Origin of the sequence: Escherichia sp. E.sYA108, from assembly GCF_011754335.1 — a bacterium.
In the GTDB taxonomy this organism is placed as follows: domain Bacteria; phylum Pseudomonadota; class Gammaproteobacteria; order Enterobacterales; family Enterobacteriaceae; genus Escherichia; species Escherichia coli.
Map to the genome: position 1 here is coordinate 4481511 of NZ_JAAQVZ010000001.1, position 115343 is coordinate 4596853.

Here is a 115343-nt window from a genome sequence, read left to right on the forward strand (position 1 = left end):
GTTCAAGTTGACCGAAACAGATCAGCGCATCACCATTGGTCTGAACCTGCCTTCTGGCGAGATGGGGCGCAAGGATCTGATCAAAATCGAAAATACCTTTTTAAGTGAGGATCAGGTTGATCAGCTGGCGTTATATGCACCGCAAGCCACGGTTAACCGTATCGACAACTATGAAGTGGTTGGCAAATCGCGCCCCAGTCTGCCAGAGCGCATCGACAATGTGCTGGTCTGCCCGAACAGCAACTGTATCAGCCATGCCGAACCGGTTTCATCCAGCTTTGCCGTGCGAAAACGCGCCAATGATATCGCGCTCAAATGCAAATACTGTGAAAAAGAGTTTTCTCATAATGTGGTGCTGGCCAATTAATTGCGGTTGGTAATAAAAGTCTGGCTCCCTATAATGAGCCAGACTTTTTACCGCTGTAATAAAGGAGAAATCATGAGCAAAACTATCGCGACGGAAAATGCACCGGCAGCTATCGGTCCTTACGTGCAGGGCGTTGATCTGGGCAATATGATTATCACTTCCGGTCAGATCCCGGTAAACCCGAAAACGGGCGAAGTCCCGGCAGATGTCGCTGCACAGGCGCGTCAGTCGCTGGATAACGTAAAAGCGATCGTCGAAGCCGCTGGCCTGAAAGTGGGCGATATCGTTAAAACCACCGTGTTTGTGAAAGATCTGAACGACTTCGCAACCGTTAATGCTACCTACGAAGCCTTCTTCACCGAACACAACGCCACCTTCCCGGCACGTTCTTGCGTTGAAGTTGCCCGTCTGCCGAAAGACGTGAAGATTGAGATCGAAGCGATCGCTGTTCGTCGCTAATCTTGATGGAAATCCGGGCTATCATGCCCGGATTAAGTCTAATGACAAACGCAAAATTGCCTGATGCGCTACGCTTATCAGGCCTACGTGATTCCTGCAATTTATTGAATTTGTAGGCCTGATAAGGCATTTACGCCGCATCCGGCATGAACAAAGCTCACTTTGTCTGCAATCTGATTCCGGGCCACCATGCCCAGTTTATTCTTTACTGCCAACCGTAACGACGGCTATAGAACCCTTTCACCAACTGGGTTAACGTCATATACCCTGCCAGAATCGCAACCAGCCACGGGAAATAGCTTAACGGCAGCGCCTGCAGCTGCAGATAACTGGCCAGCGGTGAAAACGGCAATGCGATCCCGACAATCATCACGATCACGGTCATAATCATTAACGGCCACGATGCACAGCTCTGAATAAACGGTACACGACGGGTGCGGATCATATGCACAATCAGCGTTTGCGACAGTAAGCCCACCACAAACCAGCCCGACTGGAACAGCGTTTGCGTTTCCGGCGTGTTGGCATGGAATACCCACCACATCAGGCAAAACGTCAGAATATCGAAAATCGAGCTGATCGGTCCGAAGAAGACCATAAAGCGCCCCAGATCCGCCGGATTCCAACGCTGCGGCTTTTGAATTTGCTCGTCGTCGACGTTATCAAATGGGATCGCCACCTGTGACACATCGTACAGCAGATTTTGAATAAGCAAGTGTAGCGGCAACATCGGCAGGAAGGGCAAGAAAGCACTCGCCACCAGCACGCTGAACACATTACCGAAGTTAGAGCTCGCCGTCATTTTGATGTATTTCAGCATGTTGGCGAAAGTGCGACGTCCCTCAATAACCCCCTCTTCCAGCACCATCAGGCTTTTTTCCAGTAGGATGATATCAGCCGCTTCACGGGCAATATCTACCGCGCCGTCCACAGAAATGCCGATATCCGCAGCACGTAAGGCGGGCGCATCATTAATACCATCGCCCATAAAGCCAACCACATGCCCTTCGCGCTTCAGTAAGGTCACAATGCGTTCTTTATGCATCGGCGTCAGGCGAGCAAACAGCGTGGTGCGCTGTGCGAGATTTGCCAGTTCGTCGTCAGATAGCGTTTCAATATCACTACCAATGACCACCTCTCCCGCGTCCAGCCCCACTTCATGGCACACTTTCGCTGCAACTAACTCACTGTCGCCAGTAAGGATTTTTACGGTAATTCCACTCGCTTTTAATGCCTTCAGTGCCGGAGCGGTTGTCTCTTTTGGCGGATCAAGGAAAGCAATATATCCTTCGAGGATCAGGTCGGATTCATCCGCCCGCTGGTAATCTCCTTCACGCGCTGGCAGGTATTTCGTCGCCACCGCAACCACGCGCAGCCCCTGACGATTCAGCGTATCAGTAACCCGCTTAATCTTACGCAGCATGGTGTCATCGAGCGGTACAATCTCGCCATTGTGACGCACTTGCGAACACACATTGAGGATTTCCTGCAATGCGCCTTTGCAAACCAACTGATGGTGTTCGGTATTTTCTGCCACAACCACCGACATCCGACGACGCTCGAAATCAAATGGAATCTCATCAATTTTTTGCCAACGGCTGGCCAGCGAGCGCGCTGACTCTTCATCCGTACCTTCGAGCACCGCTGTATCAAGCAGGTTTTTAAGCCCGGTCTGGTAATGGCTGTTCAACCACGCGCTATGCAGCACGCGTTCGCTAGTTTTACCGGAGATATCGGTATGATTCTCCAGCACAATTTTATCCTGTGTCAGGGTGCCGGTTTTATCAGTGCACAGAATATCCATTGCGCCAAAGTTCTGAATGGCATCCAGATGTTTGACGATCACTTTCTGTTTCGACAACTTGACTGCGCCACGCGCCAGCGTCGAGGTAACAATCATCGGCAACATTTCTGGCGTTAAGCCTACCGCGACCGAAAGCGCAAACAGTGCAGCTTCCCACCAGTCGCCTTTAGTGTAACCATTGATAAGCAACACCACCGGAGCCATCACCAGCATAAAGCGAATCAGCAGCATACTGACGCGGCTAATCCCTTGCTGAAAGGCATTCGGCTCGCTTTCCTGCTCACTAACACGACCCGCCAGTTGACCAAACCAGGTATTGGCACCTGTGGCAATCACCATTGCTTGTGCCGTGCCGCTCACCACGGTGGTGCCCATAAAACACAGGGTGTCGCACTCCAGCGGATTGCTGTGCTCCGGCTGGCGAGTGGTAGCGGCTTTTTCTACGGGCAGAGACTCACCGGTTAACGACGCCTGAGCGACAAACAGATCCCGCGCCTGCAAGATACGTAAATCTGCCGGGATCATATCCCCCGCCGCCAGTTTTATAATATCGCCGGGCACCAGCTGGTCTATCGGGATCTCCAGCCAGCCATTTTCGCCTTTGTCGTTAATTACTCGCAGTACCGTCGCGGTATTACTGACCATCGCTTTCAGGGCATCTGCCGCTTTGGTGGAACGAGCTTCCTGAATAAAGTTCAGCAACGTAGAAATAGCGACCATTAGCGCGATAACACCTGCGGCAAATAAATCTTCCGTGGCGTAAGAAATAGCACCAAGAATGGTGAGCAAAATATTAAAGGGGTTGCGATAGCAGACCCATAAATGTACCCACCACGGCGACGGTTGTTGTGCGGGTAATTTATTTTCACCATGTTGTTCGCGGGCAGATTCCACTTCCGCCAGATTTAACCCTTCCGGATGGGTGTCGAACGTTTTCCACAATTCTTCTTCGGGCATCACCGCCATTTTCAGGCAATGCGCACTTAAAGAAGGCGGGACCGCCGCATTCACTGTCTGCTGCGCGCCAGGCAATGGATCACGATGAACCAGACGGGAAGGTAAATGGCGAATGAGCCGGGTAAAAATTTCTTTAAACATAAGGAGTCCCTCCGCACTGTCTGAAACAGTACAGAAATGTCTTCAGGCGTGGCGAAGCCTTACCTGAAGGTAATAAAGCTGAGCAGGGACGTTAAAACGTCACGGCCTTACGCATCCGGTAACGCCGTGAAAAGACGGGCTTACCGGAAAAGTTTTAATCTCCGTCGAGGGAGAGGCGTGGGATCAGGTTCCATATAACCTCCGGTAAGTGAAAAAAGCGCCGCAAATAATAAGGAGAATCCAATAATATTCGTAGCATTTATGGCGATATAATACCTGCTGGCAACTAAACCAACGATAAACCAGACTTTACCCATTGCTGAATGCACAGGTAAAGTTAGGCTCAAATAATTAAACAACACGTTATGGGACAACAGGATGCAAAATCGGCTGACCATCAAAGACATCGCGCGCTTAAGCGGCGTGGGGAAATCTACGGTTTCCCGGGTGCTGAATAACGAAAGCGGCGTGAGCCAGCGCACGCGCGAGCGTGTTGAAGCAGTGATGAATCAGCATGGATTTTCCCCTTCCCGCTCTGCGCGCGCTATGCGTGGGCAAAGCGATAAAGTGGTCGCCATCATTGTTACCCGTCTGGATTCGTTGTCAGAAAATCTCGCCGTTCAAACCATGCTGCCAGCGTTCTATGAACAAGGTTACGATCCAATCATGATGGAAAGTCAGTTTTCCCCACAATTAGTTGCCGAACATTTGGGGGTGCTGAAACGGCGTAATATCGACGGCGTAGTGCTGTTCGGTTTTACCGGCATAACAGAAGAAATGTTAGCCCACTGGCAGTCATCGCTGGTTCTGCTGGCGCGTGACGCAAAAGGCTTTGCTTCGGTCTGTTATGACGACGAAGGGGCAATCAAGATCCTGATGCAACGGCTGTATGACCAGGGACATCGTAATATCAGCTATCTCGGCGTGCCGCACAGTGACGTGACGACCGGTAAGCGACGTCACGAAGCCTACCTGGCGTTCTGCAAAGCGCATAAACTGCATCCCGTTGCCGCTCTGCCAGGGCTTGCTATGAAGCAAGGCTATGAGAACGTAGCAAAAGTGATTACGCCTGAAACTACCGCGTTACTGTGCGCAACCGACACGCTGGCACTTGGCGCAAGTAAATACCTGCAAGAGCAACGCATCGACACCTTGCAACTGGCGAGCGTCGGTAATACACCGTTAATGAAATTCCTCCATCCGGAGATCGTCACCGTAGATCCCGGTTACGCCGAAGCTGGACGCCAGGCGGCCTGCCAGTTGATCGCGCAGGTCACCGGGCGCAGCGAACCGCAACAAATCATCATCCCCGCCACCCTGTCCTGATCGTTTCCCGAACGATAAATTGTGATCTTCGCTGTGTTTCGGGAACGTTCCCGTTTTTAAATTTTTCCGCGCAATATATTCTGCAGCCAACCAAAAATGTCATCTGCCATGGGGCTTTATGATGAGCAAAATAAACCAAACGGATATCGATCGGTTGATTGAAATGGTCGGCGGGCGCGGCAATATTGCGACGGTGAGCCACTGTATTACTCGCCTGCGCTTTGTCCTCAACCAACCGGCCAATGCCAGACCGAAAGAAATTGAGCAACTCCCCATGGTGAAAGGCTGTTTCACCAATGCCGGGCAATTTCAGGTGGTGATTGGCACCAACGTGGGTGATTACTATCAAGCACTGATTGCGTCAACCGGACAGGCGCAGGTTGATAAAGAGCAGGTAAAAAAAGCCGCCCGGCAGAATATGAAATGGCATGAGCAGTTGATCTCTCATTTCGCGGAGATCTTCTTCCCATTGCTGCCCGCGTTGATTAGTGGTGGTTTGATCCTCGGTTTTCGCAATGTGATCGGCGATTTGCCCATGAGCAACGGTCAGACGCTGGCGCAAATGTACCCTTCCCTGCAAACGATCTACGATTTTCTGTGGTTGATCGGTGAAGCGATCTTCTTCTACCTGCCGGTCGGGATTTGCTGGTCAGCGGTGAAAAAAATGGGTGGTACACCGATCCTCGGTATCGTGCTTGGCGTAACGCTGGTTTCTCCACAGCTGATGAACGCTTATCTGCTCGGGCAGCAGCTGCCGGAAGTATGGGACTTTGGCATATTCAGCATCGCCAAAGTGGGCTATCAGGCGCAGGTCATCCCGGCACTGTTAGCCGGACTGGCGCTGGGCGTTATTGAAACTCGTCTTAAGCGCATCGTGCCGGATTACCTCTATCTGGTGGTGGTGCCCGTCTGTTCGCTGATCCTCGCGGTGTTCCTCGCCCATGCGCTGATTGGTCCGTTTGGTCGCATGATTGGCGATGGCGTTGCCTTTGCGGTACGTCACCTGATGACCGGCAGCTTTGCTCCGATTGGCGCGGCATTGTTTGGCTTCCTGTACGCCCCGCTGGTGATCACCGGCGTACACCAGACCACGCTTGCTATTGATTTGCAGATGATTCAAAGCATGGGTGGCACGCCAGTGTGGCCGCTGATTGCGCTGTCGAATATTGCTCAGGGCTCCGCCGTGATAGGTATTATCATTTCCAGCCGCAAGCACAATGAACGCGAGATCTCCGTGCCTGCCGCTATCTCCGCCTGGCTTGGAGTCACTGAGCCTGCTATGTACGGCATCAACCTGAAATATCGCTTCCCGATGCTGTGCGCGATGATTGGTTCTGGTCTGGCAGGATTGCTATGCGGCCTGAACGGCGTTATGGCGAATGGCATCGGCGTAGGCGGCCTGCCGGGAATTCTCTCGATTCAGCCGAGCTACTGGCAGGTGTTTGCGCTGGCAATGGCTATCGCCATCATCATCCCGATTGTACTCACCTCGTTTATCTATCAGCGGAAATACCGCCTGGGCACGCTGGACATTGTTTAATTTTCTTCGGGGCGCAATTGCGCCCCCTCGCATTTGCAGGAATAACGTAATGACTCATCTTCCCCACTGGTGGCAAAACGGCGTTATCTACCAGATTTATCCAAAGAGTTTTCAGGACACCACGGGTAGCGGCACCGGCGATTTACGTGGCGTTATCCAACGCCTGGACTATCTGCATAAACTGGGCGTTGATGCCATCTGGCTAACCCCCTTTTATGTCTCTCCCCAGGTCGATAACGGTTACGACGTAGCGAATTATACGGCGATTGATCCCACCTATGGCACGCTGGACGATTTTGACGAACTGGTGACACAGGCAAAATCGCGTGGGATTCGTATCATTCTCGATATGGTGTTTAACCATACCTCTACCCAACATGCCTGGTTTCGCGAGGCGCTGAACAAAGAAAGCCCTTACCGCCAGTTTTATATCTGGCGCGATGGAGAACCAGAAACGCCACCGAACAACTGGCGTTCAAAATTCGGTGGTAGTGCGTGGCGCTGGCATGCAGAAAGCGAACAGTACTATTTGCATCTCTTTGCACCAGAACAGGCGGATCTCAACTGGGAGAATCCAGCGGTACGCGCAGAGCTGAAAAAAGTCTGTGAGTTCTGGGCCGATCGTGGGGTCGACGGGTTGCGCCTGGATGTGGTGAATCTGATCTCCAAAGATCCGCGTTACCCTGAAGACCTGGATGGCGACGGGCGTCGCTTCTATACCGACGGGCCACGAGCACACGAGTTTTTGCACGAGATGAACCGCGATGTGTTTACGCCACGCGGGTTAATGACCGTAGGTGAAATGTCCTCCACCAGCCTTGAGCATTGCCAGCGATACGCGGCACTGACAGGCAGTGAATTGTCGATGACCTTTAATTTTCATCACCTGAAGGTCGATTATCCCGGAGGTGAAAAATGGACGCTGGCTAAACCTGACTTTGTGGCGTTGAAAACATTGTTCCGCCACTGGCAACAAGGAATGCACAACGTGGCATGGAATGCCTTGTTCTGGTGTAACCACGATCAGCCGCGCATTGTTTCTCGCTTTGGTGATGAAGGTGAATACCGCGTGCCTGCGGCAAAAATGCTGGCGATGGTGCTGCATGGCATGCAGGGAACGCCGTATATCTACCAGGGCGAAGAGATTGGCATGACCAACCCACATTTCACGCGCATTACTGACTATCGCGACGTGGAGAGCCTCAATATGTTTGCCGAGCTGCGCAACGATGGGCGTGATGCCGACGAGTTATTGGCAATCCTCGCCAGTAAATCCCGTGACAACAGTCGCACACCCATGCAATGGACCAACGGCGATAATGCCGGGTTTACGGCTGGCGAACCGTGGATTGGCCTGGGCGATAACTATCAGGAAATCAACGTAGAAGCAGCGCTGGCCGATGAGTCCTCGGTGTTTTACACCTACCAAAAGTTAATCGCACTGCGTAAGCAAGAAGCCGTCCTGACATGGGGCGATTACCAGGATCTGCTGCCAAACAGCCCTGTATTGTGGTGCTATCGCCGTGAGTGGAAGGGGCAAACCTTGCTGGTCATTGCCAACCTTAGCCGTGAGACCCAACCCTGGCAGCCAGGGAAAATGCTCGGCAACTGGCAGCTTGTGATGCATAACTACGAAGAAGCCTCACCACAACCCTGTACCATGACTTTACGGCCTTTTGAGGCTGTCTGGTGGTTACAGAAGTAAATCTTCGCTAAGCCCCGGTAATGCCTGTCATTCCGGGGTTTTGCCTGTCAGTATGTTGTTTTTGTTGATTTTATAATCAAAAAATTCATTAAAAAATTTACATATCGCTGTAGCGCCCGTCATCCGTACGCTCTGCTTTTTACTTTGAGCTACATCAAAAAAAGTTCAAACATCCTTGATGCAAAGCACTATATATAGACTTTAAAATGCGTCCCAACCCAATATGTTGTATTAATCGACTATAATTGCTACTACAGCTCCCCACGAAAAAGGTGCGACGTTGTGGATAAGCGGATGGCGATTGCGGAAAGCACCGGAAAACGAAACGAAAAAACCGGAAAACGCCTTTCCCAATTTCTGTGGATAACCTGTTCTTAAAAATATGGAGCGATCATGACACCGCATGTGATGAAACGAGACGGCTGCAAAGTGCCGTTTAAATCAGAGCGCATCAAAGAAGCGATTCTGCGTGCAGCTAAAGCAGCGGAAGTCGATGATGCCGATTATTGCGCCACTGTTGCTGCGGTTGTCAGCGAGCAGATGCAGGGCCGCAACCAGGTGGATATCAATGAGATCCAGACCGCAGTTGAAAACCAGCTGATGTCGGGGCCATACAAACAACTGGCTCGTGCTTACATCGAGTACCGTCACGATCGCGACATTGAACGTGAAAAACGCGGTCGCCTGAACCAGGAGATCCGTGGTCTGGTCGAGCAGACCAACTCCTCGTTACTCAACGAAAACGCCAACAAAGACAGCAAGGTGATTCCAACCCAGCGCGACCTGCTGGCCGGGATCGTGGCTAAACACTATGCACGCCAGCACCTGCTGCCGCGTGACGTGGTGCAGGCACACGAACGTGGTGATATTCACTATCACGATCTCGATTACTCACCGTTCTTCCCGATGTTCAACTGCATGTTGATCGACCTGAAAGGCATGCTGACCCAGGGCTTTAAAATGGGGAACGCCGAGATTGAACCGCCGAAATCGATCTCTACGGCAACCGCGGTAACTGCGCAGATTATTGCTCAGGTCGCCAGCCATATTTATGGCGGCACCACCATTAACCGTATCGATGAAGTGCTGGCACCGTTTGTCACCGCCAGCTACAACAAACATCGCAAGACCGCAGAAGAGTGGAACATCCCGGACGCCGAAGGCTACGCTAACTCTCGTACCATCAAAGAGTGCTACGATGCCTTCCAGTCGCTGGAGTACGAAGTAAACACCCTGCACACCGCCAACGGTCAAACACCGTTTGTGACCTTTGGTTTTGGTCTGGGCACCAGCTGGGAGTCGCGCCTGATTCAGGAATCTATCCTGCGTAACCGTATCGCCGGCCTCGGTAAAAACCGTAAAACGGCGGTGTTCCCGAAACTGGTGTTTGCGATTCGCGATGGCCTGAACCATAAAAAAGGCGATCCGAACTACGACATCAAACAGCTGGCGCTGGAGTGCGCAAGCAAGCGCATGTATCCGGATATCCTGAACTACGATCAGGTAGTGAAAGTCACCGGTTCGTTTAAAACCCCGATGGGCTGCCGCAGCTTCCTCGGCGTGTGGGAAAATGAAAACGGCGAGCAGATCCACGATGGTCGTAACAACCTCGGCGTGATCAGCCTGAACCTGCCGCGTATTGCTCTGGAAGCAAAAGGCGATGAAGCCACCTTCTGGAAGCTGCTGGATGAACGTCTGGTGTTGGCACGTAAGGCGCTGATGACCCGTATCGCTCGTCTCGAAGGCGTGAAAGCGCGCGTAGCCCCGATCCTCTATATGGAAGGCGCTTGTGGCGTGCGTCTGAATGCTGACGACGACGTTTCTGAAATCTTCAAAAACGGTCGTGCGTCTATTTCGCTGGGTTACATCGGCATCCACGAAACCATTAACGCGCTGTTCGGCGGCGAGCATGTTTACGACAACGAGCAGCTGCGCGCGAAAGGTATTGCTATTGTTGAGCGTCTGCGTCAGGCGGTGGATCAGTGGAAAGAAGAAACTGGCTACGGTTTCAGCCTCTACAGTACGCCGAGTGAGAACCTGTGCGACCGCTTCTGCCGTCTCGATACCGCTGAGTTTGGCGTGGTGCCGGGCGTGACCGATAAAGGTTACTACACCAACAGTTTCCACCTCGATGTGGAGAAGAAGGTGAACCCGTACGACAAGATCGACTTTGAAGCGCCTTACCCGCCACTGGCGAACGGTGGCTTCATTTGCTATGGCGAGTATCCAAACATTCAGCACAACCTGAAGGCGCTGGAAGATGTCTGGGATTACAGCTATCAGCATGTACCGTATTACGGCACCAACACACCGATCGATGAATGCTACGAGTGTGGCTTTACCGGCGAATTTGAGTGCACCAGCAAAGGCTTCACTTGTCCGAAATGTGGTAACCATGACACCTCCCGTGTGTCGGTGACTCGCCGCGTGTGCGGATATTTAGGTAGCCCGGATGCACGTCCGTTTAACGCTGGTAAGCAGGAAGAAGTTAAGCGCCGCGTTAAACATTTGGGAAATGGGCAGATAGGTTAATCTTCACTCTGTGTTAAGCAAATGCCGGATGCGGCGTAAACGCCTTATCCGGCCTACATTTGGCAACGGCTGTAGGCCTGATAAGACGCGACAGCGTCGCATCAGGCGTTGATTACCGGATGCAGCCTACACGCGGACTGATAAGCCAGGTGAAATAATGAACTATCATCAGTACTATCCTGTCGACATCGTCAACGGCCCCGGCACTCGCTGCACCCTGTTTGTCTCCGGGTGTGTTCATGAATGCCCCGGTTGCTATAACAAAAGCACCTGGCGGGTAAATTCCGGTCAGCCATTTACCAAAGCAATGGAAGACCAGATCATTAACGATCTGAATGACACTCGCATCAAACGCCAGGGTATTTCCCTCTCCGGCGGCGATCCGCTACATCCGCAAAACGTGCCGGATATTCTGAAGCTGGTACAACGCATCCGCGCCGAGTGTCCGGGTAAAGACATCTGGATGTGGACAGGCTATAAACTCGACGAACTCAACGCTGCGCAAATGCAGGTTGTTGATTTGATTAACGTGCTGGTCGACGGCAAATTTGTGCAGGATTTAAAAGACCCTTCCCTGATCTGGCGCGGCAGCAGCAATCAGGTGGTGCATCATTTGCGATGATAAGTTCCCTGTTACCTGAGTGCAGGCAACAGGGAAATAAAGAATTAACGATACTTCTGGTGATAGGCGTTGCGGGTCGTTTTCAGTTGCTCTGCGGCAGCCTGCGCTTCTTTTACTTTACCTTCATTTGCCAGCTTCAGCGCGTCGTCAATCTGACCGACCAGAATGTCGAAACCGTGGCGGAAGTCTTTCATTTCCGGGCTGTCCGGTGATTTGCCTTCAAGCTTCGGCGGCGTCGCTTTTTGCGCATCCAGCGCCGCAGCGCGCATTTTAGTTAACGCGTCTTTGACTTGCACCGCGTTATCGGCTTTTTCGACCACTTTTAAATTGTCGTTGAGGGTTTCCATATTGTCTTCCAGATCAGCGGCAAACGACGCCGAACTGAATACCAATGAGGAGACTGCAAGAATAGCTAACAGGCTTTTACGCATTGCTCACTTCCTTTTTTATTTACACTTCATCCTTCACACTGCCTCATCGACGGCTACGCTCATTCGCCCGAGTCACGTACTACGAGTACGCTCCCCGGCTCTCATTCACTTTCCGTCTCGATGCAGTGCGAATGATTTTGTGTAATTTTTTAGTTTATAGCGCGGCAGGACGCGCCAGTTTTTTTACTGCCCGGCGATTTTCATCTCCGGCAACAGCACAGAACCACACTGTATATTACTGCGTGTTTCAATATCGTTACCGACGGTGACAATATTGCGCCACATATCTTTTAAATTACCAGCGATGGTGATTTCGCTCACCGGATACTGAATTTCGCCGTTCTCTACCCAGAAGCCCGCTGCACCACGGGAATAATCACCGGTAATGGCACTCACGCCCTGGCCCATCAGCTCCGTCACCACCAGCCCGGTGCCCATCTCTTTGAGCATTTGTTCGAAGCTTAGCCCTTGTCCGGCAATCCGCCAGTTGTGAATACCGCCCGCATGTCCGGTGCTTTTCAGCCCCAGTTTCCGCGCCGAATAGCTGGTCAGCAGCCACTGAGTCAGGATGCCATCTTTGACGATATCGCGGCGCTCGGTGCGCACACCTTCGCTGTCGAATGGTGTAGATGCCAGCCCTTTCAGCAGATGCGGATGTTCTTCAATTGTCAGCCAGTCCGGCAGAATTTGTGTACCGAGCGAGTCGAGCAAGAAGGTCGATTTACGGTAGACCGCACCACCCGCTATCGCCCCCACCAAATGACCAAACAACCCTGTTGCCACTTCATTGGCAAAAATCACCGGCGCTTTCATGGTAGAAAGTTTACGCGGTGACAGGCGCGATAAGGTACGGCGAGCACAGTCGGCCCCAACCCACTCTGGCGTTTGTAGATCGCTCATCGCACGCCCAATGGTGTAGGCATAATCGCGCTCCATATCGCCATTTTCTTCGGCGATTACACAACTGGAGAGCGAATGACGCGTTGAGCAGTAACCCTGCAACATGCCGTGGCTGTTGCCAAAAACTTTGACACCGTAGTGGCTGTTAAAGCTACCGCCTTCGGTATTGGTGATGCGTTTGTCCGCCTGTAATGCCGCCTGTTCCGCGCGGGCCGCCAGTTCAATGGCTTCATCCGGAGAAACGTCCGCAGGGTGGAACAAGTCAAGATCCGGCGCGTCAAAAGCCAGCAGTTCTTTGTCTGCCACGCCTGCATACGGATCTGGCGAGGTATAACGGGCAATATCCAGCGCCGCCTGTACGGTGCGGGCAATGGCCTGCGGGCTTAAATCGGTAGACGATGCGCTACCTTTACGGTTCTGGTGATAAACGGTGATCCCCAGCGCGCCATCGCTATTGAATTCAACATTCTCCACTTCACCATAACGCGTGCTTACGCTAATGCCGGTGGTCTTGCTGACGGCAACTTCTGCACCGTCCGATTTGCCTGAGGCCAACTCCAGCGCAGTCGAAACTGCTTCTTCCAGAATCTTGCGCTGCGCTTCAACTTGAGAGATTACTTTCATTGCAAGTGCCATAATGTAGAGAGTTTCTCTGAAGTCTAACAGAGAACCGTTTTTCAGTGCGCATCTTAACTGGTAACATTAGCCTCTTTTTTTAAGGAGCCTGAGATGACTAAGCAGCCCGAAGACTGGCTCGACGACGTTCCCGGTGATGACATCGAAGACGAAGACGATGAAATTATCTGGGTCAGTAAAAGTGAAATTAAACGCGATGCCGAGGAGCTAAAACGCCTGGGCGCAGAAATTGTTGATCTGGGGAAAAACGCGCTGGATAAGATCCCGTTAGATGCGGATCTGCGCGCGGCTATTGAGCTCGCCCAGCGTATTAAGATGGAAGGTCGCCGCCGCCAGTTGCAGCTCATCGGTAAGATGCTGCGCCAGCGCGATGTTGAGCCGATCCGTCAGGCGCTGGATAAGCTGAAAAACCGCCACAACCAGCAAGTGGTGTTGTTCCATAAACTGGAAAACCTGCGCGATCGTCTGATCGAGCAAGGTGATGACGCCATCGCTGAAGTATTGAATCTGTGGCCCGATGCCGATCGTCAGCAACTGCGTACTCTGATCCGTAACGCGAAGAAAGAGAAAGAAGGGAATAAGCCGCCGAAATCCGCGCGCCAGATTTTCCAGTATCTGCGTGAGTTAGCGGAAAACGAAGGGTAATTTTCGTTGTTGATGTGAGTATGGTTTGCCGGATGCGGTGCACCTGTAGGCCTGATAAGACGCATCAAGCGTCGCATCAGGCACTATGCTCAAATGCCGGATGCGGCGTGAACGCCTTATCCGGCCTACACACACTCTATCAGGCTGAGGCTGTGAATTACTGCGCGGCTTCCGCTTTCTTCGCCAGACCATCCAGCAGTTTCTGATGAATACCACCAAAACCGCCGTTACTCATCACCAGAATGTGATCGCCCGGCTGAGCGGTTTTCACCACCATATCTGCCAGCGTATCCACATCGCCGCTCCAGTGTGCAGGCTGAACGCAGGCTTCTGCCACTTCTGCCACCTGCCACGGAATATGCGCCGGTTGCAGCAGGAAGACTTCATCGGCACGACCTAATGAAGGTGCCAGATCGTCTTTGCAGATCCCCATTTTCATGGTGTTTGAGCGCGGTTCCAGCACGGCAATAATGCGCGCCGTACCACCAACTTTGCCACGCAGCGCCGCAAGCGTTGCCAGAATCGCCGTCGGGTGATGGGCAAAATCGTCATATACCGTGACGCCATTCGCTTCACCACGCAACTCCAGACGGCGACGAGCGTTAATAAACGAACCCAGCGCGTTAGCGGCATCTGCCGGCGCTACACCAACATGGCGAGCCGCCGCAATCGCCATCAGGCCATTGTGCATATTATGTTCGCCTACCAGCGACCATTTCACTTCGCCCACTTTTTCGCCATCCAGCAAGACTTCCCATTCAGAAGCGTCAGTGGTCAGCTTTTTCGCCTGCCAGTGACCTTGCTCGCCCACCAGCTCCTGCTCGCTCCAACAGCCCATCGCCATGGTCTGTTTCAGGTTGATATCGTTTTCCGGCCAGATAATACGGCCCTGCCCCGGAACGATACGCACCAGATGGTGGAACTGTTTCTGGATCGCTTTCAGGTCGTCAAAGATATCGGCGTGATCGAACTCAAGGTTGTTGAGGATCAGCGTACGCGGGCAGTAATGGACAAATTTAGAGCGTTTGTCGAAGAAGGCGCAGTCGTACTCATCCGCTTCGATAACAAAGAAGTCGCTTTCGCCCAGACGCGCCGAAACCTCAAAGTTCCCCGGCACACCGCCGATCACAAATCCCGGTTTGTAACCGCATTGTTCCAGAATCCAGGTCGCCATTCCCGCCGTGGTGGTTTTGCCGTGTGTACCGGCAACGGCCAGCACCCAGCGGTCGCGCAGCACAAAATCGTGCAGCCACTGCGGACCTGACATATAAGGGATGTTTTTTTCCAGTACCGCTTCCACACACGGATTTCCACGGGTCATGGCGTTACCAATAATCACCAGATCCGGCTGTGGATCGAGCTGGCTGGCATCGTAACCCTGAATCAGTTCAATGCCTTGCTTCTCAAGTAAGGTGCTCATCGGCGGATACACATTGGCGTCCGAACCCGTTACTTCATGGCCTAACTGGCGCGCCAGCATCGCCAGACCGCCCATAAACGTGCCACAAATTCCTAAAATATGAATGCGCATACGTCACTATCCTTTTTTAATCTGGCGCTCATTTTACGCATATGTCGGGCAAGTGAGAAACGCATTTCAGGATAATCCGTAATTTGCTGGCGCGATTCACCTGAGCGCAACATTGGGATTATTTGTTAAGATTGTTGCGGTCGCTTTACTCCATAAACATTGCAGGGAAAGTTTTATGAAAACGTTAGGTGAATTTATTGTCGAAAAGCAGCACGAGTTTTCTCATGCTACCGGTGAGCTCACTGCTTTGCTGTCGGCAATAAAACTGGGCGCCAAGATTATCCATCGCGATATCAACAAAGCAGGACTGGTTGATATCCTGGGTGCCAGCGGTGCTGAGAACGTGCAGGGCGAGGTTCAGCAGAAACTCGACCTGTTCGCTAATGAGAAACTGAAAGCCGCACTGAAAGCACGCGATATCGTTGCGGGCATTGCCTCTGAAGAAGAAGATGAGATTGTCGTCTTTGAAGGCTGTGAACACGCAAAATACGTGGTGCTGATGGACCCACTGGATGGCTCGTCCAACATCGATGTTAACGTCTCTGTCGGTACCATTTTCTCCATCTACCGCCGCGTTACGCCTGTTGGCACGCCGGTAACGGAAGAAGATTTCCTCCAGCCTGGTAACAAACAGGTTGCGGCAGGTTACGTGGTATACGGCTCCTCTACTATGCTGGTTTACACCACCGGATGCGGTGTTCACGCCTTTACTTATGATCCTTCGCTGGGTGTTTTCTGCCTGTGCCAGGAACGGATGCGCTTCCCGGAGAAAGGCAAAACCTACTCCATCAACGAAGGAAACTACATTAAGTTTCCGAACGGGGTGAAGAAGTACATTAAATTCTGCCAGGAAGAAGATAAATCCACCAACCGCCCGTATACCTCACGTTATATCGGTTCACTGGTCGCGGATTTCCACCGTAACCTGCTGAAAGGCGGTATTTATCTCTACCCAAGCACCGCCAGCCACCCGGACGGTAAACTACGTTTACTGTATGAGTGCAACCCGATGGCATTCCTGGCGGAACAAGCGGGCGGTAAAGCGAGCGATGGCAAAGAGCGTATTCTGGATATTATCCCGGAAACCCTGCACCAGCGCCGTTCGTTCTTTGTCGGCAACGACCATATGGTTGAAGATGTCGAACGCTTTATCCGTGAGTTCCCGGACGCGTAAGCTCCTGCGCCTCTCCACACGGAGAGGCGTTTTTATCGCTGCGCAATGTTGACTCTTGTCACTGGCGAACTCTGACGATTCTCCCACAGCACCGTTAATCCACGCTGTAATGCTATAAAAATAAACAACAAAATACCGATGGCGATTTTCGTCCACCAGGAACTCAGCGTGCCATCAAAGTTTATGTAAGTCTGAATCAGTCCCTGAATCGCCACGCCAAAAAGCGTCCCTAATACCGTTCCAACGCCACCACTCAAAAGCGTACCGCCAATTACCACTGAGGCGATAGCATCCAGTTCCACACCTACGCCCGCCAGTGCATATCCGGCCTGGGTATAAATCGAGAAGACAATCCCCGCCAGCGTTGCCAGTCCGGTGGAGAGCATATAAATGCGAATAGTGGTGCTGCAAGTGGAAATCCCCATCAGGTTTGCCGACGTTGCGTTGCCGCCAATGGCGTATACCTGATTACCAAAACGGGTACGATGCGCGAGGAATATGCCGATAACCACCACCGCCAGCATCAGCAGTCCCATCGCACTTAAGCGACCGCCGCCAGGGATTTTCCACGCAAGGCTTGAGAGCGTGTCATAAACAGGATGGTTTATCGGGATCGACTCTTCCGAAACGAGATAGCTGACGCCACGCAAAAAGAACATTCCGGCCAAAGTAATGATAAACGCCGGGATCTTCAGGGCGTCGATCAGAAGTCCCATAAATGCGCCGAAGGCACAGCCCATCACCAACACCAGCGGAAACGCCAGCAGCGGCGAGAGGCCGAAATCGCCAATCACTTTTGCCAGAAACACGCCGGTAAAGGCGATCACCGAACCGACGGAGAGATCGATCCCACCGGAGAGGATCACAAAGGTCATGCCAACGGCGATTATCCCAAGAAAGGCATTATCGGTCAGGATATTGCAGATCACTCTTGTGGAAGCAAAACCGGGAAACTGGGTCAGACAGTAGATATAACCCAACACAAAGACGCCGATGGTGATCATCAGTGGCAAATTACGTTTTATCACGGTTACGTACCCCTTTAATCAGACTGATAAAGCGTTGCGACTGAACAATCAGCACGCAAAGCACCACCACCGCTTTCACCACCTGGTTCATCTCCGGCGGAAAGCCAGAAAGCAAAATTCCGGTGTTCATTCCCTGAATAATCAGCGCCCCCACCACCGAAAGCAGCAGGTTAAAGCGCCCGCCCATCAGCGATCCGCCGCCAATCACCACTGCAAGAATGGCGTCCAGCTCCAGCCATAATCCGGCATTGTTGGCATCGGCACCGCGAATATCCGCCGCCACGATAATGCCCGCAATCGCCGCACATAGCCCGCTCAACACGTAGGTGAGCATGACGATGATCCGCGTGTTTACCCCGGCATTTTTTGCCGCCCGAATGTTGATACCAACGGCTTCGATAAACATCCCCAGTGCCGTTTTGCGGGTCAACAGCCAGAACAGGAGAAGCGTCAGCACCGCAATAATGACTGGCGTTGGCAGGAACAACAGCGATCCACTGCCGAACCAGGAGAGATCCGGTGAGTTAAATGTGACGATCTGTCCGGAGGTGATCAGTTGCGCCACGCCGCGCCCGGCGACCATCAGGATCAGGGTGGCGACAAACGGCTGAATTTTGAGGATCGCTACCAGTATGCCGTTCCACAATCCCGCCAGGATGCCAGTGCCCAGGGCGCTTAACAAAACAATTGGCAGGCTGAATCCCGCGACCGTCATCGCAGCCGTTGTGGCTCCGGCGATAGCCATCACCGCCCCTACGGAGAGATCAATCCCACCGGTGGCGATAACCAGCGTCATGCCAATCGCCAGTAGCGCAACGGGGGCCGCACGGTTAAGAATGTCGATAGGGCTACCGAACAAACGCCCATCCTGAAGCACCACCTGCCAGAAATGTGGGGCCACCAGGCTATCAACCAGCAGCACCAGCAACAGTGCCGCCAGCTGCGGCATTCCTGTTGGCCAGCGAAAACGCCTTTTCGGCGGCGTAGTGTCCGGGAGAGATTGAGGCATCACACTGTTCTCCTTACGCCGCAATGGCGTTCATGATCGCCGGAACGGAAAGCTCTGCCAGCGGGATCTCCGCCACCTGTTTGCGATCGCGCATGATAATCACCCGATCGGCATAGCCCACCAGCTCTTCCAGCTCGGAGGAGATCACCAGCAGCGCCAGCCCATCGGCGCACAGCGTTTCAATCAGGCGGATGATCTCGGCGTGGGCACCAACATCAATTCCGCGCGTTGGCTCGTCGAGGATCAGAAATTGCGGTCGGGTCAGTAGCCAACGTGAAAGCAACACTTTTTGCTGATTGCCGCCGGAGAGAAATTCAATCGGTTGTTCAGTTGAAGGTGTGCGAATGCCAAGCTGGCGGATAAAGCGTTCGGCAATCTCTTGCTGTTCTTTACGGGAAATAGGTCGTAGCCAGCCGCGCTGGGCCTGGAGAGCAAGGATGATATTTTCCCGCACCGAGGCGGCAGCGATGATGCCATCGGTTTTCCTGTCTTCCGGGCAGAAGCCAATGCCAAGAACCGAAGCCTGATGTGGCGAGCGTAGCGTTTGCGGTTTGCCTTTGATCAACGCAGTGCCGCTGTCAGCAGGTTTGATACCGAAGATCACTTCGGCGGTTTCGGTACGTCCTGATCCCAGCAAGCCTGCCAGACCGACGATCTCGCCGGGGCGCACTTCGAGATCAAACGGCGCGATCGTTCCTTTTTTGCCGTAATTCTTGAACGCGGCAACAGGTTTGTCGCTCAGCAATGTTCTCCCGGCACGCTGAAGCGCGTGGGTGTCCAGCTCACGCCCCAGCATCATTTTTACCAGTTCGATCTGCGGTAGCTCGCGGGTTTCCCGACAGCCCACAAAACTGCCGTTGCGTAAGACGGTGATCCGATCGCTAACCTGATAAACCTGATCGAGAAAATGAGTGACGAAGATCAGGCTGACGCCGCGATCGCGAAGTTGACGCATCAGGCCAAACAGTAACTCTACTTCCTGAGTGTCGAGACTGGCGGTGGGTTCATCGAGGATCAGCACTTTGGCGGAGAGATCGATAGCCCGGCAAATGGCGACGATTTGCTGCATCGCGACTGAAAAGCGGTTGAGCGGTTCGCGCACGTCGAGGGAGAAACCGTAAGATGCCATCAGTTCGGTGGAGCGCTTTTCCATCTCTTTACGGCGTAGAAGGCCGAAACGTTTGGGTTCGCGACCTATGAATAGATTATCAGCGACCGACATATTGGGTAGCAGGTTGACTTCCTGATAGACGGTGCCGATGCCGAGTTGTTGTGCGTGGGCGGTGTTTTTCGGTGAGATAGCCTGGCCTTCCAGCCAGATGGTGCCGCGATCGGCGTGGTATACACCGGTTAATGCTTTGATGAGCGTCGATTTTCCCGCCCCGTTTTCACCGAGCAGCGCCATGATTTCACCACGGCGCAGGCTGAAATCAACGTTGTCTAACGCTTTGACACCGGGGAAAAATTTACTTAATCCTTCGGTGCGGAGGATTTCCTGGTGTTGGTCGGTCGTCATGGTTTCCCCCGGTGTAAAGCGTGCTCCCAGTAGGCATGATAAGACGCGGTAAGCGTCGCATCAGGCTTCAGCGCACCACCGCCGGATGCGGCGCGAGCGCCTTATCCGGCCTACGAATCGGCATCAGGCATAGCAACCCTCAATACCCCATATTTTTCTTCTTCTCTAACTCTTCTTTTGCGGTATCAGGCAGATAAAGGGTGGATTTGGTCAGGGTTAGCTTTTCAGGCATGGTGCCGTCTTTTTTATATTTCTCCAGCGCATCAAAAGCGGGGCCTGCCATGTTCGGCGTCAGTTCAACGCTGGCGTTCGCTTCGCCATCAATCATCGCTTTGTAGATGTCCGGCACGCCGTCGATAGAGCCTGTCAGGATATCTTTGCCCGGTTTCAGGCCCGCTTCTTTAATTGCCTGAATTGCACCAATCACCATGTCATCGTTATGGGCGTAAACCATGCAGATGTTTTTGCCGTTGTTTTCCGCTTTGATAAAGCTCTCCATCACTTCTTTGCCTTTGCTGCGGGTGAAGTCACCTGACTGCGAGCGGATAATTTTGATATTTGGCGCATTCCTAATGGCTTCGGCAAAGCCTTTCTTACGGTCAATGGCGACGCTGGCCCCAACGGTGCCCTGCAGCTCCACCACGTTGCATGGTTTGCCATTCACTTCTTTTACCAGCCAGTCACCGATCAACTTGCCTTCGAGGATGTTGTCGGCAGTAACGGTGGTCATATAGAGAGATTTGTCTTTCACATCGATGGAACGGTCAAGCAAGAAGACCGGGATTTCGGCATCTTTCGCCTCTTTTAATACCGGCTCCCAACCCGTCGCCACCACCGGAGCGATAAAGATCGCATCCACCCCTTGTGCGACGAAGGAACGTACCGCTTTAATCTGGTTTTCCTGCTTTTGCTGACCATCGGCAATTTTCAGTGTGATACCGCGTTTTTCGGCTTCACTTTTCGCCACATTGGTTTCTGCGGCGCGCCAGCCGGATTCCGATCCGACCTGCGAAAATCCTACGGTTAATGGAGCGGCCAACGCCATAGACGACATGGCTGCCGAGACTGCAGAGACTACAAGTAAGCGTTTCCACATAGGGTTGTCCTCGTCGGGGTAATTATTATTGGTGAAAAGATGTTCGCGAAAAAACTATAGACAATTCGTTATGTAACGGATTGCGTTACATCACACTTCAAAAAAGTAAATAAAACGTTAATCACAAGTTTGTAATCGCTTTCATCTCACTATGAAAAATGCGGCTACGGTTATGGATTTTCCTGCTCTGTATACCGTCTTAAAACTGGCGAAAAAGGAAAATGAAGACGAAAACAAGCGAAGACATTCGGCGCGAGTTGGCTATAATACTCGGCACTTGTTTGCCACATATTTTTAAAGGAAACAGACATGAGCTTACTCAACGTCCCTGCGGGTAAAGATCTGCCGGAAGACATCTACGTTGTTATTGAGATCCCGGCTAACGCAGATCCGATCAAATACGAAATCGACAAAGAGAGCGGCGCACTGTTCGTTGACCGCTTCATGTCCACCGCGATGTTCTATCCGTGCAACTACGGTTACATCAACCACACTCTGTCTCTGGACGGTGACCCGGTTGACGTACTGGTCCCGACTCCGTACCCGCTGCAGCCGGGTTCTGTGATCCGCTGCCGTCCGGTTGGCGTACTGAAAATGACCGACGAAGCCGGTGAAGATGCGAAACTGATTGCTGTTCCGCACACCAAGCTGAGCAAAGAATACGATCACATTAAAGACGTTAACGATCTGCCAGAGCTGCTGAAAGCGCAAATCGCTCACTTCTTCGAGCACTACAAAGACCTCGAAAAAGGCAAGTGGGTTAAAGTTGAAGGTTGGGAAAACGCAGAAGCCGCTAAAGCTGAAATCGTTGCTTCCTTCGAGCGCGCCAAGAATAAATAAGTTCTTCTGGCGTAATAACCCTGAACGCCGGGCTTCGGTTAGTAGGGGTTTTTTTATGCCCGCAATTTATAAACTCTCTACTCCACTATTATTATTTTCAGCAGTTTAAAGGCTTGAACGGTAAGAACAAGCTAAACTCGACCACCATTTTGCTGTTCATAGCCACTTGCTGGAAGTTAGCCGGCCTCACTCATACTCACCGTTCAAAGCGTGCCCCCGTTTTACCCCTGCACATTTGTTAACGCCAGCAGAGTTTTACATGCGTTAACGGATATGGAAAGCGGCTCGGAAGGAAAAGCAAAAGGCGAGGAAGTTACAAAAAAGAATACGCGTCGTCTCGCAAAAAAATAACGCCACCCGCAGGTGGCATTGGTTGAGCTGTATTAGCGCAGACCTGATCTGACAGTTACCCGTTATTTATTACCCGTCTTTACCGCTGATTGCGCTTTAAGCTTTTGCATTCTCGCCCAGGCTTCCGGGGCATATTTTTCTATATATTGTTGCGATAATAATTCAGCCTGTTGCAGTTGTTTGGCTGTCAGTTTTTTCTCTGTAATGTTGCGGTTTTCTGTACCAAAAAGATTCATATCATTGGTCGATGCGGTATCGAACCACGCCCAGGCCTGCACATAATCACGTTCTACGCCCAAGCCATAATAATAGATTTCACCTAATTGTACCTGCGCTGCACTTAATCCTTGCTCTGCGGCTTTTCGCATCCAGATTGCGGCCTGTTGCTCATCTTTTTTAACACCTTTTCCCTGGAGTAAAGCATTACCCAAATTAAATTGCGCCGCTTTCTCACCCTTTGCGGCGGCCTTGCGAAACCATTCCACCGCCTTTTTATGTTCTTCTTCTGAACCAAGTCTGAAGTAAATAGCGCCGAGATTAGCCTGTGCGGTAGCATCCCCCTGTTCTGCCGATTTCGTGTACCAGGAGATGGCTTGTTCTCGATTTTTTGCTACACCTTCTGCGCCTTTATCATACAGATGAGCCAAATAATACTGACCATCGGAATTTCCCTGTTCTGCCGATTTACGGTACCACTCCAGTGCTTTTAACGGCTCTTTCGCTCCCGCTAAACCTTGCTCCAATATATATCCCAGACGAAACTGCGCAATAGAATTTCCCTGCTCTGCCGACTGGGAAAATAATACCCGTGACTGAGTGTAATCCTGAGTAACACCGATACCGAAATAGTACATATCGGCTAAATGAAGCTGCCCCAACTCGTCGCCTGATGTCGCTGATTTTCGATACCATTGTGCCGATATGGCATCGTTTCTTTCAACGCCTAAACCTCTGGAATACATATAACCAAGCTGGTTACAGGACCAGACGTTACCTTGTTCCGCTGCTTTGCTATACCACTCACGTGCCATAACGTAATCCCGCGTCACACCATCGCCTTCAAAATATGCGTCTCCCATACTTTGCTGGCCGCTGTCACGACCTTGCTCTGCTGCCAGGCGAAACCATTTCACAGATTCGGCTTTATCAACCTTCACGCCATTACCTTCATGGTACATTACACCCAGATTCTGCTGCGCTTGCGGAAGCCCCTTCAGTGCCGCTTTTTTGTACCAGATAACTGCCTGAGCATAATCTTGCGGCACACCTTCACCGTTCATATAGCGTAACCCCAGTACATATTCTGCCGGGGTGTATCCCTGCTCTGCGGCACGGCGAAACCAGTCCATCGCCTGGGTGAGATCCTTTGTCGTTTCATTACCCTGAAAATAGCGATATCCCAGCTCCAACTGTGCTTTAGCTTCTCCACTTTCAGCTTTTTGCTTTAATTGTTCGAGATTGACATTTCCCAGAGCGGGAAGAGAAACGAGAGCAAACAGTCCTGTCAGCATTACAGCCAGAAGAGATTTTTTCATTGTGGTCGCGTCCTTGTTGAGCGTGCCAGGTGTTTATAACACTGCGCAACAAATCAGCATTTAAGAAAAGATAAGAATGGCGTCAAATTCGGAATATATTCAGGCTGGTGGATAAAACAACGCCACCCGAAGGTGGCGTGCTTTTATTATTACTTATCCCTGTCTAACCAGTCGCCGCTTTCAATTAGCTTTAATCCATCGACGGGTCGTTGATAAACGTACATCCATGCACTCCCGTACGGCGTCTGAATCAACTGGCGCGCGTATTCACCGCCCCTGGTGCGCAAGGCATCAAGTTCGGCCAGCGTGGCGTTGTCAATACGATAAACTTCACCATGTACTGTTCCGTTCCCCGGAACTGCGCCTGGATAGTGGCCCAGGCTATACAACTGGTAGTTATCAATACTGAAATCGCCCAGTAACTGGGCATTGGTCATCCAGTGACTGTTGCCTTGTTTGTGGCGTAAACTGCCGTAGACAAATATTCGCATTGCTAAAACTCGAACTGATAGAGCAAATCCAGTGCCTGGTCTACACCAGACACGGCTTCCAGATATAGCTTAGGCATCAGGCGATAACGTAACGTGAGTGTTGCTATAGAGTCAAATATACCCACGCCGTATTTCACTTGCAGGCCTGGCAATACATAGCCGCTGACCACCACCTGGGAGGAGTCGCCAACTCCCTCGGTGTCGAGCGCTAAATTGCTTACGCCAAACGTCTCGCCGATTTTACCCACAATCTGGCCACTTTGCGCAACCCCCAGGCCAATCAGCATCGAGGTCATCGCCGCGCTGTCGCTCTGATCGCTCTCCAGCCCTTGTCCACGTAGCAAATAAGACAATGCAGCTTGTTGCGACATCGCCGGGTCAGAGAAGATCTCCGCTTTCGGTTCGTCCGCCAGACCAGTGACGCGAACTCCGGCGATGACGTCGTCTTCTGTAGCATCCGGGTTACGAATAGCTTCGATATTAAGATACGGTTGATCTGGCGGACCAGAGAACAGTAGCTCACCCTTACGCACAATCAGATCCTGACCATAGGCATGGAAGCGCCCTTCAGGGATGTTGATCTGCCCGTTCAGGCCCAGCCCTTGTTTGTCCTGAACGACGTTGAGATCGCCCGTCAGCCGCGCTTTCAGGCCAAAGGCGTCAATGCGCACATTGTTGCCAACGTGGACAGTCAGGTTACTGTTAATCGGAATCGACGCCGTTTTCGGCTCTTCCGGTTGCAGGTTATCGTTAAGCATCACCACATCGCTGGAAACGCCTACTGCGCTTTCCGGCAGATCGTGCACCACGATGCGCGCCCACGGAACATCCACGCGACCATCGAGGGTAAACAGGTTTGGTGTAGCCTCGAATACAACATCTGGCGATACATCCATTCGTACCATCGGCGGCACGGTGATACGCACTTTACTGCCCTTCGCTGTTACCCGCGCCCGCCAGTTTTCAATCTGGCTCCAGTCGGCATCACCGTTCAGGTAGATTTCACCCTGCTGGGTCCGCACGGTACCTGCAAGCGTCGAGCGCATACCGTTAAAGTTGACCGCAAGCTGGCTCGGTTGCATATCAAACGGCATAAAGTTGCCGTCGATATCCACCCCCGTAACCTGAAGCTGACCAAACAACTGCGGGCTTTGCACATCACCACCCAGACGCAAGTTGGCACTCACCATCCCCGCGGCTTTTTCCCCACGGGTAAAGATGGGGTTTATCATCGCAAGGTTGAAGTTACGGATATTGACGTTGCCACCAAGATTACGGCGGCCTTGCGGATCGGTCACCTGCACCTGACCATCAAACTGGCCGTTATTGGTCAGGCGGATGGTCCAGCCCAATTCGGCACGGTTGTTACGCAACTCCGCCGTCAGATTCAGCGTCTGAAACGCCACGGGCAGCGCCGCATCGTTGACGGTTTGCGTCACCTGCACATTACGCCCCGAAAGAGTGATACTGCCCTGCGGCAGCCCCTCTTTCGTGGTGTCCCAGGCAACGTCCGCTTTACCCGTGAAGAGACCGCTGGCCTGAGTGGTTTCTGGCATAAATGGTTTCAGCATGGCCAGGTCGAAGCGGTTGAGATTCACCACCGCACGCCCTTCGGCACCCGCATCGATAGTTTGCGGCACGCACAGTTCCGCATTCGGGTTAAGCCAGCAGTGTGGCCCGATGCTGATTTTTTGCTCCTTATTGCGGTAATCCAGCGCAATATCGCGGGTCAGCGACCACGGGCCGACCGGCGTCTGGAAGCGGGTATTGCTAAGAGTTCCCTTCCAGCGTTCTTCTTTGCGATCAAAACTTCCTGCCAGATTAAGCTGCCCGGAGACAGGCTCGCCCTGAATCCGCAACTGTAGCTCGTGCTGCTTTTCACTGCCTTTGGCATTCAGGGTGACGAGGTTGATATTTACATCCGGTTGCGAAATTTGCTCAACGCGTACGTCGAGTTTCCCGGCGATCTGATCGGTGGATTTAATGTCGCCTTCCACGCGAACCTGCGCCACGGAAAGTTCCTGCCAGCGCAGGCCGCGCGCGGTGATATCTGCCAGTAGTTGTGGCGCTTCCACCGTGCCGCGTACTTTCACCAGCCCTTTCGCTGTACCGCCAAGCCCCGGCAGCGCGTTATCCAGCCCCGGCGCGTTGATGGTGGCATCAAGATTGAGATCTTTTACCCCCAGCTCGCCTTTCACTTCGGCACTGTTTGGCCCCAGTTCCAGATGCAGCCCTGGGATCATCCACTGCATATAACTGTTGCCTTTCAGCGTGCCGTCAACGTTCACTTTGTTCTGTTTGACGTTACCGGTCAGCTTCAGTTCTGGCACCTCCATCTGCCAGGTGCCGCCGTACAGGCTACCGCGGGTTTTAATCAAGCCATTGAGTTTCGACGGCCACTCCGGGATCTCTTTGGCGGTGTTAATGCCGTTAAGCGTTAGCTCACCGCGCCAACTAATGGCCTGCTGCCAGTCGAGCAACGCCTTAAGTTCCGTTTTCCCTTCCAGCGCCGCGACGGTAAGTTTGTCGAGATTGACCTGCTGTTCATTACCTTTGGCATCAAGGGTAATGGTGGCTGGCGGGATCTCCTGGCCCTTAACAGCCGTGCGCATAGAGAGCGTGTAATCGGTCATTTTGCCGGTAAGTTTCAGTTTCAGATCATCCGCCTGATACTGCTTCTCACCAGTGAACGGCCAGTAAAGCTGTTTGCTGTTCACTTCCACGTTGAGCGGCAATCCAGCTTCTGCCAGTCGCGTCTGGGCGCGTAAATCCATATCCACCGGACCGGAAAGGTTAACGCCAATCTCCACCTGTTCGCGCAGCGCACCGCCCACTTTCAGCTTCACCTTTTCACCTTTCAACGGCTCCACGTTCAGTGTGCTGTTGAGGGTGATATCCACCGGCCAGTTGTCTGACAGCTGCGCCGTGCCGCTGGCGTTGACGATCCCTTGACTGGAGTCGATATCCAGGGCGTCCAGTTTAGTATTGCCGTCAATGCTGCTCACTTTCAGCAGCATGGTGCTCACGGTGATGTCCGTGTCGCCCGTCACGCGCAGCTGCTCGCCCTTAAACTCTTCAATGTTCAGGTTAAGCGGCAAATGCACGTCGGTCATTTCCGGCAATACCGGGCGAGAAAAGAGATCTTTCAGCGTTTCGCCGAGCGGCTTTTCCTCCGGCTGCGGATTTTCAATTTTCGGTTCGACCACTTCTTCCTGTGCCGCTTCCGCCACTTTCGGCAAAGCAATCAACAGGCCTTTCAGCGATGTCGGTTTCAGGGTCAGGGTTTTCTCCTGCCAGTTCAGGCCGGAGGTGAAGTCCATCACCGATACCGTGGTGTCATCAATCTTGACGTTGACGTTGTCCAGCGCCACCCGTGTCAGGGTAATGGGATACGGCGTGGAGAGATCCAGCGGACCGCTATCTTCCTCTTCTTCAACCTGTTCAGAAGGAGGCATTTTTTTACTGTCGATGTTGACCTGAATGTCTTTCAGCGCCAGATCATTAATACAAACGCTACTGTTCCACAGGCACTCAAGCCCGACCGCCAGATGCAGATTGCCCGCTTTTACCGCCACGCCTGGCTGCTCATAACGAACGTCAGACAAGGTGAGATCACGCCAGCCGCCGGTGACCTTGCCAATATCCAGTCCTGGCACCCAGCGATCCGCCGCTTTAAATACCAGATGCAGGCCGCTGGTGGTGCCCACCAGAAACGCCACCGATCCCAGCAACAGTAAGATAACGATAACCACGCCGAGGCTGATTTTTTTCCATAAACTCATAATTCTGGCCCCAGACCGATGTAAAACTGTAACCCGTGTTCGTCTTTATCCGCGACCGGTACGGCAAAATCGAGTTTGATTGGCCCGACCGGCGATTCCCAGCGCACGCCGACCCCGGTACCGGTTTTAAAGTCGCTGCGGCGAATATCGCTTACCGCTTCGCCGCTATCGACAAACACCGCGCCCCACCATTTTCCGGTCACGTTGTACTGGTATTCCAGCGATCCGGTTATCAGCTTCGAGGCCCCTTTCAGGTCACCGTTGGCGTATTTCGGAGCGATAGATTTGTATTTGTAGCCGCGAATACTGCGATCGCCACCGGCGAAGAAACGCAGATCCGGCGGTACTTTGTCGAAATCACCCGTTTCAATCCAGCCCAGCGTGCCGCGTGTCACAAAACGATGGCGATCGTACAGTGTGCGGATCCAGACGTTCTGCGCCTGGAAAACGGAGAAATCAACATCCGAGCCCCAGGCCGTGTTGGAGTAGTCGATAGAGTAGCGTTGCGAGTCGCCCCAGGTTGGCATCAGGCCACCACGAGAACGCGTGCGGCTAATCATCACCCCAGGATAAAACAGCATCGTGGTGTTGGTAATTTCACCCTGGGTAAAGTGGTCGAAACTCCAGCGCAGGTTAATGGCACGCTGCCAGCCGCTGGAGAGATCCCAGTAGCGAGAAGCCACCAGCGTAGTGGAGTCAGACTCGGTATCGTTCAGGTCAGTGCGCTTAAAACCGCCCTGCACCAAATAATATTGTTCCAGCGGATTCTTCAGCAGCGGCATTTTATAGCTGAAGTCGAGGATCTGTTCCGGCGCGGAAATACTGGTACTGGTGGTCAAACTGTGACCGTAAGAGTTCATCCACGGCTTTTTCCACGTCGCTTTCACGCGCGGTCCCACGTCCGTAGAGTAACCGACGCCAGTTTCGATGGTGTTTTCTGTTCGCGGCGAAACCACGCCCGTCAATGGTAATACTTTCGTTTCGCGCGCTTTATCAAATTGTGGAGCCACCACCACCGAGTTAAACCAGCCGGTAGCAGAAAGTCGACGGTTCAGTTCTGCCAGATCTTTCGATTCGTACTCATCGCCCTCTTTAAACGGCACCAGATTTTGCAGGTATTCATCGCGGATTTGTGATCCTTCAAAGGTCACATGCCCAAAGCGGTAACGTTCGCCACTGTTATAATCAATATCCCAGAAGGCTTTATGCAGGCCGAGCGCAATGCCCAGCTGCGCTTTGGTAAATTCGCTATCGAAATAACCTTTACGCAACGCAATGCTGGTTAAGGACTTTTTGAAATTTTCATAATCGCCCTGGTTCAGTACCGTACCAATAGCCGGGCGAGTATCGAGCAATTTCAAATAGTCTTTATCGGTCCGCGCGCCGCCGCGCAATACCACATCGGTGCCGCCAATTAACACCGGCACGCCTGGCGTGACTTTGGCGATCAATACCTGCCGCCCTTTCTTTGGCGGTGGACGGAGATCAAATTCAATGGTCGGCTGGTAATAGCCCAGCGCTTTCAGACCTTCGCGGATGGCATCATCGACGCGTGCGCGAAAGCGACGGTCTGGCGTCACTTCATCACTTTCAATCGTAGAAAGCTGCGCGCGAACGTTCTTTTCCAGCTGTCCCGATAACCCCTCGACCTGTAGACGGACGTTCGCGGCGACGGCAGATCCGCTTAAGCAGAGTAAGCTTACACAGCATAACTGTTGGATATAGCGCACATTTTCTCCTGAATATCCTTTTTTCCTGCCCCTGGAACGCCGTTAAACGGCTTAACAAAAATCCAGTAATATGGATTAAAAAGCAGACTAAACCCAAAATATTTCTTATGTTTTACTTTAGACCTATTCACGGTGGTTATTGTGTGCAAATACGCCTCTTGTTACAACCTTAACCCCAATGACCGATTTTCGGGAGAGCGACACCATGAGTTTATTTGATAAAAAGCATCTGGTTTCCCCCGCCGATGCCCTGCCTGGACGTAACACCCCGATGCCCGTAGCCACACTGCATGCGGTCAACGGTCACTCAATGACCAATGTACCTGACGGAATGGAGATTGCCATTTTTGCGATGGGTTGTTTCTGGGGTGTGGAGCGTCTGTTCTGGCAGTTACCCGGCGTTTACAGCACCGCCGCAGTCTATACCGGCGGCTATACGCCAAATCCGACTTATCGGGAAGTGTGCTCCGGCGATACTGGCCATGCCGAAGCGGTGCGCATTGTTTACGATCCATCCGTCATCAGCTATGAGCAGTTGCTACAAGTATTTTGGGAGAATCACGATCCCGCCCAGGGAATGCGTCAGGGCAATGACCACGGCACGCAGTATCGTTCAGCGATTTATCCGCTGACCCCAGAACAGGATGCCGCCGCTCGCGCCAGTCTGGAACGTTTTCAGGCGGCGATGCTTGCCGCCGATGACGATCGTCGCATCACCACGGAAATCGCTAACGCCACACCGTTTTATTATGCCGAAGATGACCACCAGCAATATCTGCATAAAAACCCGTATGGTTACTGTGGAATTGGCGGAATTGGCGTCTGTCTGCCGCCGGAAGCATAGCGTTACGGGTACAAATGTAGATTGTTGATAAAGTGCATTTTGTTTATGCCGGATACGGCGTAAACGCCTTGCCAGGCCTACAAAATCGTCCAAATTCAATATATTGCGGGGACTGCGTAGGCCTGTTCGGCATAGCGCATCAGGCAGTTTTTCATTTTTCAGCTGTCTGAATTTTAACCCTCTGGCGGCTTTACAGTACCTTACGCTATACTAGCCACTGAAAATGCCGGTTCACTTTCTTCGAATCGGCTTTCAATGTGTATTTCACACAAATTAATCAACTTCCCCTTCCGAGGATCTGGCCTGAAAGGTCGGATAAGATATGTTAAACAGTATTTTAGTCATACTCTGTTTGATCGCTGTAAGTGCGTTCTTCTCGATGTCCGAGATCTCGCTTGCCGCCTCACGCAAAATCAAACTTAAACTGCTGGCTGATGAAGGCAATATAAATGCCCAACGCGTTCTGAATATGCAGGAAAATCCCGGCATGTTCTTTACCGTGGTCCAGATCGGTCTGAACGCAGTGGCGATTCTCGGCGGTATCGTCGGTGATGCGGCATTTTCTCCAGCTTTTCACAGCCTGTTCTCCCGCTATATGTCGGCAGAACTCTCTGAGCAACTGAGCTTTATTCTCTCTTTCTCGTTAGTGACTGGCATGTTTATCCTGTTTGCGGATTTAACCCCGAAACGCATCGGTATGATTGCGCCAGAAGCTGTGGCTTTGCGTATCATCAACCCGATGCGCTTCTGCCTGTACGTTTGCACCCCGCTGGTGTGGTTCTTCAACGGACTGGCGAACATAATCTTCCGTATTTTCAAACTGCCAATGGTACGTAAAGATGACATCACTTCTGATGATATCTACGCGGTAGTGGAAGCCGGTGCGCTGGCGGGCGTGTTACGTAAACAGGAACACGAGCTGATTGAAAACGTCTTTGAGCTGGAATCCCGTACCGTTCCGTCTTCAATGACACCGCGTGAAAACGTGATTTGGTTTGATCTCCACGAAGATGAGCAAAGTCTGAAGAATAAAGTGGCGGAACATCCGCACTCTAAGTTTCTCGTCTGTAATGAAGATATTGACCACATCATCGGCTATGTCGATTCTAAAGACCTGCTGAACCGCGTGCTGGCTAACCAAAGCCTGGCACTGAACAGCGGCGTACAAATTCGCAACACGCTGATTGTGCCGGATACGTTAACCCTTTCAGAGGCGTTGGAAAGTTTTAAAACCGCAGGTGAAGACTTCGCGGTGATCATGAACGAGTACGCGCTGGTAGTGGGGATCATCACCCTCAACGACGTGATGACCACGCTGATGGGCGATCTGGTCGGCCAGGGGCTGGAAGAGCAAATTGTCGCCCGTGATGAGAACTCATGGCTGATAGACGGCGGCACGCCTATTGACGACGTCATGCGCGTGCTGGATATTGACGAGTTCCCGCAGTCGGGCAACTACGAAACCATCGGCGGCTTTATGATGTTTATGCTGCGTAAGATCCCGAAACGCACCGATTCGGTGAAATTCGCCGGCTACAAATTTGAAGTGGTGGATATCGATAACTACCGCATCGACCAGCTGCTGGTGACCCGAATCGACAGCAAAGCCACCGCCCTTTCGCCAAAACTGCCTGACGCTAAAGATAAAGAAGAAAGCGTCGCATAACCCCAGAAACATCAACGGCTCCTGAATCAGGAGCCGTCTTATTACTGCATAGCACTTTTTACTGCATAGCACTTTGGTTAAGCCATCTCTGTTTGCAGACGCATAACCTGACGGTTAACTTCGGACATCACTGACAAATGCAGCTTATCCTTCACTTTTGGGATAAGAATCTTACCCTTATCAAATTCAAAAGCGCCAACGTCCTTGATGTATAACCGTCCACGGAACAGGATCTTTACGTACTTCGCCACCTGAAGTGGGTTGTACCGTTGGAAAATTTTCATTGTTATCTCCTGCTGAGTATTACGCCTTTGCGGTGCCACAATCGGCCCAACTATTATGAGGCGCAAATTTTAATGCCTAGTGACTATAGACTATCCGGGCAATGTTTCCACCGCGTATAACTTTTTTTACCTAAAGGTTACAATTATTCAGAATTATCTTTTTACCGAAGCGCGGTCTTCAGTATAAGCATTCATTTTTCATATGATTTGTGCGCTTGACCGCAAACTGGCATCACACTTGCGGGAAATTCGATAAATAGCACATATGATTAAAACTCAGACCCAAGTGGTCGGATCACCTGCATATCATAAGAAGGAAACACCATGACCCTACGCAAGATTCTGGCACTCACCTGCCTGCTGTTGCCGATGATGGCTTCCGCACATCAGTTCGAAACCGGTCAGCGAGTGCCGCCGATTGGCATCACCGATCGTGGCGAGTTGGTGCTTGATAAAGATCAGTTTAGCTACAAAACCTGGAACAGCGCGCAGTTAGTGGGAAAAGTGCGAGTACTGCAACATATTGCTGGTCGCACCTCTGCAAAAGAGAAAAACGCGACGCTGATTGAAGCGATTAAATCAGCGAAGTTACCGCACGATCGTTACCAGACCACCACCATTGTTAACACCGACGACGCGATTCCGGGTTCAGGGATGTTTGTGCGCAGCAGTCTGGAGAGTAATAAAAAGCTTTATCCCTGGTCGCAGTTTATTGTTGATAGCAATGGCGTCGCACGCGGTGCCTGGCAGCTGGATGAAAAAAGTTCCGCTGTAGTGGTGCTGGATAAAGACGGTCGCGTGCAATGGGCCAAAGACGGGGCACTTACTCAGGAAGAGGTGCAGCAAGTGATGGACCTGCTGCATAAATTAATTAATAAATAGACACTCTGAACCCCGGATTCAGGAACGACTCGCGCGGAGTGTAATCCAGCGGTTTACCCTGCCAGTCGTGAACGTGCGCTCCGGCAGCTGCAGCCACAGCATGACCAGCGGCGGTATCCCAAATATTCGTTGGCCCGAAACGCGGGTACAGCTGCGCCTGTCCTTCCGCCACCAGGCAGAATTTCAGCGAAGAGCCGATGGACGTGGTCTGATGTTCGCCAAGCTGTTGCAGATACTCTTTCAGCTCCGCATCTGCATGGGAACGGCTGATCACCACCAGCGGCGGGCGCGCATCGCGGACCTGAATCTGCTTGCGCACACCGCACTCTTCTTTCCAGGCTTTGCCTTCTGCCGCGCTGTACATTACGTTCATTACCGGCGCATACACCACACCTAAAATCGGTTTACCGTGGTCGATGAGCGCAATGTTAACGGTGAATTCGCCATTACGTTTAATAAACTCTTTAGTACCATCCAGCGGGTCTACCAGCCAGTAACGCTGCCAGTGCTGACGGACTTCCCAACCGGGAGGATCTTCTTCAGAAAGGACCGGAATATCCGGTGTCAGCGTACGTAAACCGTCCATGATAACGGTGTGAGCGGCAATATCCGCTGCCGTTACCGGAGAATTGTCCGCTTTGCTGACGACGTCCATCGGTTTCGTCCCGTCGTAGACCTGCATAATGGCATCGCCTGCATTCCGTGCAAGCTGGCATACTTGATCTAACATTTCTCCACCTCGTCTCTGTGAGCGGTGTTAACTTATTGTTTTACTTATACCCTATCGTTAATGAATGCGCCAACTGTGATAGTGTCATCATTTTCAAAGCGTAAAATTGTGGCATTCTTCACTGTTCTATAAGTAAGACGTTTATTCTCCCTTTTCTTTCGTATTCCCGATGATAAAAGGATGTCCCTGATGATTAAGTTTAGCGCAACGCTCCTGGCCACGCTGATTGCCGCCAGTGTGAATGCAGCGACGGTCGATCTGCGTATCATGGAAACCACTGATCTGCATAGCAACATGATGGATTTCGATTATTACAAAGACACCGCCACGGAAAAATTCGGACTGGTACGTACGGCAAGCCTGATTAACGATGCCCGCAATGAAGTGAAAAACAGCGTACTGGTCGATAACGGCGATTTGATTCAGGGGAGTCCGCTGGCAGATTACATGTCGGCGAAAGGATTAAAAGCAGGTGATATTCACCCGGTCTATAAGGCATTAAATACGCTGGACTATACCGTCGGCACGCTTGGCAACCACGAGTTTAACTACGGTCTGGATTATCTGAAAAATGCGCTGGCGGGAGCGAAATTCCCTTATGTAAATGCCAACGTCATTGACGCCAGAACCAAACAGCCAATGTTTACACCGTATTTAATTAAAGACACCGAAGTGGTCGATAAAGACGGAAAAAAACAGACGCTGAAGATTGGTTATATTGGCGTCGTCCCGCCACAAATCATGGGCTGGGATAAAGCTAATTTATCCGGGAAAGTGACGGTGAATGATATTACCGAAACCGTGCGCAAATACGTGCCTGAAATGCGCGAGAAAGGTGCCGATGTCGTTGTCGTTCTGGCGCATTCCGGGCTGTCTGCCGATCCGTATAAAGTGATGGCGGAAAACTCAGTTTATTACCTCAGTGAAATTCCGGGCGTTAACGCCATTATGTTTGGCCATGCTCACGCCGTTTTCCCAGGTAAAGATTTTGCTGATATCGAAGGGGCTGATATCGCGAAAGGCACGCTGAATGGTGTTCCGGCGGTAATGCCAGGCATGTGGGGCGATCATCTTGGTGTGGTCGACTTACAACTCAGTAATGACAGCGGTAAATGGCAGGTGACGCAGGCGAAAGCGGAAGCACGGCCGATTTACGACATCGCGAATAAAAAATCCCTCGCGGCGGAAGACAGCAAGCTGGTAGAAACACTCAAAGCCGATCACGATGCCACACGCCAGTTCGTCAGCAAGCCAATCGGTAAATCTGCCGACAATATGTATAGCTATCTGGCGCTTGTGCAGGACGATCCGACCGTGCAGGTGGTGAACAACGCGCAAAAAGCGTATGTCGAGCATTACATTCAGGGCGATCCGGATCTGGCAAAACTGCCAGTGCTTTCAGCTGCCGCACCGTTTAAAGTTGGTGGTCGCAAAAATGACCCCGCAAGCTATGTGGAGGTGGAAAAAGGCCAGTTGACCTTCCGTAATGCCGCCGATCTTTATCTCTACCCCAATACGCTGATTGTGGTGAAAGCCAGCGGTAAAGAGGTGAAAGAGTGGCTGGAGTGCTCCGCCGGACAGTTTAACCAGATTGATCCTAACAGCACGAAACCACAGTCACTCATCAACTGGGATGGTTTCCGCACCTATAACTTTGATGTTATTGATGGTGTGAATTATCAGATTGATGTTACCCAGCCCGCCCGTTATGACGGCGAGTGCCAGATGATTAATGCCAATGCGGAAAGGATTAAGAACCTGACCTTTAACGGCAAGCCGATTGATCCGAACGCCATGTTCCTCGTTGCCACCAATAACTATCGCGCTTACGGCGGCAAATTTGCCGGTACGGGCGACAGCCATATCGCTTTTGCTTCACCGGATGAGAACCGCTCGGTGCTGGCAGCGTGGATTGCTGATGAGTCGAAACGTGCGGGGGAAATTCACCCGGCGGCAGATAACAACTGGCGTTTAGCACCAATAGCTGGCGATAAGAAACTGGATATCCGTTTCGAAACCTCTCCGTCAGATAAAGCCGCAGTGTTTATTAAAGAGAAAGGGCAGTATCCGATGAATAAAGTCGCGACCGATGATATCGGGTTTGCGATTTATCAGGTGGATCTGAGTAAGTAAAACACTTCTTTTTCGGCCTACAAATCATCAACCGCATCCGGCATTTATTGGCGGATGCGATGCTGACGCATCTTATCCGCCCTACAAGCCATGAACCGTAGTCCGGATAAGCGCAGCGCATCCGGCAGTTATGCCGCACGTTCATCCCGCACCGCTAACACCTCGGGCAAATTCAACTCAATCCAGTCCGCCAGTGCAGCAACCTTTTCGCTCACCTGCTCGCCCAGCGGCGTGAGGCTATATTCCACATGCGGCGGCACCACCGGATACGCGATACGGTTAAGAAAACCATCCTGTTCTAATGCCTGTAACGACTGCGCAAGCATCTTTTCACTCACCCCGCCCATTTTGCGCCGCAGGTCGCTAAAGCGATGAGTACCTTCGCGTAGCGCCACCAGAATCAACACCCCCCAACGGCTGGTGACGTGTTTCAAAACCTCGCGCGACGGGCACTGTTCCGCAAAGAGATTTCCCTCTTTCAGTTGTTGCGACAGGCTAACCTGACTCATTTCATACTTACCTTTTTGTACGTACTTACTAAAAGTAAGTTTAGGTGTTAGCGTATTTAAACACAAGACAAAACGATGGAGACTTCCCATGATCGCTATTACTGGTGCCACTGGCCAACTTGGTCACTATGTTATTGAATCCTTGATGAAAACGGTTCCTGCCAGCCAAATAGTGGCTATCGTTCGTAATCCGGCAAAAGCACAGGCACTGACAGCACAAGGCATTACCGTGCGTCAGGCTGACTACGGCGATGAAGCAGCACTGACATCTGCGCTTCAGGGAGTGGAAAAACTACTGCTGATCTCTTCCAGCGAAGTGGGTCAACGTGCCCCGCAGCATCGTAATGTTATTAATGCCGCAAAGGCGGCCGACGTGAAATTTATCGCTTATACCAGCCTGCTACATGCCGATTCCTCCCCGCTCGGCCTCGCCGATGAGCACATCGAGACGGAGAAAATGCTGGCTGATTCTGGCATCGTTTACACCCTGCTGCGCAACGGCTGGTACAGTGAAAACTACCTCGCCAGCGCCCCGGCAGCACTGGAACACGGCGTATTTATCGGTGCCGCGGGCGATGGCAAAATTGCCTCAGCAACGCGGGCTGATTATGCGGTAGCTGCGGCACGCGTGATTAGCGAAGCCGGTCACGAAGGCAAGGTTTACGAACTGGCGGGCGATAGTGCCTGGACGCTGACACAGTTAGCGGCAGAACTCACCAAACAGAGCGGCAAACCGATTACCTATCAAAACCTGAGCGAAGCTGATTTCGCCGCGGCGCTGAAAAGCGTCGGTCTGCCTGATGGACTGGCGGATATGCTGGCGGATTCTGACGTTGGCGCATCGAAAGGCGGTCTGTTTGATGACAGCAAAACGCTTAGCAAATTGATTGGCCGCCCAACGACAACGTTAGCCGAAAGCGTAAGCCATCTTTTTAATGTTAATAACTAGTTAATTAAAGTGGCATCCTCCCGCATCCTCTCTGATAATGACGGGATGCCGGGAGCAATCATGTCTGCTTCCTGAACTTTCTTCTGACAGACCAATGGATGCCAGTAATGATTAGCGGCGTGCTGTACGCCCTGTTAGCAGGGTTGATGTGGGGGCTTATTTTTGTCGGGCCGTTGATCGTACCGGAATACCCGGCGATGTTGCAGTCGATGGGGCGTTATCTGGCGTTAGGGTTAATTGCGCTGCCCATTGCCTGGCTGGGACGCGTGCGTCTGCGTCAGTTGGCGCGTCGCGACTGGCTTACCGCCTTGATGCTCACCATGATGGGCAACCTTATCTATTACTTCTGCCTTGCAAGTGCCATTCAACGTACTGGCGCGCCTGTTTCCACGATGATTATCGGCACCCTGCCGGTGGTGATTCCCGTTTTTGCCAATCTGCTTTATAGCCAGCGCGACGGCAAACTCGCATGGGGAAAACTCGCCCCGGCACTGGTTTGTATTGGCATCGGCCTGGCGTGTGTGAATATTGCTGAGTTAAACCACGGACTCCCCGATTTTGACTGGGCACGTTATACCTCAGGCATCGTGCTAGCGTTAGTTTCCGTGGTCTGCTGGGCATGGTATGCCCTGCGCAACGCCCGCTGGCTGCGGGAAAATCCCGACAAACATCCGATGATGTGGGCGACGGCGCAGGCGCTGGTCACGCTGCCGGTTTCTCTCATCGGCTATCTCGTCGCCTGTTACTGGCTGAATATGCAAACGCCGGACTTCTCCTTACCCTTTGGCCCCCGTCCGCTGGTGTTTATTAGTCTGATGGTTGCGATAGCCGTGCTTTGCTCATGGGTTGGCGCACTCTGCTGGAACGTCGCCAGCCAGCGATTACCGACAGTGATTCTCGGGCCGCTGATTGTTTTCGAAACGCTGGCAGGTTTGCTGTACACCTTTTTACTCCGCCAGCAAATGCCGCCGCTAATGACGCTGAGCGGTATCGCGCTGTTAGTGATTGGCGTGGTCATCGCGGTCAGAGCAAAACCAGAAAAACCTTTAACTGAATCTGTCTCAGAAAGTTGACACGCTGGCAGTGAGTTAAATAAGCCTCTGCTACGTAAGGGTTATAGCTTTTGCCTTAAAGATGCATTTAAAATGCATCTTATCTTATTAAGAATGAGGTATCAGCTATGGCTTATCGCGACCAACCTTTAGGTGAACTGGCGCTCTCTATTCCTCGCGCTTCGGCTCTGTTTCGTAAATATGATATGGATTACTGCTGTGGCGGTAAGCAGACGCTGGCGCGCGCGGCGGCACGTAAAGAACTGGATGTTGACGTCATTGAAGCCGAACTGGCAAAGCTTGCTGAACAACCGATTGAGAAAGACTGGCGTAGCGCCCCGCTGGCGGAAATCATCGACCACATTATTGTGCGCTATCACGATCGCCATCGCGAGCAGCTGCCGGAGCTGATCCTGCAAGCGACTAAAGTCGAGCGCGTTCACGCCGACAAACCAAGTGTGCCAAAAGGGCTGACAAAATACCTGACTATGCTGCATGAAGAGCTTTCCAGCCACATGATGAAAGAAGAGCAAATTCTCTTCCCGATGATTAAACAAGGCATGGGCAGCCAGGCAATGGGGCCAATCAGCGTAATGGAAAGCGAGCACGATGAAGCGGGCGAACTGCTGGAAGTGATCAAACACACCACCAATAACGTCACACCGCCGCCGGAAGCCTGCACCACCTGGAAAGCGATGTATAACGGCATTAATGAACTGATTGATGACCTGATGGAGCACATCAGTCTGGAAAACAATGTACTATTCCCGCGCGCGCTGGCGGGTGAGTGATCTAAAAGCTGGATGGCATTGCGCCATCCAGCATGATAATGCGATTATTTCCGCAGTTCAGCAGCCCGTTTCTTACCAATAAACAGCCAGCCCAGCCCCAGCGCGATAAACCACAGCGGGGTAACCAGCAGCGCCTGGCGGGTGTCATCTTCCAGTGTCAACAACACCAGAACAAACACAAAGAACGCCATACATACCCAGCACATCAGCTTGCCGAGTGGCATCTTGTAGATCGACTTCTCATGCAGATGAGGACGCTGTTTGCGATACACCAGGTACGAGCAAAGGATAATCGTCCAGACAAACATAAACAGAATCGCGGAAACGGTTGTAATCATCGTGAACGCGCCAATCACGCTGGGATTCACATACAACATCACCACGCCGCCGAGCAGACAGATACAAGAGAAGGTCAGCCCTTTCGCGGGTACTGCGCGCTTAGAGAGTTTAGCGAACGCTTTCGGTGCCACACCTTCCTGGGCCAGGCCAAACAGCATACGGCTGGTAGAGAAGACACCGCTGTTAGCGGAAGACGCCGCAGAGGTCAGCACCACAAAGTTGATCACGCTGGCAGCCGCAGGCAAACCTACCAACACAAACAGTTCAACGAACGGGCTTTTCTCCGGGACTACCGAACTCCACGGCGTCACGGACATAATCACAATCAGCGAGAAGACGTAGAACATAATGATACGGATCGGAATGGAGTTAATCGCGCGTGGCAGTGATTTCTCCGGATCTTTGGTTTCCGCAGCTGTTGTACCTACCAGCTCAATCCCCACGAAAGCGAAAACCGCTATCTGGAATCCGGCAAAGAAGCCGCTTAAGCCTTTCGGGAACCAGCCGCCGTCATTCCACAAATGTGCAAATGATGCTTCCACACCGGTCGGTGACTGAAAGTGCATCGCCACCATGACCAGGCCGACAACAATCAGCGACACGATGGCGACGATTTTGATCATCGCAAACCAGAACTCCATCTCACCGAACATTTTTACCGTGGCGAGGTTTAGAACCAGTAACAGAATGATCACGGATAACGAAGCAACCCAGTCAGAAAGCCCAGGGAACCAGAATTGCGCATAGGCGGTAATGGCAACCACGTCTGCCATACCGGTTACAACCCAGCAGAACCAGTAAGTCCAGCCGGTGAAATATCCTGCCCACGGCCCGAGTAAATCGGAAGCGAAGTCACTAAAAGATTTGTATTCCAGATTCGAAAGCAGCAATTCCCCCATTGCCCGCATCACGAAAAAGAGCATAAAACCGATGATCATATAAACGAAAATGATCGACGGCCCGGCAAGGCTAATCGTTTTGCCGGACCCCATAAACAGCCCTGTACCAATGGCACCGCCAATGGCAATAAGCTGAATATGTCGGTTTGTGAGATTGCGCCGTAGCGACTGTTCAGCCGGAGCCTGATCATCGGCAACGACTTTTACCTGATCTACCATGTTTTTTTTCTTCCTGTACCTGTCTGTGTTGTTCAGGCTCTACGGCCTTTAGTCAGTCTATGATACGACGAATCTGTATCGGGACTCATCGATATTAGGTAACAATACGCGGGATGAATACTAAGATTTAGATCTAATGTTAATTTTATGTTTAAAGTGAGTGTCATATCACGGTGATAACGCGAAACAGCTCACAAAAATACACGCTTACAGGGTCTTTGCAACATAAAATAGCGCCGTTTGGCAAACTGAAGGGTTTATTGCTGAATGCCTGCTCCCCTCTGGTTCGAGGGGAACAGAATGCGCTGCTTAGAGGATTTCCAGCAGTTCGACTTCAAACACCAGGGTGCTGAACGGAGGGATGGACGCGCCTGCGCCACGCTCGCCATATGCCAGTTCCTGCGGGATAGTCAGTTCCCATTTAGAACCTACTGGCATCAGAGTCAGTGCTTCAATCCAGCCAGGGATCACGCCGTTAACCGGGAATTCAGCTGGCTCGCCGCGAGCAACGGAGCTGTCAAACACGGTGCCGTCGATCAGTTTTCCGGTGTAATGAACACGAACGCGGTCGGTACGTGCCGGAATTGCGCCTTCGCCCTGGTTGATCACGCGGAATTGCAGGCCAGATTCGGTGCTATTTACACCTTCTTTTTTGGCGTTTTCTTCCAGGTATTTCACACCTTCAGCAGCCATCGTCTGGAAACGCTGACGACGAACGGCATCGGCGCGTTCGTGGATTTCACGCAGCGCGCGGTGCACCACATCAACCGGAACAGCCGGATGTTTGCCTTCCAGCGCATCGGCAATGCCTGCAACCAGTGCTTCTGGCAGCAGCCCTTCCAGGCCAGATTCACTCAGTTGTTGCCCTACCTGCAAACCAATGCCGTAGCTTGCTTGCGCTTCGATGGTGTCAAAAGTTGGGGTGGTCATCGTATTTCCTTTCTTAGGGTATAAAGTAGCGGGCAGCATATCAGCCACACTTCTTTGGGTAAAACTTTGTCGCGGGAATGATGACAAATCCCGGGGAAAAAGAAACAATAGCAATATCCCGTATGAATATAATAAAGGCGGGTTTACCACGGACATCATAGCGTTAGCTTATTCATAGGCTATGATTGAGGAACAAGACGCGGAGCAGGAGGAAACCATGCCCGGGCGCTTTGAACTAAAACCAACCCTGGAGAAAGTCTGGCACGCGCCGGACAATTTTCGCTTCATGGACCCGCTGCCGCCGATGCATCGTCGGGGGATCATTATTGCCGCCATTGTATTGGTAGTCGGATTTCTGCTTCCATCTGATGATACGCCCAACGCGCCGGTGGTGACGCGTGAAGCGCAGTTAGATATTCAGTCGCAATCACAACCACCGACAGAAGAACAGCTGCGGGCGCAATTAGTCACGCCACAAAATGATCCTGATCAGGTGGCTCCGGTCGCTCCAGAACCAATACAGGAAGGCCAACCAGAAGAGCAGCCGCAAACCACCCATACGCAACCATTCCAGCCAGATAGCGGAATTGATAATCAATGGCGCTCCTATCGTGTCGAACCCGGTAAAACGATGGCGCAGCTGTTCCGCGACCACGGACTGCCCGCTACCGATGTCTATGCCATGGCGCAGGTAGAAGGCGCGGATAAGCCACTGAGTAATTTGCAAAACGGGCAGATGGTGAAAATCCGCCAGAACGCCAGCGGCGTGGTGACGGGCTTAACCATTGATACGGGGAATAATCAACAGGTCCTGTTTACCCGCCAGCCGGATGGCAGTTTTATTCGCGCGCGGTAGATGAAGGGTCAACCAAAAGCCAGCTAAGGATTGTCTCTTTGATGACCTTACGTCTGGCTTCCAGTGCCTGGGGTGAAACCATACTGATGTGATAAACCAGGCCAAGCGTATGCTGGTTGATCAAATAATATCCCCCAAGCGCAGCAATATTAATATTCACCTGCAATGGGTCGATATCTGGCTTAAAAATATTTTGTTTCTTCCCTTCATCCAATAAGGATTCCATTAACTGCAAGTGCGCATGGTTAATTTCTAAAAGACGCTGTGATTTTGCATAATGCACACCCTTACTTTGATTTTCACTATGCACAATTTTTAAAAACCAGGGATTAGAAATATAATAATCCCATGTAAAATCGATTATTTTCTCAATGGCTTTCTGTGGCGGAAGATCTGAGAAATCAAGGGCCTTTTCTTTTTGTCGAATATCGTTCCAGGTATATTCCAGTACTTCGATAAATAAATTTTCTTTATTACCAAAGTGGTGATAAACCGTTTGTTTACTGCACCCCGCGGCCTTGACGATATTATCGACTCTGGCCCCTTCGTAACCATATTCGGCAAATTCATTAACCGCGCATAACAGCAGCTTTTCTTTCAGGCTCTGTACGTTGCTGGTATCAAGATACATAACGCTTCCCCACGACCTCTTCGTGGTGACTATCATAACCTGATTTGATTTCAGCTTCAGAAAAAAGGGCAAAAACTTGTACTTTCATCAGGTTATCAAATGTCCTGTGATCGCCATCGCATATCAACCAACTAGATGGTTGATCTTTTTATCCTCCAGTCGCAAGCTAATCATCACTAAGGAAACAAAATTCAAAAAAAGAGAGCTATTGTATGAAATCCACTCGTCCTGTTGCCGTGATTACCGGAGCCGCACGTGGTATTGGAAAGGGCTGTGCGCTGGAGCTTGCGCGTGGCGGATTTAATCTGCTGATTAATGATCGTCCGGATGCGGATAGCGTAGAAAAATTACATGCCACACAACAAGAATGTCTGGCGGAAGGCGTGGAAGTGATTTGCTTCCCTGCTGATGTGGGCGATCTCTCCCTGCATGAAGAGATGCTCGACGCAGCGCAAAACCAGTGGGGACGTCTGGACTGCCTGCTCAACAACGCAGGCATTTCAGTGAAAAAACGCGGTGACCTTCTCGACCTCGAACCAGACAGCTTCGACCAAAATATTGCCATTAACACCCGCGCACCGTTCTTCCTCGCTCAGGCATTCAGTAAGCGCTTACTGGCACAGCCGAAACCGGAAGCAGAACTGCCGCACCGCTCGATTATTTTCGTCAGTTCCATCAACGCCATCATGCTGGCGATGAATCGCGGCGAATATACCATTGCCAAAACTGCCGTCTCTGCCGCTGCTCGTCTGTTTGCTGCTCGCCTTTGTAATGAACAAATTGGCGTTTATGAAGTGCGTCCTGGTCTCATCAAAACCGATATGACTATTCCGGCAACGGCCTATTACGACGAACTGATTGCCAAAGGTCTGGTGCCGTGGGGACGTTGGGGTTATCCGGCTGATATTGCTTCCACTGTCCGCGCGATGGCGGAAGGTAAACTGATTTACACCTGTGGTCAGGCGGTCGCCATCGACGGCGGCTTAAGTATGCCGCGCTTCTGAGGCTGAATCATGAGAGATCTGTTACAACGCCCGGATTTATTCAGTATCAATACCGCGACACTGGGCTATAAAACGCCGCTGCCCGCCATTATTGATGCCTGCGCCGCACGCGGTATTGGCGCCATTGCCCCCTGGCGCAGGGAGTTGCAGGGTGAAGATCTCCAGCAAATCGCCCGCCAGCTTGCTGCCAGTAACATAAACGTTTCCGGTTTGTGCCGTAGCACCTACTACACCGCACCGACGCTGGCGGAGCGCAAACTGGCGATTGACGATAACCGCCGGGCGCTGGACGACGCCGCTGTACTGAACGCCGCCTGTTATATGCAGGTGGTTGGCGGTCTGCCAATGGGAACAAAAGATCTGTATGAAGCGCGGGAACAAGTGAAACAAGGGATTCGCCAGTTACTGCCACATTCGAAAGAGGTCGGCGTGCCGATTGCGCTGGAGCCGCTACACCCGATGACCGCAGCCGATCGTTCCTGTTTGTGCACGTTACGTCAGGCGCTGGACTGGTGTGATGAACTCGATCCCGATGGCGAATTTGGCCTCGGCGTGGCGGTAGATGTCTACCATGTCTGGTGGGACCCGGATCTCGCCAGTCAGATCCTGCGTGCCGGAAAACGCATCCTCGCGTTTCATGTTTCCGACTGGTTAGTGCCGACCACCGATCTGGTCAATGACCGTGGAATGCCGGGAGATGGTGTCATCAATATTCCGTCAATTCGTCGGCTGGTTGAAAACGCCGGATTTAATGGCGCTATTGAACTGGAAATATTCTCACCGTACTGGTGGCAGAAAGATATTAACAGCACGCTGGATATTAGCGTCGATCGCATCGCACATTATTGTTAAGGAATAATCATGAGTGACCAACCCGTTCTGTTCAGCAGAGCGGCGGCTTCTTGCCGCCTGACATTGAACCGTGAAGATAAATGTCATGCTATTAATGAAGAAATGATCGAATCTCTCGACCATTATTTAAATGAAATTGAAAATGACACGGCATTACGCTTAGTCGAATTAACGGCAACCGGCGATAAATTCTTTTGTGCGGGCGGCGATATTAAATCGTGGTCGGCCTATTCGCCATTAGATATGGGCAGAAAATGGATTAAACGCGGTAATGACGTTTTTAATCGCCTGCGCAACTTACCCCAATTAACCGTTGCGAATCTCAACGGTCATACCATCGGTGGCGGTATTGAACTTGCCTTGTGCTGTGATATTCGTATCGCTCGCCCCCACGCAAAATTCTCTAATCCTGAAGTGATGCTCGGCATGGTGCCTGGCTGGATGGGCATTGAACGCGTGCTTAATCAGGTTGGCCCGGTGGTCGGTCGCCAGATGCTGATGCTGGGTAAACGCCTGACGGCGCAGGAAGCTCAGGCGGCGAATTTAATTGATGAAGTGGTAGAAAAAGAACAGGTGGAAAGCTGGATGGCGAACCAGTTAGCGCAGCTGGAAAAATGTGGTCCGGTGGCACTGGCACATATTAAGCAACTGATTCTGGCGCTGGAAAATAAACACGCCGATTACTCCCACCAGTTACTGGCTGGATTAATGTCCGCCACTCAGGATTGCCAACAGGCGACGCACGCATTTGCCGAAAAAGCCGGCGTGAGCTTCCACAATCAATAAGGAAATTGTATGCGTAAGTTATCAACCGCCGAGACACTGGCGGCGCAAATTCAGGACGGCGCAACCATTGCCATTAGCGGTAACGGCGGCGGCATGGTGGAAGCTGACCATATTCTGGCCGCCATTGAAGCGCGCTTTCTGCAAACCGGACACCCGCGCGATCTGACATTAATCCACTCGCTGGGTATTGGCGATCGCGATAGCAAAGGCACTAACCGTTTTGCTCACGCCGAAATGCTCAAACGCATTATTGCCGGACATTTTACCTGGTCGCCCAAGATGCAGGAACTGGTGAAAAGCAATGCTATTGAAGCCTACTGTTTCCCTGGTGGCGTAATTCAGGCACTGCTGCGGGAGATCGGTGCCGGACGTCCGGGGCTTTTTACCCACGTTGGGCTGGGATCGTTTGTTGATCCACGCAATGGTGGCGGTAAGTCGAATGAATGCACTACCGACGACCTGGTAGAACTGATTGAAATCGACGGTGAGACCAAACTTCGTTATCGCCCTTTCAAAGTGGACTACGCGATTTTGCGCGGCACCTATGCCGATCCGCGTGGCAACGTCAGCCTCGAAGAAGAGGCGATTGATATGGATAGCTATTCGATGGCGCTGGCAGCACACAACAGCGGCGGCAAAGTGTTCGTACAGGTCCGCGATGTGCTGGAAGCAGGTACCATTGAACCACGTCGGGTCAAACTACCAGGAATTCTGGTCGATGGCATCGTTGAGCACCGCGAACAACCGCAAACCTATCTTGGCGGTTACGACCTGACCATCAGCGGTCAACATCGCCGTCTAAGTTCTAACGACGCTATTGAACTGGTTAGTCATCCGGTGCGTCGCCTGATTGCCCGTCGGGCAGCGCGGGAACTGGTGGCAGGCGCTTCAACCAACTTTGGCTTTGGTATTCCGGGCGGTATTCCTGGGGTTGCGCTGCGCGAAGGCGTGCCTTATCAAAGTTTGTGGCTGAGTGTAGAACAGGGTGTGCATAACGGCATGATGCTGGATGATGCTCTGTTCGGCTGCGCCCGTAACGCCGATGCCATTATTCCATCACTCGATCAATTTGAATTCTACAGTGGCGGCGGCATCGATATCACCTTCCTCGGCATGGGAGAGATGGATCAATACGGTAACGTCAACGTCTCCCATCTTAATGGCAATCTCATTGGCCCCGGCGGATTTCTCGAAATTGCACAAAACGCCCGTAAAGTGGTGTTTTGCGGTACGTTCGACGCCAAAGGCAGCAAGATTGATGTAACGCCAGATGGCTTGCATATCGCCCAGTCAGGTCAAATCCCTAAACTGGTTACCCTGGTGGAAAAAATCACCTTTAGCGCCGCATACGCACAGCAAAGCGGTCAGGAAGTGCTGTATATCACCGAACGTGCGGTATTCCAGTTAACGGCAGAAGGCGTTGAATTAATTGAGATCGCCCCTGGCGTAGAGATTGAGCGCGACATTCTGCCATTCATGGCCTTCCGTCCAATTATCAAGCACCCACGCCTGATGGAAAGTAGCCTGTTTACGCCGATGGAGGATGCATGAGCCAGCTTGATGAGGCCATCCTTGATGCACTGACACACGTTACTTTCCCAAAGGGTTTTGCACAGGCAGAACCCGCATGGGTTGTCACGGTAGACGGTGTTGATTACCCACTCTGGAAAACAGATGCCCTGGTAGTCGGCAGTGGTGCAGCAGGGCTACGTGCAGCTGTGGAACTTAAACGCCGCCAGCAAAATGTGTTAATCGCCACCGCCGGGTTATATATGGGGACGTCGGCATGTTCTGGCTCTGATAAACAAACACTGTTTACCGCCGCTACCGCGGGCAACGGCGACAACTTCACCAAACTGGCAGAGGCACTGGCGAGCGGTGGGGCGATGGATCACGACACCGCTTATGTCGAAGCGGTAGGTTCTCTGCACACTCTTGGCGGGTTGCAATATCTTGGTCTGGAATTACCGGAAGATCGCTATGGCGCGATTCTTCGTTATCAAACCGACCATGACGAAGCCGGGCGTGCAACCTCGTGTGGGCCGCGTACCTCAAGGTTAATGGTGAAAGTGCTGCTGGAAGAAGTACAGCGTCTTGCTATCCCAATGTTGGCCAGTGCAACAGTGATTAAACTGCTGCATCAGCGTGACGAAAACGGTGAAGACCGTGTGGCGGGGGCAATCCTCGCGACCGGTCATCGCGCCCATAACCCATGGGGGCTGGCAATTGTGACTGCGCCCAATGTGGTACTGGCAACAGGAGGGCCTGGCGAGCTTTATCGCGACAGTGTGTATCCACACAAATGTTTCGGCTCGCTGGGGCTGGCGCTGGAGGAAGGTCTGACGTTAACGAATCTGACTGAAAGCCAGTTTGGTATAGGCACACCGCGCAGCACGTTTCCGTGGAATTTGTCCGGCACCTATGTACAGGTGATCCCATATATCTATTCCGTGGATGCCGGGGGCAACGAGTATAACTTCCTCGCGGATTACTATCGCACCACCCAGGAGCTGGCTTCAAACATTTTCCGTAAAGGCTATCAGTGGCCGTTCCACGCCACGCGGGTAATGGATTTTGGCTCCAGCTTGTTAGATATGGCAGTAGCGCAAGAGCAGCAACATGGTCGTCAGGTATTTATGGATTTCAATCGTAATCCAGAACCTGTGCCGGGTGACCTACCGTTCTCATTAGATCGACTGGACGACGACGTTCGCGCGTATCTGGAAAATAACGACGCTCTGGCACCATCGCCCATCGAACGCCTGCAACAAATGAATCCTCTGTCTATCTCGCTGTATAAGATGCACGGTTACGATCTCATCACGCAGCCATTGCAGTTTGCCATGAATAATCAGCACATGAATGGCGGCATTGAAGTCGATATCTGGGGACAAACATCTCTGCCCGGTTGTTTTGCGGTGGGGGAAGTTGCTGGCACACACGGCGTCACCCGACCTGGCGGCGCGGCGTTGAATGCCGGGCAGGTTTTTGCTGTTCGTCTGGCGCGCTTTATTGGTTGCACGCAAAAGCGGAATATTGATGGAGATATTGCACAGCTGGCAGCTCCGGCACTGGCTTCTATAAGAGAGATCATTACTCAGGCGCACGATAACGGGTCCGGGATGCCGTTGTCGGTTGTGAGAGAAAAAATTCAGGCACGAATGTCTGACTATGCGGGATTTATTTGCCATGCCGATAAAGTCCGACGTGCCACTCGTGATGCCCTGCTATTGAACGAATTTGTCCAACGACATGGATTGGCAATCAAACATGTGGGTGAAGTTGCCGAGCTGTTTATGTGGCGGCATATGACGCTGACTTCTGCCGCGGTATTAACACAATTAACGCATTATATTGATGCTGGTGGTGGTAGCCGTGGGGCGCGTATGGTTATTGATCCACAAGGCAAATGCCTACCACAAACTCGTCGCGGCGCAAAAGAAGAATGGCGTTTTCGCTCTGAACTCGCTGAAGACAAAAATCACAAATTAACAATTCAATATTCGCAAGGTTCTTTTATTACCGAAGTAAAGTCTTTACGTATGCAACCGTGTATTAACGGTATTTACTTTGAAAAAAACTGGCCAGACTTTTTAAAGGGAGACATTTACACACAATAATTTCCAATATTTCCTCTGTACCTGATTTTTATTGCCTATTACATGGAAATACCAACAACCAGGGTTTATTAATATAATTAAAAGGTTTAAAAATGAATAAAATAAAGAATTATCGATGGCATATGATTGCCCTCGTATGCTTTATCACTGTAATCAATTATCTGGACAGAACGGCGTTAGGTATTGCGGCTCCAACGATTATGGAGACAACCGGAATAACCAAAGAACAATATTCATGGATTGTCAGTGCATTCCAGTTGGCCTATACATTGGGGCAACCGATAATGGGCTTCTTTATTGATACCGTGGGTCTGAAGTTAAGTTTTGCGATATGTGCCGCAATCTGGGGCCTGGCGACAATGGGGCATGCCTTGACAGGAACATGGTCAGGTCTGGCATTTATGCGCGCCCTGATGGGTTTCAGCGAAGCATCGGCAATTCCTGCGGGTGTAAAAACCGCATCAACATGGTTCCCGGCAAAAGAGCGTGGCGTGGCGACAGGTGTTTTCAATATGGGCACCTCACTCGGCGCGATGCTTGCTCCACCGTTGATTGCCTGGTGCATTATGTTTCATAGCTGGCAATTTGCGTTTATTGTCTCAGGTAGCCTTGCTTTACTCGCGGCTTTATTTTGGTTCTTTTGTTATAAAGATCCAAAAGATGCTAAACGCCTTTCTGATGAAGAGCGCCACTATATTGAGTCTGGGCAAGAACAGCATCTTAAAACAGATAAGAAAGAAAAAACGTCAATCAAGCATATCCTCAGCCAACGTAATTTCTGGGGGATTGGCATCGCGCGTTTTCTCGCTGACCCGGCATGGGGAACCATTAACTTCTGGGTACCGATTTTCTTCGTCGAAACGCTGCATTTTAGCCTGAAAGAAATTGCCATGTTCGTCTGGCTACCTTTCCTGCTGGGCGATCTCGGCTGTTTAGCCAGTGGTTTTGTCGCGAAGTTCTTCCACGATCGCGGCGTGAGTTTAATTAACTCACGAAGAATTACCTTCACTATTGCAGCCGTCATTATGATGACGATTGGTCTGGTGAGTATTGTCGAAAATCCCTACATCGCCGTATTACTGATTAGCATTGGCGCATTCTCGCATCAATGTCTTTCTACTGTTGCAGCAACTCTGGGCGGTGACCTATTCAAAAAAGACGAAGTAGCTACCGCTGTGGGTATGGCAGGAGCCTGTGCATGGAGCGGTCAGTTGATTTTCAACCTGTTTATCGGGGCATTCGTTCACATTATTGGCTTCGCGCCGTTCTTTATTGCCCTGGCTTTCTTTGACATTATTGGCGCCATTGCGCTGTGGATGCTTATCAAAGTTAAAGACGAAGAACCACAAGTACAGTTAGCGACAAGCTAATTATTTTACATAGAAACGCTATAATTTAGCTTTGTAGCGTTTCTATTTTTCTCATAAATTAAACGTCTCTTCCAAAACGTTCAGTATCTACTGGCATTGCTTCGCAAATTTATGATTTAGCGAATATATCAAAATAACTATTCTAAATTGCCCCCCTGAACGCCTCTGCCATTAACTCTTGCTCACGACCAGGTAATCGAAGACGCTCGGCAATGATTCGCCACTGACTGACAATCCCTCTAAAATTAGCAATAATGTCATCTGCTTCTGTCAAACCAAGTCGAAAATACTCCGCAACTTCTCGAGCTAATTCCAAATCAAGTGCATTATCATTTTCTGTAATATTGAGTTTTAGACCGTCAGACCTGGCAACAGGATTCAAATCATATGCCTCAGAAAGCCGCCAACCTTTTCCCGGTATCAAGATATATCCATGATTACGTAAATGGTCATCGGTATTAGAAACAAGAATATTAAAAACAATCCTGGACCAGAGTTCCTTAAGGTCAGTATTAGTCTGCGCTCCATGTCTGATAAGAACATCTGCTAATTCCAGATAACTCACACCTGTAGAGGCATCTTCACCATCCTGATGCCTGGTTAGTGTCATAGCCGAAGCAAAATGCAGACGCCTTCCCGCATTAGTGCGGTCAAAACGACGAACCATAAAACAATGGTAATTGCTGGCAAATTTATGCGCCTGAGCAGGTGCAACATTCAGTCCACAGCCAACAGCAAGTGCATTAACGACCATTTCCCATCCACCAACATCATACTCATCTTTTACACTGGGAAATTTAGCGATGTAGAGATGCCCAGCTTCATCAACAACACTGGTTTTCGGACGTGCCCCCCCCTAATGATCCCCCCGGAGCGATTAGCATTCTTAACCATTTTTGCCCCATTAGCTCTTTATTATCAGGATCTTCTTCAATTGCCCGGCTAGCCCTTTCCAGACTCGCTATTTCGGTAAATGGTGGGGCTGCAACATCAATGCGATTATCAAGAAACTCTCCAGCGTCTTCACGTTTGTATCGAAGAGCCCCAACCCGATAAAGATCATGAACACCTAGTAGATAATCAGACTCATAAAGGTGGGAGTCTTTATCACATAACCCGTCTCGAATATCCCTCTCAAAACGACGCTTCATTAGCATACGCCCCCAACGATCCGGGCAGGAATCACTAAATGCACCAAATTTATCCTTTGGAGGAATTGGGTACTGTGCTCCCTCATACAACATTATTTCAGGATCTAACTGAATGAAATTAAGTGAAGGATCTGCAAGCGCCTTTTTATCGTACTCAAACTCAAATATCTCACGCGTCCGAGTGCGGCGACTGTGTAAATAACCAATCCGCTCCGGACCATCCAGGCCTTCCCAATCCGCATACACTCCGATTAATGCCATAATTAATTTCCTTTTAACGGTTTTTTTATCGGTTTTAATAGTGCTGCAAGAGAGGTTGATGTTTCTCCTGTAATAGATGGCGTCGAGCCTTCTGCCAGTGCTGTTAAATCCGTGGTGAGATGACCTTCTTTCTCGTGCCTCATCTGCAATGAGGCTGTCTGAGAACCTTCTTCATTCTTACTTGATGCACGAGAAAGCCCTCTTTTTTTAATCAAACGGGAATCCTGGAGCTGACGCCCTAAGTCGTCTTCAGCTGCAAGCTTATTTAAATCCGTTTCCAGGCCCAAAACCTGCATCACAGACAAATATGCCCCTATCGTGACCCCTGCACTTCCTGACTCCAGAGAGCGCAATGTTATTGGCGACATCCCAGCACGTTCAGCAACTTGCTTTGCGGTAAGCCTGCGTCGTAAACGAGCAAGTTTCAGCCGCTCACCAAATTCACTAAGCATCTGATTCGTATAAGGGAGTAACGGTGCTGTTTTTTTACCCATAGTGATAATATTTTATCTTTTTATGGCTATGATAGCCATAATATTAGCATTTATTGGATTGAACGCACCTGCAAAGCGTTCAAGATTACGAAAGTGATGATATTTTATCTTTTTATATATAAAAACAATAAAATAACAGCACATTCATATATAACATATTGTTTTTATTATCATACAAGTGAGACGATCGCTGTATTGATGCTTTTGTCGTGTTTTACGCGTAAAAAACATGACACGAACTACCAGCGGCGAGGCTGGGGGCCAGGTATGGGTACTGCGAACTTTTTATAAAAGGAATAGCAAGAGATTTATGGAGGGAACGTCTATTTCTGCGGTTTTTATCGCTTAAAAGCAAAACGCCGACCACTGGTCGGCGTTTTTACGTCTCGTTGAATAACGAATTATTCAGCTACTACGTTTACGATCACTTTCGCGAATACTTCGCTGTGAACCTGGAAGCTCACTTCGTGTTCGCCAGTGGTACGCAGAACGCCGTTCGGCAGACGAACTTCGCTCTTAGCCACTTCAACGCCAGCTGCAGTTACAGCGTCAGCGATGTCGCGAGTACCGATGGAACCGAACAGTTTACCTTCGTCGCCAGCTTTAGACGCGATGGTAACAGTTTCCAGTGCATTGATTTTCTCAGCGCGAGCATTAGCTGCTGCCAGAACTTCAGCCAGTTTAGCTTCCAGTTCAGCGCGACGTGCTTCGAAGAATTCAATGTTTTTCTTGGTAGCTGGAACAGCTTTACCCTGCGGTACCAGGAAGTTACGAGCATAGCCCGCTTTAACGTTTACCTGATCACCCAGGCTACCCAGGTTTGCTACTTTATCAAGCAGAATAACTTGCATTACCTTATCCTCTCAAAGTCGTATTAATGGACCGTGACCGATTACTGATGGCGATCAGTGTACGGCAGCAGGGACAGGTAGCGAGCGCGTTTGATAGCGCGAGCCAGCTGACGCTGGTATTTTGCACGGGTACCGGTGATACGGCTTGGGACAATCTTACCGCTTTCGGTGATGTAGTTTTTCAGCGTAGCGATATCTTTATAGTCGATCTCTTGAACGCCTTCCGCGGTGAAACGGCAGAACTTGCGACGACGGAAATAACGTGCCATATGGCTAGTCTCCAGAATCTATCAATTCAATCTGCTCGGCATGCAAAACCATTTTGCTCAGTCCGTTCTTTGCCTTATGGCATGAAATGAACCCCTGAACGGTTATGCGACTGCCGACCGTTATACTGTGAGTAATGGCCTGGTTTTCGTGTCCGCTAACAATAACGGGCATTTGGCACCACGCCTGCCGGTGAAAGCCGGCTTCCTCCTGCACAGAACGATGCTCAAGCACGAACTGGCAGTGAGGAATTCCTGATGGACTGACCTTTCGAAGGGGAGTCCTGCACACGGTGCCGGACAACACCAGACGGTTGGTCATCAGAAATTACTCTTCAGAATCCCCAGCTTCAGCATCATCAGCGGTTTCGTTTGCGAAATCATCGCGACGCTCACGGCGCTCGTCTTTCGCTTTAACCATCGGAGATGCTTCGGTAACAGCGTGCTTGGTACGCATAACCATGCTGCGGATAACGGCATCGTTGAAGCGGAAGGTAGTTTCCAGCTCATCGATCACTTCCTGCGGAGCTTCAACGTTCATCAGAACGTAGTGTGCTTTGTGCAGTTTGTTGATCGGGTAAGCCAGCTGACGGCGGCCCCAGTCTTCCAGACGGTGGATCTTGCCTTCTGCACCAGTGATGGCAGCAGTGTAGCGCTCGATCATGCCCGGAACCTGTTCGCTCTGGTCAGGATGGACCATAAAAACGATTTCGTAATGACGCATCGAATTGCTCCTTACGGATTATTCAGCCTCCTGTCTGGGTCAGCCGAATCCCGGGGAGGCAAGGAACGTGTTAAAGGTCGGCTGAAAAATGACGCGTTATAGTACTGACATACCCCGCAAAACTCAAGGGCAGAGCCGAAATAAATCTCCCCTTTCGCAAATAACCTCTAAACCGCTGATTTGGAGTTCATCACACTTCGTCATGGTGTTTTTTTGAACAACTGCATCAGAAATGGTCACCATCAACTTCTTTATCATTGATTAAAATTAAATCAGAAGATCACCACAAGAGGAGAGCACACAAAGTCAGCCGTCGAGGAGGTATCTATGTTCAGTCGCGTTTTAGCCCTTCTGGCTGTGCTTTTGCTAAGTGCAAATACATGGGCAGCCATTGAAATTAATAACCACCAGGCCAGAAATATGGACGATGTGCAAAGCTTAGGCGTGATTTATATCAATCATAACTTCGCCACTGAGAGTGAAGCACGTCAGGCATTAAATGAAGAGACAGATGCGCAAGGCGCAACGTACTACCATGTGATTCTGATGCGGGAACCGGGGAGTAACGGCAATATGCACGTCAGCGCGGATATTTATCGCTAGCACCAGGTATAACCAACGAAACATTGCCATAGTTTGCTTTGCCCCCTTCGCAGGGGGCTTTTTTTGAAAAACGGCTGCGGAATTAGACCAGTTATCTCCCGAAGAAGGAAATTTCCGCAGCGCGTGTTTTACTTCTGCCCGTAATAAGCGTTGGGACCGTGCTTACGCATGAAGTGTTTATTCATCAGGAAGCTGTCGATGTGATTCAGTTGTGGGTTAATACTACGCGCAATCCACGCCATTTTCGCCACTTCTTCCATCACCACCGCGTTATGCACCGCGTCGTGGGCATCTTTCCCCCAGGCGAACGGTCCGTGCTGATACACCACAATTCCCGGCGTATGCAGCGGCTCGGCGTCACCCAGCGTTTCGATAATTACTTTGCCGGTATTCAGTTCGTACTCACCCTGCACCTCTTCTTCGCTTAATCCGCGCGTGCACGGGATGTCGCCAAAGAAGTAATCGGCGTGCGTGGTGCCTAACGCCGGGATCGCCAGCCCCGCCTGCGCCCATGCGGTGGCATGAGTGGAGTGGGTATGGACAATACCACCAAGCGACGGATAACGACGGTAGAGTTCAAGATGCGTCGCGGTGTCAGAAGACGGGCGATACTCCCCTTCCACTACCTTGCCGCTCATATCGACCACCACCATATCGTCTGCTTTCATGGTTTCGTAGGCGACGCCGCTGGGCTTGATCACCACCAGCCCGCGTTCGCGGTCGATGGCGCTGACGTTGCCCCAGGTAAAGGTCACCAGCCCGTAGCGCGGCAGATCCATGTTGGCTTCAAATACCTGCTGTTTCAGCTTTTGCATTATGCCGCCTCCACCATGCCAGCTTTGGCCATGCGCGCTTTCACCCAATCACGCGCTTTCGCCACTTCCGCCGCCGGGTCTTCCGCCGTTTCGCTCCACATCTCAATCAGGTACGGCCCGCAATAGCCACTCTGTTTGAGCGTTTCGAAGCAACGTTCAAAATCCACTACGCCTTCGCCAAACGGCACGTTTTTGAAGACGCCTGGTTTGGTGTCTTTCACATGCACCGCGACGATATGCCCGATTCCGGCCTGCAATTCCATCTGCACGTCGTTGTCCCACGCCGACAGGTTGCCGATATCCGGGTAGAGCTGGAACCATGGGTTGTTGAGATAGTGCGCGTAACCCAACGCCTTACTGATGGAGTTCATCAACGGGTAATCCATGATCTCCATCGCCAGCGTCACCTGCGCGCGGCTTGCCATCTCAACGCTCTCTTTCAGGCCGTCACGGAAACGACGACGCGTTTCGTTATTGGCTTCCTGATAGTAAACGTCATAGCCCGCCAGTTGGATCACGCGAATGCCGACGTCCTGGGCGAACTGGATAGCTTTGCGCATAATCTCCAGCCCCTGCGCCCGTACCGCGTCATCTTCGCTGCCCAGCGGGAAACGACGATGAGCAGAAAGGCACATGGACGGCACGCGCACGCCAGTTTCAACAATCGCATTCACCAGCGCCAGACGCTGCTCGCGGCTCCAGTCGAGGCGCGACAGGCGATCGTCAGTTTCATCTACCGACATCTCGACAAAATCGAAGCCTAACGTTTTTGCCAGTTGCAGCCGTTCCAGCCAGCACTCCCCGGCGGGGAGCGCTTTTTCATAGATGCCAAGCGGAATTTGTTTGGACAACATATCCGCTCCTTAGCCCCACAGTTCGGCGATGGAACGTTTGAACTGACGCGCGGCTTCAACCGGAGAAGCGGCATCACGGATGCTGCGACCAGCGATAAACACATGAATCGGAATGCCTTTGAACAGCGGCAGATCTTCCAGCGCCAGGCCACCAGTAACGGTGACTTTGAAGCCCATATCGGAAAGACGTTTGATCGCGGTAATGTCAGCTTCGCCCCACGCCACGCCTGCGGCCTGTGCGTCACGGCTGCGGTGATAAACCACCTGCTGAATGCCTGCATCGCGCCACTGTTGCGCCTGTTCCCAGGTCCAGTAACCGGTCAGTTCGATCTGCACGTCGCCGTTAAACTCTTTTGCCACGTCCAGCGCACCTTTGGCGGTGTTGATATCCGCACAGCAAATCACGGTCACCCAGTCAGCGTTAGCTTCGAAGCACATACGAGAAAGGATTTTGCCCGCATCGGCAATTTTGGCGTCTGCCAGTACGATTTTGTGCGGGTAAAGCGCTTTCAGGTCACGAACCGCACGCACGCCTTCGCCCACGCACAGAATGGTGCCCACTTCGATAATGTCGACTTCTTCGGCAATCAGGCGAGTGGTTTCGTAGGCGCTATCCATAGTCTGGTTGTCCAGCGCGACTTGCAACATTGGTAATGACATCTTCAATTCCTTCTTAAGCTGCCGCGTTGGTGCGGTCAATTAAATCCAGTACTTCCTGCTCGGTACGGCAGGCGCGTAAACGGTCGAAATTCTCTTCATCTTCAAACAGGTTAACGATCTGCATGATGCCCACTTCCTGGTGAGTGTTGGCATCGACCGCCGCCATGGTGATGAGGATATCCACCGGATCGTTATCTTCGTGGTTGAACTCCAGCGGCTTTTTCAGCGTTACCAGAGAGAAACCGGTTTTCTTAACGCCCTCTTCCGGACGCCCGTGCGGCATCGCCAGTCCCGGTGCGATAACGAAATAAGGACCAAACTGTTCAACGCCATCCAGAATCGCCTGGTAGTAACGCGGCTCTACCACATCTGCCGCTACCAGCAGGTCAACACCGATTTTCACCGCTTCCTGCCAGGTATTTGCTTCGGCCTGCAGGCGGATAGATTTATTTTCCGCCAGCGAATCACGTAATTTCATGGCGCGTCCTTACTTCACATCCTGCGGGAAATGCGCTTTGATCACTTCCAGCAGTTTCGGGCCAAAGTCAGCAGGAGAGAGCATGTTGCGCACGCCAACCACATATTTGTTGCCGGTCACGGTGATTTCGCCCGCAATGTGCGTAGAAGCGATGATGATATCCGCGCCGCTCAACTCGCTTTTGTATTCGCCAACCGCGCAGCTATTTACCGTGTGGTCAATGTTTGATTGGGTTAAAAACTGGTCCACTTTCATCTTCATGATCATGGAACTGCCTTGTCCGTTGCCACACACAGCCAGAATACGTACGGTCATAATCAAAACTCCTTATTAAGCAGACTGTTCTGCCAGTTGTTTTTCTGCATCTTCTTCTGCACGCAGTGCGCGGCCAGCGAAGAACATATAAGCCAGTGCAATGACAATGATGACGGCCATAAAGGCGATACCGATGGAGAAGAAGCCCTGCATCATCGGCGGTGCCAGAATCGACCAGTCCGCCATGCCCATCCAGGCGCTCATACCGGTGAGTTTCACCGCCCAGACGCAACCAAAGATTTCGATCATCCCCATCACCAGGCAAATCTTCAGCGCCGCGCGCCAGCCGCCGAAGTGGTTAGCGAACACGCCGATAGTGGCGTTGGAGAAGAACATCGGGATAAAGCCTGGAATAATCAGGATTGAAGAGCCACAGGCGACCAGGATGCCAACCGCAATCAGTTGCCCGATGGTGCCCCACATAAAACCCCAGACCACGGCGTTCGGCGCGAAGCTATAAATAGCCGCACAGTCAATCGCCAGAACCGCACCCGGGATCAGGCGCTGGGAGATACCGTTGAATGCTTCAGAGAGCTCCGCCACAAACATGCGCACGCCCTGAGTGATGATGAAAATCGCCACCGCAAAGGAGAAACCGGTTTGCAGGATGTACACCGTCCAGTTCACTTTGCCTGCCATCGCCTGCACGGTGTCGATACCAAAGGAGAGCAGAATGGCACCAAAGAAGATAGTCATGACAATCGCCGTGGAGACGATGTTGTCGTGGAAAATATTCAGCCAGCCTGGCAGTTTGAGGTCTTCAACGCTTTCCTCTTTTTTGCCGAGGAACGGCGCAACTTTATAGGCAATCCATGATGCAAACTGTTGCTGGTGACCAATGGAGAAACCACAGCCGTCGGTCACTTCCTGTGTCGGCTTGTACATCATGTTGGAGGTAATGCCCCAGTAGAGCGAAACCAGAATCGCGGTGCAGATAATGGTCGTCCACATGGAGTAGCCGAAGATAAACAGCGTAACGGCAATCAGCCCCGCCTGCTGGAACATGATGTGACCAGTCAGCATGATGGTACGAATACCGGTAATGCGACGCAGCAGCACGTAACAGATGTTCAGCGCCAGCGCTAACAACACCGCGTAACCCACCCAGCTATAGGCATCGCCCATGCGTTCAATGGTTGCCATCATCGACGCGTAAGTATCGGAAATTGCGCCGTTAATGCCGTAGACTTCGGACATTTTCGCCACCACCGGTTTGAAGGTGCTGGTCAGGATGCCGGACCCTGCCTGCAACAACATGAAACCAATTATGGTTTTAATCGTACCTTTAATAATAACGCTGACACTTTTGCGCAGTAGGATGTAACCCAGACAGGTCACAATACCCAGCAACAACGGGGCATTGGTCATGACCTGGTTAAAAAACACGGTAAAGATGTTGTAGAGGATCTCCATAACGATCTCCTGAAGAAGAGGTAACCGGGTATTTCGTACACCCGGAATGTTGTGCTCTCACTCTAATTTTCAAAAGTAATCACAACAAGATTATTTATGATTAAATGTGACGTCGCACGCAAATAATTCCATATAAACAGAATGGGATTCACATAATGAAATATTTATTCATTTAAATTCATTTAGTTAATTGCATTACACATTCAATTTAATCTTTCCACACTCAAAATCCACAATAACTCTCCTGCTAAAAAGTCAAAAAATGGTCATTGCCTTCCTGAAAAAATAGTGTCAGGATTAATCAAAACCAATCACATATTGATTCGAATTGAACTATCACGAAGGTAAATGGCGATGAGTAAAGTGAAAAGTATCACCCGTGAGTCCTGGATCCTGAGCACTTTCCCGGAGTGGGGTAGCTGGCTGAATGAAGAAATTGAGCAAGAGCAGGTCGCACCTGGCACTTTCGCAATGTGGTGGCTCGGCTGTACCGGGATCTGGTTGAAATCAGAAGGCGGTGCCAACGTTTGTGTTGATTTTTGGTGCGGTACTGGCAAACAAAGCCACGGTAACCCGTTAATGAAACAGGGTCACCAGATGCAGCGCATGGCTGGCGTGAAAAAACTGCAGCCAAACCTGCGCACCACCCCGTTTGTTCTTGATCCGTTTGCGATTCGCCAGATCGACGCGGTACTGGCGACTCACGATCACAACGATCATATCGACGTTAACGTCGCTGCTGCCGTGATGCAGAACTGTGCTGATGACGTACCGTTCATTGGACCGAAAACCTGCGTTGATTTGTGGATTGGCTGGGGCGTACCGAAAGAGCGTTGCATCGTCGTTAAACCGGGCGACGTAGTGAAGGTAAAAGACATTGAAATTCATGCACTTGACGCTTTCGACCGCACGGCACTGATCACCCTGCCTGCCGATCAAAAAGCAGCTGGCGTACTGCCGGACGGCATGGACGATCGCGCGGTGAACTATCTGTTCAAAACCCCAGGCGGTACCCTGTATCACAGCGGCGATTCCCACTACTCTAACTACTATGCAAAACATGGTAATGAGCATCAGATCGACGTGGCTTTAGGTTCATACGGCGAAAACCCACGCGGTATTACCGACAAAATGACCAGTGCTGATATCTTGCGTATGGGCGAAGCGCTGAATGCGAAAGTAGTGATCCCGTTCCACCACGATATCTGGTCAAACTTCCAGGCCGATCCGCAAGAGATCCGCGTGCTGTGGGAGATGAAAAAAGATCGCCTGAAGTATGGCTTCAAGCCGTTTATCTGGCAGGTCGGCGGCAAATTTACCTGGCCGCTGGATAAAGACAACTTCGAGTACCACTATCCGCGTGGTTTCGATGATTGCTTCACTATTGAACCAGATCTGCCGTTCAAGTCGTTCCTGTAATCTGTCGCTTGTACCGGATAGCGTGGAGATGCTCGCGCTATCCGGCATAGTATTTCCTGGCTATTTCAAATATCATCTAAAAAAATCAAATTTTATCGGAATAGCTCATGACTGAAGCACAAAGACATCAAATCCTCCTGGAAATGCTCGCACAATTGGGCTTTGTGACCGTTGAGAAAGTCGTTGAGCGTCTGGGAATTTCGCCCGCCACTGCACGACGCGATATCAATAAACTTGACGAAAGCGGCAAACTGAAAAAAGTGCGCAATGGCGCAGAAGCTATTACCCAACAGCGCCCGCGCTGGACGCCGATGAATCTGCATCAAGCGCAGAATCACGATGAAAAAGTACGTATTGCTAAAGCGGCCTCGCAGCTGGTTAATCCGGGCGAAAGCGTAGTCATCAACTGCGGCTCCACCGCGTTTCTGCTTGGGCGGGAAATGTGTGGCAAGCCAGTGCAAATCATCACTAATTATCTACCGCTGGCAAATTACCTGATCGATCAGGAGCATGACAGCGTGATCATTATGGGCGGACAGTACAACAAAAGTCAGTCCATCACTTTAAGCCCGCAAGGCAGCGAAAACAGTCTCTATGCCGGGCACTGGATGTTTACCAGCGGCAAAGGACTGACAGCAGAAGGGTTGTATAAAACCGATATGCTGACGGCAATGGCAGAGCAGAAGATGCTGAGCGTGGTAGGGAAACTGGTGGTACTGGTTGATAGCAGTAAGATTGGCGAACGCGCGGGAATGCTTTTTAGCCGTGCCGATCAAATCGATATGCTGATCACCGGCAAAAATGCTAACCCGGAAATCCTGCAACAGCTGGAAGCGCAAGGGGTCAGCATTCTGCGTGTTTAAAGATGCTGGAGGAAAAATGTCACGGCAGCATCTAACGCCTCAGGCGTAATGCGGTGACGCACGCCTGGCTGCCATGAACAGGTTAGCAGTTTATCCCGCCCCGTCTCGCTTAAGGCCTGCTGCAAACGTAGTGATTCGTCGGCAGGCACGACGTCATCGTCAAGGCCATGCCACAGCAGTAGAGGTCTGTCACCAAGTTGTTCCAGGTGGTTTGTCGCTTCCCACTCTGCCAGCGGCGCGACAATGTTATTGAATTCATTCTGCTGTGCTGCCGTTTCAGGTATCAGCGGTGGAAACAGTGAACGGGCGAGCGATGTAAAATAGCCCGATCCCATCATGCTGGCGGTACATTTTATCGTGGGGTGGCGAGCGGTAATTCCCAGTGCCGTCATCGCGCCCATCGACGCGCCACCGACTGCCAGACGGTCATCACGCAGCCAGTTTTCTTCGGCTATTGCCGCACGTAAGGTAGTGAATTCCTGCATACTTTGTAGCAAGATTTGCCAGAATTGATTTAACCGCCGCGCTGCGTCGCCACTAAAACGGCTACCGTGATCGGGCGCATCCGGCATGATCACCCGCAAACCAGCCTGCGCCAGCGCAACGGCAAAATAGCTATACACCAGACTGGACGAAGTAAAGCCGTGATAAAAAATCACACACGGTAACGGGGTATCTTTTTGCCCGACAGGATAAGCATGAAGAACGGGAATATCTGCCAGCTCGCGTGATTCTATTTCAATCATCTGTCTCTCCTTTTTGTCTGGTATGACATGAAGAAATCCTTAGCACAAGTTTCTGCTGGCGGTATTAGTTCATAATGTTGAGATGTGGGTTACGCTTTCGTCACGTTTTCATTCGAAAATCGCGTACCAGGTAACAATTCGGGAACATTCCCCCAAAGTTAAATTAATAAGGCACTACACTATGGTTAGCAGGAAACGTAATAGCGTTATTTACCGGTTTGCCAGTTTATTATTGGTGTTGATGTTAAGTGCCTGTAGCGCACTGCAAGGTACGCCACAGCCAGCACCGCCAGTAACGGACCATCCGCAAGAGATTCGCCGCGACCAGACGCAAGGGTTACAGCGAATAGGTAGCGTAAGCACGATGGTTCGGGGTTCTCCGGATGACGCATTAGCAGAAATCAGAGCGAAAGCTGTCGCTGCAAAAGCTGATTATTACGTTGTCGTCATGGTGGACGAAACCATCGTGACAGGACAGTGGTATTCACAAGCCATTTTGTACCGTAAATAAATCAGACAACTTACATAGTCAGCTTTACATTGCTTTGCGTCCCTATGCGTTTACCTGTGCACAATAAATTACCGGCTGGAAGCTCGGGCGTTTATTACCGCGATGGAATGCCCTGCAACATGTGGGGAAACGAAAAATGGAGCTGACGATGAAACAATTACTTGCCTCACCCTCGCTGCAATTAGTGACTTATCCTGCGAGCGCCACGGCACAGTCTGCAGAATTCGCCAGTGCTGACTGCGTGACGGGCCTGAATGAAATAGGTCAGATCTCAGTTAGCAATATTTCAGGGGATCCGCAGGACGTGGAACGTATCGTGGCGTTAAAGGCCGATGAACAAGGTGCGTCATGGTACCGCATTATTACCATGTACGAAGACCAGCAGCCTGATAACTGGCGCGTACAGGCGATACTGTATGCGTGAGTGTCATCTACAGCAAATGAACAATGCCGGATGCGGCGCGAGCGCCTTGTCCGGCCTACAATTTTAAAATATTTCATTTAGTTAATCGAAACCTGCGTCGCATCAGTCGTATACGCTTACAAACACACTCCTCCCGTCGCCCGCAGCAATAAATCATTCTGGATCTGCTCTGACAACCGTACGCCGCCGCGCGTATCTAACATCACCTTACACCACGCCTGCGCCATTGGCGGAGAGGCATATTTCAACATTTGCGCACCGCAGCCCAGCAGGAATAGCTGATGAGTAATCTCTCGCCCCAATTCTTCAGCTGGCTTACGCAGCTGCTGCTGTAAACGACGAACCGCGCGATCAAAATAGCGATCCTGCCCTTTCACTTCCACAAATGCTTCCGACAATAAGTCGTATACGCCCGCTTGCTTATTGAGAACGCGCAGCACATCCAGGCACATAATATTGCCGGAACCTTCCCAAATACTGTTTACCGGCATCTCCCGGTAAAGCCGCGGCAGCTCGCTCTCCTCGCAATAACCAATGCCGCCCAGCACCTCCATCGCTTCGGCCACAAACGGAATGCCACGTTTGCAGATCACAAATTTCGCCGCAGGCGTAAATAAACGCGCCCACAGAGCTTCTTTGGCATCGGCGCGCCGGTCCCACGCTCGCGCAAGACGAAACAGCAACGCCGTTTGCCCTTCAAGCTGAAGTGCCATGCGACTTAAGACATGACGCATAAGAGGCTGTTGGATCAATGGATTACCAAAAACATGGCGTTGATGTGCATGGTAAATCGCCAGCGAAAATGCACGGCGCATCATGGCATGGCTACCCAGGGCGCAATCAAAACGCGTCATCCCACCCATTTTCAGGATCAGACGAATTCCTTCCCCTTCCTGCCCCAACAACCAGCCAATGGCATCCTGAAACTCCACTTCGCAGCTGGCGTTAGAGCGATTACCCAGCTTATCTTTCAGCCGCTCGAGGCGAATCGCGTTGCGTTGCCCGTCAGGCAAAAAGCGCGGCACAAAAAAGCAGGACAAACCGCCCGCGGTCTGTGCCAGCACCAGATGCGCATCGCTTTGCGGCACCGAGAAAAACCATTTATGCCCCACCAGCCGATAAGAACCATCGTCCAGACGCTCTGCGCGGGTGGTGTTGCTCATGACATCGGAACCGCCCTGCTTTTCCGTCATTCCCATGCCGATCAACAAGCCACGTTTTTGCCCACCTGGCAATAAGTGAGAATCGTAGCGATCGCTCAGCAGCGGCGTGGTCCAGTCCTGAAACGGCGCGGGTAACATCTGTAACAACAATGGCGTGGCGGCAAAGGTCATCGTTATCGGACATAACGACCCAGCCTCAACCTGCGCATGTAACATAAAACGCGCCGCGCGCGCCACAAATGCGCCGGAGCGAGCGTCTTCTTCCCAGGCAAGATTGTGCACCCGATTGGTACATAGCGCCTGCATCAGCAGGTGCCAGGCGGGGTGAAAACGCACATCGTCCAGACGGCGTCCTTGCGCATCGTAGCGCAATAATTCAGGCGGATTCACATTCGCCAGCCGCCCCAGTTCAAGGGATTCAGCCGTTCCTAACTGCTGACCAATACTGGCGAGAAAATCGCTATCCCAGCTAGCACCTTCACGCGTTACCGCTTCGCAAAGCGCGCCATCAGACAGGTATAAGTTGCTGTTATTTAATGGTATAGGTTGATTAAAAACGGTGTGAGTTTGCCAGTGCACTGTGTCTCCCTCCATCAATGGCAGTCACCATTAGTATGGTCACTGCCATGGATTCATGACAGAAAGAGATTGCTAAAACATTCTTATCCAGCAATGTAATGCGGAACGAAACGTGAGGTGTCTTTGGTGATCAACGTGTTATCTTCACGGATCCCCATTCCGCACGCTTCATCATCGACAATCCAGCTACCGATGAGTGTGTAGCTATCGCCAAATCGCGGCAGAGGTTGAAACGCCTGGTAGATCATCGGTTCATCGGCGTAATCACCATCAGCGTGGTCAACAACGTTATTCTGACCGTCGAAAATGGTGACGTTTCCGCCTTCGCGCGAGTAAATCGGTTTACGCACATAGCTTTCGCCAGCGGCAATCTGCGGTTTTTCACCATCGAACCAGGATGCAAGAAGGTTAGGATGACCAGGGAAGAAGCGCCAAAGCAGCGGCATTAGCCCTTTATTACTCAAGATACTTTTCCATAACGGCTCCACCCATTGCTCACGACGCTTGCGCAGCAGCGGGCCGTTATCGTCACGCATCATCCACTCCAGCGGATACAGCTTAAATGCACGCTGGATGACATTATCATCAAGATCGGTCAGTACGCCGCCGACGCCCAAACCGAGATCTTCAATGTAGATAAACCGAGACTCCTGCCCTGCCTGCTCGGCGCAGTCCTGCAAGTACAGCACGGTACTCCTGTCTTCGTCGGTATCCTGACAGCAGCAAAAATAAAACGGTTCCCGACTGTAAAGCTCGCTAAAGCGTGAAATCAGGCGCTCCTGAATGGCATTGTACTGATCGGCATCGCGCGGAATAATGCCGCTGCACCGGGCATCTTCCAGCCACAACCACTGGAAATAAGCCGACTCGTACAATGAAGTTGGCGTATCGGCGTTGTACTCCAGCAACTTAACCGGTGCATTACCACACCAGGCAAAATCCATACGGCCATACAACGAAGGATCGCGTGCGCGCCAGCTTTCGGCGATCACATCCCAGTACAACGGCGGGATCGCCAGTTGCGTCAGGATCTCTTCATCTTTAACCGCACGATCCACCACCTCCAGGCACATCTGATGCAGTTCCGCAGTCGGTTTTTCGATCTGCTCTTCAATCTGGCGCAAAGTAAAGCGATAAGCCCGACTCTCATCCCAATAGATTTCATTGTCGATGATATGAAAGTCAAATCCGTTATCGGCGGCAATCCGGTCCAGATCCCGCCGCACAGGAACGTTGTGTCTCAGCATGATTAGCCTCCCCAATGCCCACGGGCGCTGGAAGAACGACCATAGCCGCCGCGAGAAACGGTTGACGCTTTTTTGGTGGTAAAGCCGCCCGAAGAATAAGACTCTTTTTTGCCAGAACCGGAGCGCCAGGAGTAATCACCGGAAGTGTTGCGCCAGACGGGGCGCGAAGCAAAAGAGGAACCGCCGCTGTTATAAACAAACTGCTCATCGCGATCTTTACGAATAACCCGGCTTAACAAAAATCCAGAAACAACCGGGATCCAACTCTGTTCAACGTTGTCGTAGTAACAATTTTCATACTTAGACTGACAATTCTGCTGAGTCATATTCTTCGGAACATCGGCATAAAACGCCGCTTTGGCGTTGTTCCAGCCATGAGCACAGATATCTGAATTATTACCGCCATCAATACAATCCTGCACAGTCGAGTAAAACGTTCCGTCGCCGTCGTTATCGACATCGCCACTATCGCCACAACCTTTCAATACGAAAAAAGCGGCACCGCCCATTAGTGCCAACGTTAAGTATTTTTGTGCGTAGCGATTGCGGCGCGGCTCAAAAGGATTATGCGGTCTACCAATGCGACTGATTGCCCCATGTCCGATATTTTTGTTATTTCTGGATTTGCGTTTTCTGGCCATGATCGTCCATTACCATGTCATACAAGCTGCGTTAAAAATACCGCCAGCCAGCGCGGCGGTTCCCATAAACATTCCTGCTGCGGTATTGTGATTAATAATTTTTTCGCTTAATGCGGGCATATAAAGCCTGACGCCAGCAAAAACGAGTAATTGAATCACCAGAGCAATCCCGCCCCATGCGAAATAGTCTGGAATACTCACCGCATTGATTGCCGCACTGGATAAGGGGATCACGTACCCCAACAATGTTCCGCTGAACGCCAGTGCCGCCGCGGTGTTATTGTTTTTGATTAACTGCCATTCGTTGTGCGGTGTAATTTTGGAGTAGATAAACAGGAAAATAATCACCATCGCCACGCCAATAAAAAAATAGGCACTAAAGGCAAGAAGTGAATCCAGTATATGCATTGTAAACGTCCTTGTAATTAACCAATAATATGAAGTGATGTCAGCGGGATATCGACACCCAGCGCGCGCGAAAATAACCACTCCGGCTCGCCGAGATCGTTAAAAGATTCCTCACCATTTAACAGCAAATATTCGTAAGTATCTCCGGTCACCTGCCGTTGGTAGCCCATGCTAAAATTATGCACTTCCCATTTGGCATGGTTTTGATTTTCTACTTTTTCCAGCATGTAGACGGGTTCGATATTTCCCGGTTCTTCGCTGTTAAAAAATCGCTGCCAGCGTTTTTCCTGCCAGTTTAAGGTCATTGCCCCCATCACTTTGGCGTTGATCGCCTCGCGCCAGTGACTCTCTTTACTGATACCGTAGCTCTCTTCATAGACAAAGAGCTTGATATCATCAATGTCATCAATATCTTCGCCGCCAGTGGTATTGATTTGCAGGAACTCATCGCCCGAAGTGTAGTAACGGAAAATCTGGCTACCCCCGCCCAGATCGATGCAACTGACGGCGGCCACGGTATATTCCTCACCCGGCAGCGCAATCAGCAATGCATCTTCCAGCAAACGAAACGCTAACGTATCGAGCGTAAAACCACTATTGAGATGCAGACCCAACGGACCGCGAGCGATAGCAGGCTTATTATCCTTGCCAAACAGACGCTGGAAAAAACCAGACATATTTTATCCTTAAAATAGTTGCCAGCCTTGCAGTGAGGCTGGCAAAAAATTACTCGCCCTGTTGGCGTTGCAGTCTTGCTAATACATCCTGGGCGCTACTTTTATTGCTACCGCCAATTCCGGCTTCCGCCAGCTTTTCATCGAGATCGCGACCGTCTGCGACTTTTTCCAACTGTGCGGCAGCATCCAGGCGAGCCTGACGTTCGGCCTGACGCGTTTGCAGGCGTTTTAAGGATTCTGCCGCTGTCGAAACGCTGGAAGATGCGCCAACAGTAGAGGTCGTTACAGCCTGTTGTGCACGCTGCATGGCTTCAGTGGCTTTAACGACTTCCATTTGCTGCTCAAACTGAGCGATACGCTGCGCTGTCGCTGTAACTGCTTTTTCCACGCCATCACGAGAGACTTCCAGATTCGACAACACTTGCTCTTCAGCGGTAATGAGATTCTCAAGGCGCGCGATTTCTTCAGCAACTTCGTTAATCAACGACGGATTCACGTTCTTGCTTAACGCTTCCAGCGCACGAGCTTCCAGACTGGCTTTGCGCTCACGTAAATCTTTCAGCTTATCGTGACTTAATTTCACTCGCGCCAGCAGATCAACGCGAGATTTTCCGGCTTTATCGAGTTCAGCTTTAGCGTCACGAATATGCTGTTCCAGCATGCGCACGCCCTGGGTTTCTTCAATGGACTCTTCCGCCTGGGAGATAAACGATTTCCCCAGCGTAAATAAACTTTTTAAAATTCCCATAAATACCCGTCCTTGTAATTAGTGTGAATATTCTTCTGTAATTTCAGCCAGATCCAATGCGTTATCTACCAGCGAGGTTATCTCAAGCAGGATATCTTCAAGAGAAGATTTAAGCGATAATGCACCGAAAACAATGTAATACTCTTCCTGTTGCACGCTGGAGATCCCTACCGATGACAATGGCATCAGCTTCTGATTTCTTAATAAGAAGGTATTAAATTCATCTGGATTGCTGATACTACTTACCGGACAAATAAAGGTTTCGATGATCATTTGGCGGGAAGTAAAAAGAATATTGATTTGCAAATCGCCATAATCATTCATTTTAATAATTAATACGCTTTCGCTATTTGTTACATCAATATTTTGTTCAGGTACAGTTTGCAGCGCCGTCGCCAGCGCCAACGGATTCCATGTCATATATTATTCCATATAAATTAAGTTTAAATATTAATAAAATGAATATTTGCAGTACGTAATTATCTTACCAGCTATAGACAAAAAAAGACCATCCAAATCTGGATGGCTTTTCATAATTCCGAGAAATTAGCTACGCTGGCGTACCGCTTCAAATAAGCAAATGCCTGTCGCCACAGAAACGTTCAGCGAAGAAACACTTCCTGCCATTGGGATGCTGATCAACTCATCGCAATGTTCACGGGTCAGGCGACGCATACCTTCACCTTCCGCGCCCATCACCAGTGCCAGCCGTCCGGTCATTTTGCTCTGATAAAGTGTATGATCCGCCTCACCTGCCGTACCGACGATCCAGATATTCTCTTCCTGCAACATACGCATGGTGCGCGCCAGGTTAGTCACCCGAATCAGCGGAACGCTTTCTGCCGCGCCGCAGGCCACTTTTTTCGCCGTGGCGTTGAGCTGTGCGGAGCGATCTTTCGGCACAATCACCGCATGAACGCCAGCGGCGTCCGCGCTGCGCAGGCACGCGCCGAGGTTGTGCGGATCGGTTACACCGTCGAGGATCAGCAGGAACGGTTGATCGAGCGAAGCGATCAGATCCGGCAGATCGTTTTCCTGATACTGACGTCCTGGCTTCACACGGGCGATAATGCCCTGATGCACGGCACCGTCGCTTTTCTCGTCGAGATATTGGCGGTTTGCCAGCTGGATAACCACGCCCTGGGACTCAAGGGCGTGAATCAGCGGCAACAGACGTTTATCTTCACGGCCTTTTAAAATAAAGACTTCCTGAAAACGTTCAGGGGCGCGCTCCAGCAGGGCCTGCACTGCGTGGATGCCGTAAATCATTTCGCTCATTAATGTACTCGTTGTTTACGTTTTGCCGGGAGCGCCACGCTTGCCCGGCCTACGGATAATTCACCCTCTTCTGTTTGAAGAGGGTAATGATCACTCTGCCACTTTTTTCTTCGCCGCACGCTTCGCTTTGGTCGCTGCGGCTATTTTCTGCGTTTTCGCCGATGGCTTTTTCGCTTTTCTCGCGTCTTTCTTCGCTGCTTTCGGCTTCGGTTTTTTCTCGCCGCGGAAGGCGCTGTCTGGCTCAAAGTTGACCTTTTTGCCGACCTGACGACGCTTGCCGCCTTTTTTGCCTGCATCGCCTTTTTTCGCTTTCTCGCGCGCCGTTTTACCGACGTTGCGCGGTGCGCGTTCGCTGGAGATCAGGCTAAAGTCGATTTTGCGCTCGTCCATATTAACCGCTTCGACGCGAACTTCCACGCGATCACCCAGGCGATAAGTCTGGCCGCTGGATTCACCCATCAGGCGTTGCCCTACCTGGTCAAAGCGATAGTAGTCATTGTCCAGCGAAGAGACATGGACCAGACCATCAATGAACAAGTCGTCCAGACGGACGAAGAAGCCAAAGCCAGTGACGCTGGAAATTACGCCTTTAAAGACGTTACCTACCTGGTCGAGCATGAAGTCACACTTCAGCCAGTCAGACACATCGCGCGTTGCTTCATCGGCACGACGTTCCGCCATCGAACAGTGCTGACCCAGTTGCAGCATCTCTTCCATCGAATAATGGTAGCCGCCGGTTTCAGTGGTGTTGCCCTGATGCCCCTGCTCTTTCGCCAGCAGATATTTAATGGCGCGGTGCAGCGTCAGGTCAGGATAACGACGAATCGGCGAAGTAAAGTGCGCATAGGACTGCAATGCCAGACCGAAGTGGCCACGGTTTTCCGGATCGTAAATCGCCTGTTTCATCGAGCGCAGCAGCATGGTTTGCAGCATTTCTGCGTCAGGACGATCGGCAACCGACTCTAGCAGCTCCGCGTAGTCACGCGGTTCCGGCTTGTTACCGCCCGGCAATTCCAGCCCCAGCTCCGCCAGCACTGAACGGAAAGAGGTAATTGCTTCGGTGCTCGGCTTGTCGTGAATACGGAACAGTGCCGGTTCTTTCGCTTTCTCAACGAAACGCGCCGCCGAGATATTCGCCAGAATCATGCACTCTTCAATTAACTTGTGGGCGTCGTTACGCTGAGTCTGTTCGATACGTTCAATACGGCGTTCAGCGTTGAAAATGAACTTCGCTTCTTCGCTCTCAAATGAGATCCCGCCGCGTTCTTCACGGGCTTTATCCAGCACTTTATAGAGGTTATGCAACTCTTCGAGATGCTTAACCAGCGGGGCGTACTGCTCGCGCAGATCCTGATCGCCCTGCAGAATATGCCAGACTTTGGTGTAGGTCAGACGCGCGTGAGAGCTCATCACCGCTTCGTAGAATTTGTAGCCAGTCAGGCGGCCTTTCGACGAAACCGTCATCTCGCACACCATACACAGGCGGTCTACCTGCGGGTTGAGCGAACACAGGCCGTTAGAGAGCACTTCTGGCAGCATCGGGATAACCTGCGAAGGGAAGTACACCGACGTACCACGATTACGCGCTTCTCTGTCCAGCGGCGTTGGCGGACGCACATAGTAGCTGACGTCGGCAATCGCGACCCATAAACGCCAGCCGCCGCCGCGTTTTTTCTCACAGTAAACTGCATCGTCAAAGTCACGGGCGTCTTCGCCATCAATGGTGACCAGCGGTAAATCGCGCAGATCGACACGGCCCACTTTTGCTTCTTCCGGCACTTCTTCTTTCAGCCCGGCAACCTGTTGCTCAACAGCCTGCGGCCAGATGTACGGAATTTCATGGGTACGCAGAGCGATATCAACCGCCATGCCGGTGCCCATATTGTCGCCCAGCACTTCGACGATTTTACCCACCGCTTTGGTACGGCGAGTCGGGCGTTGAGTCAGTTCAACCACCACCACAAAGCCCATCCGCGCGCCCATGATCTGATCGGGCGGGATTAAGATATCGAAGCTCAGACGGCTATCGTCAGGAACCACAAAGCCGACGCCCGCTTCGGTGAAGTAGCGACCAACAATCTGGCTGGTTTTTGGCACCAGTACGCGGACAATACGCGCTTCACGACGACCTTTACGGTCAGCGCCCAGCGGCTGAGCCAGCACCTGATCGCCATGAATGCAGGTTTTCATCTGCTCGCTGGAGAGATACAAATCATCTTTACGCCCTTCAACTCGCAGAAAGCCGTAGCCATCACGGTGGCCAATAACGATACCTTTCACCAGGTCGAGGCGTTCCGGCAGCGCATAGCACTGACGGCGAGTGAAGACCAGTTGACCATCGCGCTCCATCGCGCGCAGGCGGCGACGCAGGCCTTCAAGCTGCTCTTCGCCTTCAATGTGCAGTTCTGCCGCCAGCTCATCACGGCTGGCCGGTTTTTCACGTTTGGTTAAATGTTCGAGGATAAATTCCCGACTAGGGATGGGATTCGCGTATTTTTCAGCTTCGCGTTCCTGGAAAGGATCTTGTGACATCTCGGTTCCTCCGTTGTCATCTCTGATGAAGATTTTCGTCACTCCACCAGCAATAATTTATAAAGCGGTTGATTCTCTTCAACCAAATCGGCAAGCGTGTAGTTATCCAGTTCCGTAAGAAAACTTTGCACGGCCTTAGAAAGCGCCTGTTTCAACCGACAGGCAGGTGTAATGTGGCAAAACTCACTGCTGCAATTCACCAGCGATAAGGGCTCCAGCTCGCGCACCACATCACCAATACGTATTGCACTCGCCGGTTTACCCAAGCGAATGCCGCCATTTTTTCCACGAACAGCAGTCACGTAGCCGGCACGACTAAGTTGATTGATTATTTTGACCATATGATTACGGGAGACGCCGTAGACGTCAGTCACTTCAGAAATACTGGTCATCCGCCCTTCTGGCAATGACGCCATGTAGATCAGCGCACGTAATCCGTAATCAGTGAAACTCGTTAACTGCACATCAACCTCAAAAGGGAAATCGGGGAAAAATACATTTATATTGATGATAAACCAGCCACAAGCTGTGTCGCTAATTTATTTCAGTTCGGGGAAGGAAAAAAGCGAGGATTTAACACTGTGTCGGATAGCGTAATGGCTTAACCGACACAGCAATGTATCACACTGTTAGCCCGGCAGGCAAAATATCTGCCAGGCGTACCAGAATTACGCGTCGAACGGGTCGCGCAGAATCATGGTTTCAGTACGATCCGGACCGGTAGAGATGATATCGATCGGCACACCGGTCAGCTCTTCAATGCGCTTGATGTAGTTCAGTGCCGCCTGCGGCAGGCCGCTACGATCTTTCACGCCGAAGGTGGATTCAGACCAGCCCGGCATGGTTTCGTAAATCGGCTCTACACCTTTCCAGTCGTCAGCTGCCAGCGGAGTGGTAGTCACTTCACGACCATCCGGCATACGGTAAGCCACGCAGAGTTTAACCTCTTTCAGGCCATCCAGAACGTCCAGTTTAGTCAGGCAGAAGCCAGACAGAGAGTTCAGCTGTACCGCACGACGAACGGCAACGGTGTCCAGCCAGCCGGTACGACGACGACGACCCGTAGTTGCGCCGAATTCGTTACCCTGCTTGCAGAGGAACTCGCCAGTTTCATCAAACAGTTCGGTCGGGAACGGACCTGCACCCACACGAGTGGAGTAAGCTTTGAGGATACCCAGAACGTAATCAACATAACGCGGGCCCAGGCCGGAACCGGTCGCCACGCCACCAGCAGTGGTGTTGGAAGAAGTTACGTACGGATAAGTGCCGTGGTCGATATCCAGCAGCGTACCCTGCGCACCTTCAAACATGACGAAATCGCCACGCTGACGCGCCTGGTCGAGCAGATCAGAAACGTCAACAACCATAGAAGTCAGGATGTCGGCAACAGCCATCGTATCATCCAGAACTTTCTGGTAATCAACCGCTTCAGCTTTGTAGTAGTTAACCAACTGGAAGTTGTGATATTCCATCACTTCTTTCAGTTTTTCAGCGAAGGTTTCTTTGTCGAAAAGGTCGCCAACACGCAGACCGCGACGTGCCACTTTATCTTCATAAGCAGGCCCGATACCACGACCGGTGGTGCCGATCGCTTTCGCGCCACGCGCTTTCTCACGCGCGTTATCCAGCGCAACGTGATAATCAAGGATCAGCGGACATGCTTCGGACAGCAGCAGACGCTCACGAACGGGGATGCCACGGTCTTCCAGTTCTTTCATCTCTTTCATCAGCGCAGCCGGAGACAGCACAACACCGTTACCGATGATGCTGGTTACATTCTCGCGGAGAATACCTGATGGAATAAGATGGAGAACGGTTTTTTCACCGTTGATTACGAGAGTATGGCCTGCGTTGTGACCGCCCTGGTAGCGTACAACATATTTAGCCCGTTCAGTCAGAAGATCGACGATCTTACCTTTACCTTCGTCACCCCATTGGGTGCCCAGTACGACGACGTTGTTACCCATTTTTCAAAATCACCGTTTGCTTAAAAATGGATTCTACCATCGCTTTTTCAGAGTTACAGCACTTTTTGCACTCAAAAATGACCTCGATCAGTCTGTTTTTTGTTCAGCCAATCGTTTTCCTCAACATGTAGTAGACCACAACGCCCGCAACCACAAGTCCACCGCCAAAACGACGTAAAATATTATCGGGCAAATTGGTCATCGCAGAGATCATCTTCTTCCATGCCTTCGGGTAAAACATCGGCCCTAAACCTTCCAGTACCAAAACCAGGGCAAGCGCCAGCCAGATTGTCGAATTCATTCATTATCCTTATAGAAAAAGAAAACCACCGACATCCCTGAGGATGTGGTGGCTTTATTGACCTGTACCGCAGTCGTTATATTAACGCGTTGCGGAAGTCGGCGTCTTCATGTAGCGGAAGAAATCGCTGTCCGGGCTCATGACCATCACGTCCTGATTGCCAGAGAAGCTGTTCTCATAAGCACGCAGGCTACGGATGAATGCGTAGAAGTCCGGATCTTTACTGAATGCATCAGCAAACAGTTTGGCTGCTTCTGCATCGCCTTCACCACGCATGATGCGGCCCTGACGCTCAGCTTCTGCCAGCGTTCTGGTCACTTCATAGTCGGCAGTTGCACGCAGTTTTTCCGCTTCTTCCTGACCTTGTGAACGGTGACGACGCGCTACCGCTTCACGCTCGGCGCGCATACGGTTGTAGATCGCTTCAGACACTTCGGTCGGCAGGTTGATCTGCTTAATTCGCACATCGACAACTTCAATACCCAGCGCCGCCATACTGTTCGGATTGATGACCGGAACTTTGCCCTTCGTCTCAGCCGTTACGCGCTCTGCCGCTTCGGCAATGGCGTTATCTGCTGCAGGGGTAGTAACTTCATCTTCTGTACCCGCAGAACCGGAGTTCAGCGCGTCACGTACTTCGAGGGTCAGACGACCACGAGAATCGGTGACGATGTCTTTCACGTCCAGGCGACCAATTTCAGAACGCAGACGGTCAGAGAACTTACGTTTCAACAGCACTTCCGCTTGCGAAATGTCGCCACCACCCGTTGCCAGATAGTAACGGCTGAAATCGCTGATGCGCCATTTGATGTAAGAGTCGACGATCAGGTCTTTCTTCTCTTTGGTCACAAAGCGGTCGGCCTGGTTGTCCATGGTCTGAATACGTGCGTCGAGCATTTTCACCGTTTCAATGAACGGTATCTTGAAATGCAGACCCGGCTCATAAACCAGAGGTTTGTTGTCATCGTCACGCAGTACCTTACCAAAACGCAGCGTAATACCGCGCTCACCTTCTTTGACGACAAAGACAGACATGTAAAGCACTACCAGCACGATGATGATAATCGCGATAACTGACTTACGCATCGTTATTCCCCCTGACGCTGGTAGTCGTTACGCTGCGCGTTGGCGCGGCGTTGGTCCATAATATCGCCCTGACTGGTGGACGACGTGTTGCTTGCTCCACTGGTTGTGGAGGAAGAGGCTGGCGGCAGACGCAGCAGATTGCTGGCACCGTTATCGCTCTTCGCCGCAGGGGCGTTACCACCTTTCAGCATCTGGTCTAATGGCAGAACCATCAGGTTGCCACCTTTATCGTTAACCAGCACTTTGCGGGTGTTGCCCAACACTTTTTCCATCGTCTCGATATACAGACGCTCGCGAGTAATTTCCGGCGCGGCTTTATATTCCGGCAGAAGTTTAGCAAAGCGCGCCACTTCACCCTGAGCTTCCAGGATGGTCTGGGCCTTGTACGCACGCGCCTCTTCGAGGATACGTTGCGCCTGACCGTTCGCACGCGGCTGAACTTCGTTGGTATACGCTTCTGCTTCACGAATGTATTGCTGTTCGTTTTCACGCGCGGCAATCGCATCGTCAAACGCCGCTTTTACTTCTTCCGGCGGACGAGCAGCCTGGAAGTTGACGTCCAGCAGAGTGATGCCCATGTCATACGGACGAATCGTCTCTTCCAGTTCGCGCTGAGTATCGCTACGAATCACGGTACGACCTTCCGTCAGAATGCGGTCCATGGTGTATTTACCGATAACCCCGCGCAGGGCGCTGTCGGTAGCCTGACGCAGACTGTCATCCGGGCTGGTCACGCTATACAGATATTTTTCCGGATCGGTGACGCGGTACTGCACGTTCATCTCAACGCGCACTACGTTCTCGTCAGACGTCAGCATCACACCAGAAGCTGCCAGTTCACGCACGGCTTCCACGTTCACCGGTTTGACTTCGTCAATAAACGTCGGTTTCCAGTTCAGACCCGGCTCAACCAGATGGCTGAATTTACCAAAGCGTGTTACCACGCCGCGTTCGGCTTCTTTAATGGTATAGAAACCACTGGCCGCCCAGATAATGACAATCGCTGCCGCTGCGATGGTAACGACGCGACCGCCAAGCTGCGGGCGCGGGCCTTGCGATGAACTGCCACCGCCAGATCCGGTGCCTTTACCGCCGCCCAGACCACCGAGCTTTTTGCTCAGTTTGCGGAAGATATCATCTAAATCAGGTGGCCCTTGATCGCGACCGCCTTTGTTTCCATTTCCCTCAGAGTTGCCGCCAGGTTTGCTGCTTCCCCACGGGTCGCGGTCTTGTCCGTTATTACCGGGCTGATTCCACGCCATGTTTGTGCTCCATATTTGTTATGCGGTGATCCCTGTTGTCTTTCGACGCCAGAGGATATGACTCCACGCTTCAGACGCTACGCCGTTAGATCAGGTAATCGATCAACGCCGGTTCTTGTTTACAGAGGCGACGCCAGTCAACGATCGGCATACGAACTTGCAGACTTACGCTGCCGTCCTCCTCCATCCACTCTTTTTCTATTGCCTGAAGCTGATAAAAACGACTTCTCAGGCGCCCTTCCTGCGGCGGCAGACGCAATGTATGCTGCGCCACCTCGCCGGAAAGACGCTCCGTCAAAGCCTGAAAAAGCTGTGGTATCCCCGCTCCGGTCTGCGCAGAAAGCCAGACACGGATCGGTTTGTTCTCTTCATCTCTGTCAATACGCGGTTCGAAATCGTCCAGCATATCGATCTTGTTCATCACCAGCAGGGTTGGGATCTCGTGAGCATCAATCTCTTCAAGAACCGTATTCACCGCTTCGATGTTTTCTTGTACACGCACATCCGCCGCGTCAATGACGTGCAGCAGCAATGTGGCTTGCCGCGTCTCTTGTAACGTGGCTTTAAATGCCGCCACCAGATCATGCGGCAGGTGGCGAATAAACCCTACGGTATCTGCCAACACGGTTTCACCGACATCCGCAACGTCAATACGCCGCAACGTCGGGTCGAGGGTGGCAAACAACTGGTCTGCCGCGTAGACCCGCGCTTCGGTGATTCGATTGAAAAGAGTAGATTTACCGGCGTTGGTATATCCCACCAGCGAAACAGTAGGAACGTCGGCTTTGATACGCGATTGCCGCCCCTGCTCACGCTGCTTTTCAACTCTTTCCAGGCGCGACTGTATCTGCACGATGCGATTACGCAACAAACGACGGTCGGTTTCGAGCTGGGTTTCACCCGGACCACGCAAACCAATCCCGCCTTTCTGTCTTTCAAGGTGGGTCCAGCCACGCACCAGGCGCGTAGCCAGATGGCGCAACTGCGCCAACTCAACCTGCAACTTACCCTCATGGGTACGCGCACGTTGGGCGAAAATATCTAAAATAAGGCCGGTGCGGTCGATGACACGACACTCGCACAAACGCTCCAGGTTACGCTCCTGCGCCGGGCTCAGGGCATGGTCAAAAAGAACGACCGAAGCTCCCGTCGCTTTTACGGCTTCCGCAATTTCAACTGCTTTACCTTCACCTACAAAATACTTTGGGTGCGGCGCTTTACGGCTACCGGTAATCACCTGCAATGCTTCGACACCGGCGGAAGAGACCAGAGATTCAAACTCCTGGAGGTCTTCCATATCTTTGTCTTGCGTAAAATAGATGTGTACCAGTACCGCCTGCTCACCAGCATCATAACGGTCAAACAAGCGTATAACCCTCTAAATAGATCAGCGGGGAACGCAGGATCGCTGGCTCCCCGTGTAAAAAAACAGCCCGAAACCTTATTCGGTTTCTTCGCTGTCCTGTTGCGCGGAAGTATTCTGCGCGCTGCTACCATGATGATAGTTACTGCTGGTACCGCCACCGGCGTTGTTACTGTGATGAGAAACCGGGCGAGACGGGACAACAGTAGAAATCGCGTGCTTGTAAACCATCTGGCTGACCGTGTTTTTCAACAGGATCACGAACTGATCAAAAGACTCGATTTGTCCTTGCAGCTTAATACCATTCACCAAATAAATAGAAACTGGAACACGTTCCCGACGCAGTGCGTTCAGGAACGGATCTTGTAAAGATTGCCCCTTAGCCATTCTCTCTTTTCCTTATATGCTTATTTGTACTTTGAACCTTTCGATTCTGAAAAAATTGCGCACGATACGTCTCAATTGTACACATTCAGCCTGCGATAGCACCAACAACCTGTAATACTTCGTCACGCGCCTGTTCTGGTTTTTCACTGTCAAGCCAGTGAACCCCTTCCCAACCACGCAGCCAGGTTATCTGCCGCTTCGCCAACTGTCTCGTGGCGCAAACACCTCGATAAACCATTTCATCGTATGAGATTTCGCCTTCAAGGTAAGACCACATCTGGCGATAACCCACGCAACGAATGGAAGGCAAATCCGTATGCAAATCTCCTCGGGCAAAAAGCGCCCGGACTTCTGCTTCAAAACCTGAAGCCAACATCTGATGAAAACGCTGCTCAATTCGTTGATGGAGCAGTTCACGGCTCGCCGGGGCGATGGCGAACTGATGCACCTGATACGGTAGAGCGTCTCCTGACGTTTGCGTCAGTTCCGTTAAAGTTTTACCCGAAATGAAAAAAACTTCCAGTGCCCGGGAAAGCCTTTGTGGATCATTTGGATGAATCCTTGCTGCCGCAACCGGATCGATCTCCTGAAGTTGACGATGCAATGACTCCCAACCTTGCTCTGCCGCCTGTTGCTCAATTCTGGCCCGTACTTCCGGGTCTGCCGACGGTAGCGGCGACAACCCTTCCAGCAATGCCTTGAAATACAACATCGTACCGCCCACTAACAGTGGGATCCGCCCCGCCGCGGTGATATCGGCCATTTCCGCCAGCGCATCGCGGCGAAAATCAGCAGCCGAGTAAGCCTGCGACGGATCGCGAATATTCAGCAATCGGTGCGGCGCGGCGAGTAACTCTTCAGCGTTCGGCTTCGCCGTCCCGATATCCATCCCTTTGTAAATAAGGGCAGAATCAACGCTTATCAACTCTACTGGTAAAATTTTACGCAGCTCAATGGCTAACGCCGTTTTACCGGAGGCCGTCGGCCCCATCAAAAAAATCGCCTTAGGCAGGCTCGCCTTACTGATATCACTCATCTTTCAGGGCTTTTATCGCCGGATGTAAATCAACAGATTGTAACAGACCACCCGGCGGCGTTTTCACAAGTTGCGGACATAACCGTTCCACGTCCGCCAGCAGGGTTATGGCCTGTGCCATTGACCACTGCGCATGTTCGCTCATCAGATTTCGTGCAATCCACTGCGCAATATTGCCAGGTTCGAATACGGACTGCTTCGCCAGGTAGCCTATCAGTTCAGGAATCAAGATTTGTAAATTTTGTTGGCGTAAGGGTAAAGGCACGGCCCTGATGGTCACATGCTGCGCATCGGACTGGAAATCAATACCCAGTTCCGCCAGGGCAGACTGCGCTTTTTCTAATGCCGATTTTTCTTCGCCAGAAACTTTTAGCCGCAACGGAATAAGCAGCGGTTGGGCGCAAACTGGCACTTCACCCGGCGTCAATTGTGCCTGACGCAGCCAACGTTCTGCCACTGGCAAGGATAAAAGTGAAATGTTGCCATCGCGCTCAAGCAACGCACAGTCGGAATGGACGATAGTCAGTACCCGACCAAAACTCTGACTGTTCGCCGCAAGTGCAGGTTCCTGCGGTTCTGGCGCTTTTGGTTTTTGCATCGGAGCGGGCGTTTGCAAAAGCTGGCGATACACTTCACCTTGCTGTTTCTGGTAACCAGGCTGCGCATTCGGCCAGGAGGCAGCCGGACGACTGCCTGAGGCGGGCGCAGGAGAGTAGCGCGGAGCTACCGGCTCACGAACTGCCGGTTCAGCAAAGTGATTGCGCCCAGCCGCCACGCGATTTTCCGGAATGGCACGCGGTGCAGGTTGTGGTTCATCGTCCAGCGGTAGCGGCGTTTCCAGTTGCTGTTGTAGCACGCTCAGCACGCCCTGATAGATAAAGTCATGCACCAGACGCGACTGATGGAAACGCACTTCGTGTTTGGCAGGGTGCACGTTGACGTCCACCTGATGCGGGTCGATCTCCAGATACAACACAAATGCCGGTTGCTGATCGGCCCCCAGTTTGTCTTCGCAGGCCTGGCGGATCGCGTGATTGATCAGGCGATCGCGCATCATGCGACCGTTCACGTAGCAATACTGAATTTCTGCCAGTGCGGGCGTAGTGTGATTTGGATCGGCCACCCAGCCGCGCAGGGTGAGATCGCCGTGTTGCCATTCAATCGCCAGCGCTTGTTCGAGAAAAGCGGTGCCGCAAATCGCGCCTAAGCGCCGTTCTTTTTGCCCGCCTTCCGGCACTGCACGGTACTGACGCACAATTTTACCGTTATGCGACAGGTTGATCGTGACGTCGAAACGCGCCAGCGCAATGCGGCGAATAATTTCATCGATATGGTTAAATTCGGTTTTCTCGGTGCGCAGGAATTTGCGCCGCGCCGGGGTGTTGTAGAACAGATCCAGCACCTCCAGCGTCGTTCCCACCGGATGCGCCGCCGGTTTAACCGTCACGTCCATATCGCGCCCTTCGGCATAGGCCTGCCAGGCTTCCTGTTGTTCTGCGGTGCGTGAAGTGAGCGTCAGGCGGGAAACCGAACTGATACTCGCCAGCGCCTCACCGCGAAAGCCCAGACTGATAATGGCTTCGAGATCGTCCAGAGAGGCGATTTTACTGGTGGCATGACGCGCCAGCGCCAGCGCCAGCTCGTCTTTTTTGATACCGCAGCCGTTATCACGAATGCGAATAAGTTTCGCCCCACCGCGTTCGATATCAATATCGATACGCGTCGCACCTGCATCGAGGCTGTTTTCCACCAGTTCTTTGACTACCGACGCAGGTCGCTCGACCACCTCACCTGCGGCAATCTGGTTCGCCAGTTGTGGCGGTAAGACCTGAATTGGCATCAATCGTCCTTAGTTTGGCAGCGTGCGATCTGGCGTCGTCACCGTACTGGCCGTTTGTGCCGTTGCACCCTGCGGCGCAGATTGCATCGGATGCGCAAGGAAGTAATTGCGCAGGCCTTTGTAAATGGCTTCTGCCAGCTGTTGTTGGTAATCGTCGCTCGCCAGCAAACGTTCTTCGCTGTTGTTACTGATAAAACCGGTTTCGACCAGTACTGACGGAATATCCGGCGAACGCAGAACGCCGAGACTCGCGTGTTCTGGTCGGCGTTTATGTATTTCGCCAATGCGTTGCAACTGATTGATCATACTGGTCGCTACATCATACCCTACCCGCTGGGAATGACCGAACTGTAAATCCAGCACCGCCTGGCTTAAATAGGGGTCAGACTGACTGTTCGCCAGCACATCGCCCGCTCCGCCCAGTAGCTCCGACTGTTTCTCGTGCTGCTCCAGCCAGCTTGCCATTTCGCTGTTGGCGCGACGGTTAGAGAGCACCCATACAGAGGCACCGGTGGCACTACGGTTTGGTGCGGCATCGGCATGAATCGACACAAGGAAATTGGCGTTTTGCTTACGTGCCACATCACTGCGCCCCATCACCGAGATAAAATAATCCCCGTCACGGGTTAAAACGCCCTTAAACATCGGATCGTTATTGAGCAAGGTACGTAATTTACGCGCAATGGCGATGGTGACATTTTTCTCCCGTGTACCACCAGGGCCGATAGCGCCAGGGTCCTGACCGCCGTGTCCGGCATCAATAGCGATGATAATTTTATCGCCTGTGTTAGCCGTCGCGCGCGCTGCCGGACGCGTTACCGTATTACTGCTGATAACACCCGTAGTGCGGTTACTTTCCGTTTTAAACGGATTGCGCGCCGGTTCGCTGACGCGCGGTGCGACAACCGCAGGCGTTTCAACGCGTTTCGCAACCATTGGCGGAGGCGATGGCGGCGCATCGGCGTTAATCGTAAAGACAACAGTGTAATAGCTGCCATTCTGCCGCTTCACCGCTTCGGTTTTACCGTTTTCGGTGAGATCGACCACCAGCCGTAGCGTTTGTGCATCTTTAGGCGTTCCAGAGCGAATCGCCTTCACCAGATTATTGCCGCTAAACAACAACGGCAGCCCCTGAATTACCCCCGTTTGTTTGATATCGAGCGCCACGGTGCGTTTGCTTTGATGGCTAAACGCATAATCAGGATCGCCAATAAAACTCAACGTTATCCGTGCCTGTTGATTACCGTTAGAAACCTGAATATCAGAGAGCGTCGCGGCACCCACCGGCGCGCACAGCAGCAGCAACGTCGCTACCAACCAATTTCTGATGCGATACATCATCCCGCCACCTTTCAAAGGTTAACCGGCTAAACGCGCCAGCAACAATTCACCCGCAGAGGAAACCGCACTCACGCGCGCCTCACGGCCTTGTGCCTGATAATCAATGTGTATTTCGACATCCGGGTCAGGAAGAACACCTGTACCTTGTTGTGGCCACTCCACCAGGCAGATGGCATCGTTGGCAAAATAATCGCGGATCCCCATAAACTCCAGCTCCTCGGGATCGGCAAGGCGGTACAAATCAAAGTGATAAACCAGTAAATTGTCGAGCGTATAGGGTTCGACCAGCGTATAAGTGGGGCTTTTGACATTACCCTGATGACCCAGAGCCTGTAAAAAGCCCCGGCTAAAGGTGGTTTTACCTGCACCTAAATCGCCATACAGATAGATTACGGTTGCGCCATCGCAGGCTTTCGCTACCCGCTCGCCCAGGTCTAATGTTGCCTGCTCATCAGGGAGCGGAATTACTCGATTCATCATGGTTTTTATCAGTCACTTCCGGGTTAACAATACGCTGTAGCGTGGAAAAGAGATCGGTTGCCAGCATCCCGCGCGTTCCAAAACGCGCCGCCAGTACGTCAGCTGCCGCACCGTGCGCGACACAGCCCGCACAGGCTGCATCATAAGGGCTCATTTTTTGCCCAAGCAATGCGCCAATAATACCAGAGAGCACATCGCCCATGCCGCCGCTCGCCATGCCTGCATTTCCGGCATCAATAATGCCTAAAGCGTCAGGATGGGCGGCGACCACGGTTCCGGCACCTTTCAGCACCGCTACGCCGCCATAACGTTGTACCAGACGTTGGGTGCAATGTAAGCGGTCACTTTCAATTTCAGCGACGGAACAGCCTAACAACCGTGCGGCCTCGCCAGGATGCGGCGTGATCACGCGATTGTGACGCTTATCGGGATTGATTGCCAGCAGGTTCAATGCATCGGCATCCCACAACATCGGTTTGCGAAAATTCTCAACTTTTTGCAGGGCTTTTTTCCCCCACTCTTGCTGGCCCAGACCGGGACCAATCACCACCACATCGGCCCATTCCAGGCTTTCGGTAAGAGAGTCCATAGTCAGTTCATGCACCATCAATTCCGGTCGTGCAGTCAGCAGCGGCGCAATGTTCTCACTGCGGGTCAGTACTCGGACTAAACCAGCACCAGCACGCAGCGCCGCTTCCCCCGTCATACGAATAGCCCCCGCCGTGCCGTGATCGCCACCAATAATCACCAGCCGCCCGTGATCGCCTTTATGCGAAGTCGGGCGACGCGGTATCAGCCACTGAGAAAGTTGTTCTGCCGAAAACCGCTGAATTTTCGTCTCCTGACCTGCCAGCCAGCTATCCAGCCCCAGTGAGTCAAAATGCAGTTGTCCGGTAACATCCCGCGCTTTTCCAGTGAGCAAGCCTGGTTTCAGCGCAATAAAAGTGATGGTGTGATCGGCGTTGATTACCGCGCCTGGCGTAGCGCCGGTTTCAGCCAGAAGGCCGGAAGGGATATCAACCGCCACAATCGGCGCAGGGTGAGTATTAGCGTGGTCGATTAACTGGCTAATGGATTCGCGGGGCGCTTGCTGCAAGCCGGTGCCGAGCAGCGCATCAACAATCAGATCTACCGATTCGGGCCAGACAATATTCGAAGCATGGATCTCGCCTCCCGCGTTTAACCATGCTTCGCGTGCCAGCGCGGCCTCTTCCGGCAACGGTTTGTCACTTTCCTGGGCCAGCAGCGTGACATCAATACCGATCGCTTTGGCCAGCCGCGCGACCACGTAGCCATCGCCGCCGTTATTACCATGACCGCACAGCACCAGCCAGTGGCGGGCGTCAGGATAAGCCGAACGACACACCTGGAATGCGGCTTCGCCAGCACGAAGCATCAGCTCATAGAGTGTGAGCCCCAGCGCATCTGCCGCCTCGCGTTCTCCGCGGCGGATATCGTCGGCGTACCAGACTGTGTGTGGTATACTTACGGGGTTTTTCTTCATTGTATGGTCCGTCATGTCAGAGCCCCTCGATCTCAATCAGTTAGCGCAAAAAATTAAACAGTGGGGGCTGGAACTGGGCTTTCAGCAGGTAGGTATTACCGATACCGATCTCAGCGCGTCCGAGCCCAAACTGCAAGCATGGCTGGACAAACAATACCACGGCGAAATGGACTGGATGGCGCGTCACGGTATGCTGCGTGCTCGTCCTCACGAATTATTGCCCGGTACGCTGCGCGTGATCAGCGTGCGGATGAATTACCTTCCTGCTAACGCCGCATTTGCCAGCACGCTGAAAAATCCCAAACTCGGCTATGTTAGCCGTTATGCGCTGGGCCGTGACTATCACAAGCTTCTGCGCAACCGACTCAAAAAGCTGGGCGAGATGATTCAGCAACATTGTGTTTCGCTGAATTTTAGACCGTTTGTCGATTCTGCGCCTATTCTCGAGCGCCCGTTAGCTGAAAAAGCAGGTCTTGGCTGGACAGGTAAGCACTCACTTATCCTCAATCGCGAGGCCGGTTCGTTCTTCTTTTTAGGCGAATTGCTGGTCGATATTCCGCTGCCTGTGGATCAACCAGTCGAGGAAGGATGCGGTAAATGCGTGGCCTGTATGACGATTTGCCCGACCGGAGCCATCGTCGAGCCATATACCGTCGATGCTCGCCGCTGTATCTCTTATCTCACCATCGAACTGGAAGGGGCGATCCCGGAAGAGTTGCGACCGTTAATGGGAAACCGTATTTACGGTTGCGATGACTGCCAGCTTATCTGCCCGTGGAATCGCTATTCGCAACTCACTACAGAAGACGATTTCAGCCCGCGTAAGCCGCTACACGCACCGGAACTCATTGAGTTATTCGCCTGGAGTGAAGAGAAGTTTTTAAAAGTCACGGAAGGTTCGGCGATTCGCCGTATAGGTCACCTGCGTTGGCTGCGTAATATCGCCGTAGCATTAGGCAATGCCCCCTGGGATGAAACGATTTTGACAGCGCTGGAAAGTCGTAAAGGTGAGCACCCACTTCTTGATGAGCACATAGCGTGGGCGATTGCGCAGCAAATCGAGAGGCGAAATGCGTGCGTGGTCGAAGTGCAATTACCGAAAAAACAGCGTCTGGTTCGGGTGATTGAAAAAGGGTTACCGCGTGACGCCTGATTCATCCACAGCTTGTGAATAAAAATAAAAACGCATTGCAATTCAAGCCGGAAAAAATCGTCAAGTGATCGATACGACAAAACGAAATCTTAATTTTTAACTTATCTATCAATAGGTTAAAAAAATACTATTCACCGTGCGAAGTTTCTTTGAAATTAAGATTACGGCCTGAGGCTGTGGATAACTCTGTTTACAAGAGTCTGTCAGAGACATCAAAAACCAGCAATAACGCATCGCGTCGCTGTGGATATTTTATTGAGAGAAGAATTTGGAGCGGGAAACGAGACTCGAACTCGCGACCCCGACCTTGGCAAGGTCGTGCTCTACCAACTGAGCTATTCCCGCTTGGGTGGTCTGTGCTTTACAGCACTTTCAAATTTTGGAGCGGGAAACGAGACTCGAACTCGCGACCCCGACCTTGGCAAGGTCGTGCTCTACCAACTGAGCTATTCCCGCTTGGGTGGTCTGTGCTTTACAGCACTTTTCAAATTTTGGAGCGGGAAACGAGACTCGAACTCGCGACCCCGACCTTGGCAAGGTCGTGCTCTACCAACTGAGCTATTCCCGCGTACTACTTAATTTTGCTTTCGTAATTTTCGCATTTCTGCGTCGTTACGGGAGGCGCATTATACGAGAAATCTTTCCCTCTGCAACCCCCCTAAAAAATTTTTTTTGAGTTTTTATCTCAAGTGCTGAAATTATCAGCAAGACGTTCAATTTAGCGTCAAAATCACGCCGCCGCAAGTGGATTCCGGCGCTTACGTGACCAGGAAAAATTTTACAGCTTGATAAAATGCTCGCGGTAGTAAGCCAACTCCGCCACCGATTCACGGATATCATCCATCGCCTGATGCGTCCCCTGCTTGGTAAAGCCGTCAAGAATTTCCGGCTTCCAGCGGCGCGCCAGCTCTTTCAGGGTGCTAACATCGAGATAGCGGTAGTGGAAGTAGGCTTCCAGCTCCGGCATGTATTTAAACAGGAAGCGACGGTCCTGACCGATGCTGTTACCACAAATCGGCGATTTTCCCGCAGGCACCCACTGTTTTAAGAATTCGAGCGTTGCCAGTTCAGCTTCACGATCGCCCATCGTGCTCGCTTTCACACGCTCTACCAGCCCGCTGGCGGTATGGGTGCGCACGTTCCAGTCATCCATCAGCGCCAGATGTTCATCGGACTGATGTACTGCAATGGTCGGCCCTTCTGCCAGAATATTCAGGTTGGCATCGGTCACCAGCGTGGCAATCTCAATAATGCGATCGCGCTCGGGATCCAGACCGGTCATCTCAAGATCGATCCAAATCAGGTTGTTTTCATTGGCACTCATGCTATTTTCCACCCATTCACAGTGACTATATTGATCCACAATTGCGTGTATCATAGATGTTTTGCCCATCAGGGGCGACCAGGAGTCTGTACGATTGAGTAAAAATAAACTCTCCAAAGGCCAGCAGCGCCGCGTGAACGCCAATCACCAGCGTCGTCTTAAAACGTCTAAGGAGAAGCCCGACTACGACGACAATCTGTTTGGCGAGCCTGATGAAGGTATCGTCATCAGCCGCTTTGGTATGCACGCTGATGTGGAATCCGCCGATGGCGACGTTCACCGCTGCAATATTCGCCGTACCATCCGTTCGTTGGTGACCGGCGACCGCGTAGTCTGGCGTCCGGGTAAACCAGCGGCGGAAGGCGTAAATGTCAAAGGGATCGTGGAAGCGGTGCATGAGCGCACCTCAGTGTTGACGCGCCCGGATTTTTACGACGGTGTGAAACCTATTGCTGCCAACATCGACCAGATTGTCATTGTCTCCGCCATTTTGCCGGAGCTGTCGCTCAATATTATCGACCGTTACCTGGTGGCCTGCGAAACCTTGCAGATTGAGCCGATTATTGTGCTCAACAAGATAGACCTGCTGGACGACGAAGGCATGGAGTTCGTCAACGAGCAGATGGATATCTACCGCAATATCGGTTATCGCGTATTGATGGTTTCCAGTCATACTCAGGATGGGCTGAAACCGCTGGAAGAGGCGTTGACCGGGCGCATCAGCATTTTTGCCGGGCAGTCTGGCGTTGGCAAATCCAGCCTGCTGAACGCGTTGCTGGGGCTGCAAAAAGAGATCCTGACCAACGATGTCTCTGACAACTCGGGGCTTGGTCAGCACACCACGACCGCCGCACGACTGTATCACTTCCCGCACGGCGGTGATGTGATTGATTCCCCAGGTGTGCGTGAGTTTGGTCTCTGGCACCTGGAGCCGGAACAAATCACTCAGGGCTTTGTCGAATTCCATGACTATTTAGGTCTGTGTAAATATCGCGATTGCAAACACGATACCGATCCGGGCTGCGCTATCCGGGAAGCGGTTGAGGAAGGAAAAATCGCGGAAACCCGTTTCGAAAACTATCACCGTATTCTGGAAAGCATGGCGCAGGTAAAAACGCGTAAAAACTTTTCTGATACGGATGACTGACAATTAAGCTAACCGTCGTTAGAATCGTCCCCTTTTTTTCAGGATCCGGCATGTAGGCCGGATCAGGAACGACAAAACAATGGCCTGGAGGCTACCTTGTTAAATTCATTTAAACTTTCGCTACAGTACATTCTGCCGAAACTATGGCTTACTCGCCTGGCGGGTTGGGGCGCAAGCAAGCGGGCAGGATGGCTGACAAAACTGGTTATCGATCTGTTCGTTAAATACTACAAGGTCGACATGAAAGAGGCGCAAAAGCCGGACACCGCCAGCTACCGCACCTTTAACGAATTCTTTGTCCGTCCGCTGCGTGACGAAGTACGCCCAATCGATACCGATCCGAATGTACTGGTTATGCCTGCCGATGGCGTTATCAGCCAGTTGGGTAAAATCGAAGAAGATAAAATCCTGCAAGCCAAAGGCCACAACTACAGCCTCGAAGCCCTGCTGGCAGGCAACTATCTGATGGCGGATCTCTTCCGTAACGGTACGTTTGTGACCACTTACCTCTCCCCACGTGACTACCACCGCGTACACATGCCGTGCAACGGTATTCTGCGTGAAATGATCTACGTGCCGGGCGATCTCTTCTCCGTTAACCATCTCACGGCTCAGAACGTGCCGAATCTGTTTGCCCGTAACGAACGCGTGATCTGCCTGTTCGATACCGAATTTGGCCCGATGGCGCAGATTCTGGTCGGTGCGACGATTGTAGGCAGCATTGAGACGGTCTGGGCGGGCACCATTACGCCGCCGCGCGAAGGCATCATCAAGCGCTGGACCTGGCCTGCCGGGGAAAACGACGGTTCTGTGGCATTGCTGAAAGGCCAGGAAATGGGTCGCTTTAAACTTGGCTCTACCGTTATCAACCTGTTTGCACCAGGTAAAGTGAACCTGGTTGAGCAACTGGAAAGCCTGTCTGTCACGAAAATTGGCCAGCCGCTGGCAGTATCTACCGAAACCTTTGTTACGCCAGACGCTGAACCAGCCCCGCTTCCTGCTGAAGAGATCGAAGCAGAACACGACGCCAGCCCATTGGTTGACGACAAAAAAGACCAGGTCTAATCCATCAAAGGAAACGCTGACGTGCGCCTGATTATCACTTTTCTGATGGCCTGGTGCCTCAGTTGGGGGGCGTACGCCGCGACGGCCCCCGATAGCAAACAAATCACCCAGGAACTGGAGCAGGCAAAAGCGGCGAAACCCGCGCAGCCGGAAGTCGTAGAGGCGCTCCAGTCTGCCTTAAATGCGCTTGAGGAACGAAAAGGTTCCCTTGAGCGCATCAAGCAATATCAAGAAGTCATTGATAATTATCCGAAAATTTCCGCCACTCTGCGCGCGCAGTTAAACAACATGCGTGACGAGCCACGCAGCGTGTCGCCGGGAATGTCTAACGATGCGCTGAATCAGGAAATTCTCCAGATCAGCAGTCAGTTGCTGGATAAAAGCCGTCAGGCCCAGCAAGAGCAGGAGCGCGCCCGCGAGATTGCCGATTCGCTGAATCAACTGCCGCAACAGCAAACCGATGCCCGCCGTCAGTTGAATGAAATCGAGCGCCGCCTGGGGACGCTTACCGGCAATACCCCGCTCAATCAGGCACAAAATTTCGCGTTGCAGTCTGACTCCGCACGTCTGAAAGCGCTCGTTGATGAACTGGAGCTGGCGCAGCTATCTGCCAATAACCGCCAGGAATTAGCGCGCTTGCGCTCTGAGCTGGCGGAAAAAGAGAGCCAGCAGCTGGATGCATATTTGCAAGCACTACGCAACCAGTTGAATAGTCAACGCCAACTGGAAGCGGAACGGGCGCTGGAAAGTACCGAGCAACTGGCGGAAAGTAGCGCCGATTTGCCAAAAGATATCGTCGCCCAGTTTAAAATTAACCGCGAACTATCGGCGGCGCTGAATCAACAGGCGCAGCGGATGGATCTCGTTGCCTCGCAACAGCGTCAGGCTGCCAGCCAGACGTTACAGGTCCGGCAGGCGTTGAATACGCTGCGTGAACAGTCGCAATGGCTGGGATCATCTAACCTGCTCGGCGAAGCGTTGCGGGCGCAGGTGGCACGGCTACCGGAAATGCCAAAACCACAACAGCTTGATACCGAAATGGCGCAGTTACGTGTGCAACGGTTACGTTATGAGGATCTGCTTAATAAACAGCCGCTGCTACGGCAAATCCATCAGGCCGACGGTCAGCCACTGACCGCTGAGCAAAACCGTATTCTGGAAGCACAGCTACGCACTCAGCGTGAGTTGCTGAACTCATTGTTGCAGGGTGGCGACACGCTACTGCTGGAGCTGACCAAGCTGAAAGTCTCCAACGGGCAACTGGAGGATGCGCTGAAAGAGGTGAACGAAGCGACGCACCGCTATCTGTTCTGGACCTCTGACGTGCGCCCGATGACCATCGCCTGGCCGCTGGAAATCGCCCAGGATCTGCGTCGTCTCATTTCGCTGGACACCTTCAGTCAGTTGGGCAAAGCCAGTGTGATGATGCTGACCAGTAAAGAGACGATTTTGCCGCTGTTTGGCGCGTTGATTCTGGTCGGTTGCAGTATTTACTCGCGCCGCTATTTCACCCGTTTTCTTGAACGTTCGGCGGCGAAAGTCGGCAAAGTGACTCAGGATCACTTCTGGCTGACGTTACGCACTCTTTTCTGGTCGATTCTCGTCGCGTCACCGCTGCCTGTGCTGTGGATGACGCTGGGTTACGGCTTGCGCGAGGCGTGGCCTTATCCGCTGGCGGTCGCGATTGGTGATGGCGTAACAGCCACCGTGCCGCTGCTGTGGGTAGTGATGATTTGCGCCACCTTTGCTCGCCCGAACGGCTTGTTTATCGCTCATTTTGGCTGGCCGCGCGAACGAGTTTCCCGTGGGATGCGTTACTACCTGATGAGCATCGGGCTCATTGTGCCGCTGATTATGGCGCTGATGATGTTCGATAACCTCGACGACCGCGAATTTTCCGGTTCGCTGGGACGGCTTTGCTTTATCCTCATTTGCGGTGCGCTGGCGGTGGTCACCCTCAGCCTGAAAAAGGCCGGGATCCCGCTGTATCTCAACAAAGAAGGCAGCGGCGACAACATTACCAACCATATGCTGTGGAACATGATGATTGGCGCACCGCTGGTTGCCATTCTGGCGTCGGCGGTGGGTTATCTGGCAACGGCGCAGGCACTGTTAGCGAGGCTTGAAACCTCGGTTGCCATCTGGTTCCTGCTACTGGTGGTTTATCACGTTATCCGCCGCTGGATGCTGATCCAGCGCCGCAGGCTGGCGTTTGACCGGGCGAAGCATCGCCGGGCAGAGATGTTAGCGCAGCGTGCGCGTGGCGAAGAGGAAGCGCATCATCACAGTAGCCCGGAAGGAGCAATTGAAGTCGATGAAAGCGAAGTCGATCTCGATGCCATCAGTGCGCAATCCTTGCGGCTGGTGCGCTCAATTTTGATGTTGATCGCCCTGCTTTCGGTCATTGTGCTGTGGTCAGAAATCCATTCCGCTTTCGGCTTCCTCGAAAATATTTCGCTGTGGGATGTCACTTCCACGGTACAGGGCGTAGAAAGCCTGGAGCCGATTACCCTCGGTGCGGTACTGATTGCCATTCTGGTGTTTATCATCACCACGCAGCTGGTGCGCAACCTGCCCGCGCTGCTGGAACTGGCGATTCTGCAGCACCTGGATTTAACGCCGGGTACGGGCTACGCCATCACCACCATCACCAAATATCTGCTGATGCTGATTGGCGGGCTGGTCGGCTTCTCGATGATTGGTATTGAGTGGTCGAAATTGCAGTGGCTGGTCGCCGCGCTCGGTGTTGGTCTGGGCTTTGGTTTACAGGAGATTTTCGCCAACTTTATCTCTGGCCTGATTATCCTGTTCGAAAAACCGATTCGTATTGGCGATACGGTAACGATCCGCGATCTCACCGGTAGCGTGACAAAAATTAACACCCGCGCCACCACCATCAGCGACTGGGACCGTAAAGAGATAATCGTGCCGAACAAGGCGTTTATTACCGAGCAGTTTATCAACTGGTCGCTCTCTGACTCGGTCACGCGCGTGGTATTGACGATTCCGGCCCCTGCCGATGCTAACAGTGAAGAAGTGACGGAAATCCTGCTCACCGCAGCGCGTCGCTGCTCGCTGGTGATCGACAACCCGGCGCCGGAAGTCTTCCTGGTGGATCTGCAACAGGGGATTCAAATTTTCGAGCTGCGTATTTACGCCGCTGAGATGGGTCACCGTATGCCGCTACGCCATGAGATCCACCAACTAATTCTGGCGGGCTTCCACGCCCACGGTATCGATATGCCATTCCCGCCCTTCCAGATGCGTCTGGAAAGCCTGAATGGTAAACAAACGGGGAGAACATTAACTTCTGCGGGCAAAGGTCGTCAGGCGGGAAGTTTGTAATGCATGAAGCTGCCAAATGATGTCAACGTGGCTCATTTAGCAGCTTAACATCATCTTCAGTTATCACTGGCCCCGGAGAGTATCATCCATACGCATTACTTCCTGACAACTCATCGCCGGAGAGACGATGAGTTGCAGGATTTCATATGATCAGTCGAGAGCTAACTCAGGTTTGTTCGCCATGCGACTGCAATAGTTCTGGTAAATCGCCATCGCTAACAGCGAGAAGAAGACAGGGCCGCCAATCATCCACAATGAGCTGTCCCAGTCTCCAGCTTCAACCACAGGTTGAATGATGGTGAAGACGTTCGCAAATGTCACCACCAGTACGACAACCACCGTCGCAATCATTGCCGACAAATGCGTTTTGAAAATCACAAACGGTCTGTCGAGATCCTGACGTGCTTTAAAGAACGGGAAAGCCAGCGCGAGGAACAGGTAAGGAAGCGTCATAGACACGTTCGCCATCAGCGTCAGCTTGTTAAAGAACGCCGATGCGGTACCGCCACCAAACGAAACCAGCAGGATGAAGACAGTAACCAACCCACACTGCATCCACATGGCGATAGACGGCATCCCCATCGCATTCAGGCGCGTCATCGGTTCCGGCCACAATGCTTTCGGCGTCCCCTGGATGATGGCTTTCAGCGGTGAATAGCAAAGCGTAAAGAACGCCCCGGTATAAGCGAGGAACATCGAAAGTCCGGTAATACGCGCAAACCATACGCCCAGCGACAATGACGCTTCAGGTGAAAAATGCAGTGCGTTACCCAGCGTCACCCCGAGGCTCTTCATCAGCACATAGGTAATATTGCCGAGGTTAACGGAACCATTACTTAATACCTGCTGCCAGTTTGTGCTGACGCCCCATAAAAATATTGCCAGCGAATAACCGATTGAAATAACAATAGCGGCAAAAACAATACCTTTGGCAAAGTTCTTTTCTGGATTTTCCGTTTTATCAACCAGACCACCAACCGCTTCAATTCCGCCATAGGCAAAAATGGCAAATACCACAAACGATAGCATTGCCAGACCGGACTGATAACCTGGGTTCGGTGATGCAAGGAAATTAATATCCTGCGCGAAATGCCCACCATTTAATAACAAAATAGTAATGCTTACTAACAGCAATACTAAATTCAGACACATTACTGCAATACCGCCCACCGCAGTAATGCGGGCAATTTTATTAATCCCTTTTGAAGCAACGACGGTGACCAGAATCATCCATGCCACTGCCAGCAGACCAACCACCTGCGTAGGCTCCAGTCCGGCAATATGCCAGTGCTGGGTCATGTCGCTACCGTAGAGGAATGTTGAGAACGGTACCCAAACTTTCGCGGAGGTACTCACCATCCAGATGATATAAGAGGAAAACCACATAAACGTACCAATGAAGGCAAAACGTGGTCCGACACTATTATTCATCCAGGAATAGATACCGCCTTCTTCTTTGCGATAAGCAGCTCCCATTTCAGCCATCATTAAGGCGAATGGAATAAAGAATAACAATGCAGAAAATATATAAAAGGGAATCGCACTATAACCCATTAAGTAATAAGCCGATGGGCTATTGGCAAATCCAAATACAGAAGTAAAGATCATCAATATGAGTCCTATCAGACTCATCTTTTTTATCGAGTGAGGCATGAAACCATCCTTCATTTCAGCGCGTGTATAAAACGCGCCCACTGAACTGCACTGCCCAACATTGAGCGGGCAGCGTAAAAACCAATACAGAATTGATACCTGGATGATATCAAATATCCAGTCTTAAATTGTGGCCTTTAGCGGAAAAATGAAAACATATGCTACAGAATGGCGCTTATCACGCCATTCTTCGCTGTTAATTCAGTAATTTTTCAGAATTATGCCCGGTCAACGCTAAAGGCGATGACTTCAGCCAGTGTCTCCGCGCCCAGCGCCAACATCACCAGACGATCAACACCTAATGCCACGCCGGAACAGTCAGGCATACCGACTTTCAAGGCTTCAATCAGATTCTGGTCAATGGGGTGCTGCGGCAAACCGCGCGCCGCGCGCTTACGGTTATCTTGTTCAAAGCGTTGTTGCTGCTCACGGGCATCCGTCAATTCATGGAAACCATTCGCCAGCTCAATACCTTTATAATAAACCTCAAAGCGTTCAGCGACCCGATGATCTTCGGTACTGATTTGCGCCAGTGATGCCTGGCTGGCTGGAAAGTGGTACACAAAGGTCGGTTTTTCTTTGCCAATATTTGGCTCTACGCCAAAGGTAAACAGCAATTGTAGAAGCGTGTCGCGGTCTTCTTCAGTATCGGCAACGTTGCTCAAATCCAGTTTCGCTGCCACTTCCCGCAGTTGCGTTTTGTCGGCAGAGAGTGGGTCAATTTCCAGATAACGTAAGAAAGCTTGTTGATAAGAAAGGCTTTCTGCTGCCGGACAGTCCAGCACCTGTTGCAAGAGATCGTCCACCTCGTTCATCAACCGGTACATATCATAGTGCGGTCGATACCACTCAAGCATAGTGAACTCAGGGTTGTGATAACGCCCCATCTCTTCATTACGGAAGCTGCGGCACAGCTGGAATACCGGCCCACAACCGGCAACCAGCAGGCGCTTCATATGGTATTCCGGGCTGGTCATTAACCAGAGATTCATCCCCTGCGAATGCCCGGGGCCAACGAAACGTGTCTCAAACGGGACCAAATGAATATCGGTTACCGTCGCCTGGCTCATACAAGGCGTCTCCACCTCCAGCACTCCACGATCGGCAAAGAAACGACGGATCTCCGCCATAATCGCCGCGCGTTTTAATAAGTTAGGAATGGATGCGCTCGGCTGCCAGGATGCCGTTTCGCTCATAGTTAAATCTCCAGTTTTTGACAAGGGCACGAAGTCTACTCGCAACGCGACGGCGAGACAAATTTTACGCAGGAATAACACAACGGTGGGCAGTGACTAAAAAAAGCACGATCTGATGGTTTAGTAATTAAATTAATCATCTTCAGTGATAATTTAGCCCTCTTGCGCACTAAAAAAATCGATCTCGTCAAATTTCAGACTTATCCATCAGACTATACTGTTGTACCTATAAAGGAGCAGTGGAATAGCGTTCGCAGACCGTAACTTTCAGGCACTTACCCTGAAGTACGGGGCTGTGGGATAAAAACAATCTGGAGGAATGTCGTGCAAACCTTTCAAGCCGATCTTGCCATTGTAGGCGCCGGTGGCGCGGGATTACGTGCTGCAATTGCTGCCGCGCAGGCAAATCCAAATGCAAAAATCGCACTAATCTCAAAAGTATACCCGATGCGTAGCCATACCGTTGCTGCAGAAGGGGGCTCCGCCGCTGTCGCGCAGGATCATGACAGCTTCGAATATCACTTTCACGATACAGTAGCGGGTGGCGACTGGTTGTGTGAGCAGGATGTCGTGGATTATTTCGTCCACCACTGCCCAACCGAAATGACCCAACTGGAACTGTGGGGGTGCCCATGGAGCCGTCGCCCGGATGGTAGCGTCAACGTACGTCGCTTCGGCGGCATGAAAATCGAGCGCACCTGGTTCGCCGCCGATAAGACCGGCTTCCATATGCTGCACACGCTGTTCCAGACCTCTCTGCAATTCCCGCAGATCCAGCGTTTTGACGAACATTTCGTGCTGGATATTCTGGTTGATGATGGTCATGTTCGCGGCCTGGTAGCAATGAACATGATGGAAGGCACGCTGGTGCAGATCCGTGCTAACGCGGTCGTTATGGCTACCGGCGGTGCGGGTCGCGTTTATCGTTACAACACCAACGGCGGCATCGTTACCGGTGACGGTATGGGTATGGCGCTAAGCCACGGCGTTCCGCTGCGTGACATGGAATTCGTTCAGTATCACCCAACCGGTCTACCAGGTTCCGGTATCCTGATGACCGAAGGCTGCCGCGGTGAAGGTGGTATTCTGGTCAACAAAAATGGCTACCGTTATCTGCAAGATTACGGCATGGGCCCGGAAACTCCGCTGGGCGAGCCGAAAAACAAATATATGGAACTGGGTCCACGCGACAAAGTTTCTCAGGCCTTCTGGCACGAATGGCGTAAAGGCAACACCATCTCCACGCCACGTGGCGATGTGGTTTACCTCGACCTGCGTCACCTCGGCGAGAAAAAACTGCATGAACGTCTGCCGTTCATCTGCGAACTGGCGAAAGCGTACGTTGGCGTCGATCCGGTTAAAGAACCGATTCCGGTACGTCCGACCGCACACTACACCATGGGCGGTATCGAAACCGATCAGAACTGTGAAACCCGCATTAAAGGTCTGTTCGCCGTGGGTGAATGTTCCTCTGTTGGTCTGCACGGTGCGAACCGTCTGGGCTCCAACTCGCTGGCGGAACTGGTGGTCTTCGGTCGTCTGGCCGGTGAACAAGCGACAGAGCGTGCAGCAACTGCCGGTAATGGCAACGAAGCGGCAATTGAAGCGCAGGCAGCTGGCGTTGAACAACGTCTGAAAGATCTGGTTAACCAGGATGGCGGCGAAAACTGGGCTAAGATCCGCGACGAAATGGGCATGGCAATGGAAGAAGGTTGCGGTATCTACCGTACGCCGGAACTGATGCAGAAAACCATCGACAAGCTGGCAGAGCTGCAGGAACGCTTCAAGCGCGTGCGCATCACCGACACTTCCAGCGTGTTCAACACCGACCTGCTCTACACCATTGAGCTGGGCCACGGTCTGAACGTTGCTGAATGTATGGCGCACTCCGCAATGGCACGTAAAGAGTCCCGCGGCGCGCACCAGCGTCTGGACGAAGGTTGCACCGAGCGTGACGACGTCAACTTCCTCAAACACACCCTCGCCTTCCGCGATGCTGATGGCACGACTCGCCTGGAGTACAGCGACGTGAAGATTACTACGCTGCCGCCAGCTAAACGTGTTTACGGTGGCGAAGCGGATGCAGCCGATAAGGCGGAAGCAGCCAATAAGAAGGAGAAGGCGAATGGCTGAGATGAAAAACCTGAAAATTGAGGTGGTGCGCTATAACCCGGAAGTCGATACCGCACCGCATAGCGCATTCTATGAAGTGCCTTATGACGCAACTACCTCATTACTGGATGCGCTGGGCTACATCAAAGACAACCTGGCACCGGACCTGAGCTACCGCTGGTCCTGCCGTATGGCGATTTGTGGCTCCTGCGGCATGATGGTTAACAACGTGCCAAAACTGGCATGTAAAACCTTCCTGCGTGATTACACCGACGGTATGAAGGTTGAAGCGTTAGCTAACTTCCCGATTGAACGCGATCTGGTGGTCGATATGACTCACTTCATCGAAAGTCTGGAAGCGATCAAACCGTACATCATCGGCAACTCCCGCACCGCGGATCAGGGTACTAACATCCAGACCCCGGCGCAGATGGCGAAGTATCACCAGTTCTCCGGTTGCATCAACTGTGGTCTGTGCTACGCCGCGTGCCCGCAGTTTGGCCTGAACCCAGAGTTCATCGGTCCGGCTGCCATTACGCTGGCGCATCGTTATAACGAAGATAGCCGCGACCACGGTAAGAAGGAGCGTATGGCGCAGTTGAACAGCCAGAACGGCGTATGGAGCTGTACTTTCGTGGGCTACTGCTCCGAAGTCTGCCCGAAACACGTCGATCCGGCTGCGGCCATTCAGCAGGGCAAAGTAGAAAGTTCGAAAGACTTTCTTATCGCGACCCTGAAACCACGCTAAGGAGTGCAACATGACGACTAAACGTAAACCGTATGTACGGCCAATGACGTCCACCTGGTGGAAAAAATTGCCGTTTTATCGCTTTTACATGCTGCGCGAAGGCACGGCGGTTCCGGCTGTGTGGTTCAGCATTGAACTGATTTTCGGGCTGTTTGCCCTGAAAAATGGCCCGGAAGCCTGGGCGGGATTCGTCGACTTTTTACAAAACCCGGTTATCGTGATCATTAACCTGATCACTCTGGCGGCAGCCCTGCTGCACACCAAAACCTGGTTTGAGCTGGCACCAAAAGCAGCCAATATCATTGTAAAAGACGAAAAAATGGGACCAGAGCCAATTATCAAAAGTCTCTGGGCGGTAACTGTGGTTGCCACCATCGTAATCCTGTTTGTTGCCCTGTACTGGTAAGGAGCCTGAGATGATTAATCCAAATCCAAAGCGTTCTGACGAACCGGTATTCTGGGGCCTCTTCGGGGCCGGTGGTATGTGGAGCGCCATCATTGCGCCGGTGATGATCCTGCTGGTTGGTATTCTGCTGCCGCTAGGGCTGTTTCCGGGTGATGCACTGAGCTACGAGCGCGTTCTGGCGTTCGCGCAGAGCTTCATTGGTCGCGTATTCCTGTTCCTGATGATCGTTCTGCCGCTGTGGTGTGGTTTACACCGTATGCACCACGCGATGCACGATCTGAAAATCCACGTACCTGCGGGTAAATGGGTTTTCTACGGTCTGGCTGCTATCCTGACAGTTGTCACGCTGATTGGTGTCGTTACAATCTAACGCATCGCCAATGTAAATCCGGCCCGCCTATGGCGGGCCGTTTTGTATGGAAACCAGACCCTATGTTCAAAACGACGCTCTGCACCTTATTAATTACCGCCTCTTGCTCCACATTTGCCGCCCCTCAACAAATCAACGATATTGTGCATCGCACAATTACCCCGCTTATAGAGCAACAAAAGATCCCCGGTATGGCGGTAGCGGTAATTTATCAGGGTAAACCTTATTACTTTACCTGGGGCTATGCGGACATCGCCAAAAAGCAGCCCGTCACACAGCAAACGTTGTTTGAGTTAGGTTCGGTCAGCAAAACATTTACGGGCGTGCTTGGTGGCGACGCTATTGCTCGAGGGGAAATCAAGTTAAGCGATCCCACAACAAAATACTGGCCTGAACTTACCGCTAAACAGTGGAATGGGATCACACTATTACATCTCGCAACCTACACCGCTGGCGGCCTGCCATTGCAGGTGCCGGATGAGGTGAAATCCTCAAGCGACTTGCTGCGCTTCTATCAAAACTGGCAGCCTGCATGGGCTCCAGGAACACAACGTCTGTATGCCAACTCCAGTATCGGTTTGTTCGGCGCACTGGCTGTGAAGCCGTCTGGTTTGAGTTTTGAGCAGGCGATGAAAACTCGTGTCTTCCAGCCACTCAAACTCAATCATACGTGGATTAATGTACCGTCCGCAGAAGAAAAGAACTACGCCTGGGGATATCGCGAAGGTAAGGCAGTACATGTTTCGCCAGGGGCGTTAGATGCTGAAGCTTATGGTGTGAAGTCGACCATTGAAGATATGGCCCGCTGGGTGCAAAGCAATTTAAAACCCCTTGATATCAATGAGAAAACACTTCAACAAGGGATACAACTGGCACAATCTCGCTACTGGCAAACCGGCGATATGTATCAGGGTCTGGGCTGGGAAATGCTGGACTGGCCGGTAAATCCTGACATCATCATTAACGGCAGTGACAATAAAATTGCACTGGCAGCACGCCCCGTAAAACCGATTACGCCCCCAACTCCTGCAGTACGCGCATCATGGGTACATAAAACGGGGGCGACCGGCGGATTTGGTAGCTATGTCGCGTTTATTCCAGAAAAAGAGCTGGGTATCGTGATGCTGGCTAACAAAAACTACCCCAATCCAGCGAGAGTCGCCGCCGCCTGGCAGATTCTCAACGCTCTACAGTAAAATTTCATCGGGTCCGAATTTTCGGACCTTTTCTCCGCTTTTCCTTGCTGTCATCTACACTTAGAAAAAAACCAGTAAGGAAACATTTATGCGCCTGCTCCCTCTCGTTGCCGCAGCGACAGCTGCATTTCTGGTCGTTGCCTGCAGTTCCCCTACGCCGCCGCGTGGCGTGACCGTAGTGAATAATTTCGACGCTAAACGTTATCTCGGTACCTGGTATGAGATTGCCCGTTTTGATCACCGCTTTGAACGTGGACTGGAAAAAGTCACCGCAACATACAGCCTGCGTGATGACGGCGGCCTGAATGTCATTAATAAAGGCTATAACCCTGACAGAGAAATGTGGCAGCAGAGTGAAGGGAAAGCGTACTTTACCGGCGCACCAACTCGCGCTGCGCTGAAAGTGTCATTCTTTGGTCCTTTCTATGGCGGTTATAACGTTATTGCACTCGATCGGGAATACCGCCATGCGCTGGTTTGCGGCCCGGACCGCGACTACCTGTGGATACTCTCCCGCACGCCAACCATTTCTGACGAAGTGAAACAGGAGATGCTGGCAGTCGCGACCCGGGAAGGGTTTGATGTCAGTAAGTTTATTTGGGTACAGCAGCCCGGTAGTTAATGAGTGCTGAGTTTCAGACCAATAATCCCCAATACGATTAACGCCAGACTCGCCAGGCGCATCGGGTTAGCGGACTCACCGAGCAGCACAATGCCGGTGATGGCCGCGCCGACTGCGCCAATACCCGTCCACACGGCATAAGCCGTCCCTACTGGTAACGATTTCATCGCCCAGGCAAGTAGCGCCAGACTGACAATCATCGCCGTCACGGTAATAACACTTGGCGTCAAACGACTAAAGCCGTGAGTATATTTCAGGCCAACGGCCCATACCACTTCCAGCAGACCAGCAATAACTAAGATAATCCAGGACATATCAGGCTCCGGAAAATTGGGGCCGTCCCCGGTGAAAAGACGCGTTTGCAGGTCGTCCTGCAAAGCTGATGGTTGAACGGATATTTTGCCAGGTGGCAGGGGAATTTCAACTATTACCTTTATGACTATCACAGAAAAAACAAACGGCACGACACAGCTGTCGTACCGTTATTGCTTATTGTTGCGCTTTCGTTGCTGCGCCAGAAATCGCGTTACCGCCATCAGAAATGTCTTCACCAACGCCACGCGTGGTGTTGCAGGCAGTTAATACTGTTGAAAGCACCAGAACAGAAAAGATCGCTGCAATTGTCTTCTTCACCATAACGTCTTCCTTTTAGGTAATGTTATTTATGTTTGCCTATAGCAAATTAATAATAGACAACATCGCCAAAAATGACGGAAATCTGATGATTTTTCGGAAGAGAAGAAAAATTAGCTGGCAGCGCGGGAGATGGAGTTGCCGAGATGTTTGATGTCTTCGCCGAAACCGCGAGCGGTGTTACAGCCCGTGAGCAGCGTGCTGGCAAGCAAAACAAGAACGATAAGGCGTTTCATCATCTCTGACCTGAATAAGTGATGGTGCAGCCTGCAGGCCGCACCACAACCGCATTACTTCACGCGAGAGACGTATTCACCAGAGCGGGTATCCACTTTGATGACTTCGCCGATTTGTACGAACAGCGGAACTTTAACCACAGCACCAGTAGACAGGGTAGCCGGTTTGCCGCCAGTACCTGCGGTATCACCTTTCAGGCCCGGATCGGTATCAACGATTTCCAGTTCAACGAAGTTCGGCGGAGTAACGGAGATCGGCTGACCATTCCACAGAGTTACGATACACTCTGCCTGATCCAGCAGCCATTTAGCGTTATCGCCAATTGCTTTTGCATCAGCAGACAGCTGCTCGAAAGTTTCGTTGTTCATGAAGTGCCAGAACTCACCGTCGTTGTACAGGTAAGTCAGGTTCATATCGACAACATCAGCGCCTTCAGCGGAATCAGTAGATTTGAAGGTTTTTTCTACGCGAGTACCGGTCAGCAGACGACGCAGTTTAACGCGAGCAAATGCCTGGCCTTTACCCGGTTTTACGAATTCACTCGCTTCAACCGCGTAAGGTTCGCCGTCTAACATGATTTTAAGACCAGCACGAAAATCGTTGCTATAGTACGTTGCCATAAGGCCCTCTGAAATTTGTTAATTGGTAGCTAAGCCACAAAATGGCGCATATTGTAACCCTAAATACCCCATCCAGAGAAGATTGGTTAACGCAACTTGCCGATGTTGTGACCGATCCTGATGAACTTCTGCGTCTTTTGAATATAGACGCGGAGGAAAAACTGTTGGCCGGACGCAGCGCCAAAAAGCTGTTTGCCCTGCGTGTGCCCCGCTCATTTATCGATCGAATGGAGAAAGGCAATCCGGACGATCCTCTTTTGCGTCAGGTACTTACCTCGCAAGATGAGTTTGTCGTCGCCCCCGGATTCTCCACCGACCCACTGGAAGAACAGCACAGCGTAGTGCCTGGTTTGTTGCATAAATACCACAACCGGGCGCTTTTGCTGGTCAAAGGCGGCTGCGCGGTAAATTGCCGTTATTGCTTCCGTCGCCACTTCCCCTATGCCGAAAATCAGGGCAACAAGCGTAACTGGCAGACTGCACTTGAGTATGTTGCTGCGCATCCGGAACTGGACGAGATGATTTTCTCCGGCGGCGATCCGCTGATGGCGAAAGATCACGAGCTGGACTGGTTGCTCACACAACTGGAAGCCATCCCGCATATCAAACGTCTGCGGATTCACAGTCGTCTGCCGATTGTGATCCCGGCACGCATCACAGATGCGCTGGTTGAACGCTTTTCACATTCTACGCTGCAAATCTTGCTGGTGAATCACATCAACCATGCCAATGAGGTAGATGAAACATTCCGTCAGGCGATGGCTAAGTTGCGCCGGGTGGGCGTTACTTTGCTGAACCAGAGCGTTCTGTTACGTGGTGTGAACGATAACGCGCAAACGCTGGCAAACCTGAGTAATGCGTTGTTCGATGCGGGCGTGATGCCGTATTACCTGCATGTGCTCGATAAAGTACAGGGCGCGGCGCATTTTATGGTGAGTGATGACGAAGCACGGCAGATTATGCGTGAGTTGCTGACATTGGTGTCGGGATATCTGGTGCCTAAACTGGCGCGAGAAATTGGCGGCGAACCCAGCAAAACGCCGCTGGATCTCCAGCTACGCCAGCAGTAACTGATTAAACAGGGAAGTTTAATCTTTGCCCGTTGCATAACCTTTAATTATTCATATACATTGCTGTTGTTACTCTTTATATAACCAACACCAATAATTAACCTTTCTTTTCTGTTTATATAGAGTGAGCACGGCTATTTATGTTATTTTAACAACTATTACTACCAAGCCCATTTATCTGGCTTATAAACTAAAATTAATTATTTAATTGAGAAATGGTTAGGGAGAACCTACATGGCCATAAGCATCAAGGGTGTTAATACCGGTGTTATTCGCAAGAGTAATAATTTCATTGCACTGGCGCTGAAAATTAAAGAACCTCGCAATAAAGAATCGTTGTTCTTTATGTCTGCCATGGAATTGCGCGACCTTCTGATTGCGCTGGAAAGTCGTCTGCATCAAAAGCATAAACTGGATGCTGCTGCACGCCTTCAGTATGAACAAGCTCGCGATAAAGTCATTAAGAAAATGGCAGAAAATATCCCAGAAATTCTGGTTGATGAGCTTAAAAATGCCGATATTAATCGTCGGGTTAACACGCTGGAACTTACCGATGATCAGGGCGAAAATCTTACCTTCGTATTAACGCTACATGACGGTAGCAAATGTGAGTTAGTCGTCAATGAGTTGCAGATTGAAATGCTGGCGCGAGCAATCATTCATGCAATTAATAATGCGGAAATGCGTGAACTGGCATTACGTATTACCTCACTGTTAGATTTCCTGCCGTTATACGACGTTGACTGCCAGGAAAATGGCAATCTGGAATATGACACCTATTCCCAACCGGAATGGAAACATAACTTGTTCAACCATTATCTGGCGGTGCTTTACCGCTTTAAAGATGAAAGTGGCAATGAACAATTTAGCGGCGCAGTGGTGAAAACGCGTGAAGCAACGCCGGGTAAAGAAGTGGAGGCGATCACTCGCCGAATGCTTGATTTCAGCCCCCGACTGAAAAAACTCGCGGGTGTGCCATGTCAGGTCTATGTTCGCACCGTAGCGGCAAATAACGCCCAACCGCTAACCCAGGATCAATGCTTACGCGCGCTGCATCACTTACGTGTTCAATCCACCAGCAAAACTGCACCACAGGCGAAATAATCACATCTGTTTTACTACGAGGCTGGAAGTATCCAGCCTCTGGATCACATCAGTTCGGGCACTTATAAACCTGACCGATAATCTGGCTATCCGTCGGGACAAAACTGGACAACATTCCCTGCGACGGGCTGCTGATGCCATAAATCACGTTACCGCCCATTGCAGCCGCCTGGTTGCGCAGATCGTTTGCTGCGCCGCGCATAGAACCGCCTTCTTCTCCGTGTTGCCCGGAAAGCCAGTTGCTTTGCTTACCTGTCGCAGTACCAATCAGCTGGCACTCTGCACCTGGTTGCTCGTCCACAATGCGTACACTCTGACCGGCAGCACTCAATTCGTTGCTGGAGCTACAACCCGCCATCAGTAGCGCGGCACCGACAATCCCTGCTAAGTATTTTACGTGCATGTTATTCCCCATAATCAATGAGCTGGACGCCACTCGCGTCGTCCGTGTCTGAATCTTATACTAGAAAGATGACCAAAAGAAAAACCCCCAGACATTTCTGCCCGGGGGTTTGTTTATTTCTGCGAGGTGCAGGGCAATTACATCATGCCGCCCATGCCACCCATGCCGCCCATACCGCCAGCAGCGCCTAAGTCAGCTGCATCGTTTTTCGGCAGGTCGGTAACCATGCACTCGGTGGTGATCATCAGGCCAGCCACAGAAGCCGCGTACTGCAGAGCAGAACGGGTTACTTTGGTTGGATCCAGGATACCCATATCGATCATGTTGCCGTATTCTTCAGTTGCTGCGTTGTAACCGTAGTTGCCGTCGCCGCCTTTAACGGTGTTAGCAACAACAGACGGTTCTTCGCCGCAGTTCAGGACGATCTGACGCAGCGGAGCTTCCATTGCACGCAGTGCAACTTTGATACCCACGTTCTGGTCTTCGTTCTGACCACGCAGGTCAGCCAGTTTAGACGCTACGCGGATCAGCGCAACACCACCACCAGCAACCACGCCTTCTTCTACCGCAGCACGGGTCGCGTGCAGGGCGTCTTCAACGCGTGCTTTTTTCTCTTTCATTTCAACTTCGGTAGCAGCACCAACTTTGATAACTGCAACGCCGCCTGCCAGTTTCGCTACGCGCTCCTGCAGTTTTTCACGGTCGTAGTCAGAAGTTGCTTCTTCAATCTGCTGACGGATCTGAGCAACACGGCCCTGGATTGCAGCTTCTTCACCCACGCCATCGATGATGGTGGTGGTGTCTTTGTTGATCACAACACGTTTAGCCTGACCCAGGTCTTCCAGGGTTGCTTTTTCCAGCTCCATACCGATCTCTTCAGAGATTACGGTACCGCCAGTCAGGGTTGCGATATCCTGCAGCATAGCTTTACGACGATCGCCGAAGCCCGGAGCTTTAACCGCAGCAACTTTCACGATGCCACGCATGGTGTTAACAACCAGAGTTGCCAGTGCTTCGCCTTCAACATCTTCAGCGATGATCAGCAGCGGTTTACCTGCTTTGGCAACAGCTTCCAGAACCGGCAGCATTTCGCGGATGTTGGAGATTTTCTTGTCAGCCAACAGGATGAACGGGCTTTCCAGTTCTACTGCGCCAGTTTCCGGCTTGTTGATGAAGTAAGGAGACAGGTAGCCACGGTCGAACTGCATACCTTCAACCACGTCCAGTTCGTCCTGCAGACCGGTACCGTCTTCAACGGTGATAACGCCTTCTTTACCGACTTTGTCCATCGCTTCAGCGATCAGTTTACCTACGGTTTCGTCGGAGTTAGCAGAGATGGTACCAACCTGAGCAATCGCTTTAGAGTCAGAGCACGGTACGGACAGCGCTTTCAGTTCTTCAACTGCAGCGGTAACTGCTTTGTCGATACCACGTTTCAGGTCCATCGGGTTCATGCCCGCAGCAACAGCTTTCAGACCCTCAGTGATGATAGCCTGAGCCAGTACGGTTGCAGTGGTGGTACCGTCGCCTGCAGCGTCGTTCGCTTTAGAGGCAACTTCTTTCACCATCTGCGCACCCATGTTTTCGAACTTGTCTTCCAGTTCGATTTCACGAGCAACGGAAACACCATCTTTGGTGATGGTCGGTGCACCGAAAGATTTATCCAGAACTACGTTACGGCCTTTCGGACCGAGGGTAACTTTCACTGCATCTGCCAGTACGTTTACGCCGCGCAGCATTTTCACACGAGCGTCGTTACCGAATTTTACGTCTTTAGCTGCCATTATCTTTATTCCTTAAATTCGTATGTTCAGTGTCGTGCGCGGATTACGCTTCAACAATTGCCAGAATGTCGCTTTCGGACATGATCAACACTTCTTCATTGTCGATCTTCTCAGATTTCACACCGTAGCCATCGTTGAAAATAACGATGTCGCCAACTTTCACATCCAGCGGCTTCACTTCGCCATTTTCAAGGATACGGCCATTGCCGACAGCCAGCACTTCGCCGCGGGTGGATTTAGCCGCTGCAGAGCCGGTCAGAACGATGCCGCCAGCAGATTTAGTTTCAACTTCTTTACGCTTGACGATCACGCGATCATGCAATGGACGAATATTCATTGATAACTCTCCTTTGAGAAAGTCCGTATCTGTTATGGGTGACGCCGGAGCTTACGTGGTTTCCCGGCTGGTGACCAGAGAAATGGGGATGAGGCTTCGCCCCTTCAAGGGGGAAAAAGAAAAAAAATTCTGATCAGCACAAAATCGGGTGAAAACCCTGATTCACCTCACATTTCATCGCTATTTCTTCATCACCGTCATAAGCGAATCTGATTGTGCTACCATCGAAAATCTACGCAGTTGCCCAAAATTTGGGCGCAATCGGACATCAACCCATGAGTGGACTCAAACAAGAACTGGGGCTGGCCCAGGGCATCGGCCTACTATCGACGTCATTATTAGGCACTGGCGTGTTTGCCGTTCCTGCGTTAGCTGCGCTAGTAGCAGGCAATAACAGCCTGTGGGCGTGGCCCGTTTTGATTATCTTAGTGTTCCCGATTGCGATTGTGTTTGCGATTCTGGGTCGCCACTATCCCAGCGCAGGCGGCGTCGCACACTTCGTCGGTATGGCGTTTGGTTCGCGGCTTGAGCGAGTCACCGGCTGGTTGTTTTTATCGGTCATTCCCGTGGGTTTGCCTGCCGCGCTACAAATTGCTGCCGGATTCGGCCAGGCAATGTTTGGCTGGCATAGCGGGCAACTGTTGTTGGCAGAACTCGGTACGCTGGCGCTGGTGTGGTATATCGGTACTCGAGGTGCCAGTTCCAGTGCTAATCTACAAACAGTTATTGCCGGGCTTATCGTCGCACTGATTGTCGCTATCTGGTGGGCGGGCGATATCAAACCTGCGAATATCCCCTTCCCTGCGCCAGGAAATATCGAACTTACCGGGTTATTCGCTGCGTTATCAGTGATGTTCTGGTGTTTTGTCGGTCTGGAAGCATTTGCCCATCTTGCCTCGGAATTTAAAAATCCAGAGCGTGATTTTCCTCGTGCTTTGATGATTGGCCTGCTGCTGGCAGGATTAGTCTATTGGGGCTGTACGGTAGTCGTCTTACACTTCGACGCCTATGGTGAACAAATGGCGGCGGCAGCATCGCTTCCCAAAATTGTAGTGCAGTTATTCGGTGTAGGAGCGTTATGGATTGCCTGCGTAATTGGCTATCTGGCCTGCTTTGCCAGTCTCAACATTTATATACAGAGCTTCGCCCGCCTGGTCTGGTCGCAGGCGCAACATAATCCTGACCATTACCTGGCACGCCTCTCTTCTCGCCATATTCCGAATAATGCCCTCAATGCGGTGCTCGGCTGCTGCGTGGTGAGCACGTTGGTGATTCATGCTTTAGAGATCAATCTGGACGCTCTTATTATTTATGCCAATGGCATCTTTATTATGATTTATCTGTTATGCATGCTGGCAGGCTGTAAATTATTGCAAGGACGTTATCGACTACTGGCAGTGGTTGGCGGGCTATTATGCGTTCTGTTACTGGCAATGGTCGGCTGGAAAAGTCTCTACGCGCTGATCATGCTGGCGGGGTTATGGCTGTTTCTGCCAAAACGAAAAACGCCGGAAAATGGCATAACCACATAATCCGGCGTTTCGACATTAATCCTGGCGATCGTCTTTATGATCAAGGCGGTCGCGGTCATCATCCTTTCGCTGGTACTCACCATCAAAAGTATTACCGCCACCGGTCCCGGCGCTAAAACCGCCACCTGGCATACGGGAAAAACGCAGATGAGGCATCAACTTCACTGTCAGATGCTTTTGCACCGGCGGTAATAAAAGAAGCAAACCGAGGAAATCGGTGAAAAAGCCCGGTAATAAAAGCAGCAAACCGGCAATGATCAGCGAAACACTTTTAATCATCTCCGCCGCTGGGTTTTCACCCGCCGCCATTTTTTGCTGCATCAGCACGAAATTCTTAAAGCCCTGGTTACGTACCAGTGACATACCGATAACTGACGTGAATATAACCAGCACGAGGGTCAGCAATACCCCCAATACATGAGCAACCTGAATAAAGATTGAAATCTCAATATAGACATAAAGGAAAATGGCAATAAAAGGTAACCAGCGCAAAGGTTTCTCCTGTAATAGCAGCCGGTTAAACCCGGCTACCTGAATGGGTTGCGAATCGCGTTTAGCTTATATTGTGGTCATTAGCAAAATTTCAAGATGTTTGCGCAACTATTTTTGGTAGTAATCCCAAAGCGGTGATCCATTTCACAAATTAATAATTAAGGGGTAAAAACCGACACTTAAAGTGATCCAGGTTACGGTAGAAATCCTCAAGCAGCATATGATCTCGGGTATTCGGTCGATGCAGGGGATAATCGTCGGTCGAAAAACATTCGAAACCACATATATTCTGTGTGTTTAAAGCAAATCATTGGCAGCTTGAAAAAGAAGGTTCACATGTCAAACAACATTCGTATCGAAGAAGATCTGTTGGGTACCAGGGAAGTTCCAGCTGATGCCTACTATGGTGTTCACACTCTGAGAGCGATTGAAAACTTCTATATCAGCAACAACAAAATCAGTGATATTCCTGAATTTGTTCGCGGTATGGTAATGGTTAAAAAAGCCGCAGCTATGGCAAACAAAGAGCTGCAAACCATTCCTAAAAGTGTAGCGAATGCCATCATTGCCGCATGTGATGAAGTCCTGAACAACGGAAAATGCATGGATCAGTTCCCGGTAGACGTCTACCAGGGCGGCGCAGGTACTTCCGTAAACATGAACACCAACGAAGTGCTGGCCAATATCGGTCTGGAACTGATGGGTCACCAGAAAGGTGAATATCAGTACCTGAACCCGAACGACCATGTTAACAAATGTCAGTCCACTAACGACGCCTACCCGACCGGTTTCCGTATCGCAGTTTACTCTTCCCTGATTAAACTGGTAGATGCGATTAACCAACTGCGTGAAGGCTTTGAACGTAAAGCTGTCGAATTCCAGGACATCCTGAAAATGGGTCGTACCCAGCTGCAGGACGCAGTACCGATGACCCTCGGTCAGGAATTCCGCGCCTTCAGCATCCTGCTGAAAGAAGAAGTGAAAAATATCCAACGTACCGCTGAACTGCTGCTGGAAGTTAACCTTGGCGCAACAGCAATCGGTACTGGTCTGAACACGCCGAAAGAGTACTCTCCGCTGGCAGTGAAAAAACTGGCTGAAGTCACTGGCTTCCCATGCGTACCGGCTGAAGACCTGATCGAAGCGACCTCCGACTGCGGCGCTTATGTTATGGTTCACGGCGCGCTGAAACGCCTGGCTGTGAAGATGTCCAAAATCTGTAACGACCTGCGCTTGCTCTCTTCTGGTCCACGTGCCGGCCTGAACGAGATCAACCTGCCGGAACTGCAGGCAGGCTCTTCCATCATGCCAGCTAAAGTAAACCCGGTTGTTCCGGAAGTGGTTAACCAGGTATGCTTCAAAGTCATCGGTAACGACACCACTGTTACCATGGCAGCAGAAGCAGGTCAGCTGCAGTTGAACGTTATGGAGCCAGTCATTGGCCAGGCCATGTTCGAATCCGTTCACATTCTGACCAACGCTTGCTACAACCTGCTGGAAAAATGCATTAACGGCATCACTGCTAACAAAGAAGTGTGCGAAGGTTACGTTTACAACTCTATCGGTATCGTTACTTACCTGAACCCGTTCATCGGTCACCACAACGGTGACATCGTGGGTAAAATCTGTGCCGAAACCGGTAAGAGTGTACGTGAAGTCGTTCTGGAACGCGGTCTGTTGACTGAAGCGGAACTTGACGATATTTTCTCCGTACAGAATCTGATGCACCCGGCTTACAAAGCAAAACGCTATACTGATGAAAGCGAACAGTAATCGTACAGGGTAGTACAAATAAAGAAGGCACGTCAGATGGCGTGCCTTTTTTCTTGTGAGCAGTAACTTAAAAATAACAATTTAATATCAACTTGTTAAAAAACAAGGAAGGCTAATATGCTAGTTGTAGAACTCATCATAGTTTTGCTGGCGATCTTCTTGGGCGCCAGATTGGGGGGAATAGGTATTGGTTTTGCAGGCGGATTGGGGGTGCTGGTTCTTGCCGCTATTGGCGTTAAACCCGGTAACATCCCGTTCGATGTCATTTCCATTATCATGGCGGTTATCGCCGCTATTTCTGCCATGCAGGTTGCTGGCGGTCTGGACTATCTGGTTCATCAGACAGAAAAGCTGCTGCGCCGTAACCCGAAATACATCACGATCCTCGCACCGATCGTGACCTATTTCCTGACTATCTTTGCTGGTACTGGCAACATCTCTCTGGCGACACTGCCAGTTATCGCTGAAGTTGCGAAGGAACAAGGCGTTAAACCTTGCCGTCCGCTGTCTACTGCAGTGGTATCCGCGCAGATTGCGATCACCGCATCGCCAATCTCAGCGGCAGTGGTTTACATGTCTTCCGTGATGGAAGGTCATGGCATCAGCTACCTCCATCTGCTTTCCGTGGTCATCCCGTCCACCCTGCTGGCGGTTCTGGTGATGTCCTTCCTGGTCACTATGCTGTTCAACTCCAAACTCTCTGACGATCCGATTTATCGCAAGCGTCTGGAAGAGGGCCTGGTTGAACTGCGCGGTGAAAAGCAGATTGAAATCAAATCCGGTGCAAAAACGTCCGTCTGGCTGTTCCTGCTGGGCGTAGTTGGCGTGGTTATCTATGCAATCATCAACAGCCCAAGCATGGGTCTGGTTGAAAAACCACTGATGAACACCACCAACGCAATCCTGATCATCATGCTCAGCGTTGCAACTCTGACCACCGTTATCTGTAAAGTCGATACCGACAACATTCTCAACTCCAGCACCTTCAAAGCAGGTATGAGCGCCTGTATTTGTATCCTGGGTGTTGCGTGGCTGGGCGATACTTTCGTTTCCAACAACATCGACTGGATCAAAGATACCGCTGGTGAAGTGATTCAGGGTCATCCGTGGCTGCTGGCCGTCATCTTCTTCTTTGCTTCTGCTCTGCTGTACTCTCAGGCTGCAACCGCAAAAGCACTGATGCCGATGGCTCTGGCACTGAACGTTTCTCCGCTGACTGCTGTTGCTTCTTTTGCTGCGGTGTCTGGTCTGTTCATTCTGCCGACCTACCCGACGCTGGTTGCTGCGGTACAGATGGATGACACGGGTACTACCCGTATCGGTAAATTCGTCTTCAACCATCCGTTCTTCATCCCGGGTACTCTGGGTGTTGCCCTGGCCGTTTGCTTCGGCTTCGTGCTGGGTAGCTTCATGCTGTAATGACCCATCGCGGGGCGTTCACGCCCCGCTTTCTTTCCCGCCGACTAACATCCTTTCCCCGTCCGTTGTATAGTGACCTCTCTCTTGCGGTTCCATCTGTTCTTGCGAGGTGTTTATGCTTGATGAAAAAAGTTCGAATACCACGTCTGTCGTGGTGCTATGTACGGCACCGGATGAAGCGACAGCCCAGGATTTAGCCGCCAAAGTGCTGGCGGAAAAACTGGCGGCCTGCGCGACCTTGATCCCCGGCGCTACCTCTCTCTATTACTGGGAAGGTAAGCTGGAGCAAGAATACGAAGTGCAGATGATTTTAAAAACTACCGTATCTCACCAGCAGGCACTGCTGGAATGCCTGAAGTCTCATCATCCATATCAAACCCCGGAACTTCTGGTTTTACCTGTTACACACGGAGACACAGATTACCTCTCATGGCTCAACGCATCTTTACGCTGATCCTGCTACTTTGCAGCACTTCCGTTTTTGCCGGATTATTCGACGCGCCGGGACGTTCACAATTTGTCCCCGCGGATCAAGCCTTTGCTTTTGATTTTCAGCAAAACCAACATGACCTGAATCTGACCTGGCAGATCAAAGACGGTTACTACCTCTACCGTAAACAGATCCGCATTACGCCGGAACACGCGAAAATTGCCGACGTGCAGCTGCCGCAAGGCGTCTGGCATGAAGATGAGTTTTACGGCAAAAGCGAGATTTACCGCGATCGGCTGACGCTTCCCGTAACCATCAACCAGGCGAGTGCGGGAGCAACGTTAACTGTCACCTACCAGGGCTGTGCTGATGCCGGTTTCTGTTATCCGCCAGAAACCAAAACCGTTCCGTTAAGCGAAGTGGTCGCTAACAACGAAGCGTCACAGCCTGTGTCTGTTCCGCAGCAAGAGCAGCCCACCGCGCAATTGCCCTTTTCCGCGCTCTGGGCGTTGTTGATCGGTATTGGTATCGCCTTTACGCCATGCGTGCTGCCAATGTACCCACTGATTTCTGGCATCGTGCTGGGCGGTAAACAGCGGCTTTCCACTGCCAGAGCATTGTTGCTGACCTTTATTTATGTGCAGGGGATGGCGCTGACTTACACGGCGCTGGGTCTGGTGGTTGCCGCCGCAGGGTTACAGTTCCAGGCGGCGCTACAGCACCCATACGTGCTCATTGGCCTCGCCATCGTCTTTACCTTGCTGGCGATGTCAATGTTTGGCTTGTTTACTCTGCAACTCCCCTCTTCGCTGCAAACACGTCTCACGCTGATGAGCAATCGCCAACAGGGCGGCTCACCTGGCGGTGTGTTTATTATGGGGGCGATTGCCGGACTGATCTGTTCACCATGCACCACTGCACCGCTTAGCGCGATTCTGCTGTATATCGCCCAAAGCGGGAACATGTGGCTGGGCGGCGGCACGCTTTATC

General features: G+C 51.6%; 110 protein-coding genes, 3 tRNA genes and 1 pseudogene (2 of these 114 cut by a window edge). 46 read left to right on the forward strand and 68 right to left on the reverse strand.

The window, feature by feature from the left end; all coding sequences use genetic code 11:
• Window positions 1-367: the 3' portion of an aspartate carbamoyltransferase regulatory subunit gene (pyrI, locus tag HBM92_RS21495; RefSeq protein WP_000148581.1), read on the forward strand. The gene continues 95 nt to the left of window position 1, outside the view; the window shows 367 of its 462 coding nt (coding positions 96-462); the start codon falls outside the window, past its left edge; it ends in the stop codon at window positions 365-367.
• Window positions 368-439: 72 nt separating this feature from the next.
• Window positions 440-826 (forward strand): 2-iminobutanoate/2-iminopropanoate deaminase, encoded by a 387-nt coding sequence (gene ridA / locus HBM92_RS21500; protein ID WP_000047539.1) that lies wholly within the window; start codon window positions 440-442, stop codon window positions 824-826.
• A 205-nt stretch (window positions 827-1031) separates the two neighbouring features.
• On the opposite strand, the gene mgtA is transcribed toward ridA, so the two are convergent.
• Together mgtA and mgtL are read right to left on the reverse strand one after the other, a co-directional pair.
• Window positions 1032-3728 (reverse strand): magnesium-translocating P-type ATPase, encoded by a 2697-nt coding sequence (mgtA, locus tag HBM92_RS21505; RefSeq protein ID WP_000471858.1) that lies wholly within the window; start codon window positions 3726-3728, stop codon window positions 1032-1034.
• Window positions 3729-3868: 140 nt separating this feature from the next.
• The gene (gene mgtL / locus HBM92_RS21510) at window positions 3869-3922 is read right to left on the reverse strand and encodes a mgtA regulatory leader peptide MgtL (RefSeq protein ID WP_001387276.1); all 54 of its coding nucleotides are present in this window, start codon (window positions 3920-3922) and stop codon (window positions 3869-3871) included.
• 184 nt (window positions 3923-4106) lie between these two features.
• Here mgtL and treR point away from each other — a divergent pair, with 184 nt between their 5' ends.
• The 5 genes from treR (at window position 4107) to nrdG (ending at window position 11453) form a co-directional block, all read left to right on the forward strand.
• Complete coding sequence (gene treR / locus HBM92_RS21515) at window positions 4107-5054, forward strand: trehalose operon repressor TreR (protein WP_001181324.1); 948 nt, start codon at window positions 4107-4109, stop codon at window positions 5052-5054.
• 118 nt (window positions 5055-5172) lie between these two features.
• Window positions 5173-6594, forward strand: a complete 1422-nt coding sequence (gene treB / locus HBM92_RS21520; protein WP_001304662.1) for a PTS trehalose transporter subunit IIBC — start codon at window positions 5173-5175, stop codon at window positions 6592-6594.
• A 49-nt stretch (window positions 6595-6643) separates the two neighbouring features.
• Window positions 6644-8299 carry an alpha,alpha-phosphotrehalase gene (gene treC, locus HBM92_RS21525; protein ID WP_001304663.1) on the forward strand — a complete coding sequence of 552 codons (1656 nt, stop codon included), beginning with the start codon at window positions 6644-6646 and terminating at the stop codon, window positions 8297-8299.
• Between the two features lie 393 nt (window positions 8300-8692).
• Window positions 8693-10831, forward strand: a complete 2139-nt coding sequence (gene nrdD, locus HBM92_RS21530) for an anaerobic ribonucleoside-triphosphate reductase (protein ID WP_000187799.1) — start codon at window positions 8693-8695, stop codon at window positions 10829-10831.
• Window positions 10832-10988: 157 nt separating this feature from the next.
• Window positions 10989-11453, forward strand: a complete 465-nt coding sequence (gene nrdG / locus HBM92_RS21535) for an anaerobic ribonucleoside-triphosphate reductase-activating protein (protein ID WP_001106230.1) — start codon at window positions 10989-10991, stop codon at window positions 11451-11453.
• Window positions 11454-11497: 44 nt separating this feature from the next.
• On the opposite strand, the gene cybC is transcribed toward nrdG, so the two are convergent.
• A complete protein-coding gene (cybC, locus tag HBM92_RS21540) occupies window positions 11498-11884 on the reverse strand; it encodes a cytochrome b562 (RefSeq protein WP_001232253.1) in 387 nt (128 codons plus the stop codon).
• A gap of 183 nt (window positions 11885-12067) precedes the next feature.
• On the reverse strand, window positions 12068-13420 hold the full coding sequence (gene pmbA, locus HBM92_RS21545; RefSeq protein ID WP_001162189.1) for a metalloprotease PmbA: 1353 nt from the start codon (window positions 13418-13420) through the stop codon (window positions 12068-12070).
• A 93-nt stretch (window positions 13421-13513) separates the two neighbouring features.
• Between pmbA and yjgA the strand changes: the two genes are divergently transcribed.
• A complete protein-coding gene (yjgA, locus tag HBM92_RS21550; RefSeq protein WP_000166277.1) occupies window positions 13514-14065 on the forward strand; it encodes a ribosome biogenesis factor YjgA in 552 nt (183 codons plus the stop codon).
• A 157-nt stretch (window positions 14066-14222) separates the two neighbouring features.
• On the opposite strand, the gene mpl is transcribed toward yjgA, so the two are convergent.
• A complete protein-coding gene (mpl, locus tag HBM92_RS21555; protein ID WP_001219792.1) occupies window positions 14223-15596 on the reverse strand; it encodes a UDP-N-acetylmuramate:L-alanyl-gamma-D-glutamyl-meso-diaminopimelate ligase in 1374 nt (457 codons plus the stop codon).
• Between the two features lie 175 nt (window positions 15597-15771).
• Here mpl and fbp point away from each other — a divergent pair, with 175 nt between their 5' ends.
• Window positions 15772-16770 (forward strand): class 1 fructose-bisphosphatase, encoded by a 999-nt coding sequence (fbp, locus tag HBM92_RS21560; protein ID WP_000853753.1) that lies wholly within the window; start codon window positions 15772-15774, stop codon window positions 16768-16770.
• Window positions 16771-16802: 32 nt separating this feature from the next.
• On the opposite strand, the gene yjfF is transcribed toward fbp, so the two are convergent.
• The 4 genes from yjfF to ytfQ form a co-directional block, all read right to left on the reverse strand.
• Complete coding sequence (gene yjfF, locus HBM92_RS21565) at window positions 16803-17798, reverse strand: galactofuranose ABC transporter, permease protein YjfF (protein WP_000595992.1); 996 nt, start codon at window positions 17796-17798, stop codon at window positions 16803-16805.
• A complete protein-coding gene (ytfT, locus tag HBM92_RS21570; RefSeq protein WP_001298067.1) occupies window positions 17785-18807 on the reverse strand; it encodes a galactofuranose ABC transporter, ATP-binding protein YtfT in 1023 nt (340 codons plus the stop codon). Before ytfT ends, yjfF begins: the two co-directional genes overlap by 14 nt.
• 13 nt (window positions 18808-18820) lie before the next feature.
• Window positions 18821-20323, reverse strand: a complete 1503-nt coding sequence (gene ytfR / locus HBM92_RS21575; RefSeq protein ID WP_000205822.1) for a galactofuranose ABC transporter, ATP-binding protein YtfR — start codon at window positions 20321-20323, stop codon at window positions 18821-18823.
• A 139-nt stretch (window positions 20324-20462) separates the two neighbouring features.
• Window positions 20463-21419 carry a galactofuranose ABC transporter substrate-binding protein YtfQ gene (gene ytfQ / locus HBM92_RS21580; protein WP_000265946.1) on the reverse strand — a complete coding sequence of 319 codons (957 nt, stop codon included), beginning with the start codon at window positions 21417-21419 and terminating at the stop codon, window positions 20463-20465.
• 309 nt (window positions 21420-21728) lie between these two features.
• Here ytfQ and ppa point away from each other — a divergent pair, with 309 nt between their 5' ends.
• Complete coding sequence (gene ppa / locus HBM92_RS21585) at window positions 21729-22259, forward strand: inorganic diphosphatase (RefSeq protein WP_000055072.1); 531 nt, start codon at window positions 21729-21731, stop codon at window positions 22257-22259.
• Between the two features lie 413 nt (window positions 22260-22672).
• On the opposite strand, the gene esiB is transcribed toward ppa, so the two are convergent.
• From esiB to tamA, 4 genes are all read right to left on the reverse strand, one after another.
• Window positions 22673-24145, reverse strand: coding sequence for a secretory immunoglobulin A-binding protein EsiB (gene esiB, locus HBM92_RS21590; RefSeq protein WP_000749215.1), 1473 nt, complete (start codon window positions 24143-24145; stop codon window positions 22673-22675).
• Between the two features lie 149 nt (window positions 24146-24294).
• Entirely contained in the window at window positions 24295-24636 is a 342-nt protein-coding gene (locus HBM92_RS21595; protein WP_001219160.1) for a gamma-glutamylcyclotransferase, read from the reverse strand.
• 2 nt (window positions 24637-24638) lie between these two features.
• Window positions 24639-28418 (reverse strand): autotransporter assembly complex protein TamB, encoded by a 3780-nt coding sequence (gene tamB / locus HBM92_RS21600; RefSeq protein ID WP_000060964.1) that lies wholly within the window; start codon window positions 28416-28418, stop codon window positions 24639-24641.
• Window positions 28415-30148 carry an autotransporter assembly complex protein TamA gene (gene tamA, locus HBM92_RS21605; protein ID WP_001269283.1) on the reverse strand — a complete coding sequence of 578 codons (1734 nt, stop codon included), beginning with the start codon at window positions 30146-30148 and terminating at the stop codon, window positions 28415-28417. Before tamA ends, tamB begins: the two co-directional genes overlap by 4 nt.
• 205 nt (window positions 30149-30353) lie before the next feature.
• Between tamA and msrA the strand changes: the two genes are divergently transcribed.
• Together msrA and HBM92_RS21615 are read left to right on the forward strand one after the other, a co-directional pair.
• Window positions 30354-30992 carry a peptide-methionine (S)-S-oxide reductase MsrA gene (msrA, locus tag HBM92_RS21610; protein ID WP_001443156.1) on the forward strand — a complete coding sequence of 213 codons (639 nt, stop codon included), beginning with the start codon at window positions 30354-30356 and terminating at the stop codon, window positions 30990-30992.
• 322 nt (window positions 30993-31314) lie between these two features.
• The gene (locus HBM92_RS21615) at window positions 31315-32658 is read left to right on the forward strand and encodes a hemolysin family protein (RefSeq protein ID WP_000935036.1); all 1344 of its coding nucleotides are present in this window, start codon (window positions 31315-31317) and stop codon (window positions 32656-32658) included.
• Between the two features lie 77 nt (window positions 32659-32735).
• On the opposite strand, the gene HBM92_RS21620 is transcribed toward HBM92_RS21615, so the two are convergent.
• The gene (locus tag HBM92_RS21620) at window positions 32736-32942 is read right to left on the reverse strand and encodes a DUF1107 domain-containing protein (RefSeq protein ID WP_000689228.1); all 207 of its coding nucleotides are present in this window, start codon (window positions 32940-32942) and stop codon (window positions 32736-32738) included.
• A 324-nt stretch (window positions 32943-33266) separates the two neighbouring features.
• Here HBM92_RS21620 and HBM92_RS21625 point away from each other — a divergent pair, with 324 nt between their 5' ends.
• Window positions 33267-33824, forward strand: a complete 558-nt coding sequence (locus HBM92_RS21625) for a YtfJ family protein (RefSeq protein ID WP_000175289.1) — start codon at window positions 33267-33269, stop codon at window positions 33822-33824.
• Here HBM92_RS21625 and cysQ read toward each other — a convergent pair.
• Complete coding sequence (cysQ, locus tag HBM92_RS21630) at window positions 33814-34554, reverse strand: 3'(2'),5'-bisphosphate nucleotidase CysQ (protein WP_000886909.1); 741 nt, start codon at window positions 34552-34554, stop codon at window positions 33814-33816. The genes HBM92_RS21625 and cysQ overlap by 11 nt on opposite strands.
• Window positions 34555-34743: 189 nt before the next feature.
• On the opposite strand from cysQ, the gene cpdB reads away from it, so the two are divergent.
• On the forward strand, window positions 34744-36687 hold the full coding sequence (gene cpdB, locus HBM92_RS21635) for a 2',3'-cyclic-nucleotide 2'-phosphodiesterase (protein WP_000589433.1): 1944 nt from the start codon (window positions 34744-34746) through the stop codon (window positions 36685-36687).
• Window positions 36688-36815: 128 nt separating this feature from the next.
• On the opposite strand, the gene HBM92_RS21640 is transcribed toward cpdB, so the two are convergent.
• A complete protein-coding gene (locus tag HBM92_RS21640; protein WP_001317588.1) occupies window positions 36816-37196 on the reverse strand; it encodes a winged helix-turn-helix transcriptional regulator in 381 nt (126 codons plus the stop codon).
• An 88-nt stretch (window positions 37197-37284) separates the two neighbouring features.
• On the opposite strand from HBM92_RS21640, the gene qorB reads away from it, so the two are divergent.
• The 3 genes from qorB to ytfE all read left to right on the forward strand — a co-directional run bounded on the left by qorB (window position 37285) and on the right by ytfE (window position 39988).
• Window positions 37285-38145, forward strand: a complete 861-nt coding sequence (qorB, locus tag HBM92_RS21645; RefSeq protein ID WP_000560571.1) for an NAD(P)H:quinone oxidoreductase — start codon at window positions 37285-37287, stop codon at window positions 38143-38145.
• 107 nt (window positions 38146-38252) lie between these two features.
• Window positions 38253-39218, forward strand: coding sequence for a DMT family transporter (locus HBM92_RS21650; RefSeq protein ID WP_001304672.1), 966 nt, complete (start codon window positions 38253-38255; stop codon window positions 39216-39218).
• A 107-nt stretch (window positions 39219-39325) separates the two neighbouring features.
• On the forward strand, window positions 39326-39988 hold the full coding sequence (gene ytfE / locus HBM92_RS21655; protein ID WP_000331451.1) for an iron-sulfur cluster repair protein YtfE: 663 nt from the start codon (window positions 39326-39328) through the stop codon (window positions 39986-39988).
• A 44-nt stretch (window positions 39989-40032) separates the two neighbouring features.
• Here the strand turns inward: ytfE and cycA are convergent, their stop codons facing one another.
• Both cycA and fklB read right to left on the reverse strand, forming a co-directional pair.
• Complete coding sequence (gene cycA / locus HBM92_RS21660; protein ID WP_000228366.1) at window positions 40033-41445, reverse strand: D-serine/D-alanine/glycine transporter; 1413 nt, start codon at window positions 41443-41445, stop codon at window positions 40033-40035.
• 309 nt (window positions 41446-41754) lie between these two features.
• Window positions 41755-42375 (reverse strand): FKBP-type peptidyl-prolyl cis-trans isomerase, encoded by a 621-nt coding sequence (fklB, locus tag HBM92_RS21665; protein ID WP_000211229.1) that lies wholly within the window; start codon window positions 42373-42375, stop codon window positions 41755-41757.
• A gap of 217 nt (window positions 42376-42592) precedes the next feature.
• Here fklB and ytfB point away from each other — a divergent pair, with 217 nt between their 5' ends.
• On the forward strand, window positions 42593-43231 hold the full coding sequence (ytfB, locus tag HBM92_RS21670) for a cell division protein YtfB (protein ID WP_001119474.1): 639 nt from the start codon (window positions 42593-42595) through the stop codon (window positions 43229-43231).
• Here the strand turns inward: ytfB and HBM92_RS21675 are convergent.
• On the reverse strand, window positions 43215-43862 hold the full coding sequence (locus tag HBM92_RS21675) for a TetR/AcrR family transcriptional regulator (RefSeq protein WP_001298021.1): 648 nt from the start codon (window positions 43860-43862) through the stop codon (window positions 43215-43217). The genes ytfB and HBM92_RS21675 overlap by 17 nt on opposite strands.
• A gap of 212 nt (window positions 43863-44074) precedes the next feature.
• On the opposite strand from HBM92_RS21675, the gene HBM92_RS21680 reads away from it, so the two are divergent.
• From HBM92_RS21680 to HBM92_RS21705, 6 genes are all read left to right on the forward strand, one after another.
• On the forward strand, window positions 44075-44866 hold the full coding sequence (locus HBM92_RS21680) for a 3-ketoacyl-ACP reductase (RefSeq protein WP_000843394.1): 792 nt from the start codon (window positions 44075-44077) through the stop codon (window positions 44864-44866).
• A gap of 9 nt (window positions 44867-44875) precedes the next feature.
• Window positions 44876-45718 (forward strand): sugar phosphate isomerase/epimerase family protein, encoded by an 843-nt coding sequence (locus tag HBM92_RS21685; RefSeq protein WP_001205231.1) that lies wholly within the window; start codon window positions 44876-44878, stop codon window positions 45716-45718.
• A 9-nt stretch (window positions 45719-45727) separates the two neighbouring features.
• Window positions 45728-46504, forward strand: coding sequence for an enoyl-CoA hydratase/isomerase family protein (locus tag HBM92_RS21690; protein ID WP_001283534.1), 777 nt, complete (start codon window positions 45728-45730; stop codon window positions 46502-46504).
• Between the two features lie 9 nt (window positions 46505-46513).
• Complete coding sequence (locus HBM92_RS21695) at window positions 46514-48055, forward strand: acyl CoA:acetate/3-ketoacid CoA transferase (protein WP_001228952.1); 1542 nt, start codon at window positions 46514-46516, stop codon at window positions 48053-48055.
• Window positions 48052-50124 carry an FAD-binding protein gene (locus HBM92_RS21700; protein WP_000080379.1) on the forward strand — a complete coding sequence of 691 codons (2073 nt, stop codon included), beginning with the start codon at window positions 48052-48054 and terminating at the stop codon, window positions 50122-50124. The genes HBM92_RS21695 and HBM92_RS21700 overlap by 4 nt, the downstream gene beginning before the upstream one ends.
• A 92-nt stretch (window positions 50125-50216) precedes the next feature.
• A complete protein-coding gene (locus HBM92_RS21705; protein WP_001033605.1) occupies window positions 50217-51494 on the forward strand; it encodes an MFS transporter in 1278 nt (425 codons plus the stop codon).
• A 142-nt stretch (window positions 51495-51636) separates the two neighbouring features.
• On the opposite strand, the pseudogene HBM92_RS25750 reads toward HBM92_RS21705, so the two are convergent.
• The 6 genes and pseudogenes from HBM92_RS25750 to rpsF form a co-directional block, all read right to left on the reverse strand.
• Window positions 51637-52906, reverse strand: a pseudogene (locus tag HBM92_RS25750) (type II toxin-antitoxin system HipA family toxin).
• A gap of 2 nt (window positions 52907-52908) precedes the next feature.
• Window positions 52909-53400, reverse strand: coding sequence for a helix-turn-helix domain-containing protein (locus tag HBM92_RS21720; protein ID WP_000516891.1), 492 nt, complete (start codon window positions 53398-53400; stop codon window positions 52909-52911).
• A gap of 401 nt (window positions 53401-53801) precedes the next feature.
• A complete protein-coding gene (rplI, locus tag HBM92_RS21725) occupies window positions 53802-54251 on the reverse strand; it encodes a 50S ribosomal protein L9 (protein WP_001196062.1) in 450 nt (149 codons plus the stop codon).
• 41 nt (window positions 54252-54292) lie between these two features.
• Complete coding sequence (gene rpsR / locus HBM92_RS21730) at window positions 54293-54520, reverse strand: 30S ribosomal protein S18 (RefSeq protein ID WP_000135199.1); 228 nt, start codon at window positions 54518-54520, stop codon at window positions 54293-54295.
• Window positions 54521-54524: 4 nt separating this feature from the next.
• Complete coding sequence (gene priB, locus HBM92_RS21735) at window positions 54525-54839, reverse strand: primosomal replication protein N (protein ID WP_001296681.1); 315 nt, start codon at window positions 54837-54839, stop codon at window positions 54525-54527.
• Between the two features lie 6 nt (window positions 54840-54845).
• Complete coding sequence (gene rpsF, locus HBM92_RS21740) at window positions 54846-55241, reverse strand: 30S ribosomal protein S6 (protein WP_001216676.1); 396 nt, start codon at window positions 55239-55241, stop codon at window positions 54846-54848.
• A gap of 327 nt (window positions 55242-55568) precedes the next feature.
• On the opposite strand from rpsF, the gene yjfY reads away from it, so the two are divergent.
• Window positions 55569-55844 carry a DUF1471 family protein YjfY gene (gene yjfY, locus HBM92_RS21745; protein WP_000492915.1) on the forward strand — a complete coding sequence of 92 codons (276 nt, stop codon included), beginning with the start codon at window positions 55569-55571 and terminating at the stop codon, window positions 55842-55844.
• Window positions 55845-55972: 128 nt separating this feature from the next.
• Here yjfY and ulaF read toward each other — a convergent pair whose 3' ends face one another.
• The 6 genes from ulaF to ulaA are packed head-to-tail and all read right to left on the reverse strand — an operon-like array spanning window position 55973 to window position 60379.
• Window positions 55973-56659, reverse strand: coding sequence for an L-ribulose-5-phosphate 4-epimerase UlaF (gene ulaF, locus HBM92_RS21750; RefSeq protein WP_001170805.1), 687 nt, complete (start codon window positions 56657-56659; stop codon window positions 55973-55975).
• Window positions 56659-57513 carry an L-ribulose-5-phosphate 3-epimerase UlaE gene (ulaE, locus tag HBM92_RS21755; RefSeq protein WP_000949498.1) on the reverse strand — a complete coding sequence of 285 codons (855 nt, stop codon included), beginning with the start codon at window positions 57511-57513 and terminating at the stop codon, window positions 56659-56661. Before ulaE ends, ulaF begins: the two co-directional genes overlap by 1 nt.
• A 9-nt stretch (window positions 57514-57522) precedes the next feature.
• The gene (gene ulaD, locus HBM92_RS21760) at window positions 57523-58173 is read right to left on the reverse strand and encodes a 3-keto-L-gulonate-6-phosphate decarboxylase UlaD (protein WP_000056760.1); all 651 of its coding nucleotides are present in this window, start codon (window positions 58171-58173) and stop codon (window positions 57523-57525) included.
• Window positions 58174-58186: 13 nt separating this feature from the next.
• Complete coding sequence (gene ulaC / locus HBM92_RS21765; protein ID WP_000776521.1) at window positions 58187-58651, reverse strand: PTS ascorbate transporter subunit IIA; 465 nt, start codon at window positions 58649-58651, stop codon at window positions 58187-58189.
• 9 nt (window positions 58652-58660) lie between these two features.
• The gene (gene ulaB, locus HBM92_RS21770) at window positions 58661-58966 is read right to left on the reverse strand and encodes a PTS ascorbate transporter subunit IIB (RefSeq protein WP_000218360.1); all 306 of its coding nucleotides are present in this window, start codon (window positions 58964-58966) and stop codon (window positions 58661-58663) included.
• Window positions 58967-58981: 15 nt separating this feature from the next.
• A complete protein-coding gene (gene ulaA, locus HBM92_RS21775) occupies window positions 58982-60379 on the reverse strand; it encodes a PTS ascorbate transporter subunit IIC (RefSeq protein WP_000404886.1) in 1398 nt (465 codons plus the stop codon).
• 354 nt (window positions 60380-60733) lie between these two features.
• On the opposite strand from ulaA, the gene ulaG reads away from it, so the two are divergent.
• Both ulaG and ulaR read left to right on the forward strand, forming a co-directional pair.
• Complete coding sequence (gene ulaG / locus HBM92_RS21780; protein WP_001350385.1) at window positions 60734-61798, forward strand: L-ascorbate 6-phosphate lactonase; 1065 nt, start codon at window positions 60734-60736, stop codon at window positions 61796-61798.
• Window positions 61799-61905: 107 nt separating this feature from the next.
• The gene (gene ulaR / locus HBM92_RS21785) at window positions 61906-62661 is read left to right on the forward strand and encodes an HTH-type transcriptional regulator UlaR (RefSeq protein WP_000133631.1); all 756 of its coding nucleotides are present in this window, start codon (window positions 61906-61908) and stop codon (window positions 62659-62661) included.
• Here the strand turns inward: ulaR and yjfP are convergent.
• Window positions 62658-63407: an esterase gene (gene yjfP / locus HBM92_RS21790; RefSeq protein ID WP_000569711.1), complete on the reverse strand. Its 750-nt coding sequence runs from the start codon at window positions 63405-63407 to the stop codon at window positions 62658-62660. The genes ulaR and yjfP overlap by 4 nt on opposite strands.
• Before the next feature lie 181 nt (window positions 63408-63588).
• Between yjfP and bsmA the strand changes: the two genes are divergently transcribed.
• On the forward strand, window positions 63589-63918 hold the full coding sequence (gene bsmA / locus HBM92_RS21795) for a biofilm peroxide resistance protein BsmA (RefSeq protein ID WP_000254636.1): 330 nt from the start codon (window positions 63589-63591) through the stop codon (window positions 63916-63918).
• A 148-nt stretch (window positions 63919-64066) separates the two neighbouring features.
• Window positions 64067-64342 carry a DUF1471 family protease activator YjfN gene (gene yjfN / locus HBM92_RS21800; RefSeq protein WP_000811566.1) on the forward strand — a complete coding sequence of 92 codons (276 nt, stop codon included), beginning with the start codon at window positions 64067-64069 and terminating at the stop codon, window positions 64340-64342.
• Window positions 64343-64458: 116 nt separating this feature from the next.
• Here the strand turns inward: yjfN and HBM92_RS21805 are convergent, their stop codons facing one another.
• The 21 genes from HBM92_RS21805 to nnr all read right to left on the reverse strand — a co-directional run bounded on the left by HBM92_RS21805 (window position 64459) and on the right by nnr (window position 86197).
• Window positions 64459-66084 (reverse strand): isovaleryl-CoA dehydrogenase, encoded by a 1626-nt coding sequence (locus tag HBM92_RS21805; protein WP_001374875.1) that lies wholly within the window; start codon window positions 66082-66084, stop codon window positions 64459-64461.
• Between the two features lie 83 nt (window positions 66085-66167).
• Window positions 66168-67331: a glutathionylspermidine synthase family protein gene (locus HBM92_RS21810; RefSeq protein WP_000944004.1), complete on the reverse strand. Its 1164-nt coding sequence runs from the start codon at window positions 67329-67331 to the stop codon at window positions 66168-66170.
• Window positions 67332-67333: 2 nt separating this feature from the next.
• Entirely contained in the window at window positions 67334-67972 is a 639-nt protein-coding gene (locus HBM92_RS21815; protein WP_000101640.1) for a DUF1190 domain-containing protein, read from the reverse strand.
• 9 nt (window positions 67973-67981) lie between these two features.
• Window positions 67982-68380, reverse strand: a complete 399-nt coding sequence (locus tag HBM92_RS21820) for a DUF350 domain-containing protein (RefSeq protein ID WP_000547753.1) — start codon at window positions 68378-68380, stop codon at window positions 67982-67984.
• A gap of 17 nt (window positions 68381-68397) precedes the next feature.
• Window positions 68398-69057, reverse strand: coding sequence for a YjfK family protein (locus HBM92_RS21825; protein WP_000012531.1), 660 nt, complete (start codon window positions 69055-69057; stop codon window positions 68398-68400).
• Window positions 69058-69106: 49 nt separating this feature from the next.
• The gene (locus HBM92_RS21830) at window positions 69107-69805 is read right to left on the reverse strand and encodes a PspA/IM30 family protein (protein WP_000511955.1); all 699 of its coding nucleotides are present in this window, start codon (window positions 69803-69805) and stop codon (window positions 69107-69109) included.
• 18 nt (window positions 69806-69823) lie between these two features.
• Window positions 69824-70225, reverse strand: a complete 402-nt coding sequence (locus HBM92_RS21835; protein ID WP_000220143.1) for a YjfI family protein — start codon at window positions 70223-70225, stop codon at window positions 69824-69826.
• A gap of 126 nt (window positions 70226-70351) precedes the next feature.
• The gene (gene rlmB / locus HBM92_RS21840) at window positions 70352-71083 is read right to left on the reverse strand and encodes a 23S rRNA (guanosine(2251)-2'-O)-methyltransferase RlmB (RefSeq protein WP_001293282.1); all 732 of its coding nucleotides are present in this window, start codon (window positions 71081-71083) and stop codon (window positions 70352-70354) included.
• A gap of 90 nt (window positions 71084-71173) precedes the next feature.
• Window positions 71174-73615 carry a ribonuclease R gene (gene rnr, locus HBM92_RS21845; protein WP_000076277.1) on the reverse strand — a complete coding sequence of 814 codons (2442 nt, stop codon included), beginning with the start codon at window positions 73613-73615 and terminating at the stop codon, window positions 71174-71176.
• 38 nt (window positions 73616-73653) lie between these two features.
• A complete protein-coding gene (gene nsrR, locus HBM92_RS21850) occupies window positions 73654-74079 on the reverse strand; it encodes a nitric oxide-sensing transcriptional repressor NsrR (RefSeq protein WP_001177639.1) in 426 nt (141 codons plus the stop codon).
• Window positions 74080-74283: 204 nt separating this feature from the next.
• Complete coding sequence (gene purA, locus HBM92_RS21855) at window positions 74284-75582, reverse strand: adenylosuccinate synthase (RefSeq protein ID WP_000527955.1); 1299 nt, start codon at window positions 75580-75582, stop codon at window positions 74284-74286.
• 103 nt (window positions 75583-75685) lie between these two features.
• Window positions 75686-75883, reverse strand: a complete 198-nt coding sequence (locus HBM92_RS21860; protein ID WP_001089288.1) for a DUF2065 domain-containing protein — start codon at window positions 75881-75883, stop codon at window positions 75686-75688.
• Window positions 75884-75964: 81 nt separating this feature from the next.
• Window positions 75965-76969: a protease modulator HflC gene (gene hflC, locus HBM92_RS21865; protein WP_001232412.1), complete on the reverse strand. Its 1005-nt coding sequence runs from the start codon at window positions 76967-76969 to the stop codon at window positions 75965-75967.
• Window positions 76970-76971: 2 nt separating this feature from the next.
• The gene (gene hflK, locus HBM92_RS21870) at window positions 76972-78231 is read right to left on the reverse strand and encodes an FtsH protease activity modulator HflK (protein ID WP_000312479.1); all 1260 of its coding nucleotides are present in this window, start codon (window positions 78229-78231) and stop codon (window positions 76972-76974) included.
• Between the two features lie 85 nt (window positions 78232-78316).
• Window positions 78317-79597, reverse strand: coding sequence for a ribosome rescue GTPase HflX (gene hflX / locus HBM92_RS21875; protein WP_000460357.1), 1281 nt, complete (start codon window positions 79595-79597; stop codon window positions 78317-78319).
• A gap of 75 nt (window positions 79598-79672) precedes the next feature.
• Window positions 79673-79981 (reverse strand): RNA chaperone Hfq, encoded by a 309-nt coding sequence (gene hfq / locus HBM92_RS21880; RefSeq protein ID WP_001051883.1) that lies wholly within the window; start codon window positions 79979-79981, stop codon window positions 79673-79675.
• Between the two features lie 85 nt (window positions 79982-80066).
• Window positions 80067-81017, reverse strand: coding sequence for a tRNA (adenosine(37)-N6)-dimethylallyltransferase MiaA (gene miaA, locus HBM92_RS21885; protein ID WP_001280357.1), 951 nt, complete (start codon window positions 81015-81017; stop codon window positions 80067-80069).
• Entirely contained in the window at window positions 81010-82857 is a 1848-nt protein-coding gene (gene mutL / locus HBM92_RS21890) for a DNA mismatch repair endonuclease MutL (protein WP_001304682.1), read from the reverse strand. Before mutL ends, miaA begins: the two co-directional genes overlap by 8 nt.
• Window positions 82858-82866: 9 nt before the next feature.
• Entirely contained in the window at window positions 82867-84198 is a 1332-nt protein-coding gene (gene amiB / locus HBM92_RS21895; protein WP_000990275.1) for an N-acetylmuramoyl-L-alanine amidase AmiB, read from the reverse strand.
• 18 nt (window positions 84199-84216) lie between these two features.
• Window positions 84217-84678, reverse strand: a complete 462-nt coding sequence (gene tsaE / locus HBM92_RS21900; protein WP_000981974.1) for a tRNA (adenosine(37)-N6)-threonylcarbamoyltransferase complex ATPase subunit type 1 TsaE — start codon at window positions 84676-84678, stop codon at window positions 84217-84219.
• Entirely contained in the window at window positions 84650-86197 is a 1548-nt protein-coding gene (nnr, locus tag HBM92_RS21905) for a bifunctional ADP-dependent NAD(P)H-hydrate dehydratase/NAD(P)H-hydrate epimerase (RefSeq protein ID WP_000129526.1), read from the reverse strand. Before nnr ends, tsaE begins: the two co-directional genes overlap by 29 nt.
• Between nnr and queG the strand changes: the two genes are divergently transcribed.
• Entirely contained in the window at window positions 86196-87335 is a 1140-nt protein-coding gene (gene queG / locus HBM92_RS21910) for a tRNA epoxyqueuosine(34) reductase QueG (RefSeq protein ID WP_001294198.1), read from the forward strand. The genes nnr and queG overlap by 2 nt on opposite strands.
• Here queG and HBM92_RS21915 read toward each other — a convergent pair.
• The 5 genes from HBM92_RS21915 to orn all read right to left on the reverse strand — a co-directional run bounded on the left by HBM92_RS21915 (window position 87318) and on the right by orn (window position 88659).
• Window positions 87318-87371, reverse strand: coding sequence for a hypothetical protein (locus HBM92_RS21915; RefSeq protein WP_010723271.1), 54 nt, complete (start codon window positions 87369-87371; stop codon window positions 87318-87320). The two genes, queG and HBM92_RS21915, sit on opposite strands and share 18 nt — an antisense overlap.
• A gap of 233 nt (window positions 87372-87604) precedes the next feature.
• A tRNA-Gly gene (locus tag HBM92_RS21920) sits at window positions 87605-87680 on the reverse strand.
• A gap of 35 nt (window positions 87681-87715) precedes the next feature.
• A tRNA-Gly gene (locus tag HBM92_RS21925) sits at window positions 87716-87791 on the reverse strand.
• Window positions 87792-87827: 36 nt separating this feature from the next.
• Window positions 87828-87903 (reverse strand) — tRNA-Gly (locus HBM92_RS21930).
• A 210-nt stretch (window positions 87904-88113) separates the two neighbouring features.
• Window positions 88114-88659, reverse strand: a complete 546-nt coding sequence (gene orn / locus HBM92_RS21935; protein ID WP_001443155.1) for an oligoribonuclease — start codon at window positions 88657-88659, stop codon at window positions 88114-88116.
• Between the two features lie 94 nt (window positions 88660-88753).
• Here orn and rsgA point away from each other — a divergent pair, with 94 nt between their 5' ends.
• From rsgA to mscM, 3 genes are all read left to right on the forward strand, one after another.
• On the forward strand, window positions 88754-89806 hold the full coding sequence (gene rsgA / locus HBM92_RS21940; RefSeq protein ID WP_000041976.1) for a small ribosomal subunit biogenesis GTPase RsgA: 1053 nt from the start codon (window positions 88754-88756) through the stop codon (window positions 89804-89806).
• 96 nt (window positions 89807-89902) lie between these two features.
• A complete protein-coding gene (asd, locus tag HBM92_RS21945) occupies window positions 89903-90871 on the forward strand; it encodes an archaetidylserine decarboxylase (RefSeq protein ID WP_000934920.1) in 969 nt (322 codons plus the stop codon).
• Between the two features lie 21 nt (window positions 90872-90892).
• Window positions 90893-94216 (forward strand): miniconductance mechanosensitive channel MscM, encoded by a 3324-nt coding sequence (gene mscM / locus HBM92_RS21950; protein ID WP_001236821.1) that lies wholly within the window; start codon window positions 90893-90895, stop codon window positions 94214-94216.
• A gap of 150 nt (window positions 94217-94366) precedes the next feature.
• On the opposite strand, the gene yjeM is transcribed toward mscM, so the two are convergent.
• Window positions 94367-95869: a glutamate/gamma-aminobutyrate family transporter YjeM gene (gene yjeM / locus HBM92_RS21955; RefSeq protein WP_001443154.1), complete on the reverse strand. Its 1503-nt coding sequence runs from the start codon at window positions 95867-95869 to the stop codon at window positions 94367-94369.
• Between the two features lie 218 nt (window positions 95870-96087).
• Complete coding sequence (gene epmA, locus HBM92_RS21960; RefSeq protein WP_000004771.1) at window positions 96088-97065, reverse strand: elongation factor P--(R)-beta-lysine ligase; 978 nt, start codon at window positions 97063-97065, stop codon at window positions 96088-96090.
• Window positions 97066-97389: 324 nt separating this feature from the next.
• On the opposite strand from epmA, the gene frdA reads away from it, so the two are divergent.
• The 6 genes from frdA (at window position 97390) to blc (ending at window position 102519) form a co-directional block, all read left to right on the forward strand.
• The gene (gene frdA, locus HBM92_RS21965) at window positions 97390-99198 is read left to right on the forward strand and encodes a fumarate reductase (quinol) flavoprotein subunit (protein WP_001192980.1); all 1809 of its coding nucleotides are present in this window, start codon (window positions 97390-97392) and stop codon (window positions 99196-99198) included.
• The gene (gene frdB, locus HBM92_RS21970) at window positions 99191-99925 is read left to right on the forward strand and encodes a fumarate reductase iron-sulfur protein (RefSeq protein WP_000829498.1); all 735 of its coding nucleotides are present in this window, start codon (window positions 99191-99193) and stop codon (window positions 99923-99925) included. Before frdA ends, frdB begins: the two co-directional genes overlap by 8 nt.
• Before the next feature lie 10 nt (window positions 99926-99935).
• Window positions 99936-100331, forward strand: a complete 396-nt coding sequence (frdC, locus tag HBM92_RS21975) for a fumarate reductase subunit FrdC (RefSeq protein ID WP_000208757.1) — start codon at window positions 99936-99938, stop codon at window positions 100329-100331.
• Between the two features lie 10 nt (window positions 100332-100341).
• A complete protein-coding gene (gene frdD / locus HBM92_RS21980) occupies window positions 100342-100701 on the forward strand; it encodes a fumarate reductase subunit FrdD (RefSeq protein ID WP_000609663.1) in 360 nt (119 codons plus the stop codon).
• A gap of 62 nt (window positions 100702-100763) precedes the next feature.
• Window positions 100764-101897 carry a cephalosporin-hydrolyzing class C beta-lactamase EC-5 gene (locus tag HBM92_RS21985; RefSeq protein ID WP_001443153.1) on the forward strand — a complete coding sequence of 378 codons (1134 nt, stop codon included), beginning with the start codon at window positions 100764-100766 and terminating at the stop codon, window positions 101895-101897.
• An 88-nt stretch (window positions 101898-101985) separates the two neighbouring features.
• The gene (gene blc, locus HBM92_RS21990; protein ID WP_001238369.1) at window positions 101986-102519 is read left to right on the forward strand and encodes a lipocalin Blc; all 534 of its coding nucleotides are present in this window, start codon (window positions 101986-101988) and stop codon (window positions 102517-102519) included.
• Here blc and sugE read toward each other — a convergent pair.
• The 4 genes from sugE to efp form a co-directional block, all read right to left on the reverse strand.
• Window positions 102516-102833, reverse strand: coding sequence for a quaternary ammonium compound efflux SMR transporter SugE (sugE, locus tag HBM92_RS21995; RefSeq protein WP_000118477.1), 318 nt, complete (start codon window positions 102831-102833; stop codon window positions 102516-102518). The two genes, blc and sugE, sit on opposite strands and share 4 nt — an antisense overlap.
• Before the next feature lie 175 nt (window positions 102834-103008).
• Window positions 103009-103155, reverse strand: coding sequence for a lipoprotein toxin entericidin B (gene ecnB, locus HBM92_RS22000; protein ID WP_000239596.1), 147 nt, complete (start codon window positions 103153-103155; stop codon window positions 103009-103011).
• 110 nt (window positions 103156-103265) lie between these two features.
• A complete protein-coding gene (gene ecnA, locus HBM92_RS22005) occupies window positions 103266-103391 on the reverse strand; it encodes a lipoprotein antitoxin entericidin A (RefSeq protein WP_000977757.1) in 126 nt (41 codons plus the stop codon).
• Window positions 103392-103442: 51 nt separating this feature from the next.
• Complete coding sequence (gene efp, locus HBM92_RS22010; RefSeq protein WP_000257278.1) at window positions 103443-104009, reverse strand: elongation factor P; 567 nt, start codon at window positions 104007-104009, stop codon at window positions 103443-103445.
• A gap of 41 nt (window positions 104010-104050) precedes the next feature.
• Between efp and epmB the strand changes: the two genes are divergently transcribed.
• Together epmB and HBM92_RS22020 are read left to right on the forward strand one after the other, a co-directional pair.
• The gene (epmB, locus tag HBM92_RS22015) at window positions 104051-105079 is read left to right on the forward strand and encodes an EF-P beta-lysylation protein EpmB (protein WP_000940551.1); all 1029 of its coding nucleotides are present in this window, start codon (window positions 104051-104053) and stop codon (window positions 105077-105079) included.
• A 234-nt stretch (window positions 105080-105313) separates the two neighbouring features.
• Window positions 105314-106183, forward strand: a complete 870-nt coding sequence (locus HBM92_RS22020; protein ID WP_001008035.1) for a YjeJ family protein — start codon at window positions 105314-105316, stop codon at window positions 106181-106183.
• Between the two features lie 49 nt (window positions 106184-106232).
• Here the strand turns inward: HBM92_RS22020 and HBM92_RS22025 are convergent, their stop codons facing one another.
• The 3 genes from HBM92_RS22025 to HBM92_RS22035 form a co-directional block, all read right to left on the reverse strand.
• The gene (locus HBM92_RS22025; protein WP_000558209.1) at window positions 106233-106586 is read right to left on the reverse strand and encodes a DUF4156 domain-containing protein; all 354 of its coding nucleotides are present in this window, start codon (window positions 106584-106586) and stop codon (window positions 106233-106235) included.
• Between the two features lie 137 nt (window positions 106587-106723).
• Window positions 106724-108370, reverse strand: coding sequence for a chaperonin GroEL (groL, locus tag HBM92_RS22030; protein ID WP_000729117.1), 1647 nt, complete (start codon window positions 108368-108370; stop codon window positions 106724-106726).
• A 43-nt stretch (window positions 108371-108413) separates the two neighbouring features.
• On the reverse strand, window positions 108414-108707 hold the full coding sequence (locus tag HBM92_RS22035; protein ID WP_001026276.1) for a co-chaperone GroES: 294 nt from the start codon (window positions 108705-108707) through the stop codon (window positions 108414-108416).
• Between the two features lie 275 nt (window positions 108708-108982).
• Between HBM92_RS22035 and yjeH the strand changes: the two genes are divergently transcribed.
• On the forward strand, window positions 108983-110239 hold the full coding sequence (yjeH, locus tag HBM92_RS22040) for an L-methionine/branched-chain amino acid transporter (RefSeq protein ID WP_000015814.1): 1257 nt from the start codon (window positions 108983-108985) through the stop codon (window positions 110237-110239).
• Window positions 110240-110254: 15 nt separating this feature from the next.
• On the opposite strand, the gene HBM92_RS22045 is transcribed toward yjeH, so the two are convergent.
• Window positions 110255-110731, reverse strand: a complete 477-nt coding sequence (locus tag HBM92_RS22045) for an FxsA family protein (protein WP_001267445.1) — start codon at window positions 110729-110731, stop codon at window positions 110255-110257.
• 336 nt (window positions 110732-111067) lie between these two features.
• On the opposite strand from HBM92_RS22045, the gene aspA reads away from it, so the two are divergent.
• The 4 genes from aspA to dsbD all read left to right on the forward strand — a co-directional run.
• Window positions 111068-112504: an aspartate ammonia-lyase gene (gene aspA, locus HBM92_RS22050; protein ID WP_000069437.1), complete on the forward strand. Its 1437-nt coding sequence runs from the start codon at window positions 111068-111070 to the stop codon at window positions 112502-112504.
• Between the two features lie 117 nt (window positions 112505-112621).
• A complete protein-coding gene (gene dcuA / locus HBM92_RS22055) occupies window positions 112622-113923 on the forward strand; it encodes an anaerobic C4-dicarboxylate transporter DcuA (protein ID WP_000961959.1) in 1302 nt (433 codons plus the stop codon).
• A gap of 115 nt (window positions 113924-114038) precedes the next feature.
• Window positions 114039-114377 (forward strand): divalent cation tolerance protein CutA, encoded by a 339-nt coding sequence (gene cutA, locus HBM92_RS22060; RefSeq protein ID WP_000883409.1) that lies wholly within the window; start codon window positions 114039-114041, stop codon window positions 114375-114377.
• Window positions 114353-115343 carry the 5' portion of a protein-disulfide reductase DsbD gene (dsbD, locus tag HBM92_RS22065; protein ID WP_000068938.1) on the forward strand. It continues 707 nt past the right edge of the window, so the window shows 991 of its 1698 coding nt (coding positions 1-991); it begins with the start codon at window positions 114353-114355; its stop codon lies off the right edge, out of view. The genes cutA and dsbD overlap by 25 nt, the downstream gene beginning before the upstream one ends.

What these genes read in the sequence shown, in the direction of transcription:
- ulaB (WP_000218360.1), bottom strand. Translation starts at nt 58,966, where the DNA reads ATGACCGTACGTATTCTGGCTGTGTGTGGCAACGGACAAGGCAGTTCC.
- nrdG (WP_001106230.1), top strand. Translation starts at nt 10,989, where the DNA reads ATGAACTATCATCAGTACTATCCTGTCGACATCGTCAACGGCCCCGGC.
- ytfE (WP_000331451.1), top strand. Translation starts at nt 39,326, where the DNA reads ATGGCTTATCGCGACCAACCTTTAGGTGAACTGGCGCTCTCTATTCCT.
- hflK (WP_000312479.1), bottom strand. Translation starts at nt 78,231, where the DNA reads ATGGCGTGGAATCAGCCCGGTAATAACGGACAAGACCGCGACCCGTGG.
- yjgA (WP_000166277.1), top strand. Translation starts at nt 13,514, where the DNA reads ATGACTAAGCAGCCCGAAGACTGGCTCGACGACGTTCCCGGTGATGAC.
- dcuA (WP_000961959.1), top strand. Translation starts at nt 112,622, where the DNA reads ATGCTAGTTGTAGAACTCATCATAGTTTTGCTGGCGATCTTCTTGGGC.
- HBM92_RS21810 (WP_000944004.1), bottom strand. Translation starts at nt 67,331, where the DNA reads ATGCTGAGACACAACGTTCCTGTGCGGCGGGATCTGGACCGGATTGCC.
- mutL (WP_001304682.1), bottom strand. Translation starts at nt 82,857, where the DNA reads ATGCCAATTCAGGTCTTACCGCCACAACTGGCGAACCAGATTGCCGCA.
- cysQ (WP_000886909.1), bottom strand. Translation starts at nt 34,554, where the DNA reads ATGTTAGATCAAGTATGCCAGCTTGCACGGAATGCAGGCGATGCCATT.
- rpsF (WP_001216676.1), bottom strand. Translation starts at nt 55,241, where the DNA reads ATGCGTCATTACGAAATCGTTTTTATGGTCCATCCTGACCAGAGCGAA.
- HBM92_RS21720 (WP_000516891.1), bottom strand. Translation starts at nt 53,400, where the DNA reads ATGGGTAAAAAAACAGCACCGTTACTCCCTTATACGAATCAGATGCTT.
- aspA (WP_000069437.1), top strand. Translation starts at nt 111,068, where the DNA reads ATGTCAAACAACATTCGTATCGAAGAAGATCTGTTGGGTACCAGGGAA.
- HBM92_RS21690 (WP_001283534.1), top strand. Translation starts at nt 45,728, where the DNA reads ATGAGTGACCAACCCGTTCTGTTCAGCAGAGCGGCGGCTTCTTGCCGC.
- ridA (WP_000047539.1), top strand. Translation starts at nt 440, where the DNA reads ATGAGCAAAACTATCGCGACGGAAAATGCACCGGCAGCTATCGGTCCT.
- orn (WP_001443155.1), bottom strand. Translation starts at nt 88,659, where the DNA reads ATGAGTGCCAATGAAAACAACCTGATTTGGATCGATCTTGAGATGACC.
- ytfR (WP_000205822.1), bottom strand. Translation starts at nt 20,323, where the DNA reads ATGACGACCGACCAACACCAGGAAATCCTCCGCACCGAAGGATTAAGT.
- HBM92_RS21625 (WP_000175289.1), top strand. Translation starts at nt 33,267, where the DNA reads ATGACCCTACGCAAGATTCTGGCACTCACCTGCCTGCTGTTGCCGATG.
- HBM92_RS21695 (WP_001228952.1), top strand. Translation starts at nt 46,514, where the DNA reads ATGCGTAAGTTATCAACCGCCGAGACACTGGCGGCGCAAATTCAGGAC.
- ulaC (WP_000776521.1), bottom strand. Translation starts at nt 58,651, where the DNA reads ATGAAATTACGTGATTCGCTGGCGGAAAATAAATCTATCCGCCTGCAG.
- qorB (WP_000560571.1), top strand. Translation starts at nt 37,285, where the DNA reads ATGATCGCTATTACTGGTGCCACTGGCCAACTTGGTCACTATGTTATT.
- HBM92_RS21620 (WP_000689228.1), bottom strand. Translation starts at nt 32,942, where the DNA reads ATGAAAATTTTCCAACGGTACAACCCACTTCAGGTGGCGAAGTACGTA.
- epmB (WP_000940551.1), top strand. Translation starts at nt 104,051, where the DNA reads ATGGCGCATATTGTAACCCTAAATACCCCATCCAGAGAAGATTGGTTA.
- cycA (WP_000228366.1), bottom strand. Translation starts at nt 41,445, where the DNA reads ATGGTAGATCAGGTAAAAGTCGTTGCCGATGATCAGGCTCCGGCTGAA.
- ecnA (WP_000977757.1), bottom strand. Translation starts at nt 103,391, where the DNA reads ATGATGAAACGCCTTATCGTTCTTGTTTTGCTTGCCAGCACGCTGCTC.
- hflC (WP_001232412.1), bottom strand. Translation starts at nt 76,969, where the DNA reads ATGCGTAAGTCAGTTATCGCGATTATCATCATCGTGCTGGTAGTGCTT.
- priB (WP_001296681.1), bottom strand. Translation starts at nt 54,839, where the DNA reads ATGACCAACCGTCTGGTGTTGTCCGGCACCGTGTGCAGGACTCCCCTT.
- yjeH (WP_000015814.1), top strand. Translation starts at nt 108,983, where the DNA reads ATGAGTGGACTCAAACAAGAACTGGGGCTGGCCCAGGGCATCGGCCTA.
- nnr (WP_000129526.1), bottom strand. Translation starts at nt 86,197, where the DNA reads ATGACGGACCATACAATGAAGAAAAACCCCGTAAGTATACCACACACA.
- yjfN (WP_000811566.1), top strand. Translation starts at nt 64,067, where the DNA reads ATGAAACAATTACTTGCCTCACCCTCGCTGCAATTAGTGACTTATCCT.
- ytfB (WP_001119474.1), top strand. Translation starts at nt 42,593, where the DNA reads ATGCCCGGGCGCTTTGAACTAAAACCAACCCTGGAGAAAGTCTGGCAC.
- hfq (WP_001051883.1), bottom strand. Translation starts at nt 79,981, where the DNA reads ATGGCTAAGGGGCAATCTTTACAAGATCCGTTCCTGAACGCACTGCGT.
- HBM92_RS21595 (WP_001219160.1), bottom strand. Translation starts at nt 24,636, where the DNA reads ATGCGAATATTTGTCTACGGCAGTTTACGCCACAAACAAGGCAACAGT.
- yjeM (WP_001443154.1), bottom strand. Translation starts at nt 95,869, where the DNA reads ATGCCTCACTCGATAAAAAAGATGAGTCTGATAGGACTCATATTGATG.
- yjfP (WP_000569711.1), bottom strand. Translation starts at nt 63,407, where the DNA reads ATGATTGAAATAGAATCACGCGAGCTGGCAGATATTCCCGTTCTTCAT.
- HBM92_RS21825 (WP_000012531.1), bottom strand. Translation starts at nt 69,057, where the DNA reads ATGTCTGGTTTTTTCCAGCGTCTGTTTGGCAAGGATAATAAGCCTGCT.
- efp (WP_000257278.1), bottom strand. Translation starts at nt 104,009, where the DNA reads ATGGCAACGTACTATAGCAACGATTTTCGTGCTGGTCTTAAAATCATG.
- ecnB (WP_000239596.1), bottom strand. Translation starts at nt 103,155, where the DNA reads ATGGTGAAGAAGACAATTGCAGCGATCTTTTCTGTTCTGGTGCTTTCA.
- treR (WP_001181324.1), top strand. Translation starts at nt 4,107, where the DNA reads ATGCAAAATCGGCTGACCATCAAAGACATCGCGCGCTTAAGCGGCGTG.
- HBM92_RS21700 (WP_000080379.1), top strand. Translation starts at nt 48,052, where the DNA reads ATGAGCCAGCTTGATGAGGCCATCCTTGATGCACTGACACACGTTACT.
- sugE (WP_000118477.1), bottom strand. Translation starts at nt 102,833, where the DNA reads ATGTCCTGGATTATCTTAGTTATTGCTGGTCTGCTGGAAGTGGTATGG.
- frdD (WP_000609663.1), top strand. Translation starts at nt 100,342, where the DNA reads ATGATTAATCCAAATCCAAAGCGTTCTGACGAACCGGTATTCTGGGGC.
- HBM92_RS21820 (WP_000547753.1), bottom strand. Translation starts at nt 68,380, where the DNA reads ATGCATATACTGGATTCACTTCTTGCCTTTAGTGCCTATTTTTTTATT.
- HBM92_RS21835 (WP_000220143.1), bottom strand. Translation starts at nt 70,225, where the DNA reads ATGACATGGAATCCGTTGGCGCTGGCGACGGCGCTGCAAACTGTACCT.
- rnr (WP_000076277.1), bottom strand. Translation starts at nt 73,615, where the DNA reads ATGTCACAAGATCCTTTCCAGGAACGCGAAGCTGAAAAATACGCGAAT.
- mgtA (WP_000471858.1), bottom strand. Translation starts at nt 3,728, where the DNA reads ATGTTTAAAGAAATTTTTACCCGGCTCATTCGCCATTTACCTTCCCGT.
- HBM92_RS21640 (WP_001317588.1), bottom strand. Translation starts at nt 37,196, where the DNA reads ATGAGTCAGGTTAGCCTGTCGCAACAACTGAAAGAGGGAAATCTCTTT.
- ulaG (WP_001350385.1), top strand. Translation starts at nt 60,734, where the DNA reads ATGAGTAAAGTGAAAAGTATCACCCGTGAGTCCTGGATCCTGAGCACT.
- ytfT (WP_001298067.1), bottom strand. Translation starts at nt 18,807, where the DNA reads ATGCCTCAATCTCTCCCGGACACTACGCCGCCGAAAAGGCGTTTTCGC.
- HBM92_RS21815 (WP_000101640.1), bottom strand. Translation starts at nt 67,972, where the DNA reads ATGGCCAGAAAACGCAAATCCAGAAATAACAAAAATATCGGACATGGG.
- fklB (WP_000211229.1), bottom strand. Translation starts at nt 42,375, where the DNA reads ATGACCACCCCAACTTTTGACACCATCGAAGCGCAAGCAAGCTACGGC.
- treB (WP_001304662.1), top strand. Translation starts at nt 5,173, where the DNA reads ATGATGAGCAAAATAAACCAAACGGATATCGATCGGTTGATTGAAATG.
- fbp (WP_000853753.1), top strand. Translation starts at nt 15,772, where the DNA reads ATGAAAACGTTAGGTGAATTTATTGTCGAAAAGCAGCACGAGTTTTCT.
- HBM92_RS21615 (WP_000935036.1), top strand. Translation starts at nt 31,315, where the DNA reads ATGTTAAACAGTATTTTAGTCATACTCTGTTTGATCGCTGTAAGTGCG.
- ulaR (WP_000133631.1), top strand. Translation starts at nt 61,906, where the DNA reads ATGACTGAAGCACAAAGACATCAAATCCTCCTGGAAATGCTCGCACAA.
- nrdD (WP_000187799.1), top strand. Translation starts at nt 8,693, where the DNA reads ATGACACCGCATGTGATGAAACGAGACGGCTGCAAAGTGCCGTTTAAA.
- HBM92_RS22025 (WP_000558209.1), bottom strand. Translation starts at nt 106,586, where the DNA reads ATGCACGTAAAATACTTAGCAGGGATTGTCGGTGCCGCGCTACTGATG.
- tamB (WP_000060964.1), bottom strand. Translation starts at nt 28,418, where the DNA reads ATGAGTTTATGGAAAAAAATCAGCCTCGGCGTGGTTATCGTTATCTTA.
- cpdB (WP_000589433.1), top strand. Translation starts at nt 34,744, where the DNA reads ATGATTAAGTTTAGCGCAACGCTCCTGGCCACGCTGATTGCCGCCAGT.
- tsaE (WP_000981974.1), bottom strand. Translation starts at nt 84,678, where the DNA reads ATGATGAATCGAGTAATTCCGCTCCCTGATGAGCAGGCAACATTAGAC.
- rlmB (WP_001293282.1), bottom strand. Translation starts at nt 71,083, where the DNA reads ATGAGCGAAATGATTTACGGCATCCACGCAGTGCAGGCCCTGCTGGAG.
- esiB (WP_000749215.1), bottom strand. Translation starts at nt 24,145, where the DNA reads ATGAAAAAATCTCTTCTGGCTGTAATGCTGACAGGACTGTTTGCTCTC.
- miaA (WP_001280357.1), bottom strand. Translation starts at nt 81,017, where the DNA reads ATGAGTGATATCAGTAAGGCGAGCCTGCCTAAGGCGATTTTTTTGATG.
- bsmA (WP_000254636.1), top strand. Translation starts at nt 63,589, where the DNA reads ATGGTTAGCAGGAAACGTAATAGCGTTATTTACCGGTTTGCCAGTTTA.
- groL (WP_000729117.1), bottom strand. Translation starts at nt 108,370, where the DNA reads ATGGCAGCTAAAGACGTAAAATTCGGTAACGACGCTCGTGTGAAAATG.
- cybC (WP_001232253.1), bottom strand. Translation starts at nt 11,884, where the DNA reads ATGCGTAAAAGCCTGTTAGCTATTCTTGCAGTCTCCTCATTGGTATTC.
- HBM92_RS21685 (WP_001205231.1), top strand. Translation starts at nt 44,876, where the DNA reads ATGAGAGATCTGTTACAACGCCCGGATTTATTCAGTATCAATACCGCG.
- HBM92_RS22035 (WP_001026276.1), bottom strand. Translation starts at nt 108,707, where the DNA reads ATGAATATTCGTCCATTGCATGATCGCGTGATCGTCAAGCGTAAAGAA.
- ulaF (WP_001170805.1), bottom strand. Translation starts at nt 56,659, where the DNA reads ATGCAAAAGCTGAAACAGCAGGTATTTGAAGCCAACATGGATCTGCCG.
- HBM92_RS21705 (WP_001033605.1), top strand. Translation starts at nt 50,217, where the DNA reads ATGAATAAAATAAAGAATTATCGATGGCATATGATTGCCCTCGTATGC.
- cutA (WP_000883409.1), top strand. Translation starts at nt 114,039, where the DNA reads ATGCTTGATGAAAAAAGTTCGAATACCACGTCTGTCGTGGTGCTATGT.
- purA (WP_000527955.1), bottom strand. Translation starts at nt 75,582, where the DNA reads ATGGGTAACAACGTCGTCGTACTGGGCACCCAATGGGGTGACGAAGGT.
- HBM92_RS21985 (WP_001443153.1), top strand. Translation starts at nt 100,764, where the DNA reads ATGTTCAAAACGACGCTCTGCACCTTATTAATTACCGCCTCTTGCTCC.
- HBM92_RS21830 (WP_000511955.1), bottom strand. Translation starts at nt 69,805, where the DNA reads ATGGGAATTTTAAAAAGTTTATTTACGCTGGGGAAATCGTTTATCTCC.
- frdB (WP_000829498.1), top strand. Translation starts at nt 99,191, where the DNA reads ATGGCTGAGATGAAAAACCTGAAAATTGAGGTGGTGCGCTATAACCCG.
- queG (WP_001294198.1), top strand. Translation starts at nt 86,196, where the DNA reads ATGTCAGAGCCCCTCGATCTCAATCAGTTAGCGCAAAAAATTAAACAG.
- blc (WP_001238369.1), top strand. Translation starts at nt 101,986, where the DNA reads ATGCGCCTGCTCCCTCTCGTTGCCGCAGCGACAGCTGCATTTCTGGTC.
- epmA (WP_000004771.1), bottom strand. Translation starts at nt 97,065, where the DNA reads ATGAGCGAAACGGCATCCTGGCAGCCGAGCGCATCCATTCCTAACTTA.
- HBM92_RS21860 (WP_001089288.1), bottom strand. Translation starts at nt 75,883, where the DNA reads ATGAATTCGACAATCTGGCTGGCGCTTGCCCTGGTTTTGGTACTGGAA.
- ulaE (WP_000949498.1), bottom strand. Translation starts at nt 57,513, where the DNA reads ATGTTGTCCAAACAAATTCCGCTTGGCATCTATGAAAAAGCGCTCCCC.
- HBM92_RS22020 (WP_001008035.1), top strand. Translation starts at nt 105,314, where the DNA reads ATGGCCATAAGCATCAAGGGTGTTAATACCGGTGTTATTCGCAAGAGT.
- ulaD (WP_000056760.1), bottom strand. Translation starts at nt 58,173, where the DNA reads ATGTCATTACCAATGTTGCAAGTCGCGCTGGACAACCAGACTATGGAT.
- treC (WP_001304663.1), top strand. Translation starts at nt 6,644, where the DNA reads ATGACTCATCTTCCCCACTGGTGGCAAAACGGCGTTATCTACCAGATT.
- msrA (WP_001443156.1), top strand. Translation starts at nt 30,354, where the DNA reads ATGAGTTTATTTGATAAAAAGCATCTGGTTTCCCCCGCCGATGCCCTG.
- rpsR (WP_000135199.1), bottom strand. Translation starts at nt 54,520, where the DNA reads ATGGCACGTTATTTCCGTCGTCGCAAGTTCTGCCGTTTCACCGCGGAA.
- ulaA (WP_000404886.1), bottom strand. Translation starts at nt 60,379, where the DNA reads ATGGAGATCCTCTACAACATCTTTACCGTGTTTTTTAACCAGGTCATG.
- rplI (WP_001196062.1), bottom strand. Translation starts at nt 54,251, where the DNA reads ATGCAAGTTATTCTGCTTGATAAAGTAGCAAACCTGGGTAGCCTGGGT.
- yjfY (WP_000492915.1), top strand. Translation starts at nt 55,569, where the DNA reads ATGTTCAGTCGCGTTTTAGCCCTTCTGGCTGTGCTTTTGCTAAGTGCA.
- HBM92_RS21675 (WP_001298021.1), bottom strand. Translation starts at nt 43,862, where the DNA reads ATGTATCTTGATACCAGCAACGTACAGAGCCTGAAAGAAAAGCTGCTG.
- mpl (WP_001219792.1), bottom strand. Translation starts at nt 15,596, where the DNA reads ATGCGCATTCATATTTTAGGAATTTGTGGCACGTTTATGGGCGGTCTG.
- ytfQ (WP_000265946.1), bottom strand. Translation starts at nt 21,419, where the DNA reads ATGTGGAAACGCTTACTTGTAGTCTCTGCAGTCTCGGCAGCCATGTCG.
- pmbA (WP_001162189.1), bottom strand. Translation starts at nt 13,420, where the DNA reads ATGGCACTTGCAATGAAAGTAATCTCTCAAGTTGAAGCGCAGCGCAAG.
- amiB (WP_000990275.1), bottom strand. Translation starts at nt 84,198, where the DNA reads ATGATGTATCGCATCAGAAATTGGTTGGTAGCGACGTTGCTGCTGCTG.
- ppa (WP_000055072.1), top strand. Translation starts at nt 21,729, where the DNA reads ATGAGCTTACTCAACGTCCCTGCGGGTAAAGATCTGCCGGAAGACATC.
- frdC (WP_000208757.1), top strand. Translation starts at nt 99,936, where the DNA reads ATGACGACTAAACGTAAACCGTATGTACGGCCAATGACGTCCACCTGG.
- HBM92_RS21650 (WP_001304672.1), top strand. Translation starts at nt 38,253, where the DNA reads ATGATTAGCGGCGTGCTGTACGCCCTGTTAGCAGGGTTGATGTGGGGG.
- HBM92_RS21680 (WP_000843394.1), top strand. Translation starts at nt 44,075, where the DNA reads ATGAAATCCACTCGTCCTGTTGCCGTGATTACCGGAGCCGCACGTGGT.